This window comes from Trichloromonas sp., from assembly GCF_034006665.1.
Lineage (GTDB): Bacteria > Desulfobacterota > Desulfuromonadia > Desulfuromonadales > Trichloromonadaceae > Trichloromonas.
This window is the reverse complement of record NZ_JAVESI010000008.1, coordinates 1-94,484: the sequence shown is the minus strand read 5'-3', so window position 1 is coordinate 94,484 and position 94,484 is coordinate 1. Positions and strand designations below refer to the sequence as shown.

General features: G+C 61.8%; 91 protein-coding genes, 1 pseudogene and 1 riboswitch. Of the genes and pseudogenes, 16 read left to right on the top strand and 76 right to left on the bottom strand.

The genetic code is table 11. The features are described 5' to 3' along the window. Window positions 1–197: 197 nt before the first annotated feature. Window positions 198–1,364: a recombination-associated protein RdgC gene (locus RBR25_RS05365; RefSeq protein WP_432818509.1), complete on the bottom strand. Its 1,167-nt coding sequence runs from the start codon at window positions 1,362–1,364 to the stop codon at window positions 198–200. Between the two features lie 74 nt (window positions 1,365–1,438). Beyond that, window positions 1,439–2,224: a J domain-containing protein gene (locus RBR25_RS05360; protein ID WP_432818508.1), complete on the bottom strand. Its 786-nt coding sequence runs from the start codon at window positions 2,222–2,224 to the stop codon at window positions 1,439–1,441. Between the two features lie 170 nt (window positions 2,225–2,394). On the opposite strand from RBR25_RS05360, the gene RBR25_RS05355 reads away from it, so the two are divergent. Then, window positions 2,395–5,217 (top strand): GPMC system transcriptional regulator, encoded by a 2,823-nt coding sequence (locus RBR25_RS05355; RefSeq protein ID WP_432818507.1) that lies wholly within the window; start codon window positions 2,395–2,397, stop codon window positions 5,215–5,217. Here the strand turns inward: RBR25_RS05355 and RBR25_RS05350 are convergent. The 8 genes from RBR25_RS05350 to RBR25_RS05315 all read right to left on the bottom strand — a co-directional run bounded on the left by RBR25_RS05350 (window position 5,214) and on the right by RBR25_RS05315 (window position 13,656). Then, window positions 5,214–6,512, bottom strand: a complete 1,299-nt coding sequence (locus RBR25_RS05350; RefSeq protein ID WP_432818506.1) for a M16 family metallopeptidase — start codon at window positions 6,510–6,512, stop codon at window positions 5,214–5,216. The two genes, RBR25_RS05355 and RBR25_RS05350, sit on opposite strands and share 4 nt — an antisense overlap. A 25-nt stretch (window positions 6,513–6,537) precedes the next feature. Beyond that, entirely contained in the window at window positions 6,538–7,515 is a 978-nt protein-coding gene (gene hemB, locus RBR25_RS05345) for a porphobilinogen synthase (RefSeq protein WP_432818505.1), read from the bottom strand. 133 nt (window positions 7,516–7,648) lie between these two features. Further along, window positions 7,649–9,205, bottom strand: a complete 1,557-nt coding sequence (gene cobA / locus RBR25_RS05340; RefSeq protein WP_432818504.1) for a uroporphyrinogen-III C-methyltransferase — start codon at window positions 9,203–9,205, stop codon at window positions 7,649–7,651. 34 nt (window positions 9,206–9,239) lie between these two features. Further along, window positions 9,240–10,202 (bottom strand): hydroxymethylbilane synthase, encoded by a 963-nt coding sequence (gene hemC, locus RBR25_RS05335; protein WP_432818503.1) that lies wholly within the window; start codon window positions 10,200–10,202, stop codon window positions 9,240–9,242. Window positions 10,203–10,218: 16 nt separating this feature from the next. Next, window positions 10,219–11,514, bottom strand: coding sequence for a glutamyl-tRNA reductase (gene hemA, locus RBR25_RS05330; protein WP_432818511.1), 1,296 nt, complete (start codon window positions 11,512–11,514; stop codon window positions 10,219–10,221). A 29-nt stretch (window positions 11,515–11,543) separates the two neighbouring features. Then, window positions 11,544–12,389 carry a c-type cytochrome biogenesis protein CcsB gene (ccsB, locus tag RBR25_RS05325; RefSeq protein WP_432818502.1) on the bottom strand — a complete coding sequence of 282 codons (846 nt, stop codon included), beginning with the start codon at window positions 12,387–12,389 and terminating at the stop codon, window positions 11,544–11,546. Continuing rightward, window positions 12,386–13,084 carry a precorrin-2 dehydrogenase/sirohydrochlorin ferrochelatase family protein gene (locus RBR25_RS05320; protein ID WP_432818501.1) on the bottom strand — a complete coding sequence of 233 codons (699 nt, stop codon included), beginning with the start codon at window positions 13,082–13,084 and terminating at the stop codon, window positions 12,386–12,388. Before RBR25_RS05320 ends, ccsB begins: the two co-directional genes overlap by 4 nt. After that, window positions 13,081–13,656, bottom strand: a complete 576-nt coding sequence (locus tag RBR25_RS05315) for a hypothetical protein (protein WP_432818500.1) — start codon at window positions 13,654–13,656, stop codon at window positions 13,081–13,083. The genes RBR25_RS05320 and RBR25_RS05315 overlap by 4 nt, the downstream gene beginning before the upstream one ends. Window positions 13,657–13,835: 179 nt before the next feature. On the opposite strand from RBR25_RS05315, the gene trxA reads away from it, so the two are divergent. Continuing rightward, a complete protein-coding gene (gene trxA / locus RBR25_RS05310; protein WP_432818499.1) occupies window positions 13,836–14,165 on the top strand; it encodes a thioredoxin in 330 nt (109 codons plus the stop codon). A gap of 59 nt (window positions 14,166–14,224) precedes the next feature. Here trxA and yjgA read toward each other — a convergent pair whose 3' ends face one another. From yjgA to dapF, 6 genes are read right to left on the bottom strand one after another with little or no spacing between them, the layout of a single operon-like run. Then, window positions 14,225–14,752 carry a ribosome biogenesis factor YjgA gene (yjgA, locus tag RBR25_RS05305; RefSeq protein ID WP_432818498.1) on the bottom strand — a complete coding sequence of 176 codons (528 nt, stop codon included), beginning with the start codon at window positions 14,750–14,752 and terminating at the stop codon, window positions 14,225–14,227. After that, entirely contained in the window at window positions 14,752–15,201 is a 450-nt protein-coding gene (dtd, locus tag RBR25_RS05300; protein ID WP_432818497.1) for a D-aminoacyl-tRNA deacylase, read from the bottom strand. Before dtd ends, yjgA begins: the two co-directional genes overlap by 1 nt. Window position 15,202: 1 nt before the next feature. Then, window positions 15,203–16,063: a deoxyribonuclease IV gene (locus RBR25_RS05295; RefSeq protein WP_432818496.1), complete on the bottom strand. Its 861-nt coding sequence runs from the start codon at window positions 16,061–16,063 to the stop codon at window positions 15,203–15,205. Further along, a complete protein-coding gene (locus tag RBR25_RS05290) occupies window positions 16,063–16,704 on the bottom strand; it encodes a pyrimidine 5'-nucleotidase (protein ID WP_432818495.1) in 642 nt (213 codons plus the stop codon). Before RBR25_RS05290 ends, RBR25_RS05295 begins: the two co-directional genes overlap by 1 nt. Before the next feature lie 5 nt (window positions 16,705–16,709). Further along, window positions 16,710–17,123 (bottom strand): HIT family protein, encoded by a 414-nt coding sequence (locus RBR25_RS05285; protein WP_432818494.1) that lies wholly within the window; start codon window positions 17,121–17,123, stop codon window positions 16,710–16,712. Next, window positions 17,120–17,959 carry a diaminopimelate epimerase gene (gene dapF, locus RBR25_RS05280; RefSeq protein WP_432818493.1) on the bottom strand — a complete coding sequence of 280 codons (840 nt, stop codon included), beginning with the start codon at window positions 17,957–17,959 and terminating at the stop codon, window positions 17,120–17,122. Before dapF ends, RBR25_RS05285 begins: the two co-directional genes overlap by 4 nt. Before the next feature lie 336 nt (window positions 17,960–18,295). Between dapF and RBR25_RS05275 the strand changes: the two genes are divergently transcribed. Next, complete coding sequence (locus RBR25_RS05275) at window positions 18,296–18,517, top strand: hypothetical protein (protein ID WP_432818492.1); 222 nt, start codon at window positions 18,296–18,298, stop codon at window positions 18,515–18,517. 264 nt (window positions 18,518–18,781) lie between these two features. On the opposite strand, the gene RBR25_RS05270 is transcribed toward RBR25_RS05275, so the two are convergent. The 3 genes from RBR25_RS05270 to prmA are packed head-to-tail and all read right to left on the bottom strand — an operon-like array spanning window position 18,782 to window position 21,816. Continuing rightward, window positions 18,782–20,074 carry an RDD family protein gene (locus tag RBR25_RS05270; protein ID WP_432818491.1) on the bottom strand — a complete coding sequence of 431 codons (1,293 nt, stop codon included), beginning with the start codon at window positions 20,072–20,074 and terminating at the stop codon, window positions 18,782–18,784. A gap of 33 nt (window positions 20,075–20,107) precedes the next feature. Further along, the gene (locus tag RBR25_RS05265) at window positions 20,108–20,848 is read right to left on the bottom strand and encodes a 16S rRNA (uracil(1498)-N(3))-methyltransferase (RefSeq protein WP_432818490.1); all 741 of its coding nucleotides are present in this window, start codon (window positions 20,846–20,848) and stop codon (window positions 20,108–20,110) included. A 44-nt stretch (window positions 20,849–20,892) separates the two neighbouring features. Beyond that, entirely contained in the window at window positions 20,893–21,816 is a 924-nt protein-coding gene (gene prmA, locus RBR25_RS05260) for a 50S ribosomal protein L11 methyltransferase (RefSeq protein WP_432818489.1), read from the bottom strand. A 265-nt stretch (window positions 21,817–22,081) separates the two neighbouring features. Here prmA and RBR25_RS05255 point away from each other — a divergent pair, with 265 nt between their 5' ends. From RBR25_RS05255 to RBR25_RS05245, 3 genes are read left to right on the top strand one after another with little or no spacing between them, the layout of a single operon-like run. Further along, window positions 22,082–22,891, top strand: a complete 810-nt coding sequence (locus RBR25_RS05255) for a pyruvate, water dikinase regulatory protein (RefSeq protein ID WP_432818488.1) — start codon at window positions 22,082–22,084, stop codon at window positions 22,889–22,891. Between the two features lie 60 nt (window positions 22,892–22,951). Continuing rightward, window positions 22,952–23,623 (top strand): heavy metal response regulator transcription factor, encoded by a 672-nt coding sequence (locus RBR25_RS05250; RefSeq protein WP_432818487.1) that lies wholly within the window; start codon window positions 22,952–22,954, stop codon window positions 23,621–23,623. A 1-nt stretch (window position 23,624) separates the two neighbouring features. Continuing rightward, window positions 23,625–25,076, top strand: coding sequence for a sensor histidine kinase (locus RBR25_RS05245; RefSeq protein ID WP_432818486.1), 1,452 nt, complete (start codon window positions 23,625–23,627; stop codon window positions 25,074–25,076). Window positions 25,077–25,158: 82 nt separating this feature from the next. Here RBR25_RS05245 and RBR25_RS05240 read toward each other — a convergent pair whose 3' ends face one another. Next, window positions 25,159–26,610 (bottom strand): cytochrome c family protein, encoded by a 1,452-nt coding sequence (locus RBR25_RS05240; RefSeq protein WP_432818485.1) that lies wholly within the window; start codon window positions 26,608–26,610, stop codon window positions 25,159–25,161. A 204-nt stretch (window positions 26,611–26,814) separates the two neighbouring features. Here RBR25_RS05240 and RBR25_RS05235 point away from each other — a divergent pair, with 204 nt between their 5' ends. The 3 genes from RBR25_RS05235 to RBR25_RS05225 all read left to right on the top strand — a co-directional run bounded on the left by RBR25_RS05235 (window position 26,815) and on the right by RBR25_RS05225 (window position 29,768). Further along, complete coding sequence (locus RBR25_RS05235) at window positions 26,815–28,209, top strand: HAMP domain-containing protein (protein WP_432818484.1); 1,395 nt, start codon at window positions 26,815–26,817, stop codon at window positions 28,207–28,209. Next, the gene (locus tag RBR25_RS05230) at window positions 28,197–28,943 is read left to right on the top strand and encodes a response regulator (RefSeq protein ID WP_432818483.1); all 747 of its coding nucleotides are present in this window, start codon (window positions 28,197–28,199) and stop codon (window positions 28,941–28,943) included. The genes RBR25_RS05235 and RBR25_RS05230 overlap by 13 nt, the downstream gene beginning before the upstream one ends. Window positions 28,944–29,048: 105 nt before the next feature. Beyond that, window positions 29,049–29,768, top strand: a complete 720-nt coding sequence (locus tag RBR25_RS05225) for a hypothetical protein (protein WP_432818482.1) — start codon at window positions 29,049–29,051, stop codon at window positions 29,766–29,768. Window positions 29,769–29,854: 86 nt separating this feature from the next. Here the strand turns inward: RBR25_RS05225 and RBR25_RS05220 are convergent, their stop codons facing one another. From RBR25_RS05220 to RBR25_RS05190, 7 genes are all read right to left on the bottom strand, one after another. Continuing rightward, window positions 29,855–30,988, bottom strand: coding sequence for a sodium ion-translocating decarboxylase subunit beta (locus RBR25_RS05220; RefSeq protein ID WP_432818481.1), 1,134 nt, complete (start codon window positions 30,986–30,988; stop codon window positions 29,855–29,857). Window positions 30,989–31,010: 22 nt separating this feature from the next. Beyond that, window positions 31,011–31,493 (bottom strand): biotin/lipoyl-containing protein, encoded by a 483-nt coding sequence (locus RBR25_RS05215; RefSeq protein WP_432818480.1) that lies wholly within the window; start codon window positions 31,491–31,493, stop codon window positions 31,011–31,013. Further along, window positions 31,486–31,863 (bottom strand): OadG family protein, encoded by a 378-nt coding sequence (locus RBR25_RS05210; protein WP_432818479.1) that lies wholly within the window; start codon window positions 31,861–31,863, stop codon window positions 31,486–31,488. Before RBR25_RS05210 ends, RBR25_RS05215 begins: the two co-directional genes overlap by 8 nt. Before the next feature lie 18 nt (window positions 31,864–31,881). After that, complete coding sequence (locus RBR25_RS05205) at window positions 31,882–33,441, bottom strand: acyl-CoA carboxylase subunit beta (protein ID WP_432818478.1); 1,560 nt, start codon at window positions 33,439–33,441, stop codon at window positions 31,882–31,884. 41 nt (window positions 33,442–33,482) lie between these two features. Further along, window positions 33,483–33,770 carry an antibiotic biosynthesis monooxygenase family protein gene (locus RBR25_RS05200; RefSeq protein WP_432818477.1) on the bottom strand — a complete coding sequence of 96 codons (288 nt, stop codon included), beginning with the start codon at window positions 33,768–33,770 and terminating at the stop codon, window positions 33,483–33,485. Window positions 33,771–33,918: 148 nt separating this feature from the next. Next, window positions 33,919–37,593 carry a DUF748 domain-containing protein gene (locus RBR25_RS05195; RefSeq protein ID WP_432818476.1) on the bottom strand — a complete coding sequence of 1,225 codons (3,675 nt, stop codon included), beginning with the start codon at window positions 37,591–37,593 and terminating at the stop codon, window positions 33,919–33,921. Then, window positions 37,590–38,135: an O-acetyl-ADP-ribose deacetylase gene (locus tag RBR25_RS05190; RefSeq protein ID WP_432818475.1), complete on the bottom strand. Its 546-nt coding sequence runs from the start codon at window positions 38,133–38,135 to the stop codon at window positions 37,590–37,592. The genes RBR25_RS05195 and RBR25_RS05190 overlap by 4 nt, the downstream gene beginning before the upstream one ends. Window positions 38,136–38,407: 272 nt before the next feature. Between RBR25_RS05190 and RBR25_RS05185 the strand changes: the two genes are divergently transcribed. Beyond that, window positions 38,408–38,635 carry a hypothetical protein gene (locus RBR25_RS05185; protein ID WP_432818474.1) on the top strand — a complete coding sequence of 76 codons (228 nt, stop codon included), beginning with the start codon at window positions 38,408–38,410 and terminating at the stop codon, window positions 38,633–38,635. 52 nt (window positions 38,636–38,687) lie between these two features. On the opposite strand, the gene RBR25_RS05180 is transcribed toward RBR25_RS05185, so the two are convergent. The 21 genes and pseudogenes from RBR25_RS05180 to RBR25_RS05080 form a co-directional block, all read right to left on the bottom strand. Continuing rightward, the gene (locus tag RBR25_RS05180; protein WP_432818473.1) at window positions 38,688–39,194 is read right to left on the bottom strand and encodes a hypothetical protein; all 507 of its coding nucleotides are present in this window, start codon (window positions 39,192–39,194) and stop codon (window positions 38,688–38,690) included. Between the two features lie 170 nt (window positions 39,195–39,364). After that, the gene (locus RBR25_RS05175) at window positions 39,365–40,405 is read right to left on the bottom strand and encodes a beta-ketoacyl synthase N-terminal-like domain-containing protein (protein WP_432818472.1); all 1,041 of its coding nucleotides are present in this window, start codon (window positions 40,403–40,405) and stop codon (window positions 39,365–39,367) included. A gap of 46 nt (window positions 40,406–40,451) precedes the next feature. Further along, entirely contained in the window at window positions 40,452–41,630 is a 1,179-nt protein-coding gene (locus RBR25_RS05170) for a beta-ketoacyl-[acyl-carrier-protein] synthase family protein (protein ID WP_432818471.1), read from the bottom strand. Further along, on the bottom strand, window positions 41,627–41,881 hold the full coding sequence (locus tag RBR25_RS05165) for a phosphopantetheine-binding protein (RefSeq protein WP_432818470.1): 255 nt from the start codon (window positions 41,879–41,881) through the stop codon (window positions 41,627–41,629). Before RBR25_RS05165 ends, RBR25_RS05170 begins: the two co-directional genes overlap by 4 nt. Before the next feature lie 23 nt (window positions 41,882–41,904). Continuing rightward, complete coding sequence (locus tag RBR25_RS05160; protein WP_432818469.1) at window positions 41,905–42,846, bottom strand: lysophospholipid acyltransferase family protein; 942 nt, start codon at window positions 42,844–42,846, stop codon at window positions 41,905–41,907. After that, a complete protein-coding gene (locus tag RBR25_RS05155; protein WP_432818468.1) occupies window positions 42,833–43,987 on the bottom strand; it encodes a DUF2062 domain-containing protein in 1,155 nt (384 codons plus the stop codon). Before RBR25_RS05155 ends, RBR25_RS05160 begins: the two co-directional genes overlap by 14 nt. Window positions 43,988–43,994: 7 nt before the next feature. Then, complete coding sequence (locus RBR25_RS05150) at window positions 43,995–44,942, bottom strand: BsuBI/PstI family type II restriction endonuclease (protein ID WP_432818467.1); 948 nt, start codon at window positions 44,940–44,942, stop codon at window positions 43,995–43,997. Continuing rightward, the gene (locus tag RBR25_RS05145; RefSeq protein WP_432818510.1) at window positions 44,929–46,314 is read right to left on the bottom strand and encodes an Eco57I restriction-modification methylase domain-containing protein; all 1,386 of its coding nucleotides are present in this window, start codon (window positions 46,312–46,314) and stop codon (window positions 44,929–44,931) included. Before RBR25_RS05145 ends, RBR25_RS05150 begins: the two co-directional genes overlap by 14 nt. A 184-nt stretch (window positions 46,315–46,498) precedes the next feature. Next, window positions 46,499–47,941 carry a B12-binding domain-containing radical SAM protein gene (locus RBR25_RS05140; RefSeq protein ID WP_432818466.1) on the bottom strand — a complete coding sequence of 481 codons (1,443 nt, stop codon included), beginning with the start codon at window positions 47,939–47,941 and terminating at the stop codon, window positions 46,499–46,501. Beyond that, complete coding sequence (locus RBR25_RS05135) at window positions 47,928–49,301, bottom strand: lipid biosynthesis B12-binding/radical SAM protein (RefSeq protein ID WP_432818465.1); 1,374 nt, start codon at window positions 49,299–49,301, stop codon at window positions 47,928–47,930. Before RBR25_RS05135 ends, RBR25_RS05140 begins: the two co-directional genes overlap by 14 nt. Next, window positions 49,298–50,563, bottom strand: a complete 1,266-nt coding sequence (locus RBR25_RS05130; protein ID WP_432818464.1) for a B12-binding domain-containing radical SAM protein — start codon at window positions 50,561–50,563, stop codon at window positions 49,298–49,300. The genes RBR25_RS05135 and RBR25_RS05130 overlap by 4 nt, the downstream gene beginning before the upstream one ends. Before the next feature lie 24 nt (window positions 50,564–50,587). Continuing rightward, entirely contained in the window at window positions 50,588–50,908 is a 321-nt protein-coding gene (locus RBR25_RS05125; RefSeq protein WP_432818463.1) for a nucleotidyltransferase family protein, read from the bottom strand. Further along, window positions 50,901–51,332 carry a nucleotidyltransferase substrate binding protein gene (locus tag RBR25_RS05120; protein WP_432818462.1) on the bottom strand — a complete coding sequence of 144 codons (432 nt, stop codon included), beginning with the start codon at window positions 51,330–51,332 and terminating at the stop codon, window positions 50,901–50,903. Before RBR25_RS05120 ends, RBR25_RS05125 begins: the two co-directional genes overlap by 8 nt. A 12-nt stretch (window positions 51,333–51,344) precedes the next feature. Beyond that, complete coding sequence (locus tag RBR25_RS05115) at window positions 51,345–52,730, bottom strand: penicillin-binding transpeptidase domain-containing protein (RefSeq protein ID WP_432818461.1); 1,386 nt, start codon at window positions 52,728–52,730, stop codon at window positions 51,345–51,347. 349 nt (window positions 52,731–53,079) lie between these two features. Continuing rightward, complete coding sequence (locus tag RBR25_RS05110) at window positions 53,080–53,628, bottom strand: CDP-alcohol phosphatidyltransferase family protein (RefSeq protein ID WP_432818460.1); 549 nt, start codon at window positions 53,626–53,628, stop codon at window positions 53,080–53,082. Between the two features lie 274 nt (window positions 53,629–53,902). After that, on the bottom strand, window positions 53,903–55,804 hold the full coding sequence (htpG, locus tag RBR25_RS05105) for a molecular chaperone HtpG (protein WP_432818459.1): 1,902 nt from the start codon (window positions 55,802–55,804) through the stop codon (window positions 53,903–53,905). Window positions 55,805–55,928: 124 nt separating this feature from the next. Then, window positions 55,929–56,138: a hypothetical protein gene (locus tag RBR25_RS05100; RefSeq protein WP_432818458.1), complete on the bottom strand. Its 210-nt coding sequence runs from the start codon at window positions 56,136–56,138 to the stop codon at window positions 55,929–55,931. A 32-nt stretch (window positions 56,139–56,170) separates the two neighbouring features. Continuing rightward, window positions 56,171–56,365, bottom strand: a pseudogene (locus RBR25_RS05095) (hypothetical protein); the annotation flags it as partial. 102 nt (window positions 56,366–56,467) lie between these two features. Continuing rightward, window positions 56,468–58,102 carry a chaperonin GroEL gene (gene groL, locus RBR25_RS05090; protein ID WP_432818457.1) on the bottom strand — a complete coding sequence of 545 codons (1,635 nt, stop codon included), beginning with the start codon at window positions 58,100–58,102 and terminating at the stop codon, window positions 56,468–56,470. 45 nt (window positions 58,103–58,147) lie between these two features. After that, window positions 58,148–58,438 (bottom strand): co-chaperone GroES, encoded by a 291-nt coding sequence (groES, locus tag RBR25_RS05085; protein WP_432818456.1) that lies wholly within the window; start codon window positions 58,436–58,438, stop codon window positions 58,148–58,150. A 222-nt stretch (window positions 58,439–58,660) separates the two neighbouring features. Beyond that, window positions 58,661–60,751, bottom strand: a complete 2,091-nt coding sequence (locus tag RBR25_RS05080; RefSeq protein WP_432818455.1) for a hypothetical protein — start codon at window positions 60,749–60,751, stop codon at window positions 58,661–58,663. 173 nt (window positions 60,752–60,924) lie between these two features. Continuing rightward, a riboswitch (ZMP/ZTP riboswitch) is annotated at window positions 60,925–61,011 on the top strand. Between the two features lie 83 nt (window positions 61,012–61,094). On the opposite strand from RBR25_RS05080, the gene RBR25_RS05075 reads away from it, so the two are divergent. Beyond that, entirely contained in the window at window positions 61,095–62,171 is a 1,077-nt protein-coding gene (locus RBR25_RS05075) for a pyridoxal-phosphate-dependent aminotransferase family protein (protein WP_432818454.1), read from the top strand. Window positions 62,172–62,265: 94 nt separating this feature from the next. Here RBR25_RS05075 and RBR25_RS05070 read toward each other — a convergent pair whose 3' ends face one another. Beyond that, complete coding sequence (locus RBR25_RS05070) at window positions 62,266–64,773, bottom strand: glycogen/starch/alpha-glucan phosphorylase (RefSeq protein WP_432818453.1); 2,508 nt, start codon at window positions 64,771–64,773, stop codon at window positions 62,266–62,268. An 83-nt stretch (window positions 64,774–64,856) separates the two neighbouring features. Beyond that, window positions 64,857–66,458 carry a DUF445 family protein gene (locus RBR25_RS05065; protein ID WP_432818452.1) on the bottom strand — a complete coding sequence of 534 codons (1,602 nt, stop codon included), beginning with the start codon at window positions 66,456–66,458 and terminating at the stop codon, window positions 64,857–64,859. A 115-nt stretch (window positions 66,459–66,573) separates the two neighbouring features. Between RBR25_RS05065 and RBR25_RS05060 the strand changes: the two genes are divergently transcribed. The 3 genes from RBR25_RS05060 (at window position 66,574) to RBR25_RS05050 (ending at window position 69,099) form a co-directional block, all read left to right on the top strand. Then, window positions 66,574–67,116 (top strand): GNAT family N-acetyltransferase, encoded by a 543-nt coding sequence (locus RBR25_RS05060; protein WP_432818451.1) that lies wholly within the window; start codon window positions 66,574–66,576, stop codon window positions 67,114–67,116. Further along, a complete protein-coding gene (locus RBR25_RS05055) occupies window positions 67,113–68,267 on the top strand; it encodes a M20 family metallopeptidase (protein ID WP_432818450.1) in 1,155 nt (384 codons plus the stop codon). Before RBR25_RS05060 ends, RBR25_RS05055 begins: the two co-directional genes overlap by 4 nt. Window positions 68,268–68,343: 76 nt before the next feature. Further along, window positions 68,344–69,099 carry a DUF169 domain-containing protein gene (locus RBR25_RS05050; RefSeq protein WP_432818449.1) on the top strand — a complete coding sequence of 252 codons (756 nt, stop codon included), beginning with the start codon at window positions 68,344–68,346 and terminating at the stop codon, window positions 69,097–69,099. Between the two features lie 97 nt (window positions 69,100–69,196). Here the strand turns inward: RBR25_RS05050 and RBR25_RS05045 are convergent, their stop codons facing one another. The 25 genes from RBR25_RS05045 to RBR25_RS04925 all read right to left on the bottom strand — a co-directional run bounded on the left by RBR25_RS05045 (window position 69,197) and on the right by RBR25_RS04925 (window position 93,132). Next, the gene (locus RBR25_RS05045; RefSeq protein ID WP_432818448.1) at window positions 69,197–69,424 is read right to left on the bottom strand and encodes a hypothetical protein; all 228 of its coding nucleotides are present in this window, start codon (window positions 69,422–69,424) and stop codon (window positions 69,197–69,199) included. Window positions 69,425–69,461: 37 nt separating this feature from the next. Further along, entirely contained in the window at window positions 69,462–69,695 is a 234-nt protein-coding gene (locus RBR25_RS05040; protein ID WP_432818447.1) for a hypothetical protein, read from the bottom strand. Between the two features lie 329 nt (window positions 69,696–70,024). Next, window positions 70,025–70,807: an enoyl-CoA hydratase-related protein gene (locus RBR25_RS05035; RefSeq protein ID WP_432818446.1), complete on the bottom strand. Its 783-nt coding sequence runs from the start codon at window positions 70,805–70,807 to the stop codon at window positions 70,025–70,027. Between the two features lie 306 nt (window positions 70,808–71,113). Continuing rightward, entirely contained in the window at window positions 71,114–71,830 is a 717-nt protein-coding gene (locus RBR25_RS05030) for a beta-ketoacyl synthase N-terminal-like domain-containing protein (RefSeq protein ID WP_432818445.1), read from the bottom strand. After that, entirely contained in the window at window positions 71,824–72,954 is a 1,131-nt protein-coding gene (locus tag RBR25_RS05025; RefSeq protein WP_432818444.1) for a beta-ketoacyl-[acyl-carrier-protein] synthase family protein, read from the bottom strand. Before RBR25_RS05025 ends, RBR25_RS05030 begins: the two co-directional genes overlap by 7 nt. Further along, window positions 72,951–73,412: an acyl-CoA thioesterase gene (locus RBR25_RS05020; RefSeq protein ID WP_432818443.1), complete on the bottom strand. Its 462-nt coding sequence runs from the start codon at window positions 73,410–73,412 to the stop codon at window positions 72,951–72,953. The genes RBR25_RS05025 and RBR25_RS05020 overlap by 4 nt, the downstream gene beginning before the upstream one ends. Then, the gene (locus RBR25_RS05015) at window positions 73,409–73,780 is read right to left on the bottom strand and encodes a 3-hydroxyacyl-ACP dehydratase FabZ family protein (RefSeq protein ID WP_432818442.1); all 372 of its coding nucleotides are present in this window, start codon (window positions 73,778–73,780) and stop codon (window positions 73,409–73,411) included. Before RBR25_RS05015 ends, RBR25_RS05020 begins: the two co-directional genes overlap by 4 nt. Beyond that, window positions 73,767–74,441: a hypothetical protein gene (locus RBR25_RS05010; RefSeq protein WP_432818441.1), complete on the bottom strand. Its 675-nt coding sequence runs from the start codon at window positions 74,439–74,441 to the stop codon at window positions 73,767–73,769. The genes RBR25_RS05015 and RBR25_RS05010 overlap by 14 nt, the downstream gene beginning before the upstream one ends. After that, window positions 74,438–76,789 carry an MMPL family transporter gene (locus tag RBR25_RS05005; protein ID WP_432818440.1) on the bottom strand — a complete coding sequence of 784 codons (2,352 nt, stop codon included), beginning with the start codon at window positions 76,787–76,789 and terminating at the stop codon, window positions 74,438–74,440. Before RBR25_RS05005 ends, RBR25_RS05010 begins: the two co-directional genes overlap by 4 nt. A 1-nt stretch (window position 76,790) precedes the next feature. Then, complete coding sequence (locus RBR25_RS05000) at window positions 76,791–77,408, bottom strand: outer membrane lipoprotein carrier protein LolA (protein ID WP_432818439.1); 618 nt, start codon at window positions 77,406–77,408, stop codon at window positions 76,791–76,793. Further along, window positions 77,405–77,839, bottom strand: coding sequence for a 3-hydroxyacyl-ACP dehydratase (locus RBR25_RS04995; protein WP_432818438.1), 435 nt, complete (start codon window positions 77,837–77,839; stop codon window positions 77,405–77,407). Before RBR25_RS04995 ends, RBR25_RS05000 begins: the two co-directional genes overlap by 4 nt. Then, a complete protein-coding gene (locus RBR25_RS04990) occupies window positions 77,839–79,434 on the bottom strand; it encodes an HAL/PAL/TAL family ammonia-lyase (RefSeq protein ID WP_432818437.1) in 1,596 nt (531 codons plus the stop codon). Before RBR25_RS04990 ends, RBR25_RS04995 begins: the two co-directional genes overlap by 1 nt. An 83-nt stretch (window positions 79,435–79,517) precedes the next feature. After that, entirely contained in the window at window positions 79,518–80,831 is a 1,314-nt protein-coding gene (locus RBR25_RS04985; RefSeq protein ID WP_432818436.1) for a phenylacetate--CoA ligase family protein, read from the bottom strand. Further along, the gene (locus tag RBR25_RS04980; protein ID WP_432818435.1) at window positions 80,825–81,679 is read right to left on the bottom strand and encodes a lysophospholipid acyltransferase family protein; all 855 of its coding nucleotides are present in this window, start codon (window positions 81,677–81,679) and stop codon (window positions 80,825–80,827) included. The genes RBR25_RS04985 and RBR25_RS04980 overlap by 7 nt, the downstream gene beginning before the upstream one ends. Beyond that, complete coding sequence (locus RBR25_RS04975) at window positions 81,639–81,902, bottom strand: phosphopantetheine-binding protein (RefSeq protein ID WP_432818434.1); 264 nt, start codon at window positions 81,900–81,902, stop codon at window positions 81,639–81,641. Before RBR25_RS04975 ends, RBR25_RS04980 begins: the two co-directional genes overlap by 41 nt. Further along, window positions 81,895–83,130, bottom strand: coding sequence for a beta-ketoacyl-[acyl-carrier-protein] synthase family protein (locus tag RBR25_RS04970; protein WP_432818433.1), 1,236 nt, complete (start codon window positions 83,128–83,130; stop codon window positions 81,895–81,897). The genes RBR25_RS04975 and RBR25_RS04970 overlap by 8 nt, the downstream gene beginning before the upstream one ends. Then, window positions 83,121–84,575: a phytoene desaturase family protein gene (locus RBR25_RS04965; RefSeq protein ID WP_432818432.1), complete on the bottom strand. Its 1,455-nt coding sequence runs from the start codon at window positions 84,573–84,575 to the stop codon at window positions 83,121–83,123. The genes RBR25_RS04970 and RBR25_RS04965 overlap by 10 nt, the downstream gene beginning before the upstream one ends. Continuing rightward, window positions 84,572–85,792: a beta-ketoacyl-[acyl-carrier-protein] synthase family protein gene (locus RBR25_RS04960; protein ID WP_432818431.1), complete on the bottom strand. Its 1,221-nt coding sequence runs from the start codon at window positions 85,790–85,792 to the stop codon at window positions 84,572–84,574. Before RBR25_RS04960 ends, RBR25_RS04965 begins: the two co-directional genes overlap by 4 nt. A gap of 191 nt (window positions 85,793–85,983) precedes the next feature. After that, on the bottom strand, window positions 85,984–86,712 hold the full coding sequence (gene fabG, locus RBR25_RS04955; protein ID WP_432818430.1) for a 3-oxoacyl-ACP reductase FabG: 729 nt from the start codon (window positions 86,710–86,712) through the stop codon (window positions 85,984–85,986). 32 nt (window positions 86,713–86,744) lie between these two features. Next, window positions 86,745–88,181, bottom strand: coding sequence for a FlgO family outer membrane protein (locus RBR25_RS04950; protein ID WP_432818429.1), 1,437 nt, complete (start codon window positions 88,179–88,181; stop codon window positions 86,745–86,747). Between the two features lie 40 nt (window positions 88,182–88,221). Next, window positions 88,222–89,340 (bottom strand): hypothetical protein, encoded by a 1,119-nt coding sequence (locus tag RBR25_RS04945; RefSeq protein WP_432818428.1) that lies wholly within the window; start codon window positions 89,338–89,340, stop codon window positions 88,222–88,224. 103 nt (window positions 89,341–89,443) lie between these two features. Continuing rightward, window positions 89,444–90,412, bottom strand: coding sequence for a tRNA 5-methoxyuridine(34)/uridine 5-oxyacetic acid(34) synthase CmoB (cmoB, locus tag RBR25_RS04940; RefSeq protein WP_432818427.1), 969 nt, complete (start codon window positions 90,410–90,412; stop codon window positions 89,444–89,446). 2 nt (window positions 90,413–90,414) lie between these two features. Next, the gene (gene cmoA / locus RBR25_RS04935) at window positions 90,415–91,146 is read right to left on the bottom strand and encodes a carboxy-S-adenosyl-L-methionine synthase CmoA (protein ID WP_432818426.1); all 732 of its coding nucleotides are present in this window, start codon (window positions 91,144–91,146) and stop codon (window positions 90,415–90,417) included. Window positions 91,147–91,148: 2 nt separating this feature from the next. Next, complete coding sequence (locus RBR25_RS04930; protein ID WP_432818425.1) at window positions 91,149–92,033, bottom strand: ATP-binding protein; 885 nt, start codon at window positions 92,031–92,033, stop codon at window positions 91,149–91,151. A gap of 238 nt (window positions 92,034–92,271) precedes the next feature. Then, on the bottom strand, window positions 92,272–93,132 hold the full coding sequence (locus RBR25_RS04925; protein ID WP_432818424.1) for a hypothetical protein: 861 nt from the start codon (window positions 93,130–93,132) through the stop codon (window positions 92,272–92,274). A gap of 305 nt (window positions 93,133–93,437) precedes the next feature. Between RBR25_RS04925 and RBR25_RS04920 the strand changes: the two genes are divergently transcribed. Then, complete coding sequence (locus tag RBR25_RS04920) at window positions 93,438–93,692, top strand: type II toxin-antitoxin system HicA family toxin (RefSeq protein WP_432818423.1); 255 nt, start codon at window positions 93,438–93,440, stop codon at window positions 93,690–93,692. Next, window positions 93,689–94,015 (top strand): type II toxin-antitoxin system HicB family antitoxin, encoded by a 327-nt coding sequence (locus RBR25_RS04915; RefSeq protein ID WP_432818422.1) that lies wholly within the window; start codon window positions 93,689–93,691, stop codon window positions 94,013–94,015. The genes RBR25_RS04920 and RBR25_RS04915 overlap by 4 nt, the downstream gene beginning before the upstream one ends. A gap of 101 nt (window positions 94,016–94,116) precedes the next feature. Here RBR25_RS04915 and RBR25_RS04910 read toward each other — a convergent pair. After that, window positions 94,117–94,484 (bottom strand): transposase (locus RBR25_RS04910; RefSeq protein ID WP_432818421.1); only part of this gene is annotated, 368 nt, incomplete at its 5' end.

Below are 94,484 nucleotides of genomic sequence, written 5' to 3'. Positions count from 1 at the left end.
CTTGCCGTTCAGCTAACGGTTCCCGTCATCAGGGTCCGTAGAGGACTTTCACCTCCAAGTCAACGATTGACCACCACGATCAATCATCTGGTGCTTACGCACCACGCGCCATGCCTGGCGCACCAATGAAAAAGCCGCTGTCCTCAATCGGAACAGCGGCTTTTTTATCGGTCTGAAGTCTTTTGCGAGATGCCGGCTTAATCCGCCGCCAGCCACTCGACGATGCGAGCGTTGACGGCGGGCCAGTCGGCACCGAGGCGCAGGTCGAGAAAATGCCGGTAGAGGCTGTCGAAGAGTTGCAGTCCTTCCTCCATAAGGTGCATCTTCTCATAGAAGACCGCCTCCTTTTCGCTCGCGGCGTCAGTGATCTGATCCTTTTCGATCTTCACCGCCGGGGTTTTGAAGGAGGCGAAGTGGAAGGTCTCGCCCTTGAGGGTCAGCTTCCACTGGTCTTCGAGCTTTTCCAAGTGGACAATCGCCTCAGTGATCTGCTTGCCACCATTCAGGGCGGTACGCACTTCGCTGAAGGCATCCTGTGGGCCAACCACCGTGACCTTCTGCACACCGCTTTCGCTTCCCCCCTTGAGCAGCAACCGGTCGTTGAGATAGGCGACGAAGCCTTCCCCAGTGGCCGCTGGACCGGGACGGTTGACGGCGTAGCGGGAGGATTCGGTGAGGGTCTGGTAAAGCAGCCAGCGCAGAAAATCCTCGCCGAGCCAGCGGTTGCCCTCGATCAACTCCAGCACCGAGTCGCCACCGGCGCGGTTTTCCACCGCCAGAGCCGCGCGCCCGGCCTCGTCGAGGAGGCCCTCGGCGCGGCCGTAGGGAGGCACGGCGATCAGACTCGATCCTTCAAAGGTCTGGCGGAACAGCCCTTCGAACATGTCCAGCACCTTGGCATTGAGATTGGCGAAGCAGAGGCGGCCCGTGCGGGTGTCCCAAGCCACATCGAAGACCGCCGGTACCGGCAGAGTCTGGCTGAGCAAGGTGCCACGCACGGCGTCGCGCAACTCCTCCCGCTTCTGCTTGGGCACCCGGTTGAGCCCGGGATGGGCGGCAAGAAATTCGGCCTCGACCCGCTCCTGATGGACTTTCAAGAGCGTTGAGGGAATCCGGCGCTGGTCGCGGCGCAGGGAGAAGACCAGGTAATGATCCCGCCAGAAGGCCCGGGGTTCGGAAAAATCACTGGACTGGGGATCGTCGACCAGCACCCAGCCGACGGAAAGCTCCTCGCTACCGCGATCGATGGGGCGAAAGGCCTTGGCCGCGAGTTGCTCGCTCGCCCAGGCGAAGAGATCGTCAGGCGGGGTGTCGAGCAGAACCTGAAACTGGCAAAAACTGACGCTATTGGCAAGAATGCCCATGAAGTATTGCTCCTGTCATTGAAGATGGGGAGTGAAGTGAAGCGAAGGGATGAAAAACGTAAGCGGGGGGAAGATCAGCCGGCGGAGGCACAGCGGCCAACCGTGGCGGAGGCGCCGGCCACGCGGCTGTTGTGCTGATGGCATTCGGCGGCGAGGCGCTCGATCTGCAATTCGTTGAGCAGGCCGACTTCAACAAAGTAACGGCCGATCTTCTGCTGGCGGCTGCGCTGAAAGAAGAGCAGGGTCTGCACTTGGGCCTGGCCGAGCAACCCGAGGCGCACCGCCTTTTCGCCAAAGCGGCCGTAACCGCCGCGATCCCGGCAGATGGTGAGAATATCGGTCTCGCTCAGCCACTGCCAGCGCCGGGCGATATCCCCCAGCATCGGCCGCTGGTGGCGCTGCCAGACCAGAGCATCGATCAGGGACTGATAGGAGATCAGCCCACGGTAATAGAGATAGCTGCCGAACTCCAGACGTCGCGCGGGGACGGAACCGCGAAAGAAATGCCCCCCCGGCGAACGGCGCGGCGGCCGTTTGGGTCGGCCCCAAGTCTGGGGCCGCGCCCCGTGAAAGACGCGGTGGACGCACTGCCCCTGCTCTTCGTCCCGATGCTTGATGAAGGCCTGCATCAATTCGAAGGCTTCGTGGACCTTTCGGAAGAGTTCGGACTGGCGGTGCTGGATCTCGGGAGCGTGCGCGGCGAAGAGGTCGGGATGGTTCTGCTTGGCCTGTTCGCGAAAAGCGGCCTTGACCCCCCCCGGCTGCAGATAGCCGAGAAAATCGAGGGAGAGATGGACCTCGGGACCGAACAGGGTCCGGCAGGCCGAAAAGACCTCATTTTCGTGAAAGCGAGGCAGCACGCCTAGTGGAATCCCTTCGCGGAAAGATTAAAATACCTGGCAAATTTTATACACTAAGGGTCGAAAAAGCACAAGCGGCTTGCCGGGAAATGCCGTTGTCTCTTTGACAGATCCCAGCGCTTCGCTCTATAGTGCCTGAGTAGAATTTCCACTCAGCCTCCGAGGTCGCCATGGAATCCTTCGTTGCCGCGCAACTCTCCCATCTCAAAGCCAAAATCGCCGGCTACGGCAAGGAAAACCTGGAGGACATCCTGCATGTACTCCTCGGCGCCGTGACCCTCATCACCCGCCAGAACCGCTGCCGCGTCTATCTCGAAGACCTGACCGGCGGCATTCTCGTCTGCGCCGCCGCCAACGGCGCCCAGGCCCAGGCGGTCAAGAGCCGGTCCTTCCCCCTCAACAGCACCGACTATCTGGTGTCGCGAGTCTACATGACCCAGCAGGCGGCCCTGGTCGAGGATGTCACGGCCTTGGCCGGCCCCAATGCCCTGGAACTCGCCGAACGCTTCGAAATCCGCGCCAGCTATCTTGTCCCCCTCATCCATCAAGGGCGCTCGGCCGGGGTGTTGAGCGTCGACAGCAGCCGGGTCGGACGGGTTCCCGCCGAGTCCCAGCGCCGGGTGCTGCGGGAGTTTCTCGCCGAAGTCGTGCCGCTTATCGACCAGGCACGCAAGTATCATCAGCAGATCGTTCTGGCCCGGCGCATCGACAAGGCGAAGAAAAAGGAAGCCGCCCTGCTGATGGTGAAATCGGCGGTAAGTCTGATCGATAAACTGACCCTGGCCTCGGTCCTCATCCCCTCGCCTCTCGGCCTCGAATCGAAGGAGGAGGGCTTGCAGGTGCTCGCCTCCTACACCAAGGACCAGGGCGCCCGCCAAATCTACGAGGACGAGAAACTCATCAACCTCGGCCCCGGCCAGTCCCTTCTCTCCCGCTACATCAGCAGCACCGGCATCATCAGCGACGACACCCTGCTCACCCCCCTGTACATTCCCAATCTGCCGGCGGAGCCCCTGCAGAAACGTTATCTCACCGAGCAGATGGGGCTGAAATCCCTCTATGTGGTTCCCCGCTACGAACCGCACAGCCGACGGGTCATCTGCCTGGTCAACTACTATACCCGGGGCTCCTACCATTTCAGCGATTTCGAAAAGGGGCTGCTGGAGGCCCATGCCGAGATGGCCGAGCGGGTCATCCAGGAAATCGGCGTCGAGCACATGGAGATCCAGGTCCTCTCCGAAATCAACGACCTGTTACAGGAAAAATTCGAGGGTTTGCAACCCTTTCTCAATCGCGCCCTGTCCAAGGCCACGGAACTGATCGGCGCCGACACCGGCAGCATCGCTCTGGTGCGCGAGGAGGAAGGCCTGCGCTGGCTGATCGTCGAGGAACCGGACGGCCGCCTGGTCGGAGCCAAGAGCAAGGAATGGCTGAAAAAGGATATTCCCCCGATCCGTGTCGGCGGCGAGAAACTCCCCCCCGAGGAACGCAGCCTGACCGGCTACGTCGCCCACATCGGGCGGCCCCACGTCATCGCCGACACCGAGGAGGAAAAACGCAAAAAGGGACTCTATCGGGAGATCACCGGCGCCATCAAGAGCGAAATCGCCGTACCGGTGCTCTATGACGACGAGGTGATCGCGGTCATCTGCCTCGACAGTCTGCGCCCCCACTACTTCACCGACGAACACAAACGCATCCTGATGATCATCGAACGGCTGATCGCCCCCTTTCTTTACGACCTTCAGCGCATCGAGAAACTCACCGGCGAAGTCATCAACCTGCGTCGGGATGTCGGCTACAAAGACCCGAAGATCTCCTCCTACAAACTGGGGAACATCATCGGCAACTCGGCCAAGACCTCGGAACTGGTCGATTTCATCCAGCGCATCACCCCCCCTCTCTTCAACCGCATCTCCAAGTGGACGGTGCGCGATCTGCAAGAGGCTTCCCTCGGTCTGCCGTCGATCCTCATCACCGGCGACACCGGCAGCGGCAAGGAGTTCCTCTTCAACAACATCTTCTCCCGCCTGCGGGAGATGTACCAGATCGAGATCGACCCGCGCGGCGAGCTGCCGGTGAAAAAAACCAACATCGCCGCCTACAGCGGCGAGCTCACCTATTCGGAACTCTTCGGCCACAAGCGCGGCGCCTTCACCGGCGCCCACACCGACCGCAAGGGGATTCTCGAAGAGGCCCACGGCGGCGTGGTTTTTCTCGATGAAATCGGCGACGCCGACCCCAAGACCCAGGTACAGCTCCTGCGTTTTCTCGACAACGGCGGCTTCGTCCGCCTCGGCGAAAACGTCACCCGTTTCGCCCGGGTGCTGCTCATCGCCGCCACCAACAAGAACCTCAAGCAGCTCATCGAGTCCGGCCATTTCCGCGAGGACCTTTTTCACCGCCTCTCCGAGCTGACTATCGAGGTCCCCTCCCTCAACCAGCGCCGCGAGGACATCCCCGACCTAGCCACCCACTTTCTCGGCAAACTGCACCAGGTCTACCGCAAGGAGGACATGAGCGAGGAGGACGCGCCGGTGCTGACCCGCGGCGCCCAGCAGCTCCTCTCCCAGCATCACTACACCGGCAACGTCCGCGAGTTGCGCAGCATCCTCTTGCGCGCTCTCTTTTTCCGGAAGAAGCGGGTAATTTCCGAGGAAGACATTCGCCGGGCGATCGGCGAAGCGGAACGGCCCAAGGGAACGGTAGCGGTAGAAAAGCTCACCGCCCAGGTCGCGGAGGAGATTTTTTCGGATCTGCGCAAGGGGGAAGGGGATTTCTGGGAAAAGGTCTACGAACCGTTTTCCGCGAGTCGCATCTCAAGGGACGTGGTGGCGGCGGTCATCGATCTGGCCCGTCGGGAAGGGGCGACCAACATGCCGAAGATCGCCGTCATGCTTCAGGCCTGCGACCCCCGCGCCAAGGACGCGGAGAGTCGCAAGACCTTTTTCCGCTTCAAGAACTTTCTCTACAAGACGATCCACATCGCCTAGGCTTCCGTCAGCGGGGAGTAGCCGACAAGGATCTTGTTCACTGCGCGCCGATGCCTTTCCTTCCAGGGGCCGACAACGGCGAGCTTGAGATTGCCCGGGGCGAAGAGCGCCCGCGCCGCCCGCCGGATCGTCTCGGCCGTCACTTCCATGAGTTCGCGCCGATCCTCCTCGACGGTGCGCAGGTAGCCGGCCAGTTCTCCCCAGCCGTAGCGGGAAAGCATCGCCTCGGTATGGTCCTGGCTGAACTCCAGATCGAAGAGATAAGCTCGCAATACCCCCTGCAGTTCTTCCTCCGGCACCGGCTCGCGACAGAGCCGCGCCACCACGGAAAGCACCTCCGTCACCGCGCGCTCGAGATTTTTCGGCGCCACCGCCAGATCGATGGTGAAAGAACCGCAGTCAGCGAGCATCGACAGCCCCGCCTCCACATGATAGGTCAGACCAAGCTGTTCGCGCAGGCGCAGCATCAGCCGAGAAGCCCCGCCCCAGGAGAGAATCCAGCGCAGCACCCGCAGCGGCAGGGTATCGGCATGCCCCCGGCCCGGCGCACGAAAGGCCAGCTGCAACGAAATCTGCGAATCCGAATCCCTGGCCCAGGCCACCTCCGGCGCCCGGGCGGGAAGAACCACCGGGCTTTGCCGCTCGGGACCGCCGCTGCCGTGCCAGTGGCCAAAGGCTCCCTCGACGGCCCGCAGCGCCGCCTCGCGACGCACGTTACCGGCCGCCACCACGACCGTGTTGACCGGGGTGTAGTAGCGGCCGTGATGGGCGCGCAGATCGGCTTCGCCGATCGCCTTGATCGACGCCGTGGTGCCGATGGTCGGCAGGCTTAAGGGATGATCAGGCCAGAGCAGCCCGGCAGTGAGATTGTCGGGACTGATATCCTCCCCCCGTTCGTTGAGATCGTCCAAGGCTTCTTCGAGGATGATGCGCCGCTCCACATCGACGTCGGTGAAAAGCGGCCGGGTCAGCAGCGAGGCGAAGAGGCGCGCCGCCTCGTCTAGGTGCAGGGGATGGAAACGGCTGTGGTAGCAGGTGCTTTCCACATCGGTGGCGGCGTTCACCGCCCCGCCGATGGCCTCGAAGGCCCGCTCGAGCACGAAACTGCCGGGATAGTCAAGGCTGCCACGAAAGAGAATGTGTTCGAGGAAATGGGAGACACCCGCCAGGTCGGCGGACTCGTCCCGCCCGCCGACCTGGACGTAGCAGGCCATCTCCGCGCAGTGCAGGTGGGGCATTTCGACGGTGACCAGGCGCAGGCCGTTGGTCAGCCGGTCGCTAAAGTATTCTCGCATCGGTAAGCGCGCCGTTTCTTCCGCGTTAGCGGCCGCGAAGCAGGCGGGCCGCTTCCTTGGCGTGGTAGGTGATGATCAGGTCGGCGCCGGCCCGCTTCATGCCGAGGAGCGTCTCCATGACGATGCGGTCGTTGTCGACCCAGCCGTTTCTGGCCGCAGCCTTGATCATCGAATATTCGCCGGAGACGTTGTAGGCCACCAGCGGCAGATCGAAACGCTCCCGGATGTCGCGGAGGATGTCGAGGTAAGCCAGAGCCGGCTTGACCATGAGAAAATCGGCGCACTCCTGCACGTCGAGAGCCGCCTCGCGGAAGGCCTCGCGACGGTTGGCCGGATCCATCTGATAGGAACGACGGTCGCCGAACTGGGGGGTCGATTCGGCGGCATCGCGGAAAGGGCCGTAATAGGCGCTGGCGTACTTGACCGCGTAACTCATCACCGGAATGTGCTCGAAACCATTGCCGTCGAGGATCTCGCGGATTGCCGCCACCCGACCGTCCATCATGTCCGAAGGGGCGACGATGTCGGCCCCTGCGCGAGCGTGGGAAAGGGCCTCGGCAGCAAGCAGCTTGAGGGTTTCGTCGTTGTCCACGTCGCCGTCCTTGATCACTCCGCAATGACCGTGGTCGGTGTACTCGCACATGCAGACGTCGGTGATGACGGTGAGATTCGGAACCGCTTGTTTGATCGCCCGGATTGTCTCCTGAATGATTCCCGTCTCTGAATAGGCGTCCTGACCCAAAGCGTCCTTGGTCTCGGGGATACCGAAGAGGATTACCGCGGGAATGCCCAGATCGTGTACCTCTTTAGCCTCGACGACGATGTGCTCGATGGACTGTTGATAGATGCCCGGCATCGACGGAATTTCTTTTTTGATCCCAGTGCCGAAGGCGGAAAACATGGGGTAGATCAAATCGTCGACACGCAGATGGGTTTCCCGCACCATGCGGCGGATGTTGTCGTTACGACGCAGACGGCGGGCGCGGTATTCGGGGAAAAACATGGCGAATCTCCTCTGGACAGGGAAAAGCAAAAACCTGATGCTCCCGCAGATCAACACATCTCAAAGGCGCTTGCGGGGTGGATGCAACTGATAACACAGATTGTCTGACGGATACAGTTCTTTGTCCAGACGATCACTCCTTCTGGCTAAAGTACTCCACGATCCCCTCGACCAGGGCCTCCAAGGTGTATTCGACGGGCTCGACGGCGATGTCCAGGCCGTGCTTGAGGCAGGTTTTACTGGTGATCGGACCGATGGAGGCGACGGCAACGCCCTTGATTCGGGCGGCGAGGTCTTCGCCTAGGAGAAGGGCGAGGTTGTCGACGGTAGAGGAGGCGGTGAAGGCGACGCAGTCGATCTCGCCCTCCGCCAAGGCCGCCAAGGCCGCATCCGGCAGAGCGGCGGGAACAACATTGCGGTAGGCGACGGGGGCGACCACCCGGGCACCGCGTTTGGCCAGTTCCGTGGGGATCACTTCCCGGGCCCGGTCGGCCTTGGGAAAAAGGATTTTCTTGTCCTGCAGAGCGGTTTCCGCCAAGGCCGCCACCACCCCTTCCCCCTTGTACTCGGCAGCAACGAGGTCGGCGCGCAGACCATAGGCACAAAGATGGGCGGCGGTCTTCGGCCCGACCACGCAGATCCGGCAGCGCCCCAGGGCGCGGGCGTCGCGGCCGAGTTCCGCCAAGCGCCGGAAGAAAGCGTGGACGCCGTTGGCCGAAGTCAGGATCAACCAGTCGAAAGTGTCCAGTTCGGCGATGGCGCGATCGAGTTCGCCATAGCTCTCCGGCGCGACCAGTACGATGGTCGGCGCTTCGATGACCTCGGCCCCTTGCGCTTCGAGGAGCGCCGTCAGTTCGCCGGCCTGATCGCCGGCTCGGGTGTTGAGAATGCGCTTGCCGAAGAGGGGGCGGTTGTCGAACCAGCGCAGCTCCTCCCGCAAGCCGACCACCGCGCCGACAATGATGACCGCCGGCGGCTTGATCCGGGCCCGAAGCGCCTTCTCGACCACATCGCCGAGAGTCGCCGTCAGGGTCCGCTGGCGCGCCGTGGTCGCCCAGCGCACGATGGCCACCGGGGTGTCGGCGGAGCGGCCGTGCGCCATCAATTCCCGGGCGATGAGGGAGATATTGGCCATCCCCATGTAAAAAACCAGGGTGCCGATGGCACCGGCGAGTTTCTCCCAGTCAAGACTCGACATCTTCTTCGCCGGATCTTCGTGGCCGGTGATGAGGGCGAGGCTGGTGGTATAGTCGCGGTGGGTAAGGGGAATGCCGGCATAGGCGGCTGCGGCAAAACCGGCGGTGACGCCGGGCACCACTTCGAAGGGAATCCCGGCCCGGCGCAAGCAGAGGGCTTCCTCACCGCCGCGGCCGAAGATAAAGGGATCGCCTCCCTTGAGGCGGGCGACGGTCTTGCCTTCCCGGGCTTTTCCTACCAGCAGAAGATTGATCTCCTCCTGGGAGCGGTGATGACTGCCCCCCTTCTTGCCGACGTAGAGGTACTCGGCGTCCGGGGACTCGCGCAGAAAGGCGGGATTGGCCAGGTAGTCGTAGATCACCACCTCGGCCCGGCGCAGGCATTCCCGCCCCTTGACCGTAATCAGGCCGGGATCGCCGGGACCGGCGCCGATGAGATAGACGATGCCTGGTTTCACAATTTCACCTGCCGTAAACAGGGAGGGGCGACGCATGCGTCGCCCCTGTGTATCGATTCGCGTGCGGGGATCAGACGTCTTCGCGACTGACGTTGAAGGTCTCGTGATTATAGACCTCGTTGAGAATCTTTCCGGCGCCCTGAGTGATCAGGTCGTCGGCCAGGGAGGTACCGACCTTTTCCGACTCCTCCGGCGCGCAGACCACGGTCTTCTTGAGCAGTGTAACGCCGTCGACGCTGGCGACTACGCCGGTCAGAGTCAATCGGCCGTCCTTGACCTCGCCGTAGGCGCCGATGGGCACCTGACAACCCCCTTCCAGACGGCGCAATACCGCCCGCTCACCCTTGACCGCGGCAGCGGTTTCCGGGTGATTGAAGAAGTCGATAAGGGCGTTGACTTCGGCATCGGCGATACGCGACTCGATACCCAGCGCCCCTTGGCCGATGGCCGGCAACGAGACGTCGGGGGCCAGGTATTCGCCGATCTTCCCGGTGAAGCCGAGGCGGTGCATGCCGGCGGCGGCCAGCACCACGGCGTCGAGGTTGTCCTCGGTGAGCTTGCGAATACGGGTTTCGACGTTGCCGCGGATATCGACCATCTGGAAATCGGGGCGCAGATGCAGCAGCATCGCCTTGCGTCGTAAGGACGAAGTACCGATGCGCGCCCCCTGCGGCAGATCGCGGAAACTTTTGAAACCGGGCTTGAGGATGACGATGTCGCGGGGATCTTCCCGCTCGGTGATGCAGCGCAGAGCCAGCCCCTCGGGGAAGAAAGTCGGCACGTCCTTCATCGAGTGCACGGCGATGTCGATCTCACCGCGCAGCATGGCCTCCTCGATCTCCTTGACGAAAAGACCCTTGCCCCCGACCATCGCCAGCGGCACGTCGAGGATTCTATCCCCTTGCGTCTTGATCTTGGTCAGAGTGACTTCGAGACCGGGATATTTCTTTTCCAGTTCGGATTTGACCCAGTTGGCCTGCCAAAGAGCCAGCTGGCTAGCGCGGGTGCCGATACGCAGTGTCTTTTTTGCCATGAATTTCTCTATCTCCTTAGCTGAGTTCGCCGTCGTCTTCTTCCGCGGCGATTTCCAGATCAAACAGGGTGCGCACCGCATCGACGTAGTCGCTCCCCGAAGCCGTCTCCTGATTCCGCTTGAGAACCGAGGTCGGTGGATGCAGCATTTTGTTGACGATAGCGGCGGTCAGGGCTTCGATCGCCTGCCGCTCCTTGGGGCCGAGTTCCTTGAGATTGGAGAAGGTTTTGCGCAGCTCTCCCTGGCGGATTTCCTCAAACTTCTTGCGCAGGGCGACGATGGTCGGAACCACGTCGCGATTCTCCAGCCAGCGGTGGAACTGGCCGATCTCCTGATCGATGATGACTTCGGCCTTCTTCGCCTCTTTCTGTCGTTCCTTGAGGTTGGCCTGCACCACACCCTGCAGGTCGTCGACATCGTAGAGATAGATGTTATCGATCTTGTTGACCTTAGGATCAATGTCCCGGGGGACGGCAATGTCGATGAGAAACATCGGCCTGTTCTTGCGCTGGCGGATGACCTCTTCCATCTTTTCCGGGCCGAGGATGAAATTAGGGGCGCCGGTGGACGTCAGGACGATGTCGACCTGATGCAGGCGCTGGGGAAATTCCTCGAAGGGAACGGCCTGTCCCTGGAACTCCTCGGCGAGCTTGACCGCCCGTTCCAGGGTACGGTTGGCAACCAGCACCGAGACCGCGCCGTTGTTGAGGAAATGCCGCGCCGCCAGTTCGCACATCTCGCCGGCGCCGATGAGCATGACCTTCTTACCGTCGAGGCTACCGAAGATCTTGCGCGCCAACTCGACGGCGGCGAAGGAGACGGAGACTGCGTTGCTGGCGATGTCCGTTTCGGTGCGCACCCGCTTGGCCACGGAAAAGGCCTTGTGCAGAAAACGGTTGAGCACCGAGCCGACGGTCTTGTGCTCGGTAGCGTAGCCGTAGGCGGTCTTGATCTGCCCAAGGATCTGCGGCTCGCCGATGACCATCGAATCGAGGCTGGAGGCGACGCGGAAGACGTGGCGAATGGCCTCCTCTCCCTGGTACTCGTAGAGATGCCCCTCCAACTGCTCCGGGGGAATGCCGTGATAGGCGGCGAGAAAACCCTTGAGCTGACCGACGCAGGCTTCGGGATCATGGCTGCCGGCGTAAAGCTCCACCCGGTTACAGGTCGAAACGATGATCGCTTCGGCTACCGCCGGCAGAGCCCGCATCTCCCCCAAGGGGCGAGCCATGTCTGTGGGTGCGAAAGCGACCCGTTCGCGTATTTCCACGGGGGCAGTCTTATGACTCAGCCCCACGACAATAATGTTCATCATGGTGAATTCCGTATGCTTTCCACTACCTAGGGACCTTCCATGGCCTTGAAGCTGTGCAGATCGGAAAGCAGCAGGTTGACCCCGAAGAAGGTGAAGAGCAGGCACAGAAAGCCGAGGATGGCGAAGATCGCCGCCCGCCGCCCGCGCCAGCCGACGGTCAGCCGACCGTGCAGCAGGGCGGCGTACAGAAACCAGGTGATCAACGCCCAAGTCTCTTTCGGATCCCAGCGCCAGTAGCCGCCCCAGGCGGAATTGGCCCAGACCGCACCGGAGATGATGCCCATGGTCATCAGGGGGAACCCGAAGGAGAGGCACTTGTAGTTGATGCTGTCGAGGACGTCAAGGGAGGGGAGGCGATAGTAGAGGGCGCTGAACTTCTTGCTCTTGAGCATCCGCTCCTGCAGCAGGTACATGACCCCGGCGACGAAAGCCACGGTGAAGACGGCGTTGCCGAGAAAGGCCAGGGTCACATGGACCGGAAACCACCAACTGTCAAGCGCCGGGTTGAGTTCCTTAACGGTGTTGGACGTGGTGGAACCAATCAGCATGAGGATCACCGCCAGTGGGCAACTGAAGGCGCCGAGAACGGTCATGCGATAGCGGATATCGAAAAGCAGGAAGATGCCGACCAGGGTCCAGGCGAAAAAGGAAAGGGATTCGTGCAGGTTCGCCACCGGGGTGTAACCCGCTTCGAGGTAGCGGGCCAGGAGGGTGGCGCAATGGAGGGCAAAACCGCCGACCAGAACCCAGCGAGCGGCCTTGCCGGTCTTGCCGATCTTTTCCTTGCGCCGCACCACATCAACCAGGTAGAGAACGGTCGCTGCGGTATAGAAAAGCAGGGTTATCTTGAACAGCAGGAGATTGACGCTCATGGCATCCCTTTCGGCAGTTGAATCCCGAGATCGTCGAGGGAGCAGCCCCCATCCGGCAGGGAGGCGAGGAGGGCATTGATCCCCGCCCCGTCGCCGGCGGCGACTCGCTCGGCCAGGCCATCAGCCAGAAGTCGGCGCAAAATCTCTTGATTATATTTGGATTTCCCCAAAGGTGTCAACCGCTTTCGGCGCAGCGCGGCGACGACGTCAAGGACCGTCCCCCATTCGGGACCGAAGTATCCGGCCAGCCGATCCCTCAGGAGGGCGGCCAGCGCCGGGCTCTGGCCACCGCTGGCGACACTGAAAAGCAGATCCCCCCGCCGGAGATTGGCCGGCAGAAGGAAATCGCCGGCAGCGGCGTCATCGGCGCGGTTGACGGGAATCCCCCGGCGGCGGGCCTCGGCGGCGACGGCGGCATTCACCGCCGGGTTGTCGGTGGCGGCAAAGACCAGGAAGGCACCCTCCAGATCCCCTTCCCGATAGGAGCGGGGGATGAGGTCAAGGGCGGCCTCCCGGTTTGGAACGCAGTCCGCGTCGGGGTCGATCAGACGCACCCGGGCCCCGGCCCGTAACAGCCCGGCAAGCTTGCGCCGACCAACTGCGCCGCCGCCGACGACGACGCAGATGCGCCCGGAAAGCTTCAGCTGCAAAGGATAGAAACCGTGCGCGGCGGCGCTTTCCACCTCAGTTATCATGTGCCGAAGAGCTCCTCTTCGACCAGCTCGCACAACGCCTGGCCCATGAACAGGCCCATTTCGAGCAGGCGCGTAGGAGAAGCGGTCTTCAGCGCGAAGAGAAAATCCGTTTCCTCCCCCGCCAGGGGCGCCCCGTCGGGGACGATGAGAGCGGTCTTGCAGTCCAGCTGCCGGGCCAGCGGCAACAGATCAAGCAGCGCCTCGTCGCGGCTGGCGTCCGCCAGGACCAGCAGCAAGTCATTGCTGGCGACTAGGGCCCGCAACTGGCGGGAAAAATAGGCCCGCCCCTGGCCGTCGCGAAGCATGCAGGCGGCCAGGGAGGGATCACGCCCGAGGGCCAGAGCCGGCAGGGAGGGGCGCTCGAAGCTGAGGTGGTAAAGGAAGAGGTCGGCAACCAACTCGGCCACCGTTCCAAGAGGGCCGGAGCCCGCCAGCAACAGCCGCCCCCCCTGATTGAAGCCCACCACCAATTCAGCAGCCAGGCGCTCCAGTTCCTCTCCGTGAACAGCGAGGCATTCGCCGAGCAGCGCCGTCTGTTCCTTAACGGCCAGATGAATCTTGGAGTGCTTCATTACAACTCTCCGCACGTAGGAAGTCTTCGGCATGATAGGGGCCACCCGAACGCCTGTCAAGGTTCGGGAGCCAGCGGAAAACCAAATAACCCCTTGATTTTTTCAGGGGGTGCTCTATCATTGCGAAAGTTAAATCAATGGGATCGCTTTTCAAAACTTCACGGCAAGGAGACTCCATCATGGCCAGCGATAAAGTTCTTCAGCTTTCCGACGATAGCTTCGAAAACGAAGTCCTTAAATCCTCGACCCCGGTTCTGGTCGACTTCTGGGCCACCTGGTGCGCCCCCTGCAAGGCGATCGGGCCGGTCATCGACAGCCTCGCCGGCGAGTATGACGGCAAGGTCAAGATCGCCAAGCTCAACGTCGACGAAAATCCCGCCACCCCCGGACAGTACGGTGTGCGCGGCATTCCCACCCTGATCCTCTTTAAGGACGGCAAGATCATCGACCAGCTGGTCGGTGCCGCGCCTAAAAGCCAGCTTGAAAATCTGATCAAGAAAGCCCTGTGACCCTTTATTTTCCTTACCGAAAATAAGCAAAGGCCCGCTTTCCGGCGGGCCTTTTTGCGTCAGTCGTCGGCAGCGGTTGTTGCCGAGGCGGCGCGCAGGCGATGAAAGATTTCCCGATAGGCCTTGCGATCATTTCCGGTATGCACCGCCCGAGCAAGCCGAGCAAGGCCAGCGCAGTCGATAGCGGGCAACAGCCCCTCGACCTCGACCAGGGCGGCGGCGCTCTGCTCGGGATCACAGATCCGGTCGCGCAGCTCCTCAAGGAGATGAAACGCCTCTTTATCCTGCCGATGAACTTGGTCCAGGCCCTCCAGAAACTCTTGAATGGCTGCTGTTTCCTCCTCATTTCCGCGGAGCACTCCGGCCAGATGCTTCATCTGCCGCTTGCGCGCCCCGTGACTCTCGATCCGCCGAGCCAGATCGATTTCTTCCCGCAGTTCCGGCGGCGCCGGCACCTTGGCCCAGGTCGCCTCCGGCAATTCGAGGAGCTGGGCGGCGATGGTCTCCACCGCCTTGGCCGCGCGTTTTTTCGCCGAGCGGCTCGGGCCGCTCCACTGCGGGAGCTCCATCTCTTCTTCGAAATGCATCAAAATTCCTTCCGGCTGTCGAGCAGCAGGGTAACGGGACCGTCATTGACCAGATGCACCTGCATCTCGGCCTGAAAAATTCCCGTGGCCACGGTCAGGCCGCGCTCGCGCAAGAGCGTGACGAATTGCTGGTAAAGGAGGTCGGCCGGCTCCGGCAGCGCCGCTCGGGAGAAGCCGGGGCGACGCCCCTTGCGGCAATCGGCCAGCAGGGTGAACTGTGAAACCACCAGCGCCTGGCCGCCGACATCCGCGAGAGAGAGATTCATCTTCCCGGCCGCATCCTCGAAAATGCGTAGCTGCGCCGACTTCTCCGCCAGATAGCGGACATCCTCCGCGCCGTCCCCCTGCTCGACGCCGAGCAGGATGAGCAGACCCCGTCCGATCTCTCCCACCCTCTTGCCATCGACCTCGACATGGGCCGAGGCCACCCGCTGAAGCACGGCGCGCATCTCAATCTCCCTGTGCCAGTTGCCGCAACAACGCCAGATTGATCCGGTCCCAGGCGTCATTCTCCCCCTTGGGGGTTTCGAGGATTTTGGGGATCGCCGTGAACCGAGCATCCCGCATCAGCGCAGCGAAACTGGCGCGCCCGATGCTTCCCCGGCCGATCTGCTCATGCCGGTCGACCCGGCTGCCCAGGCCCTTTTGACAGTCGTTGAGGTGAAAGGCACGGAGGTTTTCCAGACCGACGCGGCGGTCGAACTCCTCCATCACCCGTTCGTAGCCCTCTGCACCGGCGAGATCGTAACCGGCGGCGAAGGCGTGACAGGTGTCGAAACAAACACCGAGATGGCCCTCGGGAACCCGCGCCAGAATCTCCGCCAGATGTTCGAAACGGCCGCCCAGATAGCTCCCTTGGGCAGCGGTATTTTCCAGCAGCACGCCGACCTCGACGGGGCTGTCGGCGAGAATCTCCCGCAGCGCCGCGGCCACCCGCAGTAACCCGGCCCCCTCCCCCTGCCCCCGGTGGGAACCGGGGTGCATGACCAGCCAGGGGATGCCGAGCCGGGCGCAACGCTGAAGCTCATCCCGAAAGGCGGCCTTGGATTTCTCCCAGAGTTCGGCATCGGGCGCGGCCAAGTTGATGAGGTAGCTGTCGTGGGCAATGACCGGACCGATGACGCTCTCTTGCCAGGCCTCGCGAAAAGCCCGGACGGCGGCATCATCAATCGGCTTGCCCCGCCATTGGCTCGCGTTCTTGGTGAAGATCTGCAGAGCCGTGCAGCCAACGGCTTCCCCCCGAGCGAAGGCTCGGTCCAGGCCGCCGGCGATAGACATATGGGCACCGAGAGGGTGCGGGCAGGCAGTCATCAGAACGGTACGGACAGGGCGTGCAGACCGACGAGGGCTGCAGGGACCTGGGCCGCGCGGTCAATGCGGGCGTCGACGAAATCCGCCTCCGGACCGGCGCCGACGAGCACGGTCTTCATCCCCAACGCCTTGGCGGTACGGAGGTTTTCCAGGGAATCCTCGATCATGGTACAGTCACCGGGCGCGACCTCCAGTTCCGCCACAACCTGATGATAGGGAGCGGCGAAGGGCTTGGGCTGATAGCGGGCGACACGGATGTCGAAGATGCGCTCGAACTGGTCGCGCAGACCGAGGCGCGCCAACACCCGCTCGGCGTGATCGGTGGAGCCGTTGGTGAAGATCACCTTGCGCTGCGGCAACTGCTCCAGCGCAAGGCGCAGTTCGGCATCGGGATCAAGCCGGGAAGCAACATCGACATCATGCACATAGTCGAGATAATCCTCGGGATCGACCTGGTAGTGGCGAATCAGCCCTTGCAGGGTCACGCCGTACTCGGCCCAGTAGCGACGACGCAGCCCGTCGACTTCGGCAACAGGGATGCCCACCACCTCACACATGTAGCGATTGATGCGCACATCGATGAGAGAGAAAAGCTCCCGTTCCGGCGGGTAGAGGGTATTGTCGAGATCGAACAGAAGCATGGCGGTCAGAATTTCAGGGCACGGCGGATCCGGTCGGCGACCTCTCGGTAGTCGCTTGGGTCCAAGGCCGTTTCTTCGTGGGGTTCGCTCCAGATTGGCCGCGGCCAAAGAGGATCATCGATAAAGCGCGGCACCAGATGCCAATGCATGTGCGGCACCATGTTGCCAAGCAGCTCGTAATTTATCTTGCTCGGCCGGTAAACCTCGGCGAGGGCCGCCGCCACGGCGTTGACCTCTTCCATGAGGGCCGCGCGCGTTGCCGGCTCAAGGTGAAAGAGTTCGGTCACATGTTTCTTGGTGAAAACCAGGCAATAGCCGGGGAAAAACTGGTCGCGGTTGAGCTGCACATAACAAAGCTCCAATTCGACCACGCGCAGTTCCGGCTCGTCTTGCCAGCGGGTACACATGGGACAATTCATTGGGGGTGGTAATCTCCCTCGAAAACCTGCACCGCCGGGCCGGTCATGTAGATGTCGCCGTCCTCTGCCCATTCCATCTCCAAGTCCCCGCCGCGCAGATGATTGAGCAGCCGGCGGTCGGTACGGCCGGCGAGCACCCCGGCCACGGTCACCGCCGAGGCGCCGGTGCCGCAGGCCAGGGTTTCGGCGGCACCCCGCTCCCAGGTGCGCTGGCGAACTTCACCGGAGGAGAGAACCTGGACGAATTCGACGTTGATCCGACGAGGGAAGAGGGGATGGTTTTCGATGGCCGGACCGTAGAGTTCAACGGGAAAGACATCGACATTGTCGACAAAGATCACGCAGTGGGGATTGCCCATGGAGACGCAGGTAATTGCGAAAGTCCGATCGAGCACGGTGAGGGGCTCGGCCACCACCTGCTCGGCCTCGGGGCCGCTCATGGGAATCAGGGAACGTCGCAGCACCGGCCGCCCCATATTGACCCGTACCCGCTCGACCCTGTTGGCCGCGTTGCTGAAAAGTTGCAACGGTTTGACACCGGCCCCGGTTTCCACGCGGATAGCCGTGTTCGTCACCAGCCCGTGATCGTAGGCGTACTTGGCCACGCAGCGGATACCGTTGCCGCACATCTCCGCCTCGCTGCCGTCGGCATTGAACATGCGCATGCGCACGTCGGCCGTCTCGGATGGCAGGATCAGGATCAGACCGTCGGAGCCGATGCCGAACTGGCGGTTGCTCACGGCCCGGGCCAGCGCCGCCGGATCGGCCACCTGTTCCTCGAAACCGTTGACATAGACATAGTCGTTGCCGGCGCCATGCATTTTCGCGAATTTCATGAAGAACAGGCTCCTTGCCCGGTTTTGGTTGAGAAAAACGCGCAGGTGAATTATAAGCGATGTACCAAGGGGTCACAAGGACAAAACCCGCAGGGCAAAATCCGTTGGAAAACACCTTGCGCATTTTTGTGCTATACTAGGTTATTTAGGCGAATTCATTCTGATGGCAGCGCGAAGACTCAGCAACGTAGCCGTTGTGGCAATCGGTTTGCAGCTTCGACGTAAATAACTACCCTTTATTGCTCGCCAATGGCGCACCTTGCTTTTGGCGCTTTTTGTTTAGCCCTCCAACGTGATGCTTTTTGCGAAAGCATCAAATGTAAAGGAGAAAATCACATGGCTTTTAATCTCAAAACCAAGGTCTGGCAGACCGGCGCTCTCGACTGGTGGGGAATGATCGACGGCGATGACGTCTATCTGGGTAATCGCGAATTTCCCCTGCCCCCCGACGAGGGAGACCGCTGGCAGGTGCTCAAGACCGGCGAAATCTTCCAGATTATCGATGGGGAAATTCGCAAAGCCGGCTACGAAAAACCGAAGGTTCCCGAGTGGCTCTAAGCGGACTGAACAGGGCCTAGTCCGCCGCCGGCGAGAGGACCAATCTCTTTTATCTGATCTACTCGACCGCCACCCGGCGAGAGGTGGCGGTCGCTCCTTCCTTCCCTCCCGAGGTTCTGCTCGACCGGCGACATCCTCTTCGTCACCCAAGTACAATCCATATCTTCCCGATCTCGTTTGCTTCATCCTGCCGCAAGGCCAAAAAAAACGCGCTCTGCTTGAGCGCGCCTTGTCGGGCCCCTTCGTTATCCATCCGCGTTCAGGTTACTCGTCTTCCTCCGCTGTGACCGCCACCACGCGCGTGCCGGCGAAGCGGTCGTTCCAGCCCCGCCGCCGCGGCGACAGGATGCCGAGAAAGCCCAAACCGCCGGCAAGCATGGCGAAGAGCCCGCCGCTACTGCGCAGAAACGCATGGGAAAACTCCAGCGGCAAACCGTTCTCCGTCTCGACCCGCAACCGCAAAAACATTTTCCCGGGAGTCTGCCCAACCAGAAAATGAAAAAGGGTGAAATAGCCGAAACACAGGGAGAAGGAGACGAGAAAATAGGGGATGGCCAGACGCAGCAGGAAATCCGAAGTCGGCAGGAGCCGTCCGGACGAGCCCGGCGCCAGCGCCCGTTCACCGGCGATGAGAAAGAGGAGGAGGACGGCGCTCAGCAGTAGCAGATCCACCCCCAAAGCCAAGGACCGGGGGCCAAGAGAGGCGACTTGCCGCTCCTCGGCGTCACCCGCGCCGGCAGACTCCGGAGCGGGTAGCGGCGGGAATTCAATGGCAGCCGCAACCGCACTCACTGCAGCAGCGGCGGCCGCTGGTTCTTCCGTCCCCTCGGCAGAACTGGAGACCGCCGGGGCATGAGGCTGGAAATCGACTTCGGGAACCGGGCTCTCCACAACCGGCTCCCGTACGTCAAAAGGGTCGCGGGGCGCCTCCTGCGCCCTGGACTTGGCAGCTGGAACATCCTCGGGGGGAGGCTCGGCATCGAAATCCCAATCGGAAAGGCTATCTGTGTCGAAGGCAGCGGTGGAATCTTCCGGCGCTGCCGCCGCCGTCTGTTCCAGCACCGGCAACTCGGCATCCCAAGAGAGGTCGAGACCGAAGGTCTCGTCCCCGACGGCCGCGCCAACTTCTTCAGCGCCATTGGCGACCGCAGCTTCCTGGCCTCCTTCGTCCTCGGCATTCCAGTCAAAGACATCACTATCGAAGGCCGCCGGGGGAACCGGCGCTGCATCTTCCTTCGCCAACGACGCGTCGGCCCCGGCCAGGGAACTGTCAACGGCCGCAGAAGATCCCGGAGCAGGGGTTTCATCCATGAACTCGAAGCCGAAATCGGTTGCCTTCGCCGCCGCGCTTGCGGTCGCCGCCGTTGCCGCCGACTCCGCTGCAAAAGCGGAATCCTCAGCGGCAGCGGACGCGGAGACGAGTGCTGTTCCCTGCTCTTTGGGAAGTATCATGCTGCGCAAATTGTACTTGGATTTGAAGGCGGCAAGATCATTGCCGCACTTCCGGCACCTCTCCAGATACTCGAAACTGTGATAGCCGCATTTCGGACACTTCATAAGGGCTCCTTTCGGCAACCAACGTGCCGACAGTCATGCCGCCGGCGCGCCCAGATCTCCATATAAATATTGCAAGATGCTTGCCACCGCGAATCCCGCCGTCTCACTGCGTAGGATACGGGGTCCGAGGCGCACCGGCAGAAAACCGGCGCTTCGAGCCAGTTCCGCCTCGCGGAGGCTGAAGCCGCCTTCCGGTCCGACCAGCAGAGCCACCGCCGAAGGTGGCTTCGGCGGCAGGACCTCAGCCAAGGGGCGGCTTTCTTCCTCCCACAACATCAGACGCAGAGGCTCGGTGCAGGAGTCCAGCGCCACAGCCAGGGAGCGGATGTCGTTGAGCCGGGGGAGCAGCGGACGGCGACACTGGCGGGCGGCCTCACGGACAATTTTTGTCCAGCGCTGGTGCCGTTTTGACTGCCGGGTGTCAGTCGGTTGACTGACACAGCGTTCACTGAGAACCGGAGAGAAGACGGTGATCCCCAGTTCGGTCCCCTTCTGAAGCACCAGTTCAAGCTTGTCGACCTTGGGCAGGGATTGAATGAGGTGGATGGGCAGACCGTGTTCGGTTTCCCGCCAGCGTTCCAGTACCCGGACTTCGGCGCCGCGCGGCCCGATAGCGAGCAACCGGGCCCGGCAGGCCGCGCCCTCGCCGTCGAACAGGAGCAGTTCCTCGCCCGGCGACAGACGCAGCACGCGGCTCAAGTGATGGCCGACATCCTCGGGCAGAAGACCTTCGTCGCCGGCGACAAGTTCGGAGGGGACAAAAAAACGCTGCATCGCTCTTCCCGGCGTCGCCGGCCGCACTTTCGGGTGGGAAAAAACTAGACGGGTTTGCGATAACGCAGACAGACCCACTCGGCCTCGCGGGTAACTTCCGGGCCGTGCAGGGCATAACGGGCAAAGACCCGGGCGACCAAATCTTCCTTTTCCCCCAGGATGCCGGAGAGGATGAGGGTGCCGCCGGGGGCCAACCGCCGAGCCAGTTCATCGCCCAGGCGGATATTTTCCTCGGCCAGGATATTGGCGAGGATCATGTCGAAATCGCCCTCCAGCGATTCCAGGGGGGCGCCAGTGATCTCCACCCGGTCGCCGACCCCGTTCAGGGCGACATTTTCCCGGGCAACACGGCAGGACTCCTCCTCGATGTCGCAACCCAGCACCCGGCGGGCGCCGAGGGCGGCGGCGGCGATGGCGAGAATGCCGCTGCCGGTACCGACATCAAGAACCCGCACCGGAACAGGGGACTCGTCACAGCGCTCGGCCAGAGCCTCCAGACAGAGGCGGGTGGTGCCGTGGGTGCCGGTACCGAAAGCCATACCGGGATCGAGATTGACCACCACTTCATCGGCGGCGGGGGACCAGTCTTCCCAGGTCGGCTTGACGATCAACCGGCGGCCAATACGCACCGCATTGAAATGCTGCTTCCAGCCCTCCGCCCAATCCTGCTCCCGAACCGGCTGGCAGTGCATGGCCAGGGGCAGAAGTCCTGGAACCAGAGGCCCCAGCCATTCGAGCCGTTCCGTCACCTGCGCCCTGAGTCCCGCTTCATCCCCCTCGGTGGGGAAATAGGCGCTGATGTTGTAGCGCTCCGGCGCATCGACGTCGGGATCGGGCACGACGAAGGTGTCCAGTGCCCGATCCTCAACGGTAATTCCCGCGCAACCCAGCTCGCCCAACTCGTTGCACACCAGATCGAGCCCGCTCGCCGGAACCTCAATTTTCAATTCGTACCAGATCGTCTTCATGCGTCCTCTTTAGCAAAGATAAAGGGGCAAGGCAATAAATAAAAACCGCTAAAAAATCTTGACAGAATCACATCTTTCGGGTTTAATTAACATATTATATTTAATGAGTGAAATACCTTTTATGGTTTATATTTCACACAAATCATCTAAGATTAATTCTCCAGGCGCGTCCGGCCAGAACTGCGAAATCCGCTTCCCGATCCCCACTTTTCTTGCATGGACCGCTTGCCATGCTAGACTTGTGACGGCTCTTTCATGAGGACTGGTGATGTCCAACCCTAAAATCGTGTTCCTGCTCTCCGACGCTACCGGCGAAACGGCCGAAAAGATGGTCATGGCGGCCCTTTTGCAATTTGGCGATCGGGACGTGCGGCTGCGGCGCATCAGCCATGTGCGCAGCAAAAACCAGCTCTACGAAGCCCTCGACGAAGTCCTCGCGGCCCAGGGGATGGTCGTCTACACCATCGTCAACCGCGAACTGGCTCGTCTGGTACACGATGAATGCGATTCCCTGGGGCTGCCCTGTATCGACCTGATCACTCCCCTGCTGATGAAAATCACCGAGTTTTTCGGCCTTTCCCCCCAGGAAACACCGGGTTTGCTGCATGTCATCGACGAAGATTATTTTCGCCGTATCGAGGCCGTGGAGTTTACCGTCAAGCATGACGACGGCCAGGAAACCTCCCATCTGACCAAAGCCGACATCGTCCTGCTGGGGGTTTCCCGCAGCAGCAAGACGCCGCTCTCCATCTATCTCGCCCACGCCGGCTGGAAGGTCGCCAACGTCCCGCTGGTCAAGGGCATCGATCCCCCCAAAGAGCTTTTCGACGTCGATCCGAAACGGGTGGTGGGACTGATCATCGATCCCCAGCGCCTGCTGGAGATGCGGGTCACGCGCCTGAAACATCTGGGCATGGATCCTAAGGCGGCCTATGCCGATTTCGCCGAGATCGAAGATGAGTTGCGCCACGCCCGGGCCTTTTTCCGCCGCCATCCCTGGGTGGTGATCGATGTCTCGGGCAAGGCGGTGGAAGAAACAGCCAACGAGGTTCTGGTCAAACTCAAGTTGAAATAAAGGCGATTCGGCCCAAGGGAAATACCATCCATCGGAAGCAAACAAGAGAAGGAGTTGAATATGAGAATTCTGGTCGTTGAAGACGAGAAGAAAGTGGCCAGCTTCATCAAGCGCGGCCTCGAAGAGGAAGGTTTTCTGGTGGATGTCGCCTACGATGGCGAGGAAGGCCGCTATATGGCCGAAACCAATCCCTACGATCTGATCCTGATGGATGTCATGCTGCCGAAGAAGGACGGCCTGACCGTGGTTCGGGAACTGCGCGAGAAAGGGATGAGCGCGCCGGTGCTCTGCCTGACCGCGAAGGATACGGTCGACGATATCGTCTCGGGCCTCGACTCGGGGAGCGACGACTACCTGACCAAACCCTTTGCCTTCGCCGAGCTGCTGGCCCGGGTGCGCGCCCTGCTGCGCCGGGGAGGACAGGATCGGGGGGCGGAGATCCACTTCGCCGACCTGCGTCTCGACCCGGTGGCCCACAAAGTCTGGCGCAGCAACAAGGAGATTGATCTCACCGCCAAGGAGTACGCGCTGCTCGAATACTTCATGCGCAATCCCAACCAGACCCTGACCCGCACGATGATCGCCGAGCACGTCTGGGATTACACCTTCGATTCCTTCACCAACATTATCGACGTCTATGTCAACTATCTGCGAAAAAAGGTAGACAAAGACTTCGACAAGAAACTGATTCACACCGTCCGGGGCGCAGGTTACGTTCTCAAGGAGGAATGACTTGCCCGGCATCCCTTGCCCCGGTTCGGTCCGGTTCCGCCTTACCTTCTGGTATGTCGTCACCCTGGCCGTCATTCTGACGGCCAGCGGAACCTATTGGTACTGGACTCTGTCGCGAAACCTGCTGGGGCAGGTGGACGCCATGCTGATGATGGTCGCCAAGGATGTCATCGCTTTCCACCTGGCAGAGTCGCAACGCAACAACCCCGAAGAAGCCTGCCAAAAGCTCGAATCCTTTATCCGCGAACACAACTGGAGCGAATTTGTCCAGTTCGTCGACCAACATGGCGATATCGTCTGCCATACCAGCAATCTGTTGAATGCGCGCCTGCCGATCAGCGCTGAAGCCCTGCGGTCGGCGCGTGGCCACCAACCCTTTTTTGAAACCGTCCGTTTCAACGATGACCGTCCCGTGCGGCTGTTGACCTTTCCCTTAGGCAGTGACAGTCATCACCGGGACGTAGTCCAGGTCGCAGAAGATCTGGGCCCCCTATATAAAACCCTCCGCGTCCACCGCTGGCAGCTTTCCATTTACAGCCCCCTGCTCTTGCTCGTTCTCTCCATCGGGGGCTGGTTCGTAACCGGTCGTGCCCTCTCTCCGGTGCGGCACATCACCGGCACGGTAAAGCGCATCAGCGCGGAAAACCTGTCCGAACGCCTGCCCGTCAACTCCTGCCGGGATGAGGTTTCCGAACTTCAGGAAACCTTCAATTCCATGCTGACACGCCTGGAAGAGGCTTTCACCAAAATCCGCCAGTTCAGCGCCGACGCTTCCCACGAGCTGCGCACCCCCTTGGCCATCCTTCGCGGAGAAACGGAAGTCGCCCTGCGCTGGGCAAAAAGTCCCGAGGAACTGCGCACTACCCTGGAGTCGAATCTGGAAGAGATCGACCGCATGAGCCGGATCATTGAGGAACTCCTGGCTCTGGCCAAGAGCGAGGCGGGAGAAATCCCCCTGGCCCTGACCGACGTCAACCTCAACGACCTGATGCAAGACCTCTATCTCCAGGGCAAAACCCTGAGCGAACCCAAGGGGATCGAATTCACCCTGCATATGGAGGTCAACCGGGAGATCCGTTTAAGCGGCGACCAGCTGCAACTGCACCGCATGCTCCTCAATCTGATCTCCAACGCCGTCAAATATACCCCCGAAGGCGGCCGCGTCGCGATCCATCTGGCCAGCGACGGCGGTCAGGCCCGCATCCAGATAATCGATACCGGTTTCGGTATTGCCGCCGAGCACCTGCCCCATCTCTTCGACCGCTTTTACCGCATCGACGAAGCCCGCAACCGCGACATCGGCGGCAGCGGCCTAGGACTGGCCATCGTCAAATGGATCGTCGAAGCCCACGGCGGTCACATTGAAGTCGCCTCGGAACCGAACCGGGGCAGCACCTTCACCGTAACCCTGCCTCTGACCGGACCTTCGCCGAAGAAAAAGAAACTTTCCTAAAACGACAAGACCCGAACGTAAGAAAGCGGCTCCGGATCATGACCGGAGCCGCTTTCTTACGTTTGAACCCAGAAACGCAGGGCTATTGGCGGGTCGGGAAGCTGACCTGCTTGGCGACCATATCAACCACCGGCAAGGGCGGCACGGCGGTGAGGCCATAGGTCGCGTTCAGGTCGATATCCGCGGGGACGCTGGCAAGGAGCTTTTCGGCGATCTTCTGGTCGGCCTGGCGATAACGCAGCTTGACATCAAGCTTGACCACCGGGCTGGCACCGGCGTTGATACCGTAATAGACATCTTTGTGCCCCTTGGGGGGGATGGTGTCGTGCCGGGAGAAGGCGGTGATCACCCAGGGATCGACGGCGAAATGGAAATCATCACCCATGCCTTCGGAATTAAAGAGCCGGGTATTTTCCGGCAGTTGGCCGTTGGCGTCAACCGCGCCGCTGGTCATGACGACCTGACCTTTTTCATCGGTAGCGGTGATTTCCAACCAGAGCTGGCGGATATTGGTGAGGGAGGTCGGCAAATTGTGTCCGGCGCGGATATTTTTCACCCGCACCTTCACCTCGGCCAACTGACCGTTGTTGTAGACCGGAGTGACGTCCAGATCAGCGGCAGCCTTGAGGCGCCCCACCGCCATTTCGTATTTGTTCATAATGTTGGCAGCCAGAGCTTCATCACCGGCCTTTTTCGCTGCGCCGGAAGCCAGGTAATAAAGCAGATAGTTGGCGCCGTTGAAATAGTGGCGATACTCGTGCCGCTCGGGTTTTTTAAAGTCGTCGGCGGTACGCTTGAAGGTTTCGAGGTCGACCATGTGGCAGTCCTGGCAGAAGATGGTTTTCTGCGCGTAGGCGCCGTGCTTCCATTCAAGATAAGTAGATTCGAGGGGGAAGTGCTTGTCGTAATGGTAAACCTGGTGACAACCGGCGCAGAGATCGGCCTGCAGATGCAGGGGGGACTCGTCGCATTCATGAAAGCCCATGCCGCAATCCTCGGAAGCAGCCACCGGCCCCCGTTTTCTCAACTGCGGCCCCTCGGGGGTATCGACCCCGGGCCGAATGATGAAGGAGCCGTTTTCCGGTTCGCGGGTCGGGGTCTGACAGTGGGTCGTGCCAACAATAGAATGACAGACATCGCAGGAAACCCCGGCCAGGGCCATGGGACTCAAGCCTTTGAGCCCGGGGCCCTTGATTTCGCCGGTAACGACACCGGCGGGAGAATGGCAGCCCTCGCACTGGCGGGAAATCTCATGACCGACAGCCTTCACCGCGAGATTCAGTTCCCCCTGGTAGACGGGATCCTTAAAGGCCAGGGCGTGAATCGACCCGGTCCACTCTTCGTACTGCTGGGCATGGCAATCGGCACAGGCTTCCGGCGGGGTAAACTCGGCGCCGCTCTTCTCGTATTTGATGAGCGAAGGATAATAGGGATAAAAATCCCGGTCGACAGGAAAAACCGGGGGTGGATCGGCAAAGGCGCTGGTCGCCACAAAGGTCAAACAGAGCAACATCAGCAACTTTTTCATCATCATACGGCCTCCTTGCAGGTAGGGGTGTCCGAAACGGACGGAAAATGTAAGACATAAACGGTTATAAATTATCACGAGCTAAGGCCTTGTCAATGGAATATTTTGCCAAAAACGACGATTTGCTCTTTTGCGAAGACCTCCTCTGCGCTAATGGTTCTGTGTATTTACACAGTGAATTCGGAAAGACCCTGTGATATTTTGGCATTCATGCGCCTGACTCTCAAACACCAGATCATTCTCGCACCGGCCGCGGTTCTGCTGCTGATGGCATTGCTCCTTGGCTTCTTGCAGTACACCTACTGGGATCTTTCCCGCAAACGTCAGGAAGCCCGGAACCTGGGGACGGTCTTTGTCGCCCTGGCAGAAGCGGAGCTGGCCTCCCAGAGGATGCACGCCCTGATCATGCAGCTGGACGGCAAGCCTTTGGTCGACGTGCGCTGTTTCGGCGAATTGAACGGACTCTATGAACACCTCGACGGAGCCACCGGCCGCATCCTCCAGATCCTGCCGCTGCCGGAACAGTCCCGCACCCTGCTCCGCCAGGCGGTCACCGATCTCAATCCGGAGCTCGGTATCGACGTCGACCGCTTCAACGCCGCCATCGTCATGCTCCGACCCGAACTCGTCGCCCTGTCCGAACTGATCCAGCGCCAGCGGGAAAAACTCCGGGATCTGCACAGCCAGGATGTCGACGCACTGGTCGACCATACCGCTTTTGTTTCCATCATCGTCCTTGGATCGGCGATTATCGTCGGCATTTTCCTCTCGATGTATTTCGGCCGCGGCATCCTGCGCCGGATCAAGGAGCTCTCCGACAGCGCCAGCCGCATTGCCGCCGGGGATCTCACCCCGCCGCCGGCGCCGACCCAGGTTCACGACGAACTCGACGCCCTGGCCTTGGCCATCAATCACATGACCGACCGTCTGCTACGGGTGGTGGGGACGGAAAAGCTGCTGGAAGGAGCGGAGGAAGAGCGGCGGCGCATCGCCATGGATATCCACGACCAGACTCTGGCCGATCTCGCTTCGGTGCTGCGCGGCATTCAGGAAGTGCGCTGCGAGGGGGAATGTAAAAACGGCGTAGTGCGCATTGAAGAGGAACTGCGCCGGGCTATCGGCAACCTGCGCGAGGTAATGGACAACCTCCACCCCCAGACCCTCGACATTCTCGGCTTGGGTCCGGCCCTCGAATCCCATCTGGAGCGCCATCTCAGCAAACCCGCCCTGCCGCCCTATCATCTCTACATCTCCCCGCGCGTCGATACCCTGCCCCTCTCGCGCACCACACGCCTTGCTCTCTATCGCATCACCTTGGAGGCCATCCACAACGTCATCAAGCATGCCCAGGCCTCTCGCTATGAAGTCAATCTCGACCGCCGGGAAGATGCCCTGATTCTCTCTGTCGAAGACAACGGCAGCGGCTTCGACCCCAATGCGGTCCCCGCCTCGGGGCATCGGGGGCTGTACAACATCCGTGAACGCGCCAAAACCGTCGGCGCCGAGGTTTCCTGGAGGCCGTCCCGCTTTACCTCCGGTACCCGTTTCGAATTGACCCTACCGCTGCCCGCCATCGGGCAAGGAGCTTCAGCATGCCGCCCATAGATATCCTGATCGCCGAGGACAACCCCAAGGATTTCGAATTTCTCGACCAGCTTCTTCAGGGCCTGGAGGTGGACTTTCGCGTGGAACGGGCGCACAACGGCCGGGTCGCTCTCGATATGGCCTTGGACCGGGCCAACCCGCTGGTCATCAGCGACATCCAGATGCCGGAGCTCAACGGTATCGAATTCGCCCGGGAGCTTTGGCAGCGACAACCGACGGCCCGGATCGTCTTCTGGAGCCAGTACAAGGACGAAATGTACGTACGCGCTCTCTCGAAGATCGTTCCGCCGGAAACGGTCTACGGCTACATCCTCAAATCGAACACCAAAGAACGCATCGCCTCGGCCATCCGCACCGTCCTTATCGACGAGCAGTGTTGGATCGATCCCGAGGTCCGCAAGGTGCAGGGGCGGGCCGGACACAGTCAAACCGCTCTGTCGGATATCGAATTCGAGGCCCTGCTCGACATCGCCCTCGGCCTCACCGACAACCTGATCGCGCAGCGCCGCTATCTCAGTCGGCGGGGTGTGCAAAGCCGGCTCAACTCCCTGTACAACAAGCTCGCCCTTGATCAGGACCAGTTCAACAGCGAAAAGATCGGCGACGCTTTCAACCTGCGCAACCGCGCGGTCGCCGTGGCCCTGCGCCGTGGACTGCTCAACGCCTTCGAACTGGAGCATGAGGAAGAAGAATTTCAGGAGTGGCTCAAACAGTTCAAAAAAAACCGCCGCTGACCATATTCGCATCCACAGAACAAAGATCCGTCTTTTATCCATCCAGGGGTGCAACTTCGCGATTTCCCCGGTTGTTCGCATTTAATTTTTTCGGAGGAAAGACTCATGCCGCAAAGAATCGTCCTGGCTCTCGCCATCGTTGCAGGTATGGTAACGGCTTGGCCGACACCTTTCGCCCAAGCCTTTTCGGGGCAGCTTCAAGGGATTTACGGACAGGTCGAGAATGATGAACTGGAGGGAGGCGAGGCGAGCCTCGCCGTCGGCTCCCGTTTCGGCCTGCAACTCGACGGCGCCTATGCCGAACTCGGTGAGGACCAGCTCAAGGGGGTGGGACTGCATCTTCTCTACCGCGAATCCGAAAGCTATCTCCTCGGCCTGCTCGCCGATCACGCTGAATTGCAGGATGTCGACCTCAACCGGGTGGGCGTGGAAGGGGAACTGTACGCCGGTCCGGTGACTTTGGCCGCCACGATCGGCCACCAGATCGGGGATATCGACGATATCGCCTTCGGCGTGGTCGACCTGCGCTGGTATCCCGGCGCCGATCTGATGCTGGTGGCGGGCGGCAGCCTCGCTGATAGCGAGGATGACCGGGTTCATCTCGGGGCCGAATATCAGATGATGGGGGGGGTCTCCGGCTATGTCGATCTGGCCGCCGGGGAAAACCGTTACGATCATGCCCTGGCCGGACTGCGCTATTACTTCGGCGGCGACAAAGAGCTGATGCAACGGCATCGCCGGGAAGCCGCGCCCAATCCCATCATCACCAACGTCTTACAGGGGTTGGCCGGTATTCGTAGTCGGCAACAGGAGTTGGCCCGGTAACCAGAGCGGAACGCCGCTTCACCACCGAAAACGCCCTTCCCAAAAACCGGGAGGGGCGTTTTCTTGTTTTACATGGCATCACAGGGTCATTTGACCAGCACCGTCCACAATACGCCGGCACCGATGGCCGAGCCGATGACGCCGGCGACGTTGGGGGCCATGGCGTGCATCAGCAGATAGTTGGTGGGATCCTCCTTCTGCCCCAAGGTATGCACCACCCGCGCCGAGTCGGGAACGGCGGAAACCCCGGCGGCGCCGACCAGCGGGTTGATCTTGTCACCATTCTTCAAAAAGAGATTCATGAACCTGGCGAACAGCACACCGCCGGCGGTGGCGATACAGAAGGAGAGAGCACCGAGACCGAAGACCAGCAGCGATTGGGGCGTCAGGAAGTGGTCGGCGCTGGTGCTGGCGCCGACGGAAACACCGAGGAGGATGGTGACGATATCGATCATGGCGTTGCGCGCGGTATTGGCCAAGCGCTCGGTGACCAGGCTTTCCTTAAGCAGGTTGCCGAAGAAGAGCATGCCGATAAGCACCATGGATCCGGGGGCGATCAGGGCGCAAATCATGAAACCGGCGACGGGGAAGATGATCCGTTCGCGGCGGCTGACCTGGCGGGGGGGCTTCATGTGGATGCGCCGTTCCTCGGCGGTGGTCAGAAGCTTCATGATCGGCGGCTGGATGACCGGCACCAGCGCCATGTAGGAATAAGCGGCGATGGCGATCGGCCCAAGCAGGTGGGGAGCGAGCTTGGAGGCAAGAAAGATCGCCGTCGGCCCGTCGGCGCCGCCAATGATGCCGATGGCGCCGGCCTCCTGCGGGGTAAAGCCGAGCAAGAGGGCGCCAAGCAAGGTCAGAAAGATACCGACCTGGGCCGCCGCGCCGAGAAGGACCAGCTTGGGATTGGAAAGCATGGTGGAAAAATCGGTCATGGCGCCGATGCCGAGAAAGATCAGCGGCGGGAAGATCCCCTGGCTGACGCCGTAATAGATGTAGCTGAGGACGCTCCCTGGCTCATACACGCCGATCGCCATCCCGGCGACGAAGGGGATGTTGCCGATCACGATGCCGAAACCGATCGGCACCAGAAGCAGCGGTTCGTACTCCTTGACGATGGCCAGAGCGATGAAGACGATGCCGATCACAATCATGACCGCATTGCCCCAAGTCATCAGGGAGAAGCCCGTACCATCAATAAATTTCAACAGCATATCCATGACTTAGGCTCCCGGGAAGAGGTCAGAGGTCGCCCTTGCGGCGGTTTTTCAGAACCGTGGCGGGCGCGATGGCCAGGATCTCCTGCCCCTGGTTGACCGAATCCCCGGGATGGACATGGATGGCACTGACGGTACCGTCGAGATGGGCGTTGATTTCGTTCTCCATCTTCATCGCCTCCATCTTGTAGAGAGGCTGGCCGGCCTGAACCTTGTCGCCAACCTTGACGAAGACCGCCATGATCGAGCCGGGAATCGGCGCCCGGACGCTGCCGGCATTGTCGGAGCCCGGCATAGCCCCCACATAGGCCGGAGCCGTCACCGGAGCGGAGGAGGAGAAGCTGCGCACCGGCGGCGCTTCACCGGAAGCCCCCAGTGTTTCGCTGATTTTGTCGATAGCGACCCGGTAGCTTTGGCCGTTCACTTCCAGTTGCGCCTCCTCGGCGGAGAATTCCACGACATGGACGGAAAAGGGTTTGTCGTTGATTTTCAGTTCATACTTACGCATGGGGACTCCTTTGCGAGAGACTGCGCACCTTGCCGGCCGAAGCCCAGATCGCGCCCTGTCCCGAACGTCTCAAGATGGTGATTTTCTGGCTTTCCCCGGTGAGCCGTTCCAACTCCATATGCACCACCAAACTGATGACCGCCATGATTTCTTCCCCCCGGGGAACGGCCGCTCCTTCGGCAACGACTTCCCTCGGCGCCGCCAGACGCGGAGCGCTGGTCGTCAGCCGGTCGAACAAGGCGAGCAACCTGGGCAACTGGGCAATGAACAGGCTGATGAGCACCAGCCCGGAGAAGACGATCGCCATGCCGATGATCGTGATGGCGAAGCCGTGACCGTCCAGCACATTCTGCCAATTGACGTGAATCATGATGAGGCCTCGCTCCGGTCAGAGGGGGATGTTGCCGTGCTTCTTGGCCGGCAGTGAATCCTGCTTGTTTTCCAGCATCCCCAACGCCTTGATGATGCGCAGCCGGGTGCGGTAGGGCAGGATGATGTCGTCGATGTAACCACGCCGCGCCGCCACGTAGGGATTGGCGAAGGTTTCGGCGTATTCCCGCTCCTTTTCCGCCAGCAGGCGCTCCGCCTCTTCGGGATGCTTCTTCAACTCCTTGGCGTAAAGGATTTCCGACGCCCCCTTCGGTCCCATCACGGCGATTTCCGCCGACGGCCAGGCGTAGTTGATATCCCCCTTGAGATGCTTGGAACTCATGACGCAATAGGCGCCGCCATAAGCCTTGCGGGTCGTCACCGTGACTTTGGGCACGGTCGCCTCGGCGTAGGCGTAAAGCAGCTTGGCGCCGTTGCGGATGATGCCGCCGTATTCCTGCGCCGTGCCGGGCAAAAAGCCGGGCACGTCGACGAAGGTCACCAGCGGAATGTTGAAGGCGTCGCAGAAACGCACGAAGCGCGCCCCCTTGATGGAGGCATGATTGTCCAGAACCCCGGCCAGGTATTGGGGCTGGTTGGCGACGATGCCGACGGCCATGCCGCCGAAGCGAGCGAAGCCGATGATCAAGTTGGGGGCGAATTCGGGCTGGATTTCGAGAAAGCGCCCGTCATCGACGACGTTGAACACTATCTCCTTCATGTCGTAGGGCTGGTTGGGGTTTTCCGGCAACACCTCGTTGAGATAAGGAATTTCCCGGTCAGGGGCATCCTCCGTCTCCAAGCGCGGCGACGACTCCAGATTGTTCTGAGGCAAAAAGGAAAAAAGTTCGCGCAGGAAAGCAATGGCCTGCTCTTCGCTTTCGGCGGCCAGATGGGCGACGCCGCTTTTGGCGGCATGCACGGAGGCGCCGCCGAGAGTTTCTTCGTCCACGTCCTCGTGGGTCACCGCCTTGACCACCTTGGGACCGGTCAGGAACATGTAGCTGTTGCCCCGCACCATCACCGTGAAATCGGTGAGCGCCGGAGAATAGACGGCGCCCCCGGCACAGGGGCCGAAGATTCCCGAGAGTTGGGGGATAACCCCGGAAGCGCGGACATTGCGCAAAAAGATATCGGCATAACCGGCCAAGCTCTCGATCCCCTCCTGAATACGCGCCCCCCCCGAATCGTTGAGGCCGATGAGCGGCGCGCCGTTCTGTACCGCCAGATCCATGACCTTGCAGATCTTCTCGGCGAAGGTCTCCGACAAAGAGCCGCCGAGGACGGTGAAATCCTGGGAGAAAACATAGACCAGGCGGCCATCGATGGTTCCGTAGCCGGTCACTACCCCGTCACCGGGAATCTGGGATTTCTCCATGTCAAAATGGTGACAACGGTGGGTCTTGAACATGTCAAACTCTTCGAAACTCCCTTCGTCAAGGAGCAGAGCCAGACGCTCCCGGGCGGTGCGCCGCCCCTGGCCGTGCTGCTTCCTGATCTTCGCGGTCCCGCCCCCCTGCATCGCCTGTTGACGCATCTGTAAAAGATGATTGATTTTTTCTTCCATCGTTGCGGCCATGGCCATGGTCCTTTGCACGAAAAGGCGCGCAGCTTGCGCACTCAGCCGTTGTAATAGATCTGATAGAGGGTTTCGTGGCCGAGGATCCGGTCGACCTGGGACTGCAAGTCGATACGCTGCTCGTTGCGCAGCCACTGGTTCCAGTTTTCCAGGGACTTCCAGGTGCTGATGACCAGATTCTCCTCGGGATCGTCGTAATTGACCAGAGTTTCGCCAGAGATGTAACCGGCCTGGGCGTTGGCCACGGCCCGCATCTGCAACAACAGCGGACGGATTTCGTTCTGTTTTTCCTTGGGCACGCGCCTGACGATGATGATCTTGACGGCCATGGGCTCCTCCATTGGCGGGAAGAAAGTTATGGTAGAAACAACCTTTTTTCGCACAGGCTAGCCCAGTGCAATCTTTATACCCCGGCCACAAAAGGACAGGCCCCACCCAAACGGAGGGGCCTGTCCTGGCGATGGGGGCATTGCGACATCAGCGGGCGACCACGTCGAATTCCACCCGATTCCCGGTGGCCTCTTTTTCTTTCGGCTTCTTTTCGATATCGGGCAGGGTCTGAAAGAGACGATCCGCCGGCAGTCCGCCGGGGCCGGTCAGATAATTCACCACCGCCGCCATCCGTGCCTTGGCCAAAGCTTGCAGTTGCGGCGGGCCCACGTCGGTATTGGCCAGAATCAGCTTCTCCATCTCTTCCGCCGGCAGGCTTTTATTCAGCCCCAGCACGTTGCGCGGTTTGGGAAAATCGGCGCGGTCGTAGACTTCTTCCAGATAGCGCTCCCGCTCCTCCGGAAGAATCTCTACGTTCGCCTCGGTCTGTCCCGGCAAATTCTCTTTTTCGTCCACCAGTTCGAGGAATTTCGCCTTGCGCAGCCGCTGTTCCAGAAGTTCTTTGCGATACCCTTCCGGATCTTTTTCGGCATCGACGAAACCGGCGAGTTCCAGACGCAACGCCGGACGGTCCTTGAGCATGGCCGCCAGGGTATCGAGCTTCTGCTCTTCAGCCGGAAGCAGCGCCGAACTGCCGAAAGGGAAGACCGCCGCCGTGACTTCCTCGCCACCGCCGCCGAAGGCCGACTGCAACAGGGAGAGGGGCGAGGTCGCCGCCTTGATTAGCAGATTTTTCAGCACCGTCAAGACCACCGAAAAGACGCTGAATTCCGGGTCATCGGTGCGCCCGGCGACCGGAATATCGAGTTTGATGGCGCCGTTGCGATCCTTGAGCAGGGCCACCGCCAGCTTGACCGGCAGATTGACCGCCTGCTCGCTCTCCACCTCATCGCCAAACGTGAACTGGTCGATTAGCACCCGGTTCTGGGCCTGCAAGGCCTTTTCGGCAATTTTGTATTCGAGATCGAGGGTCAACTTCCCCTTTTCCACCGTGTAGCCGAGATAGGTGCCGGTGTAGGGGGTCGCCGGCGAGAGTTCGATATCCTTGAAGCTGAGCTTGATGTCGGCGAAGAGCTCCTGCGCCAGGGGATTGATCTGCCCGGAAATCTGCAGGGGTGAGAGATTTTCCAGATGCCCGCGCAAATCGACCTCGGCCGGTTCCGCCCCCGAGGTGGAAATGCGGCCGATCTTGCCGCCGAGTTGATACATGGTGGTGGCGAAAGCCGGCTGCATCTGCCGGTCGGTGAAGGAGACGGTACCCCCTTGCAGGGTGATGGCGTCGATGGCGATTTCCGGGCCCGGTTCGGCGGGTGCGCTTTCCAATGGCGCCGGTTCGACGACCGCGACGGCTTTATCGGGCTTCGCCGGTTCGGCCTCCGCCGGTACGGAATCGGCCCCGGCTTCCCCGGGAACGGCTTCCGGCTCATCGGCGGCGACGATACCATTCAAGTTGAGCAGACCCTGTTCGTCGATAACAATGCGCGCCGTGTAGTCGCTCAGGGCGATACCGCCGATATGCAGGGCAAAGGGCTGGATATCCCCGGCAATGTCGTCAATCTGCAAACTCCCCCAACGCAGCAGTTCCTCGCGATGCTCACCGTCGAGGCCATAGAAGTTGCGGATGCCGAGATTGCCGGAAAAAGCCCCGGTGAGCCCGCCCTTCTGCGGATGGAGCTTGACCTTCAAATCGGTGTCGAGCTGACCGTCGGCCAAAACCATCCGCACCGAATCGGGGAAATAGGGGACGAAATCGGTCAGAGCGATCCCCTTCAGGCGGCTGTGCAGATTGAGCTTGCCGGTGGCCGCGACCACATCGCCGGAAAGGTTCAAATATCCGCCTTTGTTATAGGAACTTTTCAGGCGGAAGGGGCTGACCACGGCCTCCGGCCCAGCCAGGTTTTTGAGGGAGAGGTCAAGCCCGGCCAGCACATGGCGCGCCGGTTTCTTCGGCATTTTGTCGGTGAAATCAATACGCAGCTTGCGGGCGGTGATTTCCTCCATGTGATACCGGAAGGGCTGCGCCGTTCCTTCAGATTTGCCGGCCTTGGCCTTTTTTCTTGGCGCGGAAGCCGTTTCCGGCTCGCTTTCCCGCAGCAGGTTGAGCGCGGAAATCCGCCCTTCCGGGCTCATGGACAGGGTCGCGCCGCCGTCGGCCAAATCGATCTTGGCGATATCGAGGCGGTTTTTGCCGCCGTCGAAGCCGACGCCCGCCACCCGCACCTGGGCCAGCTTCAAACCCTCGTTGCCGCCAAAGGGAACGTGCAGGTTGCGCAGGTCGAGAACGCCATCGGCGACGCGGATAACCCCGTCGCGGAAATCGAGACCGGCCGTGACGGCGGCGGCACCGGAAACGGGGTGGTTGAGAAAGGGCTTGAGGTAGGGATAATAACCCTCCAGCCCGAGCCCGGAGAGATCGACGGACGTCTCCACCGCCAGGGGTTCGAGTACCAGCCCGCCGTCGATTTTGACCTCTTCTTCCTGATCGGTCTTCAGGGAAAGGACATAGGACGCCCGCTGCTTTGGAGCCGTGGAAAAATCCTTGACGGTGAGATCGAGGTCACGGATATCGCGCCTAAAGCCTCCTTCGGGAACGGCATCGCGGAAGGCGAGGCGCCCGTTTTTCACCAGCAGGGTCTTCACCGTCGCCAGAAACGGGGCTTGTTTCCCGGCGACGGACTCCGCTTCGGCCGGTTTCGGCTCGGGCTCTGTCGCTTTTTCCGCTCCTGAAGAGGCGGCTGGTTGCCCCAGCTGGGCAAAGTTCAGCTCGCCGGCCGGGTTGCGATCCAGGGTAATTTCGGGACTGTAAATGTAGACGCCGTTGAGCAGCACCTGATTTTCGAGTACCCGCGAGGTCGCCAGATCGATATTGACCTGGGGCAGTTTCACCAGATCGCCTCCAGAGGGTTCGGCCACATCGAGAGCCGAAAGCCGGACCTTGCCCCCCACCTCCAGCTCCGGCGCCTTCTCCGCCGTCGCCCGATAGACCAGTTGCAGGTCGGAACCGAGTCTGCCGGAACGCACCTGAACCGGCAGGGGCGCGGGCACCAGCTTGAGATAGAAAGGGATGTCCACGTCGCTGAGGCGCAGATCGACGGAGGCTTCCACCGCCTCGGTGAAGAGCTTGAGTTGCCCTTCCCCGCGCAGCCGGGCGTCGTTCAGCACCAGCGACAGGGCCGGGGTGATGTACTGGTCGAGCAGGTGCGGGACATTGCCGATGAACGGAACAGCCAGATTCAGTTCGCGCAGGGTATGGCGTTGGGTCTCCGCCCCCTCCTTGCGCTCGACGTACAGCGCCTCGCCGTCGAGGATACGCAGGTTGTTGAGGGAGAAGAGAAAGGGCTCGGCCGGTTCCTCCGCCTCTTTCGGCGGAGCTTCCTCGGGCTTGTCGGAAGCGGCGAAATCGGAAAAATTGAAAACCTCGCCTTCCTTGATCACCTGCGCGTAGGGAGCGACCAGATCGAACTTGTTGACAATCAACGCCTTTTCAAAGATCGACTTAGGACTGACCTGAATTTCCAGGCGCTCCAGCCCGGCGAAGCGCTCAGCGCTGTGCGGTTCGCTGAGGGCGAAATCCTCCACCACCAGTTTCCAGGTCAGCACGTTCAGGGAAAGATCGCCCAGAGTCAGGGTCCGGCCGGTATTTTCCTTCAGCCAGTTGCCGCCGAAATGCCGCACCAGATTCGGCAGCGCCAGCAGGGTTACCGCACCCAAAATAAGCAACCCGACGACAATCCCCAGCGTCCATTTCAGCCAACGTTTCATCCCCCCTCCTCAATGGCGCTGTCGCCGAAAATTTCGCCATAGGCCGTTTGGCAGGTTTGCAGATCGGCGGCGGAAAAAGAGATCAAAAGGATTCGCGTCAAAGTGGATTTTTCTTTCAGAAAGTCGCGGATTTCCCTGAGCGCGATGCGGAAAGCCCGGTCTATGGGAAAACCGTAGACGCCGGTGCTGATCGAGGGAAAAGCGATGCTTTGCAGCCCGTTTTCCGTCGCCAGGTGCAGACTTTCGCGGTAACAGGAAGCAAGCAGGGCATCCTCGCCCCGATTGCCGCCGTGCCAGACCGGCCCGACGGTATGGATGACGTAACGGGCCGGTAGACGGTGACCGCCGGTGATGCGCGCCTGCCCCGTCGGACAGCCCCCCAGGGTGCAACACTCCGCCAGCAGATCCGGACCGGCGGCACGATGGATGGCGCCGTCCACCCCGCCACCACCGAGCAGACTATTGTTGGCGGCATTGACGATGGCGTCGACCGCCAAGGTGGTGATATCGCCTCGCAAGCATTCCACGGTAGCTTCTTTCATGACTGTCTCCCCAATAGATATCTCCTTTTAAGTTAAAAGCCTAACGCATCCGGGCGTTTATGCAATGCGTCGAAAGCGCGGAAACACTCCCCAAAAACTTCCACCAAAGCCGGCAACTTAGCGTTTCACAAGGAATTGACCGCTACAAAAAATCTCGAAGTGTTCTAGATATCAACCGGAAATGCCCTCCGGCAAACGCGCGAAAGAGTCAACCTCCCGGACCTGACCGGCCATACGTCGTTCTCGGCCTCGGCAAGCAAAGCCTGCGGGAGTTGGTCAAAACCTGCGTCAACTTTGACACCATCAAAGAGGATTTCGCCCAACTCGGCACCAACGCCGCTTTTCTCCCCGCCACTCCCTCCGAAGGGCGTCCGACCCTGAAAACTGAAGGGGCCGAAATCGTTACGATCTTGTTGACGCGCACGCTGCTGCGCCTGATCGAAAAACACGGACTGCGCCCGGAAGCAGATGGACGGGTTCCTCCCCCACGATTCTGCTGACGGTGGTATAAAAAAAAGCGGGGCATAGGCCCCGCCGTCTTTGGTTGCATCGCTAATCCTTTCGCTGCCCCTTGCCTTTGTCCTTCCCCCGACCTTTGTCTCCCTTGCGCTGATCCGTCCCTTTACCCTCATCCCCGCGGTAATCGTCAGTCCGGCGGTCGCGCCGCTCATTGCCGTCGGGATGCCAACCGAGGTCGCCGCGTTTAAGGGCGTGGAAATCGGCCGAGCCGGGCTTGATGCCGAGACTCTGAGCCAACGCCCCCCAGCCCTGTCCCTTGCGCGCTTGGTATTCCCGCAACACCACGTCGATGGGCTGCCCCGTGCGGTTGCTCAGCCACAAAGTGAGAGCAGCGTCGCCGTGGCGGGAGACGGTCCGCAGCGCCAAGTCGATATCGGCATCGGATGCGCCAAAGCGCGTGCCAAGATCGGCGCGAAAACGTCCGAGATCGGCACTCGCGTAAGCGCTCAGACTGTTGAGATAGGTCTCCAAATCGGCACTGGCGATACCGGCGCCGAGAGTGAACAGCATCAGAAGAGCCAACAAGGTTCGCAACATCATGAGAAATCTCCTTTTTTTGGGCGTTTGCGTTAGCCCCGCCCGCCGGTTTCGGCGAGTTTGCGGGAAACGGCGTCGACCATCTGTTGATTGAACTTCTGGATCACCTGATACCAGTCGATGCTGGTACCGACGCCATGACCCTCTGAAAGAAGCGACTGCGGCCCGGCCCTTCAATCCCGGGCCACCCGAATCACGCCGTAATCTTCTCCGCGCCCGAACTTGAGACAGCACAGCTCCCGTCCGGCCAGAGCCTCTCCACCTGCCCCGGACGGAAGCCGGTCGTCCCGGCAGACCAGACCCGCCACCACCAGATCGAAGGCCGGGCCCACCGGCAGGCTGCCATAGCTGGGAGCATAGGCGGCACACCGAGCCGACGCGGGAAGATAGCGGTGGTAGCTCGCCCCGCATTCCCGATGGCCGTCGGCGCCGAGCAGATAGAGGAGCGCCTCATCCAGCAGCGGTGGCCGCACAGCGGCGTTGCCTTGGCGCACCTCGGTGATCCGCCCGTAACGGGCCTTACCCGAATCGCCGGTAAGGAGAAAAAAGGCCGCGCCCTCGCCGGGGACGGCGCTTTGCCGATCGAACTCGAAGGGGCGAATGACGTCCGATGGCTCGGGGAAGAAGCGGTGCCAGCAGTAGCGCAGCACCGCACAGGCCTCGTCGACCCCGCCGAAAAGAACGGCGTCGACCCGTCCCTCGGCCAGCCAGCCCTGGGCGGCGAAAAGGGCCGAGGGGACGGACATCTCGAACTGGCTGACGGTGAGATTGGGGCCGGTAATGCCGAGAAGAATAGCGGTGTGGGCAGCGGCGGCGTTGTGCACGGAACTGGAAAAGTGGGTCGGTGAAGCGAGGGCGTCGCCGCCGTCGAGAACGGTGTCGAGAAAAGCGAAGGTGGTGGCGGTGGCACCGTAGCCGGTGGCGACAATCAGCCCCAGGCGCGCGCGCTCCGGCACCGGAAGACCGGCATCCTCCAGAGCGAGATGGGCACCGAGCAGGGCCAGCCGGGAAAAATGATCGATGCGACGCAGGGCACGCTTGTCGACAAAACGCGTAAGCGGCGCAGTGTCGGCAAGCAGGGCCGGTATCTCGCCACCGGCGAAGGGCGCCGGACGGGTCGGTGCCGCTCCGCTGGAAAGCGCCGCCGCGAAAGCATCCCGTCCGCAGCCGAAACCGCCGACCAGTCCGATGCCTTGAATGGCCATCCCGTTCATAAAAAATCCCTTTCAATCATCCGTAGGGGCGTATGGCCATACGCCTCTACCGCGCCCCCCGCCCAAAGACCAGCACCGCGTTGTTGCCGCCGAAAGCCAGGGACTGGGAAATCGCCAGGTCGCCGGCAACGGTAGTAGTCCGTGTCACCGGAACTGCCCGCTGTTCCGAATCGGGCTCGGCGAAGCCGATGCTGGCGGGGATTTTCCCAAGTTCCAAACAGGCGACGGTGAGGGCCGCTTCGATGCCGCCTGCGGCGCCGAGGGTGTGGCCGGTGTAGCCCTTGGTGGAGAGAAAGGGGACGTTCGGCAGCACTTCGGCCAGCACCCGGCTTTCAACCCGGTCGTTGTCCACCGTGCCGGTGCCGTGGGCATTGACGAAGGCGATATTCTGAGCCGTCGCCCCAGCTTCGGTCAGGGCCTCCCTGAGCGCCCGCTTGAGTCCGGCCCCGTCGGGATGGGGCGCGGTCAGGTGATAGGCGTCACAAGCCGCACCATAGCCGCGCAGAAAAGCCCGCGCCGGACGGGAGCTGCGCAGCGCTTCGCTCTCCAACACCAGCACCCCGGCTCCCTCGCCGAGGTTAAGCCCTTTACGGCGGCGGTCAAAGGGGGTCACCGGCGCATCGGAGGCGATCATCAGGGCGTGAAAACCGTTGCAGGTGGTGCGACAGAGCTCGTCGGCGCCCCCAGCCAAGGCCAGGTCGCAGATCCCGGCGCGAATCCAGGCCCCAGCCAGGCCGACGGCGTCGCTGCCGGAGGAACAGGCGTTGACCACGGTCTGACAGGGGCCGTCGAAGCTGTATTCCTTCGCCAGACTTGCGGCCGGATTACTGTGGAGAAAGCGGCGGATCGGCGCCAGCGACGGTTCTTGGCCCTGCCGGTATTCCCGGTAGAAGTCCTCGTTGTTCATGGCGCTGCCGACGGTGGTACCGAGACAGACCCCGACCCGCAAGGGACGCAGCGACTCCCGGCTCCAACCGGCATCGGCCAGGGCCTCGCCGGCGGCGGCCAGAGCGAGCAGACTGGTGCGCAACAGATCGTCGCGGCCGGCAAAGTCCTCTGTCACCTCGAAAACCGGGAAGGGAGTCGGGTAACTGGTAGCGAAACGGCGCGACGGCGCTGGAGCGCGCTCGCCGCGAAAAAGCGCCGCCAATGTTTCCGGCAAGGTCTTTCCGGCGGCGCAGATGCAGCCGAGGCCGGTGACGGCCACCGGAACCGGGTGCTTCATCCCTGCCGTTTTTTCTCGATGAAGGCCGCCAGGGTAGCAACGGTCTGCAGAGCGGGGCGCCCTTCTTCCATATCCTTGATCTCGACGCCGAAGTGCTTCTGCACCAGCACCACCAGCTCCACCGCGTCGAGGGAATCAAGCCCCAGACCCTCGCCGAAGAGAGCCATATCGTCGGTGATCTCCTCGGGGGTCAGGTCTTCGAGGTTCAGCTCCTCGACCAGAATCTTCTTCAGCTGTTCCTTGATGTCCATATATGAAACTCCTCTCCATTCAATTATTTGGTCCGGTCATACTGCCACATATCGAAAAAATTGAAAAACTGGCAGGGGTGCTCCCGGGTGAATTTTTCCAGGGCGGCGGCGAATTCCGCCACATAGGGGGCGAAGGCCGCGCCGCTGCGCCCGACAACGGCCGGCACGCGGATGACTTTGGCCAGTTCCAGTTCATAGCTCGCCGGGCCGGTTTTGGCGGAAAAGAGGACGGCGATGGGCGCGCCCGTGGTCGCGGCGAGCTTGTAGGCGCTGAACGGCAGGCGCACCGGGTCGCCGAGAAAATCGACGGTGACGGCATTCTTGTCGCTGCCGAGCAGGCGGTCGCCCATCACCGACAGCACCTCGCCGCGCTTGAGGACGTCAAGCATCTCCAGAGAGCCGCCAAGAAACCCTCGGGGGTCGATAATCCGATAGGGGCATTCACGCCCGGCATGCTCGAAGTAATGGCGGTCGATGTCGCCGTCCTCCCGCTGCATCAGCAGGCTGACCGGCGTGCTGAGAAAACCGAGGGCGCTCATCGCCGCCTGCCAGCAGCCGACGTGGGCACCAATCAGGATCAGCCCCTTCCCCTCCGCGAGCAGACCGAGCAAGTCCTCCCGACCGTGCAGTCGCACCGCCATGCGCTCGGGGCCGAGAATGCCGACCACCGCCCGGTCGACCAGCACCTTGCCGAAGTCGAGAAGCAGCCGGCAGCCGTGGCGGAAGAGAGCGCCCGACGACGCTTCGGGAAAACGCCGGCGCAGGTAGGGTTCCCCCTTGCGCCGCAGATCGGGGCGTAGCAGGGCATAGTAGGCGATTACGAAATAGAGTAGAAAATAGGCGGCGCGCCGCCCGCCGAGGTGAATCAGCAGATAGAAGATGCCGTGCTGCAAGCGCGAGCCGACGCTGCGGCTGTGCCAGGATGTCTTCGCAGGCGCGATCTGTTCCGGTTCAGTTCGAGACACGGCCGCTCCTCAGCAGAAATCGGGCCATGATAAAGATGATCCCCGCCGTCGTCAGCGCCAGGATCGGCCCGAGCAACAGCGCACCGAGCAGCCATTCGTAAAGGCGCTCCAGCCCCTGATAGCCGAGAGTTTCCAGGGAGATTTCGGTGAGAAATGCGCCGTGACGCAGGTAATAGCCCGCCTCGATGCAGAGGGCCGGGACGAGGGGAGGCATACAGAGCTGACTGGCCCCCACCGCCGCCACCTTGTTGAGCCGGAAGAAGGACGAGACGAAGAGAATGGCCAGAGTGTGGCAGGCGATCAGCGGCAGCGCGCCGAGAAAGACCCCCACCGCCCCCGCCGTCGCCAACTGTCCGGGGGTAGCGTGCTCGGTGAGCAGGGTTCGGATCGAACGCAGGGGATGGAGGACGCTGACCTTGAGTTCACCGCCCTCGCCGGCAATCAGCTTGCGGTGTGGCCAAGGCAGGACCGAACGCAGGGTCAGATGGGTATTCAGCAGCGTCAGCCGCAGATTGTCGCGAAAGACCTTGAAATGGGAGATACGCTCGCCGGGAGGGGGATAATGGACGGCAATCGGCACCTCGCGCAGCGGCACCCCGGCCCAGGCCGCCCGAACCAGCACCTCGACCTCGAAGGCGTAGTGCCGCTGGCGCAAGCGGAGCCCGTCGAACACCGCCAGCGGATAAGCGCGAAAGCCGCTCTGGGTGTCGCTCAAGGACTTTCCGGTCTGCAGGCGCAGCCAGAAGTTGGAAAATTTGCGGCCGAAGCGGGACGAACCCGGCACATTGGCAACGGTGAAATCCCGGGTGCCGACCACGATCGCCATCGGTTCCGCCGCGATCATCGTAGCAAACTTCGGAAAATCGGCCGGATCGTGCTGGCCGTCGGCATCGAGGGTAACGATGTGGCTCATTCCCATCCTCAGGGCCAAACGCGCCGCCGTCATGATCGCCGCCCCCTTCCCCCGTTTCAGGGGATGGCTCGCCATCCGCACCTTGAGCCCGTGCAGGGTGTCGAGGGGGCGGTCGCTGCTGCCGTCATCCACCACCAGCACCTCGGGATGCACCGCCAGCGCCTTTTCCACCACCGCCCGCAGAGTCGCAGCGTGGTTGTAGACGGGGATGACGATGAGGATGTTCACGCTTGGCTCAGACATGCGGCCCGAGAAAACGTTCGCCGTTGAAATGAATCAGGTGCGAAGGCGCATCTGCCACCCAAACTTCGGTTTCCCAGGCTATCTCCGGCAGGTAGCGTGCCATGAACGATCGGTTCGGAAAGGCTGTAACATAAACCAATCCGGCTATTGAACTAGAAAAAAGCTGAGCCAGTTCTTCGTGGCGTTTACCGTCGACCGGTCCGTGACTGGTGACCGATTCGACCAGCAAGAGCCAGTTTTTCTGGGGATAATGGAAAATTACATCCGGCATTTTGCCATGACTATCAACCGTCACTCCGAGTTTGGATAGAAGGTGTTCGTCAAAATAACCCCATTTTTCTCCCGTGTCCCCGGCATAAACCAGCGCGCCGCCCGGCACGAACCGGGGAGCAAACTCCTCGATGATCCGACGGATAAGTTCACTGTGGGCTCCAGGGCTGAGGCTGATTTCCTGCCCCGAGGCAATTCGCACCGGGATTCTGGCGTGGTTTCGTTCCTTCGCATAGCGCTCCGCTAGGGTCGGCCGTTTGGCAAGATAGGACTTGAGATTTCGCGTCCAGTTTCGGGTGCCATAGGTTCGCAGTAATGTCAGCAAATTTTCTTCGATCTGATAAACCGCTTTAGGGCTGTTGACAGGACGATCTGGCCGGTCCGGGTTATAAAGCGCCAGTCCGGCCGCGACAAATTGATGCATCGTCTGGCGACGCACCGTTTCACGGGTATTTGGAGCGTAATCCTTGGCATAGTGTTGGCGCGCCCAGTCCATGATGGGTGTGATACCGATCAATGGATTTCTCGCTTCATTCCATTTCCTGGATGGCACCAAATCCAGCAACGCAAGCAGGCAGAGAGCCGAACGTTCGTTCTGCTGGGCTCGGGGCAAACCGAGCGCTTGTAAAACCCGCAATGTTTGGGAAATTTTCTTCTCAATGGCATTCATGGATAAGCCCCTCCACCTGTTCGTCAATTTCAGCCTGGGACATTGCACCTTGAGTTTTGGCCCAACGCCCTAACGCAAGCAAAATTTCTTGACTTGGGTATTTCATCGAACGCAAATCGGCGGCATTGACCTGGGTATGGCCGCTAAAACAGCGAAAGGACTCATCGACTACCGTCGAATTGAGAAAAACCGCCAGACCTCGGGCTAGGTTCTCGGGCATGCCCTGCTTGCCTTGGTGGAAAACATTCAAATGGTTTTCAAAACCGAGCCACGCGTATCCCGGAAAAGCGGCAGGGTCCACCACACTGGCGACAATGCGTCGTTTCTCTTCTTTCGACGACAGACGCCGAGTGACAACGTAAAATCCCAAAGGATAGAGCCATTTTTGCGTTTCCGGCAGTAGTGCCAAGGCGTTGGGTTTTTTCCCAGGCGGCTTTGGCCAGTCAATGCCTTCGGCGACAAAATGACTCGGATAGAGCAACGGCACGGTCCCCGCCTCGGGGCTATCACGCAGATGTTCCCGCAAACGAAAATCGACCACCGGCCCGGTAGATATCTGCACACCCAACTCGGCCAGATTAAAGCGGCACATGGAGGAGAGGGGACACCGCTGATCTTCGCCATCTATTGGAATATGAATTACCCTTTCCTTATCTCCCGTCAAAACAACGCGGTCAAAAGTGATGGGCGTTGCCTGGTAATCGACGAAGCCATCATCCGTTGACGTCGAAATACAAACAGCCTCTTGTTTGCCACCTCGTTCGACCATAATAATCACGTTTTCTTGCAGTACCGAATCCTCTTTGAAGGCTTTGTCGCGAGCCCCGAAAAGATGAATATGGCGCAATGCGGTGTGCTCCAAGAGAAACTCTCGAAAGGGACGATAATAAGGGCCATTACAAAAGCTGCGCGGAATAATTGCTACTAAGAGACCACCTTCTTCAAGTTGCGCCGTCGCTAGGGCGACAAACGCCGAATAGAGATTGACCGTTTCGATACCGACGCGCCGAAGCTGCCGCCGATGCCGTGAGGCACTACTGATTTTTTTGTAGGGGGGATTCAAGATAGCGTGGGTGAAGGTGTGTGGTGTACCCGCGAAAAATCCGCCAGCCAGTTCATCCACAGAGGCCTCAATGTAATCGGCTTGATGAATTCTGACTTGCACCGGAAATCGTCCAGTGTAAAAGTCAAGATGTTCTTGCAGATGGCGTCGCAAAATGGGGTCAATTTCGTAGGCGTCGACCTCGACATCGGAAAACCTCATATCTCCGCGTTCCCAGCGATCCAAAAAAGCACTGGTCAAAGCACCAACACCCGCGCCAGCATCCAGAAGACGGCAGGTTCCTCCTCCTTTTGGAAAGAGTTCGGCCATGAACCGAGCCACCGACGCCGGGGTTAAGAATTGTCCGAACTCGGATTTGCGCTGGGCATCAAGTCGCGGGGAAAGCTGTTGTCTGACGCTGTCGATAGTCTTCAGCAAAAGGATCTCCTGTGGCAGGGGACAGGGACAAAATCGAAGAAACACGTCACAATCATGCCGGTAAAACCTATTTCTTTCAAGATTCATCAATGCGCTTGCTGCTGCGGGCGAAGCGCAGGAAACTTCCCAGGTTCAGAGCGAAGCGGCGCCAGGAATCGGGGGATTTCCAGAGCATGGCGAGATAGCCGAGGAGTACCTGCGGGCGCTGGAAATGGCTCTTGTAGTAGAGGGTGAAGAGTTCTTCCAGGCGCGCGCGGGTCATGCCGTTCGGGACGAACTGGAAGTGCATGCAGTCCATCTTCGTCCAGTCCTCGTCGAAAGTCCCGAGTTCGCGGGCGTTTTCGTAGATCGGCGTGCCCGGAAAGGGGGTGAATTTGGAGAGGTTGAAGTCGTCGATGGGCAGGGAAAAGACGTAATCCATACTTTTGCGGATGCTCGCCTCGCTCTCGCCGGGAAGGCCCATCATCAGCAGCCCCTTGACGCGAATGCCGGCCGCCTTGATCTGACGAATCTTCTCGGCGAGCATCTCCAGATCGGGATTCTGCCGGTGTTTCGCCAGCAACTCGGGGTCGCCGGTTTCGATGCCGAGGCTGGCCATCCAGCAGCCGGCGGCCTTCATCAGCCGTAGAAGTTCGGGGTCGACATGCTCGGCCCGCACCGCGCAGTTGTAGGTCAGCCCCAGGGGCTCATCGATGAGCTTCCGGCACAGGGCTTCGATCCGCCCCCGGTTGAAGGTGAACTGGTCGTCGTAAAAGTTGACGTGACGCACGCCGAAGCGCTCGCGCAGGTAGCGCAGATGGTCGTAGAGGTAGTCGGCCGAATTGTAGCGGAAGGTGCGACGGAAGACCGAGCGGTCGCAGTAGCTGCAGGCGTAGGGGCAACCCCGGCTGGAGATGCAGCTGCTGTTGGGCGCCTTGGGGTAGTTGAAGATCGGCAGCTGGTAGGCCTTGGGGTAGCCGTCAAGCTTTTCGTAGGCGGGAAAAGGCAGGTTATCGAGTTCCAGACCCGGCTCCCGGTAGCCGGTGAAGCGCGGTACGCCGCCGTCGCGGAAGACCACCCCGGGGATGTCCGCGAGATTTTCGCCGCCGGAGGCGAGGAGCGCGGCCAGCGTCTCTTCCCCCTCGCCGACCACGATGACATCGACCTCCGGGAAATCGGTCAGCACCCGCTCCTTTAGCGCCGAGACGTGAGGGCCGCCGAAGACGGCGCGAATGTCCGGCTGTTCGCTTTTCGCCAGCCGCGCCAGGCGGACACCGTCGAGGAAGCTGGACGTGGTGCAACTGAAACCGATCCAGCCCGGCCGTGCGCTGCGCAAAAGCTCATGGATGCGGCTTTCCGCATCGGGGTGGGCATGGCAGTCGACGAGATCGACGGCGCAGCCCTGCCGCTCCAGCCAGGCGGCGATGCTCGCCAGCCCCAAGGGAGGCATGATGTTGGCCAGCCGCGAGATGTCGCGCCCGGCGGCTTCCGCCCTGTAGCCGAGGGGGTGGACCAAGAGGATGCGTTCAGCGGCCGCCATGCCCCCTCCGCGGCCTGTCGAAGGCGATCAGCCTGTCCCAGAGCAGTCCGCGAAAACCGAAGTGCTGCATCACCTGCATGCGTTTCTGCCCCTCGGAGGGGGGGAAGATGCGGTCGCGACAGCCATGAAAGGCCTGTTCAATGGTTGCGTTCATCCATTCTCGGTCGAGGCCGGGGGCGAAGTAGTAGAGGGGATGGAGCAGCGACTGGTCGGCCGTCACCAACCCCTCGCGAATGGCGCGGGCGTGCAGGGGGGCCTTGCTCAGCAGGCGGATACCGGAAAAGGCAAAGACCACGGTGTGTTCCAGCCGCTCCAGGTTGGCGAGACCTTCGCGCACCGTCGCCTCGGTTTCACCGGGACCACCGAAGATGACGAAATGGGCGCAGGGGAGGCGTGCGGCAACGCAGGCGCGGTTGACCGCCTCAACCTCGGCGAAGGAAAAATCCTTGCCGAGCCCAGCTAGGGTCGCGTCGCTGGCGGCGTCGGTCCCCAGTTCCAGGGCGTAGAGGCCGGATTGTTTGAGCAGGGCCAGTTCCGGGGAACCAAGCCCCTGGGGACGGAAGAAGGCACTCCAACGCAACTGTACGCCGCGCCGCAGAATCTCTTCGGCGACCGTCAGGTAATGACCGACCGGGTCGTTGAAGATGGAATCGGTGAAAAAAAGATGGTCGATGCCGTGTTCCCGGTGCAGGCGCTCGATGTCGTCGACCACCGCCTCGGGCGGACGGCAGCGAAAGACCTTGCCTTCGAGACCGGGATAGGTGCAGTAGGCGCAGTGAAAGGGGCAGCCACGTTTGGTTTGAAGATTGGCCATCCCCGAGCGTTCGCGGTAATACTCCACCAACTCCGGCACCAGCAGCGGCGCCGCCATCTCCGCTCCGGGAATCCCCGCCCCTGGTTCGCTCGCCAGACGCGGCAGCGACCGCCCCGCCGCCCAATCCTCCAGCAAGCCCACCAAGACCCGCTCCCCTTCACCAACGACGCCGCAGTCGGCACCGAAATAGTCGAGAATCGCCTCGGGCATGATCGAGAAGGCCGGACCGCCGACGATCAGCGGCGCCTTCGTCGTCTCCCGCACCAGTGCCGTCAGCCTCTGGGTGCGGGCGAGATACCAGCCCTCCTCACCGTCGAAGGAGTCAACGTTGTCGATGTTGCGCAGGGAGAGGCAGACGAAATCCGGAGCAAAATCCCGAAGGGCCGCGCGCAGCGCCTCTTCGGACTGGCCGGCGGCAAGAAAATCAAACTGGCGCAGGGTATGCCCGGCACGGTCCAAGGCTCCGGCGATCACCGCCATGCCCAGAGGATAGACCGGATAGGGTTCGGTGACGACATTGGCGGAGAGGAGAAAAACCCGGCTCATGCCTGTTTTCGGACGCCGTGGAAACCGCGCCGGGTGCGGGGATTGTAGCGGCGATAGGTGCCGTCGTCCATCTCCCGACGCATCACGGTCTTGAACAACTCCCCCATCCTCAGGGCGTAGCCGCCGTTGGCATAGAAAGTGTCCCAAGCATAATAGAACAGCTCCTGCAATTTCTCCGGCGTCATGCGTTTCGGTTGGAAGACAACCTTATCGGCGCTGTAATCAAGCCAGTTGTTGGAGAGGATGCGCCCGTCGCGCTCCAGTTGGGCGCGGATCGGCGAGTGGGGGAAGGGGGTCATGATGGTGAATTCAGCGACGTCGAGTTCAACCTCCATGAGGAAATCGACCAGCCGCTTGATGGCGTCCTCGTCCTGGTCGTCGGTGCCGAGGATGATCGTCCCCTCGATGCCGATGCCGTATTCCTTGAGGCGGCGGATGCGGTTGCGGATAGTGTCGGAGGTGTCGAAGACCGCCTGATAGACATACCAGGCGCCGGCGTCGGCGGCCAGTTTGAGGATTTCCGGATCGTCAAGGATCGGGTGGGAAACCCATTTCTTCTTCAGCGGGATCATCGCCGTGAAGAGCTCTTTCAGCCACTGGCGATCCTGGGCCAGGGAGTTGTCGACGATAAAGAGGCGGTTGTTCTCGATCGCCTCCATCTCGGCGATGACTTGATCGATGGGCCGCGGCCGGAACTTTTTGCCGCCAAGGTAGCCGGTGCAGCAGGGGAAACAATTGAACTTGCAACCCCGAGAAGCGTGAACCAGATCAAGCATCTGCACCCCTCGGTAGTTGTAGAGCTCGCGATTGAGGATGGAGCGACGGGCGGTGCCAACTAGGTGGATGTCCGGATGGTTGTTCATGTAGTCGTAAACCGGCTTCAGTCGCCCGGTCCGGAAATCCTCGATGACCGCCGCCATGCGCCCTTCGGCTTCGCCGAGAAAAATGGCATCGGCATGAAGCGCAACTTCCTCGGCGTGGAGCATCACGGCAATGCCACCGAAGATCACCGTGCGTCCCTGCTCGCGAAAACGGCGGGCGATCTCAAAGGCACGGGGAAGCTGGCAGCTGAGCATCACCGACAGGGCGACCAGATCGCTGCTCGCGCTGAAATCGACGGTTTCCAGATTCTCGTCGACGAATTCGACCTCCACCTCGGGCGGTAGCGTCGCGGCGAAGACCACCGGCCCGTGCGGCGGCAGGTGAAACTCGGTCTGCCGCTCCAACTTCGGCCAGCGGGGATAGATCAGCAGCATTTTCATGAACTTGACCTTCCTGACTCTGGTTTAATCCTGACGGCGCCCCGGTTGCAGAATCTCCACCGGCCCCTTGCGAATCTCGGCGCGAAAATCCTCGGGGATCACGGCCCAATCGAGAAGATCCACAAGAATCGGCAGGGAACTTTCCGCAAAAGCGGTGCGCAATTGATTCAGGCGGGGCTGGGAACGCTCGGGGGCTTCGGGGTTACGAATCAGCAGATCGAGATCACTGCCTTCATGGGCGCTGCCGTTGACGCGGCTGCCAAAAGCGAGTACTTCCGCATCGGGCACATATTGAGCGAGCAGCCGCCGCACCCCGGCCAGCCACTCAGGTCGCAGTTCAAGCATCGCCTCCCCCCAGCCGCTCCCGCAGGGTGGTTTCCAGAGTGCGGGCGTCGGCAATAAACCCCGGCAACAGGGTGAGGGTTTCCTCGGCAAAAGCGACGCCATAGTCATGCGCGATACTGTTTCGGTTATCGCGGTAGTCGAACCAGCGCTCCACGGCGGCAACGCTCAGCAGGCCATGCTTGCCCCCATGACGCAGCAGTTCCTTGAAGGTGAGCCGATCCACCTCGCGCGGATTGCCGCTATAGTCCTTGAGCGCCTTGCGCAGTAACTTCCCAGCGGTCTCCAAGGTCAGCTCGAAGCCCTTAACCACCGCATTGCGGAAGATTTCATATTCGATGGACCCCAACGCCGCCCCCTGCAACAACACCAGAGACGATTCAAGCGTATCGATACAGCGCGCATAATGGGCGGTGTTCAACGGCATGGGAAAACACCTTCAAAGGGCCGGGGCAGGAGCGGAGGTCTGAGGCGCGAAACTGCCGGGGAGAGATCCCGTCACCACGGCGGGCGCGGAAAAATAGTGGCTGATCGCCCGGCGGGCGTATTCGCCGGCGCGGGTGCCGATGAAATCCTCGTGACCAACCATGACCGAAACCACCAGCTGCCGCCCTCCCTGCCGTTCCTTGGCATAGCCGACAAACCAGTCGTAACGCACATCGCGGGCGGTGTTACTGATCGAACCGGTTTTGCCGCCGAGACGCAGATTGCCCAGAACCGCGTCTTTCTCATGGCCGCGAAAGGCCTTGCGGGCGGTGCCGGTGGCGACGGTGGCCTCCATCATCCGCTTCAGTTCCCCGGCGGCACGCGGGGACATAATCTGGCGTCCCGGCACCGGTCCGGCCTGGTAGAGGAAATCCCCCTCCTCGTCGGCGATGCGCTCGACGACCGTTTGCGGCGGCATCCGTCCGTCGTTGAGAATCGCCGCGACCAGCGCCGCGCCATGCAACGGAGAGAGGGTCGTCTGCCGGTTGAAGCCGCTGGCGATCTCTGCCCAGTGATAGGGGTCGTCATTGACCTGAAAATGGCTGGGGGGGAGACTGACGTCAAAATCGAGAGGTCGGTTGAAGCCGAAAGTAGCGGCGCCTCTTTCCAGCAGGGGCCGACCCAGGCGCAGTTCGCCAAGTTTGCCGAAGACCGGATTGATCGAATCGGCGAAAGCCTCGGCAAAGGGAACGGTGGTGGTATTGCGATCGACCCGTTCCGTCAGTTGCCCCTTGTAGAGGGTATGCTTGCCGCCGTTGAAATGCATGGGTGAGTCGGCGGAATAACCGAGCAGATCGACCGCCGTCGCCGCCGTGACGATCTTGAAGAGGCTGGCGGCGGGAAATTCGCTTTGCAGGCAGGGATTGCACGCGGCGTTGGTGCGGTCGAAACCGACCAGGGCCAGCACTCGGCCACTGACGGGTTCCATGACGACAATGCCGAGATGACGGGAATTCTTGCGGTCAAGTCCGGCGAGGAGAAAGTTCTGCAGATCGGGATCGAGGCTGGTTTCCACCTGCAAGACGCCGTCGGCGACCGGCAGAAGCAGATTTTTCTCGGTCAGGTTAGCGAACATCCGCCCATTGAGCAAGTGCCGCACCTGCTCCCGATTGAGCGGTCCGTCGACCTCGGGCAGGGGCGCGACCACCGACGCCGACGAAGGGTCTGCCGCCAAGGACAAAGCTGGCTCAGCGGCCGCCTGAGCCGCCGGCACAACCTCCTCTGCCGGCGTTTGCGCCATCGCATCCACCGGATTCGACGCCGTCGCCGCGACAACCGGAGCGGGGGCTTCGCCGTCGCCGCGCATAAAACCGAACAGGCCAAAGAGCGCCAGCAGCACAAACCCTCCCGCCACGATTGGAGCGACAGGGGAAATCCGCCGCTTCCGGTCGCGCGGCCAAGCACAACGGGGATAATGTTTGGGGAGGGAAGACTGATAGTCGCGCCAACTGCCGACCTGGGTAGGACGGGACCACGATTTTTTTGAAAAGGACATGAGCAGCCTGACAGGAGAAAATCGGCGGGGCCTGATGTGTCAATCAACCATAGAGATCTTTGGAAAACGTACGGTAACCCGAGCAGATTACACCAACTTCCCACCACGATGCATTAAAAAATCCGCTTTCGGGGGAAAAGATCGCGACGGACAAAAACCTCAGCGACCACGCCGGAAGCCCGGGGCAAAGCCGTCATCCCTCCCCTCCCCGATCGGGGTGGAGACTGAAAAGCCGCACCCCCTGACGGATGTAATCAAGGCAGGCGACGATGGTGATCAGACCGGTCAGGAGGAATAGGGGAAAGAGCGACCGGGGGAAGAAACCGACTACCGCCAAAAGAATCAGGGCGGTTGTCAGAAACTGCAAAAGCGTCGCCAACTTCCCCCAGAGGCTGGCGGCGGCGACGAAACGGTAGCCGGCGACATAGAGGATGGCGGCACCGATGGCCACGTAGAGATCCTTGGCGACCACCGTCACCGCCAGCCACGGAGGCAGTAAATCCTGAATGGCCAGAGATACATAAGCGACGGTGGTCAGCAAGCGATCCCCCAGGGGATCGAGAAAGGCGCCGAGGAGGGATTTCTGCCCCAGGCGGCGAGCCAGAAAGCCGTCGAGAAAATCGGAGAATCCCGCCAAGAGAAAAATCCCCAAAGCCAGGGGATAGTGGCGATAGATGACTGCCACGAGAAAGGGCGCCACCAGAAGGATGCGCAACAGGCTGATCGCATTGGGAAGATTCATCCACCCTCCAATCGGGGATGACACGGCCCATGCGCTTCCGGCACCCCTCTAAAATCAAGTATGCCGGATTTTTTCGTGATGCCAATGATGAGAACGACGAGGGCGAGATGATCGAGGCGAAAAACACCGAAACCAGCGTATAAAAAGCGAGGAAGAACTCTTTTTGATCGCTCCCTTGAATAGAAAAGACCGGTACAATCCCTAAAAACAGCAACGGCGGAGCCGGGTCACTGACCCGACTCCGCCGCTTTTCATCCCAGACTCAAACCGAGCCTCAGTTCTCGCCCGCCCCTTCGGCCATGAGTTTCGACAGGGCCTTGGCGAAGGCGACCGGGTTGCGCGGCGCTTCTCCTTCAAGAAGCAGGGCTTGATCGTAGAGCAGGCCGACATATTCCTTGAGCCGGGGGCTCTCCTTGTCGGCGGCAAAAATCCCCTTCATGCGCGCGATCAACTCGTGATCGGGGTTGACCTCCAGCACCCGCTGGCCCTTGGGTACTTCCTGGCCCATGGCCTGGAACATCTTGACCATCTTCGGGTCGAGGTCGTGCTCGCCGGCGACCAGACAGACCGCCGAATCCTTCAGCCGCCCGGAGACGCGCACGGCGGCGACCAGATCTTTCAACTCGTCCTTCATCAGTTCGAGCAGATCGCCGAATTCTTTCTGTTTTTCCTCCTTCTTGGCGTCCCCTAGGTCGAGGTCGCCCTTGATCGCCGACTGGAATTCCTTCTCTTTATAGACACCGAGGCCGCTGATGATGATGTCGTCGAAGTCGTCGGTCATGATCAGCACTTCGATCTCTTTTTCCTTGAAGACCTCCAGGTAGGGGGAGGACTCGACGGCGGCACGGTCGGGACCGGTGATGTAGTAGATCTCCTTCTGCTCCGGCTGCATGCGCTCAACGTACTCGGCCAGGGTAATCTTCTTGCCGGGCTCGGTCTTGGTCGATTCGAAAAGGAGCAGGTCGGCGATGGTTTCCCGGCGCTCGAAATCGTGATGGATGCCTTCCTTGAGGATGCGGCCGAACTGCTCGTAGAAGGCGCCGTAAGCCTCGGCATCGTCGCGCTTCATCTCGGCCAGGGTGTCGAGGATCTTCTTGGTCAGGCTCTTCTTGATAACCGTGACGGTCTTGTTGTCCTGAAGGATTTCCCGGCTGACGTTGAGAGGCAGATCGGAAGATTCCACCACGCCGCGCACAAAGCGCAAATAGGTCGGCAGCATCGCCTCGCAGTGATCCATGATCTGCACCCGGCGCACGTAGAGGGTCGGGCCGATCTTGTAATCCTGATAGAAGATGTCGAAGGGGCGCTTGCTTGGCAGGTAGAGCAGGGCCGAGAACTCGGTGGTCCCCTCGGCGCGATAGTGGATCACCCGCGCCGGATCACTGAAGTCGTGGGAGATGTGCTTGTAGAATTCGTTGTATTCCTCGGCGGTGATCTCGGCCTTGTCCTTAAGCCAGATCGCCTTGCGCGAGTTGAGGGTCTCCTCCGTCGTTTCGCTGACGGTCTTCTCTTTGTCATCGGGATCGGGTTTGGAACGGGTCACGTTCATGACCACCGGATATTCGATGAAATCCGAATACTGCTTGACGATCTTGCGCAGTTCCCACTCTTCGAGAAATTCCTTGGCGTCGTCCTTGAGTTTGAGGATGACGTCCGTCCCCTTGCCCGCCTTTTCGGCGTCTTCCAGGGTATAGGTGCCGTCGGCGTTGGACTCCCAACGCACGGCGTGGCCGGCGTCCGCCCCGGCCTTGCGGGTGAGGACGCTGACCTGGTCGGCGACCATGAAGGCCGAATAGAAACCGACCCCGAACTGGCCGATGAGTTCGGGATTATCCTTGACCTCGCGGCTCTCCAGCAGCTTCATGAACTCCTTGGTCCCCGAGTGGGCGATGGTGCCGAGCGCCTCGGCCGCCTCGTCGCGGCTCATGCCGATGCCGTTGTCCCGTACCGTCAGGGTTCCGGCCGCTTTGTCGGGGATCAGCTCGATCTTCCAGTCCTCGCCGCCTTCAAGCAGGGATTTGTCGGTCAGTGCCTGATAGCGGGCCTTGTCGATGGCATCCGAGGCGTTGGAGATCAACTCGCGCAGGAAGATTTCCTTGTGCGAGTAGAGGGAGTGGATCATCAGGTCGAGAATCTTGTTGACCTCGGCTTTGAATTCATGCTTGTTGGCGGTCATTATGTCGCTGCCTCCTGTGGGAATGAATGGGATGAATGAGCGAAACCGGCGGTCAAGATAAGCACGGTCGCCGTCGATGTCAACCCGCGGGCCGGAAATTCGCGGGGTCGTTTCCCGCCGGCGCTCAAGCCGGGCGGACCTCCACCCGGTTGTCGTAAAAGGTACTCCCCTCCCCCTGGTCGGTGAGACGCTGGGAGGTGAGGGCGTTCACCGTGCGCTCGCCCGGCGCGAATTCCCGCCACCAGACCCCCGCCGCCACCACCACCACATCGGCCGGAACCGCGCTGTCTATCCTCAAAATGAAACGCACTTCCCCCAGCTCGTTGTAAGCCATAACCTCCGCTTCGTCCCGCAATCCACGCGCGGCGGCGTGGTCAGGCGGCGCAGCGAATGGACGGTTTCCTGATAACGGTTCATCTTCGGGCAGAGAAAACCGCGCGTATGGGGATGTTCCGGATCACCGGCAACCTTAAGCGCGCGGCCCTCTTCCACCTCCACCAGCAAGCCGCAGACATCGGGGCAATCGTAGGGGCAGACGGAGCGCTTGAGTTCCTTGGGCATGGTTCGGCCTCGCGCGAAGAGAAGGAAAATGACGAACGCCCCCCGCTCCGGAAGCGGAACGGGGGGCGTCGTTGTCGATACTTACAGCCTGGGGGGATCAGATCACATCATGCCGCCCATGCCGCCCATGCCGCCGGGCATGGCGGGCATCGCTTCTTCCTTCTTGGGCAGATCGGCGATGGCGGCCTCGGTGGTTAGCATCAGACCAGCCACGGAAGCGGCATTCTGCAGGGCGCTGCGGGTGACCTTGGTGGGATCGATGATGCCCGCCTGGATCATGTCGCAGTATTCGTCGGTGGCGGCGTTGAGGCCGTAGGCGTCGCCCTTCTTCATGACTTCGTTGACGACGATGGAGCCTTCGAGGCCGGCGTTGGCGGCGATCTGGCGCAGCGGCTCTTCGAGAGCGCGTTTGACGATGTTGACGCCGAACTTCTGCTCGCCTTCCAACGTAACCTTCTCGACGGCCGCGATGGCGCGAATCAGGGCGACGCCGCCGCCAGGAACGATGCCTTCCTCGACCGCCGCGCGGGTAGCGTGCAGGGCGTCCTCGACGCGGGCCTTCTTCTCCTTCATCTCGGTTTCGGTCGCGGCACCGACTTTAACTACCGCCACGCCGCCGACCAGCTTGGCCAGGCGCTCCTGAAGCTTCTCGCGGTCGTAGTCGCTGGCGGTCTCCTCGATCTGGACACGAATCGCCTTGACCCGAGCGGCGATGGCGGATTCTTCACCGGCACCATCGATGATGGTGGTGTTGTCCTTGTCGACGACGATGCGCTTGGCGGTCCCGAGCATGTCGAGGGTAGCGTTCTCCAGCTTGTGACCCATCTCCTCGGAGATGACGGTGCCGCCGGTCAAAACGGCGATGTCTTCGAGCATGGCCTTGCGGCGATCGCCGAAGCCGGGGGCTTTGACGGCGGCGATATTGAGGGTCCCGCGCAGCTTGTTGACCACCAGGGTGGCCAGCGCCTCACCTTCGATGTCCTCGGCGATGATCAGGAGCGGACGGCCCTGCTTGGCGACCGGCTCAAGAACCGGCAGCAGATCGCGCATGTTGCTGATCTTCTTGTCGTAGATGAGGATCAGACCGTTTTCGATGACGGCTTCCATACGATCCGGGTCGCTGATGAAGTAGGGGGAGAGGTAGCCGCGGTCGAACTGCATCCCCTCGACGGTCTCCAGGGTGGTTTCCATCGACTTGGCTTCCTCGACGGTGATGACCCCTTCCTTGCCGACCTTCTCCATAGCCTCGGCGAGGATGTTGCCGATGGTGGCGTCGCTGTTCGCCGAAATGGTGCCGACCTGGGCGATTTCCTTGTGGTCTTTGATCGGCTTCGAAAGCTCTTTCAGGCTGGCCACGGCAACTTCCACGGCCTTGTCGATGCCGCGTTTGATCTCCATCGGGTTGTGCCCGGCGGAAACCAGCTTGACCCCTTCACGGTAGATGGCCTGGGCAAGAACGGTGGCGGTGGTGGTGCCGTCGCCGGCGACGTCCGAGGTCTTGGAAGCGACTTCCTTGACCAGTTGGGCGCCCATGTTCTCGAAGCGGTCTTCCAGTTCGATCTCCTTGGCGACGGTGACGCCGTCCTTGGTGATCAGGGGCGCGCCGAAGGACTTATCGATGACGACATTGCGGCCCTTGGGACCGAGGGTGGCCTTGACGGCTTCGGCCAGCAGGTTGACCCCTTTGAGGATGCTGTTGCGGGCGTCCTGGGAAAACTTGATTTCTTTGGCTGCCATTATTCTCTATCTCCTTGTCACGTGATTGAAATGATAGGGGGGGAATTACTTCTCGACGACGCCGAGGATGTCGTCCTCGCGCATCATCAGGAATTCCTTCCCTTCGACCTTGATTTCGGTGCCGGCATACTTGCCGAAGAGGACCTTGTCGCCAACCTTCACATCCAAGGGCAGGACCTTGCCGTCATCAGTCTTCTTGCCGTTCCCGGCGGCGACGACTTCGCCCATCTGCGGCTTTTCCTTGGCGGTGTCGGGAATGATCAACCCTCCGGCCGTCTTGGTTTCCTCTTCGATGCGCTTGACGATGAGACGATCTTGCAGCGGTCTGATGTTCATGTTTTTCTCTCCTTTCTGACCTGTTGGATAAAGTTTTCGGGATGTTCCCGATCGAAAGCGGAAAAATAAAAAAGACGTCTGATACCGTTGAAACCGCGGCGGCTCGGACCTCTTGGGGGATCCTGCTGTTAGCACTCATCGGAAGGGAGTGCTAACAGCAGGGCTAAATATAATCAGGCAAGGGGGAATGTCAAGGGTAATCTGAAAAAAATTAGCGGGGAATCAAGAGCCGGTCAGCACCGTGCGGACCTTGCCGGCCAGTTCGTCGGCGATGTGCTCGGCCAGTTTGCGCCGCTCCTTGTCGATGGTCGAATAATCATGATCGAAGAAGGTTTTGACCGGATACTCGTGCCACAGGGCCGGGGTTTCCCTGCCGGCGCGAGGGAAGGCGACCCGTGACTTGGCACGGATGTCGGTAGAGCAGCAGTCCGACTCCTCCACATAGCCGGATACCTCCCCGGTGACATAGTCGTGTTCGCGACGCCAGTTGCTGTCCACCGAATCAAATCCGTCCTTGAGAATGACGAAGTTGTAGTCGTGATCAAGGCCGTCAGCGTTCATCGTCTCGACAAAGCGGTCGAAAATCGTCTTGACCACGGCATCGGGCACCATGACCGTGGTGATGGGCACGAGATAGAGCTCCTCCCGCTCACCGGGAAGACTCAGGCGCAGCTCAGGTTCAGCGACCTTCTTCGTCACCGTCAACTCCGGTATCGGCTTCGGAGCCGGGGGCTCCGGCTTAACCGGCGGCCCTTCCGGAACCGGCGCGGGAGGCATGACCTTGGCTACCGGCGCAGACGGAGGCGGCGGAGGTTGCACCGGAACCGAGCGGGGTGCCGGTACGGGTACGGGCGGTACGGCGGTAACCGCCGGCGGCCTGGGAACCTGGACCGGCGCTTCAACCCGAGAAGGTGGCGGAACCGCCGGAGCGGCAACGACGGAAGGCGGCGGAACAGCAACACCACCGAGCAGACGGCTGACTTCAGGATCGTCAACCAGCTGATTCAAGGTGTCACGCAGGCGTTGGAGAGTGGCGGCAGAAAGACCCTGTCGGGCGACGAGACTGACTTCTCCCCCACCGAAGGCCCCGGCGGGGAGCAGGGGTAAGGCGCTGCCGGCGGGCTGGCGGCGCAAAAAGGTCGCATCGAATACGCCGATGTCGATCATCCGATGCCGTGACAGCCACTGCTGAAGGGTCTGCTGGTCGGCAAAGGAGCGGACGTTCACCGGCACCCCAAGACGGGAACCGAGGAGGCGGGCGAACTCCCGGGCCTGGCCTTCGTCGCGAAAGAGGACGCCGGGCACGCTGCCCAAGGTCAGGGAGGAAGAAACCCGTCCGGCTGTCCGTCCCCCCCGCACCCCCGGCGGAAGGGAAACCGGTGCCGCCGTGGAGGCCGGCTTTTTCATCGCGGGCCGGGAGACAACGGGGACGGAGATCGGGGTCACTTCGCCGCCCGCCAAGGCCTGACGTACGTTGCTCAGCTGCCGGGAGGAAAGCCCGGAACGGGCCACCAGCAGGCTCTCCGCCGGAGCCCTACATCCAGACAGATCGGCGCTCCGGGCAAGACGCAGAACCTGGGCCGAGAGCGCCAGCCGCTCGGCGGACTCGGGCAGGAAGGCCAGATCGATCATGCGGTAACGTCCCACCCACGGGAGCAGTTCATCCGCGGACGGAAAGGATCGAACCCGCACCGGCCGTCCGAGACGTTGCCCGAACGCCCCGGCAAAAGCCTCGGCCGCGTCGACATCCGCTTCCAGAACGCCGAGTACCAGCGCTTGTCCCGCGCCGGAAACGGGAAGCTCTCCCGGCATGGGCACCGGGCGGGCAGCGGCTTCCGGCGCGCTGGAGGCGGTCAGGGTCTGCAGCCCCAGGTCGGAGAGAAGCGCCCGTCCTCCCTCATCCTGTTCCATGCCGGCAAGCACTTCGGCCAGACGCTGGAAACGGGCCTCCTCCAGATCGGCGCGCGCGACCAGAATCCCGGTGGCGTCGACCCCCGCCCGCGGCGTGGGCCGGACCAGCACGCGGACACCCTTTTCCGCAACCGCACCGGAATCCGTCACCTCCGCCAGATCGACCACCGTGCCACTGACAAGCGCGGCCCGCAGTTCCTTTTCCGCGAAGAAGATGCGCACGGTGACGGATTCCTCCAGGCGGTGTTCCAGATAGGCAGCCAAGCGTTGCGCCTGGGAAACGGACTTGAGCAGCAAGGTCGTCTGAGGGCAAGCCCCGAGAACCAGTTCGGCGCGAACCGACAAGGGGATAAGCAGGAGTCCGGCCAGGGTCATCAGCAGCAATTTCGTCGGCAGCCGCATACGCTTTGCAATCCTCCCGGGAACAAGAGCAAACAGACGGGGAAACCATTGAAAACCCTCGCATCCTAACCTTCAGACCGGGGAAAGTCAACGAGGGAATCCCTTGACAGACCCGCCCGGATATGCTAATCAGGCACGGCTTGCCGAGCCTTTCGGCGCGGAAAACTTATTCAACGGTCGCCTGTAACTGGCGTAGGGTGGGCAACCACCGGGGAGCAGGAGATTTTCGACCGCGACAGCCGAACGCCTGGGCTCTTCCGCATTGACGGAGCCGGGCGTTTTCTTGTTGGCCCGGCCAGTCATCAATCCATTTTTTGCCTTTTGCCAGAGGAGCTCACCCGCGATGGACAAAAAACTTTACATCCCCGGCCCGGTTCAGGTTGCCGCCGACGTCTACCAGGCCATGTGCGCGCCGATGATCGGCCACCGCAGCAAGGACTATGCAACCCTCCAGCACGAAGTGACGACCGGCCTGAAGCGGCTGCTCAATACGGACAATCCCGTCTTTCTCTCCACCTCCAGCGCCTTCGGGGTCATGGAAGGAGCGGTACGCAACCTGGTCGGTAAACGCTGTGCCAACTTCGGCAACGGCGCCTTCAGCACCAAGTGGCACGACGTCACCCGCCGTTGCGGTCTGGAAGCGGATCTCTTCGCCGCCGAGTGGGGCCGCCCGGTAACCCCGGAGATGGTCGACAACGCCCTCGCCACCGGCAAGTACGACGCCATGACCATGGTCCACAACGAAACCTCCACCGGCGTCCTCTCCCCTCTGGAAGAGATCGCCGAGGTCATGAAGAAATATCCCGAGGTCTCCTTCATCGTCGACACCGTCTCCTCCATGAGTGCGGTGAAAATCAACGTCGGGGCCCTTGGCACCGACGTCTGCCTGGCCGGGGTGCAGAAGGCTTTCGGCCTGCCGCCGGGACTGGCGGTCTTCGCCGTCTCGCCAAAAGCGCTGGAAAAAGCCAAAACCATTCCCAATCGCGGCTACTATTTCGACTTTGCGGAGTTCGCCACCAACGACCTGAAGGACAACACCCCGAGCACCCCGGCCCTGAGCCTGATCTACGCCCTCGCCCATCAGCTGCGCAAGTTCTTTGCCGAAGGGCTGGAGAACCGTTACGCGCGCCACCGGAAGATGGCCGAGGCGACCCGCCAATGGGTGCTCGATCAAGGTTTCGGCCTCTTCGCCGCTGCGGACTACCGCAGCCTGACCCTCACCGCCGGCACCAACGACGGCCGTACCGACCTGGAAAAGCTCAAGAAACTGGCCGGCGAACGCGGTTACGCCATCGACAACGGCTACGGCAAGATCAAGAACCAGACCTTCCGCATTCCGCACATGGCCGATATGACCCAGGCCGACCTCGACGAACTCTTCCGTCTGCTTGAAGAACTTCTGCCCCAGGTGCGCGCCTGATCGATCCCTGCCTCCCCCAAAAAACATTCAGGGCCGCTCCCATCCGGGGCGGCCCTGTTGTTTTTGCGTCGGGTGCCGCAACCAGGCAAGCCGGTCACACCACAGGCACCGGCGGTGTCGGCTCCAGGTGCCAGATGTCGCGATTGTAATCCTGCATGGTCCGGTCGGTGGAAAACTTGCCGCTGCACGCCGTATTGAGAATGCTCATCCGGACCCAGTTTTCCTGATCCCGATAGGCGATATCGACCTGCTGCTGGGCATCCACGTAGCTACGAAAGTCGGCAGCCACCAGCCAGGGATCATGAGGGTTGCGGATCGCCTGCACCAGGGGATCGAAAATCTCCGGCTCAAACTGGTTGAAATGCCCGCTCTCCAGCAGGCGCATGACCCGGGCCAGATCCTCGTCGGCCGCGATGATGGCGTGGGGATCGTAATGGCCGCGCAGCGCCTCCACCTCCTCGGCGGTGAGGCCGAAGAGGAAGAAATTCTCATTCCCAACCTCCTCGCGAATCTCAATGTTGGCGCCATCGAGGGTGCCGATGGTCAACGCCCCGTTCATCATGAACTTCATGTTGCCGGTGCCCGAAGCTTCTTTCCCCGCCGTGGAAATCTGCTCCGAAAGATCGGTGCCGGGGGCGATGATCTCCATCAGCGATACGCCGTAGTTGGGGATGAAAGCCACCTTGAGCCGGTCCCCCACATCCGGGTCGTTGTTGACTACCTCGGCGACGTTGTTGATCAGCTTGATGATGCGCTTGGCGAGAAAGTAGCCGGGCGCGGCCTTGCCGCCGATGAGCACGCAGCGGGGCGTCCAGTTGTCGTCGTCGCCGCGCTTGAGGCGGTCGTAGAGATGGATGACGTGAAGGACGTTGAGGAGCTGCCGCTTGTATTCGTGAATGCGTTTGACCTGCACGTCGAAGAGCGCCTCGGTTCTGAATTCGACGCCGCAGCGGGTTTGCACCAGTTTCGCCAGGCGCGCCTTGTTATCCTGCTTGACCTGCCGCCAGCGGGCGCGGAAAGCGGGATCGTCGACGAAAAAAACCAGTCGGGAAAGAAGTTGCAGATCGGTGACCCAGGCATTGTCGCCGAGGGTTTCGGTGATCAACTGGGACAGCTCGGGATTGCACCAGGCCAGCCAGCGCCGGGGGGTGACGCCGTTGGTCTTGTTGTTGAACTTCTTCGGCCAGAGATCGTAGAAATCGCTGAACAGCCCCTGCTGCAGCAGACGCGAATGAAGTTCGGCGACGCCGTTCACCGAGAAGCTGCCGACGATGGCGAGATAGGCCATGCGTACCTGGGGCTGGGGGCCCTCCTCGATGAGCGACATACGCCGCTGGCGCTCGTGGTCCCCCGGCCAGCGCCGGGAGACTTCCACCAGAAAACGGGCGTTGATTTCGTAGATGATGTCGAGCAGACGCGGCAACAGGCCCTTGAAGAGGGACACCGGCCAGCGTTCCAGGGCCTCGGGAAGGAGGGTGTGATTGGTGTAGGCCATGGTCTGACTGGTGATCGACCAGGCTTCGTCCCAGCCGAGCCCGTGCACATCCATGAGCAGGCGCATCAGTTCAGGGACGGCGCAACTCGGATGGGTGTCGTTGAGCTGAAAGCAGTTCTTGGTCGCGAAGTCGGTGAAATCCTCCCCCTTCTGTCCGGTCCAGCGCTGCAGCACATCCTGCAAGCTGGCCGAAGCGAGGAAGTACTGCTGGCGCAGGCGCAGTTCCTTGCCGTTTTCGCTGGAGTCGTTGGGATAGAGGACCATGGTAATGTTCTCGGCGGCGTTCTTGTCCGAGACCGATTCGGGATAGAGTCCCGAATTGAACTCGCCGAGGTCGAATTCGTCGGTAGCGGCGGCCTTCCACAGCCGCAGGGTGTTGACCGTGCCGTTGTGGTAACCGGGCACGGGGATATCGTAGGGGATGGCGAGGACGTCGTTGGTGTCGACCCAGCGCGCCCGCAGCACGCCGGTGGCGCTGCGGTAGAATTCGGTGCGCCCGCCGAAATGGATGCGCATGGTGTACTCGGGGCGGACCAGTTCCCAGGGGTTGCCGTCCCGCAGCCAGTGGTCGGGCTCCTCGGACTGGTGGCCGTTGACGATGTTCTGGCGAAACATGCCGTACTCGTAACGGATGCCGTAACCCATCACCGGCAACTGCAGGGTCGCGCAGCTGTCGAGGAAGCAGGCCGCCAGCCGCCCGAGACCACCGTTACCGAGGCCGGCGTCGTGCTCGACGGCGCTGAGATGTTCCATATCCTGGCCAAGACACTGCATGGCCAGCGTCGTATTTTCGTCGAGATCGAGGTTGAGCATGGCGTTGCCCAGGGCCCGGCCCATGAGGAATTCGAGGGAGAGATAGAAGGCCTGGCGGCAACCGTCCGTCTCATAAGCGTAGCGGGTGCTCTTCCAGCGCTCCATCAGCCGGTCGCGCAGGGTCAGCACCAGAGCCTGATAGGCATAATGGGGGGAACGGCAATGGCGGTCACGCCCCAGGGTATAGGTGTAATAATGGCGGAAATCCTCGACCAAGTCGAAGATGTCCATACCGAGCGGCGGCAGCTCAGTCAAGCTCTCGCGCAGGGTGTTGGGATCCAGCGGTTTATCCATCGTCAACTCCTATGCGGATTGCTCCGCCTGTGAAATGTCCGGTAAATTTCGGCGCAGAAGCGAAAACAGGACGCTCCTCGGGATCAGGCCAGTTTCAGCAGCAGCAGATTGACCAGTCCGATAAGAAAGCCGAGGAGGGCGCCAAAGAGATTGATGTATTTGAACTGCTCCTTCATGATCCCCATGAGCAGTCCTTCGACCTTGAGTATATCGAGGGAATTGACCTTGTCCTCGACAATCCGCCGCACGTTGAGGGTTTCGACCAGAGGCGGCACCTCTTTCTTCAGCAGCTCGGCGAGCTGGTTGAAGAGTCCGCTCTCCAGTTCCTCGCGCAGATCGGCGGGCACCCGGGCCGAGAGCCGTCCCAGCGGTTTGCGGAAGAGCCAGAGCTCGAAGCGTTCGGCGAGAATCCGATCCAGCGCCTCCCGCGCCGCCGGGGTGCGCAGTTCGGCCAGAAGCCGGTCGGCGAAGAAATCCCGAGCACGTTCCAGCCCCCCCTCGGGGAGCAGCCGGTGCAGCAGCGAGCCGAAGGAGCTGTCCTTGATCCGTTCCATGCCCCGTTCGGCGAAGGTCAGCAGGGTTTCGGCGGCACGCCGCCCCTGCACCCCGGCGACCACCCGTTCACGGATGAAGCGACGGGTTCCGGCGACCTTTTCGTAGGGAACCTTCTCGAGATAGGTGGCCACCGGCCGGTCAAGAAAACCGTCTAGACGCTCGCGGATGGCCGAAGCCACCTGCGCCTGGGTCTTCTCCTCGCGCAACCAGCGGGAGATCTCTTCGCCGGCCTTGTCGAGAAATTCGGGGATGCGCCCGTAAACCTTGTCCATGTCGAAGAAGCCGGCGAGAATCGACGAGAGCCCGCCGAGGGAGTCGAGAAATCCCTCGATCCCCTCCCGCGCCTTCTTCACCAGCCGCCCCCGGAATTCGGGGTCGTAAAGCATGCCGCCGAAGCGTTCCAGCACCGGCGGCACCTCCTTCTCCAACTGGCTCAGCACCACCTCCACCAGCCCGGCGGGCAACACTTCACGCAGACTGCGCCGGGAGGTCACCCACTGTTCGGTCTTGGCGTCGACGAAGGCGGCCACGGCGCGGGCCACGCCGTCGGAGCGCAGGAAACGCGAAAGCTTGTCATCGAGGTGACCGCGTAGGGCCTGATAGCGTTCCGGAGAGAGAAAATTTTCGAGATCCTTGGCCAGCAGGTCGTTTCCCTTGCGTTCCAGATAGCTGTGCAGCAGCCGTTCGAACTTGGGGCTTTCCAGATACTCGAAGATGCCCTTGACCAGCTTCCAGCGCAGCAGCTCCACCAGATCGGCGAAGCGCCCGCGCAACTCGGCGGGCACCAGAGAAACCACCGGCCCTAGGTCAAGGTCAAGAAAATGGCCGAGCTTGTCCGCCACCGCCCCCTTCAGCTCCCGCCGGAACCCCTCTTTTTCCAGGGCGCGGCCGACATCTTCCGAAGTCAGCAGGTGACTGCCGACCATCTCCCCCATCTTTTCCGCCAGTTCCCCGCGCTTGGCGGGGATGATCCCCGGCGTCAGCGGCAGGCGCAGACCGAAAATCCGCCAGGGACGCAGGGGTCTGAAGAGCATGCGGATAGCGATGTAGTTGGTAACGTAGCCGATGAAGGCCCCGAGCAAGGGCGGGACAAGGTACGGCAGGATTTCTTGGAAGGTCCAGTCAGGCAAGGGCAACTCCGGTTTTTCTTCGCATCATAACCGTAAAAGACCCGCATAACAAGTCACACAAAACCGGTCGGTCTGCTATATTGAGGTAGTTTCCATTTCCCGCGCGAGGCTCTCCATGATCGAAGAAATGAACGCACCGCAACAAACCGAAGACGAGGAACTCTGCATCCGCGAGATGACTATCGACGATTTTCCCATCGTCTTTCATATCGGTGAGGACCTCTTTACCTCGGACTATTCCCCCAGCATGTACCGGACCTGGGACGAATACGAAATCACCACCCTTTACAATTCGGACAGCGAACTCTGTCTGGTGGCCGAACTGGGGGAGAAAATTCTCGGCTTCGCTCTCGGCACGACTGTGGAAAAGAGCAATTCCTCTTGGAAATACGGTTATCTCGTCTGGCTCGGCGTGCGCCCCGGCCTGCAGAAAGGCGGGGTCGGCGCCGCCCTCTTCAAGGAGATCAAGCGACGTATGCGCGAACAGGGGGTGCGGATGATCATCATCGACACCGACGCCGACAACACGGCGGGCATCCACTTCTTCCAGAAACAGGGCTTCGGCAATATCCAACAGCACGTCTACATGACCCTCAATCTCTCGCGCAAAAACTCGAAAAAACGGAAAAAAGCCGAGAAGACGGAGAAGCATAAATGACCGCGACCCGTGACGCCATCTGGCACGCCATCGATCCAACCCGCCTGCACGAAACCCTCATGGAGATGCTGGAAATCTACTCCCCTAGCGGCAAGGAAGAGGATATCCAACTCTATCTCGAAGACCGTTTGCGCCAGGCGGGTTTCGCCGTTGCGCGGCAGGTCGTCGAGGAGGACCGCTACAACCTGCGCGTAACCATGGGGCAAGAGCCGCCGCAACTCTATCTGGTCGGTCACGTCGACACCGTAACCGCCTGGGATCTGGAGGAATTTTCCCCGCACGAAGAAGAGGGTATCATTTACGGCCTTGGCAGCGCCGATATGAAGGGAGGCTGCGCCGCCATGATCGAAGCCTTTTTTGCCCTGGCCGGGCTCCCCGAGGAGAAACGTCCCCCCGTTGGCCTGCTGCTGGTCGTCGGCGAGGAAGAAAACGGCGACGGCAGCGCGACCTTTCTCACCGGGGAAACGCCCCCCTGGGTGGTGATCGGCGAGCCGACCTCGCTGGCGGCCTGCTTCAGTCATTACGGCTACCTCGAAACCGGACTTATCACCCGCGGCCGCCGCACCCACTCCTCCCTTCCCGAACTCGGCCACAATGCCGTCGAATCGATGCTGCGGGTGCTGCTGCATCTCGGCCGTCACCCCCTCTTCAACCGGAAAACGCCGGAACTGGTCTATTCCATCCGCGAACTCAGTTCCTCCCGCGCCGGCTTTGTCGTTCCCGACCGCTGCGAGGCCTGGATCGACCTGCATCTGCCCCCCGAAACCGACCCGGCGACGGTGCGCCAGGCGATGGAAAATCAGGTCGAAGGCGCCGTCGCTTTCATCGACAATCTCGACATGGAGATGTCCTTCACCTTCGACTCTCAGGGCTACCGTCTCGATACCGACAACTGGCTCGCCGATGAGTTGGCCGAAACCTATGCGCGCCTCGGCCTACCCTTGAAGTTCGATGCCTTCCGTTCCCACTCGGACGGCAACCTCTTCTTCGAAGCCGGGGTCAAGCCCCTGATTCTCGGCCCCGGCTCCCTGGAGACCGCCCACACCTCCGACGAACAGACCAGCTTTGCCGAAGTCGTCGCCGCCGCCCGTATCTATGCCGCCCTCTGCCTGGCGGTGGCGAGGACCAAAGAGCCGAGCCCGGCCCCATGACGTAAAAAGTCTCGACCTCCGCCCCCTTTTCTGCTATCCATAAAACATCGTTTGTTTATCAGCAAAGGAGGAGCGGATGGAAGAATTTCTGGCAACGGTCAAAGAGACGGTCAACCCGACGACCCAGGCAGTCGGGGTGAATCTGGTGCGCAACATGGAAACGGTGGCGGGGCACAAAATCCGCCTGCGCGACAAACATCTGGCAGTCTGCCAGCAGATCGCCTACAGCCGCTACTATGGCTGGTCGACCTGGTGCACGGCGGAGTACAGTCATTGCGTTCTCGGCGCAGCCGCCGTCGGTCTGGTCGCGCCCCCCGAACGGGTGCTCTCCGGCGCCGTCAACTGTTCGGTTTATCAGAAGGACGAGCTGGCCGCCCGCGCCATGCAGCAGGCGATGCCCCGCCTGAACGAAAAGATCGCCGGGGTGCTGACCTATCCCCTGAGCCGACCCCTGGCGGGACTGGAGCCCGACCTGGTGGTACTCTACGTCAACAGCGCCCAGGCCATGCGCTTTATCCAGGCTTTTCTCTATCACCAGGGGGGGGAATTCGTCATGAAAAGCTCGGGGGATGCCGGGGTCTGCGCCCGGGGCATCGCCCAAGTGGCCAAGACCGGGGAGCCCGCGATAGAGATTCCCTGCCTGGGGGATCGTCGTTTCGCCATGACCCAGGACCACGAACTGATCGTCGGCATCCCCGCCGGGTGGCTGGAGCGCACCGCCGAAGGACTGGCCGCCACCCACAAGGCCGGTATCCGCTATCCCATCCCCTTCCAGATTCCCGAGCGCTGCGACCTGCCGCCGACCTTCACCACCGGCGCCGGGGATCGCTGAAATCCCGGTCGCTCAAAGCAGCGGAAATAACAACGGCAGGGACGGTTCGTGAACCATCCCTGCCGTTGTTATTTTTAGCTGTTTTCGCTGCCGTCGCTTACTTGCCGGTCTCCGTGGCTTCGCTGCCGGAGATCACGCCCTTGGCGATGCCGATCATCAACATCACCGCCGGAACCAGCTGGGTAGCGACGATCAGACCGAAGAAGCCGAGAAAGAGCCAGGCGAGGAGACCGCTGCCGGTGCTTGCGGAACCAGCGGCAAAGGCGCTACCGGCCAGGGTGAGAAATCCGGTGGTGAACAGGCTGGTACGGGCGATGGCTTTCATGGTCTCCTCCTCTATGGAATCGGGCTCGTTTGCGCTGTTAGTGGATGCTCTGTTTCGCTTCTTCCGCTTTCGGCTCGACCACCGCCTTGGCGATGCCGAACATCACCAGCAGGGCGGGGATGAGCTGGGCGGCGACGATCAGACCGCAGAAGCCGAGGAAGACCCAGACGACGAAGCCGCTGTGGTCGGTGCGGGTCGAGGCGGCGAATGCGGGAGCGGCCAGGGCGGAAAGGGCGAGGGTGGCGGATGCGATCAGGGATTTGACTTTCATGATGTCCTCCTATGGATTCAGGTGATTGCTGTGAGGCGTTGTGCCTTGCTGTTGTCTTTATCTATAGCGAGGAGCGTACCAATCTTGGAAAGACCCCCATAAATTATTTTCAACTTGTTGAAAATAAAAGATAAAAAAGGAAACGCCAAGGCCTTGCGAGAGGATTTCGCAAGGCCTTGGCGTATAATACAAATATACATTTCTTCGTTACGTCGGTTTCGTTAGATTGGCCTAAATCTAACTCAATTTACCGTAATCACTGATGGTCTTAGCAAATCCAGGGTGTATTCTACTTTTATACGGGTGTATGAGCAGCGAACAGGCAGGGTCTATTCGTCCCGGAAACAGGCCGGGCGCTTTTCGAGAAAGGCCCGCATCCCTTCCTTCTGGTCCGCCGTGGCGAAGCAGAGGGCGAAAAGATCCGCTTCCATGGCGGCGGCGCGCAGACTTTCCAGCTCCAAGCCATTGACCACCGCCTCCTTGCAGAGCCGCACCGCCACCTGCCCCTTGCCGGCAATCCTCGTCGCCAGCGCCCGTGTCTCCTCCAGCAGCCGCTCCGCCGGAACGACCCTGTTGACCAGACCGATGCGCCAGGCTTCGATAGCGTCGATCATCTCACCGGTCAAGAGCAGTTCCATGGCCCGACCCTTGCCCACCAGACGCGGCAAACGCTGGGTTCCGCCCCAGCCGGGGATGATGCCGAGATTAATCTCCGGCTGGCCGAAGCGCGCCGTCTCCGCCGCGATCCGGATATCGCAGGCCATCGCCAATTCGCAGCCGCCCCCCAGGGCGTAGCCGTTGACCGCCGCGATTACCGGCTTGCGCCCCTGCTCGATACGGTTGAGCACCTCCTGGGCGAGGTGCGCGCTCTCCCGCGCCGCCAGCGGCCCCAGGGGCGCCATCCCCGCCAGATCCCCGCCGGCGACAAAGGCCTTCTCGCCGGCGCCGGTGAGGATCACCACCTTGACCGTCGCTTCCTCCTGCACCGCCGTGAAAAAGTGCCGCAGTTCGTGCAGCGTCTCCAGGTTCAAGGCGTTGAGCGCCTTCGGCCGATCGATGGTAAGCAGGGCGATGCCGTCGGCGACTTCCACACGCAGATTCGCATACTCCATGGCCGTATCCTTTCTCGTCGGAATTTTTCAGGGAAATGTGTCGGAAACCCCGGATTAATCATCCGGATGGGCTTGAATTATGCCGGATTTTTGAGATTTTTCCAGGGATGCGCAGAGGGGGCAGGGAAAACTTAACGGAGATGGAGAGGACAAGGAACCGTCACGAGGGCGTGTCTCCCTGAAAAGCAATCGTGACCAGGCCCTTGCCGGGATCACGCTCAACAACGGCGGGGCGGACGAAAGGAACGAGCAAGCCGGGTTGCCCGTCCCGGCTCAGACATTTTCGGCAGGCACTTGCAAGCGGCCTCAGCTCCTTCCCGCCAAGCTCCGCGTCACCAGTTCGCCCAGATCGGCCACCGGCACCCCCGCCAGCCGATAGCGCCCGTCCTCATCCCGCCGCAGTTCGCCGTAATCGGGCACTCCCGTCCGCATATCCCGTTCCAACACAACAAAGAACGCCCCCGGCGGCAAACCCGGAAGCGCCGGGATACCCGCCGGCGGAACAAGGTCGCAGAGGCCGGCGACCATGGCGGCGGCGCTCTCCCAGGCGAGGTTTTCCAGGGCCAGGCCCAGGGGCGCGAGGCCCGTGGGCAGCGCTTCGCTGACGACCAAGGCCTCGCCGGTGAGGCCGAAGCGCAGGGCCGCCTCGCCGAGGAAGGTGTTGGAGAGGGTGTAGGCGAAGAGCTGTGGGCTGGCCAGGGCGCCGCCGTCGGGGATGACGGTGGCGAAGTAGTCGCGGTCGGTGGCAAGGCAGCCGTAGGACGTGGCGGCGATCAGACCGATAGAACGTTTTTCCCGCCACTCCTCCAGCCCGGCGTCGCGCAGGGCGTAGGTGACGGCAGCGAGGCCGAGGCGGGAGAAGGCATCCATGCGCCCGAAGCGGCGGTCGGACTGGGCGAAGACCTCGGCCCGGGAGAGAATCGGCAGCTCGCCGGGGGTGAGGGCGAACTTTCGGCCCTGGCCACCCCAGCCGTGACTTGCAGCATTGACCCAGCCGATGCCGGTGATGTGCGCGCTCAGCATGATGGCCTCCCGAGCAGGAGGGCAGCGTTGACCCCGCCGAACCCCGAATTGGTGGAGAGCAGATAATCCCCTTGGATGCTTTGCGCCGTAGCGGCGACCCGGCCGCGTCCCGCCTCTTCCGGCTCGACGAGGCCGACCGTCGGCGGCAGCACTCCCCGTGCCAGGCACTCCAGGGCAAAAATCGCCTCAATCGCCCCGGCGGCACCAAGGGTATGGCCGATGGCGCCCTTGAGGGACTGGACGGGGAGTGGCCGGTCGCCAAAGACCCGGGTGAAGGCAGTCAATTCCATGGCGTCATTGTAGACGGTGCCGGTGCCGTGGGCGCTGATCGCGGCGACCTCCGCCGCCGTCAGTGCCGCTTTCGCCAGCGCCTCTTCGATGGCCAGCACCAACCCGCAGCCGTCCCGAGCCGGGGCGGTAATGTGATTGGCGTCGTTGGCGCTCCCCCAACCGGCAAGGGTGCCCAAGGCGGTGCGCCCCTCCCGCCGTGCCCGGGGCTCGCTCATGAGGAGCAGCGCCGCCGCCCCTTCGCCGAGGGAGAGTCCGTCGCGATGGGCATCGAAGGGGCGACTGGCCTCTTTCGACAAGGCTTGCAGGGCGGAGAAGCCGGAAAAAACGAATTCGCTGACCAGATCGATGCCGACGACCAGCACCGCCTCGGCGGTCCCGGCGGCGATCCACGCCGCGCCCCGGGCCAACGCCAGGGTTGAGGAGGCGCAGGCGGCGTTGATGTTCAACCCGGCATCCGCCAAACCGAGCCGTCGGGCGACTAGGGTCGGCAGCGCTCCCGGCAGAACCGCTTCTATCGGGCAAAGCTCCCCGCGCCCGCGCCGCTCCAAGAGGTCGATGCCCCCTTTGGTGGTGGCGGTCAGTACCCGGCAGTCGCCGGGGATCGACCCCAACGGGTCGAGCAATCGTGCGAGCAGGGGAAGCAGCAGCGATTCGCCGGACTCGGCCTTGAGTCCCGGCACGCAGGCGGCCACTTGGCTCAGGTAGCGGTCGGCGGCAAAGCGCGTCAAGGGAGCGATGGCCGTGCGTCCGGCAAGCAGTCCATCCCACAGGGGCGGCAGACCGTCGCCAAAGGCGCTGACCAGGGCCGTATCGACCACACAAACCCGGTTCACGGCAGCTCTCCGGCCCGCCAGCGGTCGAGAAAGGCCTGCATGAACGGGGGATGGAGCAAGAGGACGTTGTCGGAAGTGTCCATGAGCATCTGCACAGAGTAGCCGCGGGTGACGAGCCGGCCGTCGCGGTCGCGGATGATGAACTCGTGGTTGAGGCGCGCCGCCTCAGACCAGTGGAGAATGCCCTCGATGGTGAAGGGTTCGCCAAAACGCAGCGGCCGGTGGTAATCGATATGCATCTTCTTCACCGGCGCAAAGACCCCTTGGCGATAGATATCGAGATAACCGATGCCGTACTTTTCGCCGACGGCCACCCGGGCATCCTCGAAATAGCTGGGATAGCGACCGTGCCAAACGATCCCCAGGGGATCGACCTCCTCGAAACGCACCACCCGCTCGACCATGGCCCGCAAGGGCGCGGGATCGCCGGGGCGCGCCGGGAAATACGCTTTTCTCATCCTCCATCCTCCTCGACCAGAGTCATAAAGAAGGCCGCCGCCGGTTCACCCTCGACCGCCAGCCGCGCCTCCCAGCTCCCCTTACGCGGACGACACTCCACCCGCAGGGGTTCGCCGGGGCGCACCGGGCGCAGAAACTTGGCCCGCTCCAACTTCGCCAGGCGCAAAGGCCGCCCGCGCAACTCCTCGACCAGCACCTGCGCGGTGAGTACCTGCAAGACCGCCGGCAGCACCGGATAGCCGGGAAAATGCCCAGCGAATCCGGGAAAATCGGCGGGCAGGCAAAAGACCTTCGCGCCCCCCTCCGCTTCCCGTCGCAGCTCCGTTCCCGCCACCGCGATGGCCTGTTTCATCTTACTTTTCGACATGTTTCACACTCTCCAGCCAGAGGGTCAGACGATAGCCCGCCCGCCGGTCTTGCAGCAGAATCCCTGCAGGGATCGATACCCCCGCTGCCTCGCGATACTCGTAATAGCCGACCCGCCAGTCACCGGCCTCCCCCCGGACGCGGGTCTCCAGCAACAGCGGGGGTTCGCCGCCGAACAGGAACTCGATCCCGTCATCCCCCGGTCGAGTCAGCCGATAGTCGCGCTTGCGAATCTCCAGCCGGTCGCCGGCGTCGGGGCGCGGCGCCAGAAAGATGCGGCGCACGCTCGCCGCTACCGACTCGGCCAGGCGCGGTTCTTTGGCGAGATCGGGCAAAAGGTGATGGACCTCCACCCCGTCGACGTTGACGGTCAGATCGAAGAGCTTCAGGCCCAGGCCTTCGAGGGCGACCAATCGTACCCGGCGCCCGTCGTTGTCGAGTTCGAGAAAACCTTCCATGGGCAAGCGCCGGCCGCGCAGCTCGAAGAGCCCCGACTGGCGGATGCGCCAGAGGCCCGGGGCGGCGCGCCAGTCCGCCGCCAACAGCTCGGCCGCAGTCAGTATCCGGGTCGGCACCAGCCTCGGCTTTTCGAAGGGAACCGATGCGCAGCCGCCGAGGAGCAGGACCAGGCAGAGGCCGACCATTCCTTGGCGCAAGCTCATTCCCGCTCTCCCCGCAGCGCCGGAATCACCCACAGCGCCGCCGGAATGGCCGCGCCGATGCCGAGCAGCACCGTCACCCCGATGGAGTGCAGGGCCGGATGACGGGCCAGGACCAGCACGCCGAAACCGGCGAGTGTGGTCAGGCCCGAAACGAGCACCGACAGATCGACGCCGGCAGCGCCCGCGCCGGTCCCGTTGCCGACCATGAAAATGCCGTAATCGACGCAGAGGCCAATGACCAACACCGTGGCGACGATATTGAAGAGATTGAAGGGGATATCGAGGGCGCCCATGATCCCGAACATCGCCAGCAGACCGGTGACGACCGGCACCAAGGCCAACAGAATCCGCCGCCGGTCGCGGAAGATGACGACCACCAGCGCCAGCACCAGCAGCAGCGAGAGCAGCAGATAGCGGCTGAAGTCCCGCTGAATGGCGGCACCGACTTCCGTGCCGAAGCCCGTCGGCGAGACGAAATGCACTCCGGCCGGCCGGGCCGGATTCTCACCGGCGAAGAGCTCCCGGGCCTCGGCGCTGTCCGGCACCAGGGTCAGCATCCCGCTCTTCACCATCAGGGCGTCGACCAGGGGACCGAGCCCCGCCTGACGCAGGCTGTCGGGCGTCACCGGCGGCGGAAGTTCCGTCAGTCCGGCATGAAAGGGCGCGAAGGCCTGGGCGGAAAAGCCGAGGCGGGCACCGGCGGCTTCGAGGTCGGCGAGAATCCGACGGCCCTCCTTTCCTGTCCAGAAAGCGCGCCAGTTCTCGGCATTTCGCCGCTGGTCGGCGGCCGGGGGCAGCAGCGGCGCCAGACTGACGATCGCAACCTCGGGCAGACGCGCCCGCAGCAAGCGGAAGACCTCCCGATTACGCGCCAGGGCGACTTCGCTATCGGCATCCTCCACCACCGCCATGGCCTGCCCGCGCGGGTCGCCGAAGGCTTGGCGCAGGTCGTGTTCGGCCTGCCGCAGTTCCTCGGGGATCAGGCTCATGGCCCGAAGTTCGCCGTCGAAACGCAGGTCACCGACAAAGAGCGCGGAAACAGCCAGCAGCGCCAGCCATAGGGCGACAATGGTCTTGCGCGGCCGCCGTTGGCCGCCGCTAAAAAGAGGAAGGCGGAGCGCCCCGCCGGCGGGAGCCGGACGGACCAGGTGCGGCAGCACCACCAGGGACAACAGCAGGGCCGCGACAATCCCGGTCATGGCATAGATCGCCAGTTGCCGTTGCCCCGGCAGGCTCGAAACCAGCATCACCGCGAAAGAAGCAAGGGTCGCCAGCGCTCCGCCGGTCACCGGCCCGGCCACTTCACCGACCAGTTCCGCCCGCTCGCGGCCGCTCCCCCGACAGGCGAAATAGATGTGCATGGCATATTCGTCGGCAATGCCGAGCAGCACCCCGCCGAAACCGAGGGTCACGGCGAAGACCTGGTCGTAAGCGAGGGCGATGACCCCCGAGGCGACCAACAGAATCGCTGAGGGCACCAGAAAAACGAAAACACCCTGCCAACTGCGCAAAAAGAAGAGATAGATCGCCAGCACCGCCAGGAAGGAGAGGCTCAGCACCCGCGCCAGATCGCCCTTGATCGCCGTGGCGTTGGCCAGGGTGTGGCGGTGCCCGCTGACCAGGGTCGCCGTCACCCCGGGAGGCAGGACGGTCCGCGCCTCGTCGAAGGCCGCCAGCAAGCGCTCGGCTCCCTGGGAATCGGTCAGGGAGACGGGGGAGTCGGCGACGATCAGCGCCCCGCGTCCGTCGGCGCTGTGGAAATAGCCGCCGTCGATCCGTGCCTGACCGATGGGATTGACGTAACGCAGCTTTTCCAGGCCGTAAACACGCAAATCGAGGGGATCGCGGCGGACCATCCCCTTCATCACCCAACCTTCCGGCGAAAGCAGCTGCCGGTAGGCGGTCTCGACCAGGATGTCGATCCGTTCGGGAGTGAGCGCGGCGGCCAACCGGTCCAGATCGTCGCCGTCCAGCAGATTGGCCAGGTTTTCCGCCAGCCATTGGGGAAGGCGGGCGGTGTCGAGGGACGCCGGACCGGTCATGACCCGGGTGAAGTAAGGGGGGCCCAGGGCGGCGGCGAGCCGGTCGGCGGCGTCCGGTAAAGCCGCCGGATCGGAGTCGCGCAGATGAATCAGGATCTTGCGGGCGAAGGGCGCTTCGCGCAAGCGGCGGAAATCGGCGGCGACCTGTGAGAGATCGTCGGGCAGAAGCGCCTCGATGTCCTCCCGCACCTGCAATTGGCTCAGTCCCGCCAGCCCGCCGCCGAGCAGCAGCAGGGTCAGGGCGAAGAGCAGGAATCGCCGAGGAGCCCAAAAACGGTAGAGGGCGGAGAAAAAGGCACCAAGCATATCAGAAGAGAGAGGGGTCGAGGGGCTGGTTGAGAAGCGTCGCCGAGAAGTGGATCAGGGTGCGGTCTCCCCCCGCCTCATGGACCTCGACGCTCGCCACATGCCGCCCCTCCGTGTCGAAGCGGATCAGCAGATGGTCGAGGAAGTCCCGCGCCCCCTCCTGGCGAGGCATCAGGCGCAGCGCCACCGGATGCTCCTCGACCAGGGTCATCGCGTAGTGACTCCGCAACCAGTCGAGATCGACCCGCGCCCAGGCCAGCAGCTGCTCGGCGATCAGCTTCATCCCCGGCTCGCGGCCGAGGTCGAAGGGGACCGGTGCTCCGGCCCGCTGATGCCAGCGCTTGCCGCCGGAGCCGTTGAGCAGAAAGCCCGAGGTAACCGGCGCGGTCGTCTCCCAGCGTAGTTTATCCGGCTTGGCAAAATAGAAGCGCCCCGTGGAGACCAGGGTTTCCCGAAAGATCTCCAGATGCTTTTCCTGGGTGAAATCGCTGGCGAGGGTTTCGATCCCGGCCGCCGAGCGCTCCAGGGCAGACAGCACCCGGTCGAGCTCCGCCGTCGGCTCGGCCCAGACCGTAAGGGGAAGAGAAAAGAAAAGCAGAAACCACAGCAAATAGTTCATGGACCTTCCTTGGGAATCCAGAGTTTCAGGGAGCCGTGGGCGATGCGTTCGGCGCCGCGCCAGATTTCCCCCTCGGCGACGGTGAAGTCCTCCACGTCCGCCACCGCGCGCACGGCGATGCGCAGCCGGTCGCCCAGCCGCGCCGGTCCCGCGCAGACGAACTCGCGAAAACCGACGAGAAAGCCCTTGCGAATCGGTTCCCCGTCCCGCCGGGCGCCGAAGCCCTTGACCAGGGCGTAAGCCTGGGCCAGCAACTCGGCCAGGGCGACCTCATCGAGCCGGCCCGCACTGTCGAGCAGGGGATTGCCCGCCGCCACCTCGGCCTCGACCACGCCGGAGTCGCCGCCATATTCCACCAGACGGTCGACCAGGCGCATCGGCAAACGGTGGGGCATCAGGGCTTCCGCCGCCAGGGGCAGGGAAAGGTCCATCAGCCCTCCTCCCGCCCATAGACCGCCAGGTCGTCGAAGAGCTGGCTGGAGAAGAGCAGCTTGCGGAATTTCACCAGATCCTCGTGAAAGATCCGGCTGTTGTCGTAGGGGGTGAAGTGCCCGGCGAGAAGCCGGTGGATGCGCCCGGTCCCCCGGCCCAGGCGGTCGGCGTTGCGAAAGGAAAGGGCCTGCAACTGGGCCAGCACTTCCAGGGTCACCACATGCTTGGCGTTGCTGATGGCGCGGAAGGCCTTGCGCGCCGCGACCGTGCCCATGCTCACCACGTCCTGATTGGAGGCGTTGCAGGAGATGCTGTGGGTGCTCACCGGCGCCGCCAGCTGGCGGTTCTCGGCGGTGGTCGAGGTGGCCAGGTACTGGGCGCCCATGAAACCCATGGTCAATCCGAGGGTGCCGGGGATGAGGAATTCGGGGAGGCCCTCGTTGAGGTTCTTGTCGAGGAGCTTGTTAAGGCGCCGCTCCGAGAGGTTGCAGAGGGTGGAAACGGCCATGCAGAGCATATCCATGACAAAGCCGATGCTCTGGCCGTGGAAGTTGCCGCCGTGAATGACCTTCTTTTCCTCGGGGATGATGATCGGATTGTCGTTGGAGGAGTTGGCCTCGGTCTCTACCGTGCTCGTCGCCAGCTCGACGGCCTCGGCCACCGGCGCCAGCACCTGCGGGGTGCAGCGGATCGAGTAGACATCCTGCACGTTGATGCTCGTCTCGAAGACCAGCCCCTCGGTCTGCTCGCGGCGGATACGCTCGTGCATATCCTGACGCAAGGTGATGTTGCCCGAGCCCTGATAAAGGTTGCGAATCGTCTCCGCCGTCACCAGCTGGCCCGGATGGGGCTTGACCCGGTGCAGGTCGGCGTCGAAGGCGTCGTCGATGCCGCCGAAGATCTCCAGGGCGAAGGCGCCAGTGACGCAGGCGATATTGAGCAGCTTTTTCGCCCCGAAGAGGGCGAAGGCGGCGAGGGCGGTCATGGCGCTGGTGCCGTTTATCAGCGCGATCCCCTCCTTGAAAGAGAGGCGCATGGGGCTCAGGCCGAGCTCAGGGTAGAGTTCGGCGGCTTCCCGCAACTCCCCCTGATAGAAGACCCGCCCCTCACCGATGATCGCCAGGGCGAGATGGGCAAGATGGATGAGATCGCCGGAGGCGCCGACGCTGCCGCACTCGGGAACATAGGGAGCGACGCGGCGGTTGATCAGCTCGACCATGAAATCGAGGAGTTCCAGACGCACCCCGCTGTAGCCCTTGGCCAGGGTGTTGAGGCGCACCGCCAGCATGGCGACGGCGATGTAATCCTTGATCGGCTCGCCGAGGCCGGCGGCATGGCTGCGGATGAGGTTGACCTGCAAGGCCTCGATCTCGTTGTCGCTGATGATCTTGTTGCACATCGGGCCGAAGGAGGTGTTGACCCCGTAGATGACCCGTTTCGCCGCCACTTCCCCTTCGAGAAAGGCACGGCTGGCGGCGCAGCGCTCGCGGGCGGCGCCGGCGATGGCCACCCGCTTGTCGCCGATGCCGATGGCGATGATATCGTCGATGGTGAGATCGTTACCGGTGAGAATGACGGTGGGACGCTGGGACATGAAAAAATGCCTTCCTGAAAATCGAATCTATGGCACAGACGGTTAAATCATCGGAGCGTAGGGGCAGTCCCCCATGCCTGTCCCTACTTGGTCCGGTAATCGAAAAAGGTCACCGGCTTGCGCTTGTCCTCGCGCAGGGTGCGGCGGGCGACTTCTTCCGGGGTGACAACGACGACTTCCGGCTTGACCCGGATGCGGGCGGCAAGGCGCTCGGCGATCTCCGCGGCGTCGAGGGCGGAGGAGTCCAGCCCGACCACCACGCGGATGCGGTCGGAAAGCGCGAAGTCGTCATAAACCTCGATATAGTGGCCGCGCACCTCCGGCATTTCCTGCAAAACCCCTTGGATCGCCGGGGGATAGACGGTGGCGCCACGCACCTTGAGCATCTGCGCCTTGCGCCCGAGGACCGGGCCGAGGCGCGGGGAGTTGCGGCCGCAGGGACAGGGCTCCGCATGCAGCATGGCGATGTCGCCGGTCTTGAAGCGCAACAACGGCATTCCGGTCACCTGCAAGGGGGTCGCCGTCACCTCGCCGGGAGAGCCCGGCGGCAGAGGGTTCCCGGCCTCGTCGACGATCTCGACGATCATCAGTTCAGGGTGAAGGTGCCCGCCCCGTCCCGCCTCACAGTCGGCGAAGGAGGTCGCCATTTCGGTGCTGGCGTAGGTGCCGAAAACCTCGCCCCCCCAGGACTCGCGCAAACGCCGGCCAAGAGCCGACAGGGAAAGATCGGCGGCGCGCACCGGCTCGCCGATGCAGACCAGCCGCCGCGCCCCGAGTTGCCGGGGATCGACGCCGCGCGCCCGCAGCCGGTCGGCCAGGGTCAGCAGCAGGGTCGGCACTCCGACCAGGGCGGTGGGGCGATAACGGATGACCAGTTCTTCGAGCATGGCGACGCTGCTCGATCCCCCGCGGATGACGGTGGCGCCGATGCGCGCCAGACCCAGAAAATAGGCGAGCCCGGCCATGAAACAGCGATCGATGGCGGCGGCGATCAGCACCCGGTCGGCGGACCCGATCCCCACCGCACGAAAGGAGATCTCTTCGTTATAGGTCAGCCTTTCCAGGTCGGCGCGGGTCTGGTGCATGGCCACCGGTTGGCCGGTCGTCCCCGAGGTCAGGCAGAGATCGACGATTTCGTCCGGCGGTACGCAGAGGAATGCCTCGTTGTGGTCGGCGAGATCGGTCTTGTCGGTGCAGGGGAGACGGTGCAGATCCTCCAAGCCGAGGAATGCGGCGGGGTCGACCCCGGCCTCGGCGAAACGCCGCCGGTAAAAGGGAGAATGTTCGGCGAGATAGGTCAGATGGCAGCGCAGCAGTTGCTCCTGAAGTCCGCGAATCTCCTCCTGGGCGCGGAATTCGATGCCGGCATCGCCGACGAAGGCGTTTCCGCTCAGCATCGCCGCTCCCCGCCCCCTTCCAGGTGCCGCCGCATCCGCTCCTTGACCGCCTTGCGCATCTCCACATGACCATTCTCGCCGGGAAACTCCGCCGGGTCGACGGGCTCAAGAGCCTGTAGCCGCACCCGCGCCGGACACAGCCACAAACGTCCCGGCGGCAGCAAGGTATCGGTGCCGGTCAGGCACAGGGGAATGACCTTCGTGCCCGTTTCCTTGGCCAGGCGAAAGGCGCCGGAATAAAAGCGCTGCAAGCGCCCGTCGCGGCTGCGGTGCCCTTCGGGAAAGAAGAGCTGCAGGGCCGGCTGTTCCAGCACCCGCCGGCCGGCAGCCAGGGCCTCGCGCCAGTTCATGCTTTCCACGTCGAGATAGCCGGCACGGCGCATGACGAAACCGTAGAAGATCATCCGGAAGGGCCAGGAACGCACCGCAAAATTAACGTCGAAACAGGGGAGCAGAGCCATGCAGTAGGTATCAAAGAAGGAAAGATGGTTGACCACCAGAATCGCCGGCGCATGTAGTTTTTCCGGGTCAAGCCCTTCCGTCTCGAAACGGACAAAGGGGCGCATGATCAGCAGCCAGCCCTGGCCGTAGACCCAGATGAGATAGCGCATTGTCCGCTGGGCCGACCAGCCGCTGACCAGGCGGAGCAACGGCAGGGTCAGGGGCAGGGTGAGCAGGCCGAACAGGGTCCAGAGAGCCAGCAGCGGATAGACCGTCAGATTCATGAGCAGCGCCGTCAGCCAAAACGATACGCCGCCGCGCTGGGCGCAAGACCCGAGAGTCGCCACCGCCGTCACCTCCATCGGCTCAAGCCGCCCCATCCTGCCGACGGTATTTACCGATGACAAAGTTATGGATATCCCCCAGGGTGCGGATTTCGCGAATGGCCGTCTCCTCGCGGATCTTGAACTTGAAAGCCGCCTCCAGCACGATCACCATATCGACGGTATCAAGGCTGTCGAGGCCAAGATCCTCATAGATGGTCGCTTCCGGAACCATATCCGCGCGATCGAGCTCGAACTCCTCGGCCAGCGAGGCGTTGATCCGCTCGATGATTTCCTGATCAGTCATGCCGGTATCTCCTTAAGACGATGGATGAATTGACGCCCCCGAGGGCGAAGCTGTTCTTGAGAATGGTATTCACCGGCGCCGCTTCGAGACCGCGCACATGGCGAATCGGCGCGCACTCGGGATCGACCTGGTCGAGATTGCGGGTCGGGATGAGGCGACCATCCCCGAGCATGGCAACGCAGGCCGCCAGTTCCAGAGAGCCGCTGGCGGCCATGGCGTGGCCGATATGCCCCTTCAGGCTGCTGACCGGCACCCCGTCGCCAAAGAGGCGGAAGATTCCCTCGGCCTCGGCGTGATCCCCCAGCTCGGTGCCGGTGGCGTGGGCGTTGACGTAATCAATGTCGGCGGCGGTCACCCCGGCGTCGGCCAACGCTTCCGCCATGCATCGGGCAATGGCCTCGGCGTCGGGGTTGGCGATATTGCTCGGTGCCGAAAGAGTGGCGAAGCCGGTCACTTCGGCGAGGATGTCGGCACCGCGAGCCCGGGCCGAGTCGAGGGCTTCGAGGAGCAGGATGCCGCAGCCCTCGGCGCAGACCACGCCGTCCCGGTCCCGGTCGAAGGGGCGCGGGGTGCGTGCGGGATCGTCATTATAGCGGGTGGAACCGGCGTTCATCACATCGAAGGTTGCCGCCGTCAGGGGATGGAATTCATCGGCGCCGCCACACAAGATCCATTCCTGCTTGCCCAGAGCGATCATCTCAGCGCCGTAGCCGACCGCCTGACTGCCGGTGGAACAGGCCGCTGCGGGAGCAAGAATGCGGCCGGCGATGCCGAGGGCTTGGGCGACGTTGGCGGCGCAGGAGTGGTTCATGATCTGAAAGAAGAGGGTCGATTTCATCCGCTCCAGGCTGTGGTCGGTTAAAAAATCGGCGAAAAAAGACTCCGAAGCTTCAATGCTGCCGACCGTCGAACCGATGACCACCCCCAGGCGCCCGCCTTGACATTCCCCTTCGCCCAGACCGGCCTGCGCCAGAGCCTCTTGGCAGGCAAGGACGGCGTAGACTGACATGGGCGTCATGGAACGGCGGAACTTGCGGGGAACAACCTTGGCGTCGAGTTCCGGAACGAGGGCCGCGACCCGCGCCCGCAACCCCTGAATGGCGGCCAGCTCGGGCACGGGGCGTACCGCGCCGCGCCCGGCGCGCAAGCTGTCGAGGAAGAGGTCCATCCCCGCGCCGTAGGGGGTAACCGCCCCGAGCCCCGTTACCACCACCCGTTTCAGCGACATGCTTTCACCCTTTCCCGCAAGCGTTCATGACCAATGAGTTCGCCACAGGTGAGAAAACCCGACAGCACTGCCCCCAGCACCCCGGGGGCGACCACCCCCTGCCCGGCCAGGAGCAGATGGGCGACCCGCGTCCGCGGCTGGGGATTGAACTGGCCAATACGATGGCGGACCCCGTAAAGCCCCCCGTAGGGGGTATGCAGATAGTCGCGCATGGTCAATGCCGTCGCCGTAGCCAGCACCTCGACCCCCCCGAACTCTGGGCAGGCCTCCTCGATGCGCCGGACCAGAGATGCCGCCCGCTCGGCCTTGTAGGCCTCGTAGCCGGCCGGACGACGGCCGCGGACGGAATCCTTCCAGCGATCCGTCCCGCCCGGCGCCTCCGAAGCAATGGCGACCAACCCGGAAGCGCGCGCCGGTCCGTTATCTGCCGCGGTCAGATAGATGGTATCCTCCAGCCCCTTGTCGTCGGCCCCAAGCAGGAAGATGTTGCGCCCGTGCAGCAGGTCGTTCGACTTGCGGCAGACCCCGTAGAGGGTGAAGGCCGGCAGGGAATCCTCCAGGGCGAGCAGGCGGCGGCGGTAGACCGGCCGAAAAACCCCTTCCGGCACCAGGCCCGGCAGCAGGGCCGGGTGCAGCGTCGCCACACAGCCCCGGCTTCCCAACTCCGTTCCGTCCTCCAGCCGCGCCCCGCGCAGGGTCCCGGCCGGGGTGAAGAGCAGCTCACGAACCCCCTGGCCGAGAAAGACATCGACCCCCAGTTCCGCCAGCCGCGCCGCGAAGGCTTCGGCCAGAGCCGCTCCGCCGCCGATCAGACCATGCACCGACTGATAGTAAGGGCCGACCACCGATGCGTGCAAAGCAAAGGGCGCCTCTGCCGGGGGGACGCCGTAGAGCAGGGTGTGGACGGCAAGCAGGCGTTGGAGCCGGGGCTCGTCCGTCCAGCGCAAGAGCATTTCCCGCAAACTGGTGCCGTCGAGACCGAAGAGGGTGCCGCTTCCTTCCAGCGGCGCTTCCAGATCGAGGTAGGGATGAACGGTGCAGGCCCGCCGGACTTCGGCGAGATAGCCGGCGATCCCCCGTTCCTGGCCGGGAAAGGCCCGGCACAGTGCCTCTTCCAGCCTCTGCATCCCGACCGGAAAGGCGAACTCTTCCTCGCCGCCCGCGCGCACCCGATCGAAGCCCGACAAATCGAAGGGCGTTGCCCGCAGCCGTTCGGACAACCCCAGAGAGCGGAAGAAGAGGTCGAGAATCTCCCCCCGGCCCAGCCCCCCCGAATAGTGAAAACCGGTGTCGAAATGAAAATCCCCCCGGCGGAAGCCACGCAGCAGGGGGGCGAGGCAAGGACTCTTCTCGACCAGGGCGACCCGATAACCTTCCTGGGCGAGAATCACGGCGGCGGTCAGGCCGGACGCACCCCCGCCGATGACCAGCCAATCGTAGCTCACCGGGGAAAACGCAGAACCAGGGAGGCGTTGGTGCCGCCGAAACCGGCGGAGTTGCAAAGCGCCGTTGCCGGCGGGCGGGAAAGGGTCTCAGTGACGATCCGCAAGCGCGCCGACCACTCGTCCGGCTCGCTGAAGTTGAGGTTTCGAGCGATGAAGCCCTGACGGGCCATGATCGTCGTATAGACCACCTGGGAAGCCCCGGACATCCACAACTCGTGACCGGTCATCGCCTTGAGGGAGGAAACCCAGGGGGTCCGCTCGCCGAAGACCGCCAGAATGTTTTCCGCCTCCGCCGTATCGCCGGCCGGAGTTGAGGTGGCGTGGGCGCAGAGATAATCGACCTCGGCCGGAGTCATGGCGGCATTGTCCAAGGCCATGCGCATGGCCCGACGCAAACCGTCGCGGCTCGGCACCGAAAGGTGCTCGCCGTCCGAGGAAAAACCGTAACCCGCCACCTCGCCAAGGATCTCCGCCCCGCGGGCCACGGCCAGATCGTAGCGTTCGAGCACCAGGGCCGCGGCCCCGCCGCTCGGCACCAGCCCGTCGCGGCGGGCGTCGAAGGGGCGGCTGGCCGCCTCGGGCGCATCGCATCGGGTGGAGAAGGCGCCGAGACCGTCGAAACTGCACATCGATTCCCAGTTGATTTCTTGGGCGCCGCCACAGATGACCCGGTCCTGACGGCCGAAGGCGATGAGGTCGGCGGCCTGGCCGACGGCGTGGCCACCGCTGGAGCAGGCCGAACTGAGGGTCCAGCAGGCCCCCCGGGTGCGAAGCAGGGTGTTGAGATTAATGGTCACGGTGGAATTCATCGAACGGAAGACCTGACCACTGCCGATGAGCATGGTCGCCCCCCGCTCGCGCAACAGCTCCACCTGCTCGACGGCAGCGAGGCAGGTCGAATCGCAGCCGAAGATCAGCCCGGTGCGATCGTTGGCGATCTCGTCCCCGCCGAGCCCGGCCATGTCCAGGGCATCGCGGGCGGCGGCATAGGCCTGCACGGCGAAGTCGGGCATGGTCTTGCGCTGCTTCTTGCTCAAGACCCGGGCCAGGTCGAAATCGCGGATGACTCCGGTCAGGGGGCTGCGAAATCCCCGCCGCCGCCGTTCCTCGTCAATGACGATGCCCGAGCGTCCGGCGCGCAGGGCCGCGCCGACCGTATCCGGGTCGCAGCCGAGACAGGAAACGATGCCGATGCCGGTGATGGCGACTTTATGCATAACATCCTTTTAGTAAAAACGGGCTCTTCGGGGAGCCCCGCCAACAAATAGGCAGACCCCGGTGTGCCTAAGGCTGAGCAAAAATGCCCAGATGCAAGGCGCCCGAAATTCGAGGAGCGAGTCGTACCCTAAGGTACGTCGCAGCGACGAGGATGAGGGCAACGCCGCAGATGGGCGTTTTTCATCAGCCTTTACATGTGGGCGCCGCCGTTGACCGCGAACACCTGACCGGTGATATAGGTGGCTTTGTCCGAGGCGAGAAAGGCGACCAGCCCCGCTACTTCTTCGGCGGTGCCGAGACGGCCTAAGGGGATCATCGGCAGAATCCGTTCTTTCGGCAGACCCTTGAGCATCTCCGTGTCGATGAAGCCCGGGGAGACAGCGTTGACCAGGACGTTACGCTTGGCCACTTCCGCCGCCAGGGAGCGGGTGGCGCCGATCAGCCCGGCCTTGGCGGCCGAATAGTTGACCTGCCCCGGGATGCCGCTCTCGCCTGAGGTGGAGACGATGTTGATAATCCGCCCCCGGCGCGCCTTGACCATGCCGTTGACCACCGGCTTGGTGACGTTGTAGAAGCCGTCGAGATGCACCGCCAGCACGTCGCGCCATTCCCCTTGCGTCATCCACAGCAGCAGAGCGTCGCGGGCGAAGCCGGCGTTATTGACCAGCACGAAAGGGGTCGCCTCGTCGAGAAGCGGCTCCAGGGCCGCCTTGACCGCCGCACTGTCGGCCACGTCGAAGGGAAGGAGTTTGCAAGCGACGCCGAGTGCTTCGATTGCCGCCGCCGTCTTCGCCGCCGCCTGATGATCCCGGCCGTAATTGAGCCAGATCTCAAACCCTTCCCGAGCCAGTTCCAGGGCGATGGCCGCCCCGATGCCCTTGCTTGCCCCAGTCACCAGGGCAATTCCACGTGTGTTCATGACATGCCTATCCTTGGCGGGTAATGTCCATTTTAGCGCAACTGCCCCAGGCTCTGTTGGGCATACTTCTGCAGCTTGCGGTGCGGCGCCTTCTGCGCCACGGCTTGCAGGGTTCCCCGGTACTTGCCGTTTCCCGAGGCGCCCAGCGCCTTGCACAGCCAGGACATGGCCTCGACGGCGGCGCGGTCGTTGCCGCTGGCCAGGTAGCCCTTAAGCAATTCCTGTTCCACCACATCGAGAACCGCCGTATCTTTGACCCCTTCCCGCACGATCAGCTTGCCGGCATCGGTCTTGCTCCGCAGGTTGCCGGAACGGAGCATCTTGATATAGCGACTCTCCCCCTTGGCCGCCGGAGCACGGGCGGCAACGGTCGGCGGCGGAGCGGCAACCCTGGTCGGCGGCGTCTGCGCCATCGGAGTCGGAGCCAGCGGCGGCGCCACTTCGACCGGCGCGGGGCGCAGGCTCACCGCCACCCGACGGTCCTCCCCCGCCGCCAGCTTCACCCACTGACGATCAGTGCGATAGCCGGGGGCGGAAACCTCAACGTGATAGGAGCCAGCAGCCAGTTCCATCCCCTCGCGATAGACTGGGCCGATGTTGAGAATCCGGATCTTTGCCCTGGCTGGTTCGGAGCTGACATAGAGTCGCCCCTTGGGCAGGTTCTCGGCCGGTTCGGCCGGAGAGGTTACGGGCAGCTGCTTTCCACCGTTGCTCCCGGTGATGACACTACTGACCAGCTGTCCGTACTTGATGGCGTCGTCCGCCTGTTCGTCGAGGACCTCGCCTTCGGAGATCTTGCCGAGAACGCTCTGAATCCGCACCCGGCCGGTGTGAATGCGCTCGACGTCGAGCACTTCGCCGGTCTTGGGGTGCTTGATCACTTCCCCTTCGCGGTAGACGACAAACTCCATCCCCGGCTTGACCCCGGCGCGGCTACCGAGATCGATGGTCACCTTCTTGCCGTCGCGGTCGACCACATAGCCTTCCAGGGGAAAGTTGCGGATGATCTTGGCGGACATCTCGACGATCAGATCCTGCAGACGTGAGGCCGTCGAGCTCTTGACGCTCTCGGCGGCGATGATCGAGGCGTTCTCCACGTCGATGATGCGAGCGTTGACTTCGAGCATCTCCCGCACCTTCATCACCGAACCGGAGATGATGACCTTGACCCCGAGCAGTTTGCCGATCTGGGTGGCGCTGCTCTCGTCGAGAACCCCGGTCATGACCAACTGCTGCTCACTGAGAATCTTTTCCAGCAGCCGCCGCTCGATGACATCGAACCGCCCTTCCTTGACCATGGCGGTGATGAACCACTCGGCGACGATGCTCCCCATGTCCTGGTTTTCCTGCTCCTCCCCCTGCATCTGGAAGTCGAGGACGGCGATCTTGGTCTTGGTAAATTCGGCCGGGGCGGAGACCGGCGCCAGGCCAAAGGCGAGGAGCAGGAAGATTCCGGCAAGTATTCTCATCGGCAGACCTTTCCGGATCGGGGTTGAATAGGCGTCACGCTTACTTCAGCGCCATGACGATGCCGCTGCCCGCCACCGAGGTGACGGCCAGGGTTTTTCCGGTGACACTCTGTCCGTCTATGGCGTCGCAGAAGGCCTCGGCTTGGCCGCGATAGAGGACGGAGAGCTTCAGTTCGCCGTTGCCGAAGCCGCGCTTGGTCACCGAGTTGACCCCGGTCACCCCTTCGAAGAAGGCGGCGATCCCCTTCTGTGCCTGGTAGTCGGCGACGTTGCGCACGGTGACTTCGAGGTTGATGCCGTTGTTCACCGTATCTTGGAAGGAGGCGACGATGGCCTCGAAAAGTTCGTCATCCATGAGTTTCTTGGCCGCTTTGCCGGCCGCCTGGGACTGGGCGACGTCGGCCGAGATGTGCGGACTGGCGCCGCTCGCCGCCTTGCTGGCGACGATGCGGCCGTTAGAGCAGTTCACCACCTTGGCGGTGAGGCTGGCCTGGCCGGAAACCATGCCGCTGCTCTGCAGCAGGGGATTGGCGACCTGCGACTTGCTGACGGTGCCGACCAGCACATATTCGGCGCCGTTGTCCGCGCCGATTTTCGCCGCCGCCACGGGATCGCCCTGGGTCGCGCGCTGGATGAGGTCGTCTCCCTTGTTCATGAGCGCGGCGGTCTGCGCCGGGTCGACCAGATCGAATCCCTTGCCGCGCAGGTAATCGACCACCGCGTTTTCCGCGTAGTTACCGCCATCTTCCTTGATCAACACCATCATCCGCGGCTTGTCCATCGATTCGAGGAGAATCTTGAGGGCGGCCAGGTCGGCACGGATGCTGTCGAGGGAGACGACGGCGCGGATCTGCACCTGCCAGGTGCCGTCGGGCAGATGCTGCTCCAGCAGGACGTCGTAACGACGCACCGACCCGGCGGTCTGGGTGATGACCACATCCCTCTGCAGCATGAAGTTCTTGACCTCGGTCTCCGACACCAGCATGGTGCCGATCCCCTTTTCGATGGCCTCGCGCTTGGCCAGCAGCAGCGCTTCTTCCCGGGTGTTGCCGATGCCTTCGCTATCGACGGTGAAATCGCCGCTGGGAGTTTCGGCGGCGACGTAACTGGGAATCAGCAGCAGGCAGACGGCAAACAGGCTCAACAACAGTCTTTTCATCAGACCCTCCCGACGGCAGGCAAAGCGAGGAAACCTCATGGTTTGAATGATGATTCTAGTATAGGTCCCGGCTAAAATGCCACCCTTTTATCCCCCGGCGGACTCAGCGCGCCTCAGCCAGCAGGATCGCCCGGCGGGGAGCCGGATAGCCTTCGACGGTACGGCCGGGATCGAGCGGATCGAGAAAATCGGTCAGCGATTCGGTGCCGACCCAGGGGGTGGCGCGCTGCTCAGTCGCCGTGGTGAGGCTGACGTCGATACAGCGCCCATCTTTGAAACCGCAACGGCGCAGCCAGCCGAAAAGCACTCGGACGGTAGGGAGGAAGTAGACATTGTTCATCTTGGCGTAGCGCCCGTCCGGGCAGAGCACCCGTTCGTCGTCGCCGGGCAGAACCAGGGTTTCCAGCACCAGTTGACCATCCCCGCGCAGCACCCGGCGCATGGCCGCCAGAGTGTCGAGGGGGGAGCGGCGATGGGAAAGGACCCCCATGGAGAAGACCGTGTCGAAGTAGCCTTCGAGCACCGGCAACTCCTCGAAGGTGACGGGGAGGGTGAAAAGCTCCGGGCGGCGAGCGTAATGTTGCAGAAGTTGGAACTGGAAGAAGTAGGTCAGGTAAGGTTCGACGCCGAGGGCCAGTTGCGGCTTGTGCGCGGCCATACGCAGCAGGTAGTAGCCGTTGCTGCTGCCGATGTCGAGCACCCGGCGTCCGGCGAGGGGGGCGATGTGTCCGGCGAGGCGGTTCCATTTCAGCGAGGAATCCCACTCGCTGTCGAACTCGATGCCGAAGAGGTTAAACGGCCCTTTACGCCAAGGCTGGAGAGTTTCCAGGGCGCTTCGCAGCGTCGCTTCCTGTCCCGGTGCGAGATCGGCGGCGCTGCCGATACGCACCCGGTCGCCGGCTAGATCGAAAGATGACGGCGTAACCTCCGGCAAGCCCGCCTCATTGGCCAGATAGCGCCGCCCCTTGCCGTCCCCCGCGATCATCCGCGTCCTGGCCGCGATCAGTTCGGCCAACGCTTCCCTCCAGGGGCCGAGGCCGAGCCGGTCGGCCTGTGCCGGCAGTCGTTCCACGCCTAGTCCGCCTTGCGCGCCAGCAGGGCGGCGAAATTGAACCATTTGAGCCAGACCGTCACGGCGCTAAAACCCGCCCTCGTCAGCCGCGCCTGGTGGGCGTCGAGGGTCTCGGGGATGAGGACATTCTCCAGCGCCTCGCGCTTCCGGCTGATCTCCATTTGCGAATAGCCGTTTTCGCCCTTGAGGCGGTAGTAGAATTCCCGCTCCAGCTCGGCCAGGGCGGCATCCCCGTCCACCACCTTCTCGGTCAGCAGCAAGACACCGCCGGGAACCAGCGCCTCATGGACCCGCCTCAGCAGCGCGTCCCGATCTTCCAGGGGAAGAAATTGCAACGTCAGATTGACCACCACCACCGAGGCGTCGGTCATAGCAACCCGGCGGGCATCCCCCTCCTCCAGCACAACCCCCTCACCGACAGCGGTCGCCGCCAGCCGCGCCCGGTAGAGATCGAGCATCGGCGCCGAATTATCGACCGCAACCATGGCAAAATCCCGCCCCCCCATTTCCGCACTCAGGGCCAGGCCGAAATTGCCGTTGGAACAGCCGAGATCGTAGATGCGGGTGCCGGGCCGATAAAAACGGGCCGCCAGCTGCGCCTGCCGGCGCAGACTCTCGCGATAGAGGGGAACCGAGCGGTCGAGCATGTCGTCAAAAACCCCGGCCACCTCAGCGGTGAAGGCGAAGGGCGCCGCCGGACGCGGCTCGGCGAAGATGCGATCCTTCCTGGTCATGCTCAGCCCTTGAGCAAATCGCGGCCGACCCAGTGACTGGCGAACTGCAGGGCGGTACGCCCGCAGCGCTTGCTCTTGTCGTGGGACCACTGAACGGCGGCCTTGCGCGCCTCTTCCGACCAGCGCGAGGGCACCCCCTGCTCGCGGCAAAGCTTTTCCACACACTGTTGCGCCACCCGCAGATAGTGATCCTGGGTGAAGACGTGAAAGGCCACCCACAGGCCGAAACGGTCGGAGAGGGAAATCTTCTCCTCGATCGCCTCGCCGTGATGGACTTCGCCGTTGACCAGCTTCGAGCCGAGGTTGTCGGTGGGATATTCAGGGATCAGATAGCGGCGGTTGGAGGTGACGTAGATGAGCACATTCTTCGGCGCCGCGTAGACCGAACCGTCGAGGGCGCTTTTCAGCATCTTGTAGGTCAATTCGCCGTGTTCGAAGGAGAGGTCGTCGCAGAGCAGGATGAATTTGTAGGGCTGGCCCTTGATGGCGGAGAAAATGCCGGGCAGATGGATGAGATCCTCCTTGTCCACCTGGATCACCCGCAACCCCTGATCGGCGTAGCTGTTGAGCAGCGCCCGCACCAGCGACGACTTGCCCGTGCCCCGGCTCCCCCAGAGCAGCACGTTGTTGGCCGGATAGCCCTTGAGGAACTGGCGGGTATTCACTTCAACGACCGACTTCTGTTCGTCGATGCCGAGCAGATCGTCGAGGCGGGTGGAGGGGACTGCCTCCACCGGCTCCAGATAGCCGGAAAAGGAATGGCGGCGCCAGTTGGCGGCATGGCAGACGCTCCAGTCCACCGGCCCCACCGCCGTCGGCAGCAACTGCTCCAGCGACGACAGCACCCGCTCCAACTGAGCGACGACTTCGGGTTTGAGATTCATCATGACGCGACTCCTTGCGTGTCGAAAAGACCAGCGGTCGCCAAAGGAGGAAAAAATAAAATCCCGTTTGCGGCCGGGTTTGTTCATACAACTTTACCCCCGGGGTGTCAAGAAAAGGGATGGACTCCCGCTTGTAATGATTCTAGGTTGATTATTTCTGCCTCTCTGTATGGAAATAAAAAGCCACCCATGGGTTTTAGACCAAGAGTGGCTTGATGATTGGCTTTGATGCGATAGTTTTTTATTTCTTTACTGCACCAACATAGATACAGCTTGATGAGTTTTTTGGGGGCTGCTCAACACAGCCTGAAAAAACAATTACTTGTTTGTTAGGCGACATTGTTGAGATCATTTTGTATTGACTCCCATCAAAAAACATCTCACCTTCCCATGCCCCGATTAATTCATTGAATTCCATATTTGAAATTTTAACTATGCCCTCGCAACCATTGATGTTACAGGTCAAATCACCTGCTCTTGAAGTGATTGGTGTACCATTATGATTTACGTCGATAGCCAATGATTGATAATTAGAAAAAATATCAGAATTTGTGTACGTTGTATTTGGTGGATTATATTGGTCATTGCAAGAATATGTCACGTTTGAAGCTTCGTATTCCGCTTCGTAGTTCATTTCATTGTAGTATGTGTTTGTTACTAAGACTTGTGAATCAGGTAAAATTATTGTTATTTTTTCTTGCATAGCATCTGGATAATTTAAGCTGCTGGAATTTTCAACGGTTCTGTAGGAATTTTCTCCAGGGTAAATACACAGACGATTTGTATTGTCTTGTTGAGTTCCACATAGGCTGTAATCCGATTCTTCTTTTGCAAAATCATGAAGTTCTTGCTCAGAAATTCCATATTCTTCACTGCATCCATAGATATTTCCAAGAGCCCCCGTTGAGCTCAGAGATGCTCCATGGTTTTCTGTCGGTTTAATGAATGAATTTAAGATATCATAAGTTTTTTCGAAAATGCCTGGAGTTTGTAATTCTGAATCATTACTTGTAACAGAATCACTTCCACCTCCACCACCTCCACCACAGCCAACCACAATAAAAAAAATAAACGAGATCATCGAATTGATTTTTTTAGTCATGACGAACCTCCATTCATAGAAGTGAAATTTCAAGTGCTACTAAATATGAAAGAGAATTTTAGTTTTTATATGTAAATGATGGATATGGTCAATCTAGCTCTTTAATTGATCTCAAGTCAAGTCGGGGATCTGTGTAATTATTGCAGAGATCCATTGGGGGTGTTTACTGATTGGATCCGGAAGTAGCGGTTGGTGGGTGGTAGCCGGGGGCACATCTTGCTTCAATGCTATCCTCCTGACACTGCCATGAATAAGCTATCAAAATCCGATTGCACTCTCGCCCTCTCCCTGTTATTCTTTCTCCCATGAACAACGGCCACCGCAAGACCCTTGTCGCCATCTTCTCCCAGCCGGTTCCCGGCACGCTGGAATGGCGGCGCATCGAGTCGTTTTTTCTTGCGTTGGGTGCGCAAACTATCGAGGGAAACGGATCGCGTGTGCGTTTCGTCTTGAACGGCGTCATCGGCACTTTTCATCGCCCCCATCCGGAAAAAGAAGCGAAACCCTACCAAGAGCGTGACGCCAGAACCTTTCTGGAAAACGCGGGAGTCAAACCATGAGTACCATGACCTATAAAAACTATGCCGCCCGTATCGAGTACAGCGAAGAAGACGGCTGCTTCATCGGTCGCATCGCCGGCATCAGGGACGTCGTTGGCTTCCACGCCGAATGCGTCCAAGAACTGCGCGAAGCCTTTCGCGAAGCGGTCGACGACTATCTGGCGACCTGCGAAAAAGTCGGCCAGACGCCGCAACGCCCCTATTCGGGCAAACTCATGCTGCGCGTCCCGCCCGAAGTTCACGCCCGCGCGGCAATGATGGCCGAAGCCCACGGCATGAGCCTCAATCAATGGGCCGCGGACGTTCTTTCGAAAGCCTCCTGAGCGGCGAGAGCCCCCCGAATCGGGGTCACATCTTGCTCCGCTACAGCCACATAGTTGCCGGCTTTTTCCTTGACCTTCCTTGATGCACTCGCGAAAAAAGCTCACGCGGCTTGAGGCATGAGCCTACCAATTCGGTTGTTGCCGGGCCGAAAAGACTCGGCAAGATGTCGTAGATATCCCCGCAGCGGGTTTGATAGTTCCTTGAAACTGCCAACAACGTCATTTGGATAAAGATTCGTTCCCGTTTCCCGGGTACCTTTGGGTTTTTGGCGATTTCTGAACGCGGTGGCGCGCAGGATATTCAATCCCGTCGCTTTCAGGACCGCCGCCAGCCGGACTTGGCGCATGCCCCTGACCCGCAGATGCTTGATGCCGGTGACGCGGTCAAGGTCGGACATGGTGGCTTCCGCCCCGGCGCGGAAACGATACACCTCACGGAAGGCTGCCGTCTTCTCCTTGGCGCGTCGTC

Bases quoted from the DNA above. Each gene is read 5' to 3' on its own strand.
- RBR25_RS05365 (WP_432818509.1), bottom strand. From the start codon at position 1,364: ATGGGCATTCTTGCCAATAGCGTCAGTTTTTGCCAGTTTCAGGTTCTG.
- RBR25_RS05355 (WP_432818507.1), top strand. From the start codon at position 2,395: ATGGAATCCTTCGTTGCCGCGCAACTCTCCCATCTCAAAGCCAAAATC.
- RBR25_RS05350 (WP_432818506.1), bottom strand. From the start codon at position 6,512: ATGCGAGAATACTTTAGCGACCGGCTGACCAACGGCCTGCGCCTGGTC.
- hemB (WP_432818505.1), bottom strand. From the start codon at position 7,515: ATGTTTTTCCCCGAATACCGCGCCCGCCGTCTGCGTCGTAACGACAAC.
- cobA (WP_432818504.1), bottom strand. From the start codon at position 9,205: ATGCGTCGCCCCTCCCTGTTTACGGCAGGTGAAATTGTGAAACCAGGC.
- hemC (WP_432818503.1), bottom strand. From the start codon at position 10,202: ATGGCAAAAAAGACACTGCGTATCGGCACCCGCGCTAGCCAGCTGGCT.
- hemA (WP_432818511.1), bottom strand. From the start codon at position 11,514: ATGAACATTATTGTCGTGGGGCTGAGTCATAAGACTGCCCCCGTGGAA.
- ccsB (WP_432818502.1), bottom strand. From the start codon at position 12,389: ATGAGCGTCAATCTCCTGCTGTTCAAGATAACCCTGCTTTTCTATACC.
- RBR25_RS05320 (WP_432818501.1), bottom strand. From the start codon at position 13,084: ATGATAACTGAGGTGGAAAGCGCCGCCGCGCACGGTTTCTATCCTTTG.
- RBR25_RS05315 (WP_432818500.1), bottom strand. From the start codon at position 13,656: ATGAAGCACTCCAAGATTCATCTGGCCGTTAAGGAACAGACGGCGCTG.
- trxA (WP_432818499.1), top strand. From the start codon at position 13,836: ATGGCCAGCGATAAAGTTCTTCAGCTTTCCGACGATAGCTTCGAAAAC.
- yjgA (WP_432818498.1), bottom strand. From the start codon at position 14,752: ATGCATTTCGAAGAAGAGATGGAGCTCCCGCAGTGGAGCGGCCCGAGC.
- dtd (WP_432818497.1), bottom strand. From the start codon at position 15,201: ATGCGCGCCGTGCTTCAGCGGGTGGCCTCGGCCCATGTCGAGGTCGAT.
- RBR25_RS05295 (WP_432818496.1), bottom strand. From the start codon at position 16,063: ATGACTGCCTGCCCGCACCCTCTCGGTGCCCATATGTCTATCGCCGGC.
- RBR25_RS05290 (WP_432818495.1), bottom strand. From the start codon at position 16,704: ATGCTTCTGTTCGATCTCGACAATACCCTCTACCCGCCGGAACGGGAG.
- RBR25_RS05285 (WP_432818494.1), bottom strand. From the start codon at position 17,123: ATGAATTGTCCCATGTGTACCCGCTGGCAAGACGAGCCGGAACTGCGC.
- dapF (WP_432818493.1), bottom strand. From the start codon at position 17,959: ATGAAATTCGCGAAAATGCATGGCGCCGGCAACGACTATGTCTATGTC.
- RBR25_RS05275 (WP_432818492.1), top strand. From the start codon at position 18,296: ATGGCTTTTAATCTCAAAACCAAGGTCTGGCAGACCGGCGCTCTCGAC.
- RBR25_RS05270 (WP_432818491.1), bottom strand. From the start codon at position 20,074: ATGAAGTGTCCGAAATGCGGCTATCACAGTTTCGAGTATCTGGAGAGG.
- RBR25_RS05265 (WP_432818490.1), bottom strand. From the start codon at position 20,848: ATGCAGCGTTTTTTTGTCCCCTCCGAACTTGTCGCCGGCGACGAAGGT.
- prmA (WP_432818489.1), bottom strand. From the start codon at position 21,816: ATGAAGACGATCTGGTACGAATTGAAAATTGAGGTTCCGGCGAGCGGG.
- RBR25_RS05250 (WP_432818487.1), top strand. From the start codon at position 22,952: ATGAGAATTCTGGTCGTTGAAGACGAGAAGAAAGTGGCCAGCTTCATC.
- RBR25_RS05240 (WP_432818485.1), bottom strand. From the start codon at position 26,610: ATGATGATGAAAAAGTTGCTGATGTTGCTCTGTTTGACCTTTGTGGCG.
- RBR25_RS05235 (WP_432818484.1), top strand. From the start codon at position 26,815: ATGCGCCTGACTCTCAAACACCAGATCATTCTCGCACCGGCCGCGGTT.
- RBR25_RS05230 (WP_432818483.1), top strand. From the start codon at position 28,197: ATGCCGCCCATAGATATCCTGATCGCCGAGGACAACCCCAAGGATTTC.
- RBR25_RS05225 (WP_432818482.1), top strand. From the start codon at position 29,049: ATGCCGCAAAGAATCGTCCTGGCTCTCGCCATCGTTGCAGGTATGGTA.
- RBR25_RS05220 (WP_432818481.1), bottom strand. From the start codon at position 30,988: ATGGATATGCTGTTGAAATTTATTGATGGTACGGGCTTCTCCCTGATG.
- RBR25_RS05215 (WP_432818480.1), bottom strand. From the start codon at position 31,493: ATGCGTAAGTATGAACTGAAAATCAACGACAAACCCTTTTCCGTCCAT.
- RBR25_RS05210 (WP_432818479.1), bottom strand. From the start codon at position 31,863: ATGATTCACGTCAATTGGCAGAATGTGCTGGACGGTCACGGCTTCGCC.
- RBR25_RS05205 (WP_432818478.1), bottom strand. From the start codon at position 33,441: ATGGCCGCAACGATGGAAGAAAAAATCAATCATCTTTTACAGATGCGT.
- RBR25_RS05200 (WP_432818477.1), bottom strand. From the start codon at position 33,770: ATGGCCGTCAAGATCATCATCGTCAGGCGCGTGCCCAAGGAAAAACAG.
- RBR25_RS05195 (WP_432818476.1), bottom strand. From the start codon at position 37,593: ATGAAACGTTGGCTGAAATGGACGCTGGGGATTGTCGTCGGGTTGCTT.
- RBR25_RS05190 (WP_432818475.1), bottom strand. From the start codon at position 38,135: ATGAAAGAAGCTACCGTGGAATGCTTGCGAGGCGATATCACCACCTTG.
- RBR25_RS05180 (WP_432818473.1), bottom strand. From the start codon at position 39,194: ATGATGTTGCGAACCTTGTTGGCTCTTCTGATGCTGTTCACTCTCGGC.
- RBR25_RS05175 (WP_432818472.1), bottom strand. From the start codon at position 40,405: ATGAACGGGATGGCCATTCAAGGCATCGGACTGGTCGGCGGTTTCGGC.
- RBR25_RS05170 (WP_432818471.1), bottom strand. From the start codon at position 41,630: ATGAAGCACCCGGTTCCGGTGGCCGTCACCGGCCTCGGCTGCATCTGC.
- RBR25_RS05165 (WP_432818470.1), bottom strand. From the start codon at position 41,881: ATGGACATCAAGGAACAGCTGAAGAAGATTCTGGTCGAGGAGCTGAAC.
- RBR25_RS05150 (WP_432818467.1), bottom strand. From the start codon at position 44,942: ATGAATGCCATTGAGAAGAAAATTTCCCAAACATTGCGGGTTTTACAA.
- RBR25_RS05145 (WP_432818510.1), bottom strand. From the start codon at position 46,314: ATGGCCGAACTCTTTCCAAAAGGAGGAGGAACCTGCCGTCTTCTGGAT.
- RBR25_RS05140 (WP_432818466.1), bottom strand. From the start codon at position 47,941: ATGGCGGCCGCTGAACGCATCCTCTTGGTCCACCCCCTCGGCTACAGG.
- RBR25_RS05135 (WP_432818465.1), bottom strand. From the start codon at position 49,301: ATGAGCCGGGTTTTTCTCCTCTCCGCCAATGTCGTCACCGAACCCTAT.
- RBR25_RS05130 (WP_432818464.1), bottom strand. From the start codon at position 50,563: ATGAAAATGCTGCTGATCTATCCCCGCTGGCCGAAGTTGGAGCGGCAG.
- RBR25_RS05125 (WP_432818463.1), bottom strand. From the start codon at position 50,908: ATGCTTGAACTGCGACCTGAGTGGCTGGCCGGGGTGCGGCGGCTGCTC.
- RBR25_RS05120 (WP_432818462.1), bottom strand. From the start codon at position 51,332: ATGCCGTTGAACACCGCCCATTATGCGCGCTGTATCGATACGCTTGAA.
- RBR25_RS05110 (WP_432818460.1), bottom strand. From the start codon at position 53,628: ATGAATCTTCCCAATGCGATCAGCCTGTTGCGCATCCTTCTGGTGGCG.
- htpG (WP_432818459.1), bottom strand. From the start codon at position 55,804: ATGACCGCCAACAAGCATGAATTCAAAGCCGAGGTCAACAAGATTCTC.
- RBR25_RS05100 (WP_432818458.1), bottom strand. From the start codon at position 56,138: ATGGCTTACAACGAGCTGGGGGAAGTGCGTTTCATTTTGAGGATAGAC.
- groL (WP_432818457.1), bottom strand. From the start codon at position 58,102: ATGGCAGCCAAAGAAATCAAGTTTTCCCAGGACGCCCGCAACAGCATC.
- groES (WP_432818456.1), bottom strand. From the start codon at position 58,438: ATGAACATCAGACCGCTGCAAGATCGTCTCATCGTCAAGCGCATCGAA.
- RBR25_RS05080 (WP_432818455.1), bottom strand. From the start codon at position 60,751: ATGCGGCTGCCGACGAAATTGCTGCTGATGACCCTGGCCGGACTCCTG.
- RBR25_RS05075 (WP_432818454.1), top strand. From the start codon at position 61,095: ATGGACAAAAAACTTTACATCCCCGGCCCGGTTCAGGTTGCCGCCGAC.
- RBR25_RS05070 (WP_432818453.1), bottom strand. From the start codon at position 64,773: ATGGATAAACCGCTGGATCCCAACACCCTGCGCGAGAGCTTGACTGAG.
- RBR25_RS05060 (WP_432818451.1), top strand. From the start codon at position 66,574: ATGATCGAAGAAATGAACGCACCGCAACAAACCGAAGACGAGGAACTC.
- RBR25_RS05055 (WP_432818450.1), top strand. From the start codon at position 67,113: ATGACCGCGACCCGTGACGCCATCTGGCACGCCATCGATCCAACCCGC.
- RBR25_RS05050 (WP_432818449.1), top strand. From the start codon at position 68,344: ATGGAAGAATTTCTGGCAACGGTCAAAGAGACGGTCAACCCGACGACC.
- RBR25_RS05045 (WP_432818448.1), bottom strand. From the start codon at position 69,424: ATGAAAGCCATCGCCCGTACCAGCCTGTTCACCACCGGATTTCTCACC.
- RBR25_RS05040 (WP_432818447.1), bottom strand. From the start codon at position 69,695: ATGAAAGTCAAATCCCTGATCGCATCCGCCACCCTCGCCCTTTCCGCC.
- RBR25_RS05035 (WP_432818446.1), bottom strand. From the start codon at position 70,807: ATGGAGTATGCGAATCTGCGTGTGGAAGTCGCCGACGGCATCGCCCTG.
- RBR25_RS05030 (WP_432818445.1), bottom strand. From the start codon at position 71,830: ATGCTGAGCGCGCACATCACCGGCATCGGCTGGGTCAATGCTGCAAGT.
- RBR25_RS05020 (WP_432818443.1), bottom strand. From the start codon at position 73,412: ATGAGAAAAGCGTATTTCCCGGCGCGCCCCGGCGATCCCGCGCCCTTG.
- RBR25_RS05015 (WP_432818442.1), bottom strand. From the start codon at position 73,780: ATGTCGAAAAGTAAGATGAAACAGGCCATCGCGGTGGCGGGAACGGAG.
- RBR25_RS05010 (WP_432818441.1), bottom strand. From the start codon at position 74,441: ATGAGCTTGCGCCAAGGAATGGTCGGCCTCTGCCTGGTCCTGCTCCTC.
- RBR25_RS05005 (WP_432818440.1), bottom strand. From the start codon at position 76,789: ATGCTTGGTGCCTTTTTCTCCGCCCTCTACCGTTTTTGGGCTCCTCGG.
- RBR25_RS05000 (WP_432818439.1), bottom strand. From the start codon at position 77,408: ATGAACTATTTGCTGTGGTTTCTGCTTTTCTTTTCTCTTCCCCTTACG.
- RBR25_RS04995 (WP_432818438.1), bottom strand. From the start codon at position 77,839: ATGGACCTTTCCCTGCCCCTGGCGGCGGAAGCCCTGATGCCCCACCGT.
- RBR25_RS04990 (WP_432818437.1), bottom strand. From the start codon at position 79,434: ATGTCCCAGCGTCCCACCGTCATTCTCACCGGTAACGATCTCACCATC.
- RBR25_RS04985 (WP_432818436.1), bottom strand. From the start codon at position 80,831: ATGCTGAGCGGAAACGCCTTCGTCGGCGATGCCGGCATCGAATTCCGC.
- RBR25_RS04975 (WP_432818434.1), bottom strand. From the start codon at position 81,902: ATGACTGATCAGGAAATCATCGAGCGGATCAACGCCTCGCTGGCCGAG.
- RBR25_RS04970 (WP_432818433.1), bottom strand. From the start codon at position 83,130: ATGTCGCTGAAACGGGTGGTGGTAACGGGGCTCGGGGCGGTTACCCCC.
- RBR25_RS04960 (WP_432818431.1), bottom strand. From the start codon at position 85,792: ATGCATAAAGTCGCCATCACCGGCATCGGCATCGTTTCCTGTCTCGGC.
- fabG (WP_432818430.1), bottom strand. From the start codon at position 86,712: ATGAACACACGTGGAATTGCCCTGGTGACTGGGGCAAGCAAGGGCATC.
- RBR25_RS04950 (WP_432818429.1), bottom strand. From the start codon at position 88,181: ATGAGAATACTTGCCGGAATCTTCCTGCTCCTCGCCTTTGGCCTGGCG.
- RBR25_RS04945 (WP_432818428.1), bottom strand. From the start codon at position 89,340: ATGAAAAGACTGTTGTTGAGCCTGTTTGCCGTCTGCCTGCTGCTGATT.
- cmoA (WP_432818426.1), bottom strand. From the start codon at position 91,146: ATGACCAGGAAGGATCGCATCTTCGCCGAGCCGCGTCCGGCGGCGCCC.
- RBR25_RS04930 (WP_432818425.1), bottom strand. From the start codon at position 92,033: ATGATGAATCTCAAACCCGAAGTCGTCGCTCAGTTGGAGCGGGTGCTG.
- RBR25_RS04925 (WP_432818424.1), bottom strand. From the start codon at position 93,132: ATGACTAAAAAAATCAATTCGATGATCTCGTTTATTTTTTTTATTGTG.
- RBR25_RS04920 (WP_432818423.1), top strand. From the start codon at position 93,438: ATGAACAACGGCCACCGCAAGACCCTTGTCGCCATCTTCTCCCAGCCG.
- RBR25_RS04915 (WP_432818422.1), top strand. From the start codon at position 93,689: ATGAGTACCATGACCTATAAAAACTATGCCGCCCGTATCGAGTACAGC.